Annotated in this window: 88 protein-coding genes, 2 tRNA genes and 1 pseudogene; 62 read left to right on the forward strand and 29 right to left on the reverse strand. The window is 34.9% G+C overall.

All coding sequences use genetic code 11. The features are described from left to right. Positions 1-311 (forward strand): IS66 family transposase (locus tag BUC11_RS05825; protein WP_139259424.1); only part of this gene is annotated, 311 nt, incomplete at its 5' end. Between the two features lie 231 nt (positions 312-542). Here BUC11_RS05825 and BUC11_RS05830 read toward each other — a convergent pair. Beyond that, positions 543-770: a hypothetical protein gene (locus tag BUC11_RS05830; RefSeq protein WP_073352738.1), complete on the reverse strand. Its 228-nt coding sequence runs from the start codon at positions 768-770 to the stop codon at positions 543-545. Positions 771-1010: 240 nt separating this feature from the next. Here BUC11_RS05830 and BUC11_RS05835 point away from each other — a divergent pair, with 240 nt between their 5' ends. The 3 genes from BUC11_RS05835 (at position 1011) to BUC11_RS05845 (ending at position 2698) form a co-directional block, all read left to right on the forward strand. Beyond that, positions 1011-1430, forward strand: coding sequence for a helix-turn-helix domain-containing protein (locus BUC11_RS05835; protein WP_073352739.1), 420 nt, complete (start codon positions 1011-1013; stop codon positions 1428-1430). Between the two features lie 599 nt (positions 1431-2029). After that, positions 2030-2326, forward strand: a complete 297-nt coding sequence (locus tag BUC11_RS05840; protein WP_073352740.1) for a type II toxin-antitoxin system HigB family toxin — start codon at positions 2030-2032, stop codon at positions 2324-2326. 3 nt (positions 2327-2329) lie between these two features. Beyond that, a complete protein-coding gene (locus tag BUC11_RS05845; RefSeq protein WP_073352741.1) occupies positions 2330-2698 on the forward strand; it encodes a helix-turn-helix domain-containing protein in 369 nt (122 codons plus the stop codon). Between the two features lie 67 nt (positions 2699-2765). Here BUC11_RS05845 and BUC11_RS05850 read toward each other — a convergent pair whose 3' ends face one another. The 5 genes from BUC11_RS05850 to BUC11_RS05870 all read right to left on the reverse strand — a co-directional run bounded on the left by BUC11_RS05850 (position 2766) and on the right by BUC11_RS05870 (position 10183). Next, positions 2766-5123, reverse strand: coding sequence for a sodium-translocating pyrophosphatase (locus BUC11_RS05850; RefSeq protein WP_073352742.1), 2358 nt, complete (start codon positions 5121-5123; stop codon positions 2766-2768). 111 nt (positions 5124-5234) lie between these two features. Continuing rightward, positions 5235-5765: an inorganic diphosphatase gene (locus tag BUC11_RS05855; RefSeq protein ID WP_073352743.1), complete on the reverse strand. Its 531-nt coding sequence runs from the start codon at positions 5763-5765 to the stop codon at positions 5235-5237. Positions 5766-5872: 107 nt separating this feature from the next. Beyond that, entirely contained in the window at positions 5873-6475 is a 603-nt protein-coding gene (locus BUC11_RS05860) for a DNA-3-methyladenine glycosylase family protein (RefSeq protein ID WP_073352744.1), read from the reverse strand. 108 nt (positions 6476-6583) lie between these two features. Beyond that, the gene (locus tag BUC11_RS05865; protein WP_073352745.1) at positions 6584-9070 is read right to left on the reverse strand and encodes a DUF5686 and carboxypeptidase-like regulatory domain-containing protein; all 2487 of its coding nucleotides are present in this window, start codon (positions 9068-9070) and stop codon (positions 6584-6586) included. 132 nt (positions 9071-9202) lie between these two features. Further along, positions 9203-10183 carry a pyruvate dehydrogenase complex E1 component subunit beta gene (locus BUC11_RS05870; RefSeq protein WP_066082989.1) on the reverse strand — a complete coding sequence of 327 codons (981 nt, stop codon included), beginning with the start codon at positions 10181-10183 and terminating at the stop codon, positions 9203-9205. 432 nt (positions 10184-10615) lie between these two features. Between BUC11_RS05870 and BUC11_RS05875 the strand changes: the two genes are divergently transcribed. The 7 genes from BUC11_RS05875 (at position 10616) to BUC11_RS05905 (ending at position 18465) form a co-directional block, all read left to right on the forward strand. Then, a complete protein-coding gene (locus BUC11_RS05875) occupies positions 10616-11305 on the forward strand; it encodes a GLPGLI family protein (protein WP_175547736.1) in 690 nt (229 codons plus the stop codon). A gap of 252 nt (positions 11306-11557) precedes the next feature. After that, positions 11558-12247 carry a GLPGLI family protein gene (locus tag BUC11_RS05880; protein WP_073352747.1) on the forward strand — a complete coding sequence of 230 codons (690 nt, stop codon included), beginning with the start codon at positions 11558-11560 and terminating at the stop codon, positions 12245-12247. Further along, positions 12247-14895 (forward strand): carboxypeptidase-like regulatory domain-containing protein, encoded by a 2649-nt coding sequence (locus tag BUC11_RS05885; RefSeq protein WP_073352748.1) that lies wholly within the window; start codon positions 12247-12249, stop codon positions 14893-14895. The genes BUC11_RS05880 and BUC11_RS05885 overlap by 1 nt, the downstream gene beginning before the upstream one ends. A 109-nt stretch (positions 14896-15004) precedes the next feature. Further along, positions 15005-15751 carry an electron transfer flavoprotein subunit beta/FixA family protein gene (locus BUC11_RS05890; protein WP_073352749.1) on the forward strand — a complete coding sequence of 249 codons (747 nt, stop codon included), beginning with the start codon at positions 15005-15007 and terminating at the stop codon, positions 15749-15751. Between the two features lie 82 nt (positions 15752-15833). Continuing rightward, positions 15834-16799 (forward strand): electron transfer flavoprotein subunit alpha/FixB family protein, encoded by a 966-nt coding sequence (locus BUC11_RS05895; RefSeq protein ID WP_073352750.1) that lies wholly within the window; start codon positions 15834-15836, stop codon positions 16797-16799. A gap of 146 nt (positions 16800-16945) precedes the next feature. Next, a complete protein-coding gene (locus tag BUC11_RS05900) occupies positions 16946-17575 on the forward strand; it encodes a bifunctional nuclease family protein (RefSeq protein ID WP_073352816.1) in 630 nt (209 codons plus the stop codon). Between the two features lie 65 nt (positions 17576-17640). Next, positions 17641-18465 carry a thymidylate synthase gene (locus BUC11_RS05905; protein WP_073352751.1) on the forward strand — a complete coding sequence of 275 codons (825 nt, stop codon included), beginning with the start codon at positions 17641-17643 and terminating at the stop codon, positions 18463-18465. Between the two features lie 25 nt (positions 18466-18490). Here BUC11_RS05905 and BUC11_RS05910 read toward each other — a convergent pair whose 3' ends face one another. Next, on the reverse strand, positions 18491-18787 hold the full coding sequence (locus BUC11_RS05910; RefSeq protein WP_073352752.1) for an isoamylase early set domain-containing protein: 297 nt from the start codon (positions 18785-18787) through the stop codon (positions 18491-18493). 237 nt (positions 18788-19024) lie between these two features. Here BUC11_RS05910 and BUC11_RS05915 point away from each other — a divergent pair, with 237 nt between their 5' ends. From BUC11_RS05915 to porT, 4 genes are all read left to right on the forward strand, one after another. Beyond that, positions 19025-19372 (forward strand): 2TM domain-containing protein, encoded by a 348-nt coding sequence (locus BUC11_RS05915; protein ID WP_066083002.1) that lies wholly within the window; start codon positions 19025-19027, stop codon positions 19370-19372. Then, entirely contained in the window at positions 19369-19851 is a 483-nt protein-coding gene (locus tag BUC11_RS05920; RefSeq protein WP_073352753.1) for a dihydrofolate reductase, read from the forward strand. Before BUC11_RS05915 ends, BUC11_RS05920 begins: the two co-directional genes overlap by 4 nt. A 594-nt stretch (positions 19852-20445) precedes the next feature. Next, complete coding sequence (gene ubiE / locus BUC11_RS05930; protein WP_073352754.1) at positions 20446-21177, forward strand: bifunctional demethylmenaquinone methyltransferase/2-methoxy-6-polyprenyl-1,4-benzoquinol methylase UbiE; 732 nt, start codon at positions 20446-20448, stop codon at positions 21175-21177. Positions 21178-21199: 22 nt separating this feature from the next. Next, complete coding sequence (gene porT / locus BUC11_RS05935; protein WP_066083007.1) at positions 21200-21904, forward strand: type IX secretion/gliding motility protein PorT/SprT; 705 nt, start codon at positions 21200-21202, stop codon at positions 21902-21904. Positions 21905-21952: 48 nt separating this feature from the next. Here porT and BUC11_RS05940 read toward each other — a convergent pair whose 3' ends face one another. Beyond that, positions 21953-22678: a TrmH family RNA methyltransferase gene (locus tag BUC11_RS05940; protein WP_073352755.1), complete on the reverse strand. Its 726-nt coding sequence runs from the start codon at positions 22676-22678 to the stop codon at positions 21953-21955. Positions 22679-22715: 37 nt separating this feature from the next. Between BUC11_RS05940 and tamL the strand changes: the two genes are divergently transcribed. From tamL to accD, 3 genes are all read left to right on the forward strand, one after another. Next, positions 22716-25283: a translocation and assembly module lipoprotein TamL gene (gene tamL, locus BUC11_RS05945; RefSeq protein ID WP_073352756.1), complete on the forward strand. Its 2568-nt coding sequence runs from the start codon at positions 22716-22718 to the stop codon at positions 25281-25283. Positions 25284-25344: 61 nt separating this feature from the next. Then, positions 25345-26412, forward strand: a complete 1068-nt coding sequence (gene fbaA / locus BUC11_RS05950; RefSeq protein ID WP_073352757.1) for a class II fructose-bisphosphate aldolase — start codon at positions 25345-25347, stop codon at positions 26410-26412. 80 nt (positions 26413-26492) lie between these two features. Then, entirely contained in the window at positions 26493-27347 is an 855-nt protein-coding gene (gene accD, locus BUC11_RS05955; protein WP_073352758.1) for an acetyl-CoA carboxylase, carboxyltransferase subunit beta, read from the forward strand. Between the two features lie 120 nt (positions 27348-27467). Here the strand turns inward: accD and BUC11_RS05960 are convergent, their stop codons facing one another. Beyond that, positions 27468-28718 (reverse strand): ABC transporter permease, encoded by a 1251-nt coding sequence (locus BUC11_RS05960; RefSeq protein ID WP_073352759.1) that lies wholly within the window; start codon positions 28716-28718, stop codon positions 27468-27470. A gap of 197 nt (positions 28719-28915) precedes the next feature. Here BUC11_RS05960 and purH point away from each other — a divergent pair, with 197 nt between their 5' ends. From purH to rodA, 6 genes are all read left to right on the forward strand, one after another. Next, entirely contained in the window at positions 28916-30442 is a 1527-nt protein-coding gene (gene purH / locus BUC11_RS05965; RefSeq protein WP_073352760.1) for a bifunctional phosphoribosylaminoimidazolecarboxamide formyltransferase/IMP cyclohydrolase, read from the forward strand. Positions 30443-30495: 53 nt separating this feature from the next. Then, positions 30496-31524, forward strand: a complete 1029-nt coding sequence (locus BUC11_RS05970; protein WP_066083017.1) for a rod shape-determining protein — start codon at positions 30496-30498, stop codon at positions 31522-31524. A gap of 100 nt (positions 31525-31624) precedes the next feature. Then, entirely contained in the window at positions 31625-32449 is an 825-nt protein-coding gene (gene mreC, locus BUC11_RS05975) for a rod shape-determining protein MreC (RefSeq protein WP_073352761.1), read from the forward strand. Then, entirely contained in the window at positions 32442-32948 is a 507-nt protein-coding gene (mreD, locus tag BUC11_RS05980) for a rod shape-determining protein MreD (protein WP_066083022.1), read from the forward strand. Before mreC ends, mreD begins: the two co-directional genes overlap by 8 nt. Further along, positions 32945-34897: a penicillin-binding protein 2 gene (gene mrdA, locus BUC11_RS05985; protein ID WP_073352762.1), complete on the forward strand. Its 1953-nt coding sequence runs from the start codon at positions 32945-32947 to the stop codon at positions 34895-34897. Before mreD ends, mrdA begins: the two co-directional genes overlap by 4 nt. Positions 34898-34902: 5 nt before the next feature. Next, positions 34903-36138 (forward strand): rod shape-determining protein RodA, encoded by a 1236-nt coding sequence (gene rodA / locus BUC11_RS05990; RefSeq protein WP_073352763.1) that lies wholly within the window; start codon positions 34903-34905, stop codon positions 36136-36138. 390 nt (positions 36139-36528) lie between these two features. Here the strand turns inward: rodA and BUC11_RS05995 are convergent, their stop codons facing one another. Further along, positions 36529-38706: a carboxy terminal-processing peptidase gene (locus tag BUC11_RS05995; protein WP_073352764.1), complete on the reverse strand. Its 2178-nt coding sequence runs from the start codon at positions 38704-38706 to the stop codon at positions 36529-36531. A 207-nt stretch (positions 38707-38913) separates the two neighbouring features. On the opposite strand from BUC11_RS05995, the gene surE reads away from it, so the two are divergent. The 5 genes from surE (at position 38914) to BUC11_RS06020 (ending at position 43849) form a co-directional block, all read left to right on the forward strand. Further along, positions 38914-39693 (forward strand): 5'/3'-nucleotidase SurE, encoded by a 780-nt coding sequence (surE, locus tag BUC11_RS06000; protein ID WP_073352765.1) that lies wholly within the window; start codon positions 38914-38916, stop codon positions 39691-39693. Continuing rightward, the gene (locus BUC11_RS06005) at positions 39686-39958 is read left to right on the forward strand and encodes a hypothetical protein (protein WP_073352766.1); all 273 of its coding nucleotides are present in this window, start codon (positions 39686-39688) and stop codon (positions 39956-39958) included. Before surE ends, BUC11_RS06005 begins: the two co-directional genes overlap by 8 nt. An 81-nt stretch (positions 39959-40039) precedes the next feature. Continuing rightward, positions 40040-41152, forward strand: a complete 1113-nt coding sequence (gene lpxB / locus BUC11_RS06010; protein ID WP_073352767.1) for a lipid-A-disaccharide synthase — start codon at positions 40040-40042, stop codon at positions 41150-41152. A gap of 46 nt (positions 41153-41198) precedes the next feature. Further along, entirely contained in the window at positions 41199-41717 is a 519-nt protein-coding gene (locus tag BUC11_RS06015) for a C40 family peptidase (protein WP_073352768.1), read from the forward strand. A gap of 95 nt (positions 41718-41812) precedes the next feature. Continuing rightward, a complete protein-coding gene (locus tag BUC11_RS06020; protein WP_073352769.1) occupies positions 41813-43849 on the forward strand; it encodes a ComEC/Rec2 family competence protein in 2037 nt (678 codons plus the stop codon). 5 nt (positions 43850-43854) lie between these two features. On the opposite strand, the gene BUC11_RS06025 is transcribed toward BUC11_RS06020, so the two are convergent. The 4 genes from BUC11_RS06025 to BUC11_RS06040 are packed head-to-tail and all read right to left on the reverse strand — an operon-like array spanning position 43855 to position 49891. Further along, positions 43855-44313, reverse strand: coding sequence for a thioredoxin family protein (locus BUC11_RS06025; protein WP_073352770.1), 459 nt, complete (start codon positions 44311-44313; stop codon positions 43855-43857). Between the two features lie 42 nt (positions 44314-44355). Next, a complete protein-coding gene (locus BUC11_RS06030; RefSeq protein WP_073352771.1) occupies positions 44356-46161 on the reverse strand; it encodes a peptide MFS transporter in 1806 nt (601 codons plus the stop codon). A gap of 4 nt (positions 46162-46165) precedes the next feature. Beyond that, positions 46166-47710: a peptide MFS transporter gene (locus BUC11_RS06035; protein WP_073352772.1), complete on the reverse strand. Its 1545-nt coding sequence runs from the start codon at positions 47708-47710 to the stop codon at positions 46166-46168. Between the two features lie 9 nt (positions 47711-47719). Further along, entirely contained in the window at positions 47720-49891 is a 2172-nt protein-coding gene (locus tag BUC11_RS06040; protein ID WP_073352773.1) for a S9 family peptidase, read from the reverse strand. A 179-nt stretch (positions 49892-50070) separates the two neighbouring features. Here BUC11_RS06040 and BUC11_RS06045 point away from each other — a divergent pair, with 179 nt between their 5' ends. Both BUC11_RS06045 and BUC11_RS06050 read left to right on the forward strand, forming a co-directional pair. Then, on the forward strand, positions 50071-51387 hold the full coding sequence (locus BUC11_RS06045; protein WP_073352774.1) for a hydroxymethylglutaryl-CoA reductase, degradative: 1317 nt from the start codon (positions 50071-50073) through the stop codon (positions 51385-51387). Between the two features lie 69 nt (positions 51388-51456). Next, on the forward strand, positions 51457-52374 hold the full coding sequence (locus BUC11_RS06050) for a GYDIA family GHMP kinase (RefSeq protein ID WP_073352775.1): 918 nt from the start codon (positions 51457-51459) through the stop codon (positions 52372-52374). 121 nt (positions 52375-52495) lie between these two features. Here the strand turns inward: BUC11_RS06050 and BUC11_RS06055 are convergent, their stop codons facing one another. From BUC11_RS06055 to BUC11_RS06080, 6 genes are all read right to left on the reverse strand, one after another. Beyond that, a complete protein-coding gene (locus tag BUC11_RS06055; RefSeq protein ID WP_073352776.1) occupies positions 52496-54592 on the reverse strand; it encodes a peptidylprolyl isomerase in 2097 nt (698 codons plus the stop codon). A gap of 108 nt (positions 54593-54700) precedes the next feature. Continuing rightward, entirely contained in the window at positions 54701-55960 is a 1260-nt protein-coding gene (locus BUC11_RS06060) for a hemolysin family protein (RefSeq protein ID WP_073352777.1), read from the reverse strand. Between the two features lie 3 nt (positions 55961-55963). Then, a complete protein-coding gene (locus BUC11_RS06065; protein ID WP_066083050.1) occupies positions 55964-56161 on the reverse strand; it encodes a hypothetical protein in 198 nt (65 codons plus the stop codon). A gap of 10 nt (positions 56162-56171) precedes the next feature. Next, the gene (lptC, locus tag BUC11_RS06070) at positions 56172-56726 is read right to left on the reverse strand and encodes an LPS export ABC transporter periplasmic protein LptC (RefSeq protein WP_073352778.1); all 555 of its coding nucleotides are present in this window, start codon (positions 56724-56726) and stop codon (positions 56172-56174) included. 40 nt (positions 56727-56766) lie between these two features. After that, complete coding sequence (locus tag BUC11_RS06075) at positions 56767-58014, reverse strand: BamG family beta-barrel-assembly machinery protein (RefSeq protein ID WP_073352779.1); 1248 nt, start codon at positions 58012-58014, stop codon at positions 56767-56769. Beyond that, positions 58007-58741, reverse strand: coding sequence for a type III pantothenate kinase (locus tag BUC11_RS06080; protein WP_073352780.1), 735 nt, complete (start codon positions 58739-58741; stop codon positions 58007-58009). Before BUC11_RS06080 ends, BUC11_RS06075 begins: the two co-directional genes overlap by 8 nt. 128 nt (positions 58742-58869) lie before the next feature. Between BUC11_RS06080 and BUC11_RS06085 the strand changes: the two genes are divergently transcribed. Further along, a tRNA-Phe gene (locus tag BUC11_RS06085) sits at positions 58870-58942 on the forward strand. A 198-nt stretch (positions 58943-59140) separates the two neighbouring features. Here BUC11_RS06085 and BUC11_RS06090 read toward each other — a convergent pair. Next, complete coding sequence (locus BUC11_RS06090) at positions 59141-59680, reverse strand: lipid-binding SYLF domain-containing protein (protein ID WP_073352817.1); 540 nt, start codon at positions 59678-59680, stop codon at positions 59141-59143. Positions 59681-60269: 589 nt separating this feature from the next. Here BUC11_RS06090 and BUC11_RS06095 point away from each other — a divergent pair. From BUC11_RS06095 to acs, 8 genes are all read left to right on the forward strand, one after another. After that, entirely contained in the window at positions 60270-60689 is a 420-nt protein-coding gene (locus BUC11_RS06095) for an IS1/IS1595 family N-terminal zinc-binding domain-containing protein (protein WP_073352781.1), read from the forward strand. 101 nt (positions 60690-60790) lie between these two features. After that, the gene (locus BUC11_RS06100) at positions 60791-62170 is read left to right on the forward strand and encodes a porin (protein ID WP_073352782.1); all 1380 of its coding nucleotides are present in this window, start codon (positions 60791-60793) and stop codon (positions 62168-62170) included. 22 nt (positions 62171-62192) lie between these two features. Beyond that, a complete protein-coding gene (locus BUC11_RS06105; RefSeq protein ID WP_073352783.1) occupies positions 62193-63728 on the forward strand; it encodes an MFS transporter in 1536 nt (511 codons plus the stop codon). 10 nt (positions 63729-63738) lie between these two features. Next, a complete protein-coding gene (locus BUC11_RS06110) occupies positions 63739-63966 on the forward strand; it encodes a DUF6814 family protein (protein WP_073352818.1) in 228 nt (75 codons plus the stop codon). 327 nt (positions 63967-64293) lie between these two features. After that, positions 64294-66999, forward strand: a complete 2706-nt coding sequence (locus tag BUC11_RS06120) for a sensor histidine kinase (protein WP_073352785.1) — start codon at positions 64294-64296, stop codon at positions 66997-66999. 4 nt (positions 67000-67003) lie between these two features. Then, the gene (locus BUC11_RS06125) at positions 67004-67366 is read left to right on the forward strand and encodes a response regulator transcription factor (protein WP_073352786.1); all 363 of its coding nucleotides are present in this window, start codon (positions 67004-67006) and stop codon (positions 67364-67366) included. Positions 67367-67383: 17 nt separating this feature from the next. Beyond that, entirely contained in the window at positions 67384-69291 is a 1908-nt protein-coding gene (locus BUC11_RS06130; protein WP_073352787.1) for an AMP-binding protein, read from the forward strand. An 18-nt stretch (positions 69292-69309) separates the two neighbouring features. Next, positions 69310-71217, forward strand: a complete 1908-nt coding sequence (acs, locus tag BUC11_RS06135; protein ID WP_073352788.1) for an acetate--CoA ligase — start codon at positions 69310-69312, stop codon at positions 71215-71217. A 223-nt stretch (positions 71218-71440) separates the two neighbouring features. Here acs and BUC11_RS06140 read toward each other — a convergent pair whose 3' ends face one another. From BUC11_RS06140 to BUC11_RS06155, 4 genes are all read right to left on the reverse strand, one after another. Continuing rightward, complete coding sequence (locus BUC11_RS06140) at positions 71441-74329, reverse strand: alpha-amylase family glycosyl hydrolase (protein ID WP_073352789.1); 2889 nt, start codon at positions 74327-74329, stop codon at positions 71441-71443. Between the two features lie 73 nt (positions 74330-74402). After that, positions 74403-75515 (reverse strand): SusE domain-containing protein, encoded by a 1113-nt coding sequence (locus BUC11_RS06145; RefSeq protein ID WP_073352790.1) that lies wholly within the window; start codon positions 75513-75515, stop codon positions 74403-74405. Positions 75516-75538: 23 nt separating this feature from the next. Next, a complete protein-coding gene (locus BUC11_RS06150; RefSeq protein WP_073352791.1) occupies positions 75539-77137 on the reverse strand; it encodes a RagB/SusD family nutrient uptake outer membrane protein in 1599 nt (532 codons plus the stop codon). Positions 77138-77154: 17 nt separating this feature from the next. After that, positions 77155-80094: a SusC/RagA family TonB-linked outer membrane protein gene (locus tag BUC11_RS06155; protein WP_073352792.1), complete on the reverse strand. Its 2940-nt coding sequence runs from the start codon at positions 80092-80094 to the stop codon at positions 77155-77157. 233 nt (positions 80095-80327) lie between these two features. Between BUC11_RS06155 and BUC11_RS06160 the strand changes: the two genes are divergently transcribed. The 12 genes and pseudogenes from BUC11_RS06160 (at position 80328) to BUC11_RS06215 (ending at position 95802) form a co-directional block, all read left to right on the forward strand. Beyond that, entirely contained in the window at positions 80328-81350 is a 1023-nt protein-coding gene (locus BUC11_RS06160; RefSeq protein ID WP_073352793.1) for a LacI family DNA-binding transcriptional regulator, read from the forward strand. 188 nt (positions 81351-81538) lie between these two features. Beyond that, positions 81539-83068 (forward strand): MFS transporter, encoded by a 1530-nt coding sequence (locus tag BUC11_RS06165; protein WP_073352794.1) that lies wholly within the window; start codon positions 81539-81541, stop codon positions 83066-83068. Further along, positions 83061-83717, forward strand: coding sequence for a beta-phosphoglucomutase (gene pgmB, locus BUC11_RS06170; RefSeq protein ID WP_073352795.1), 657 nt, complete (start codon positions 83061-83063; stop codon positions 83715-83717). The genes BUC11_RS06165 and pgmB overlap by 8 nt, the downstream gene beginning before the upstream one ends. Positions 83718-83811: 94 nt before the next feature. After that, positions 83812-86115, forward strand: a complete 2304-nt coding sequence (locus tag BUC11_RS06175) for a glycoside hydrolase family 65 protein (protein ID WP_073352796.1) — start codon at positions 83812-83814, stop codon at positions 86113-86115. A gap of 247 nt (positions 86116-86362) precedes the next feature. Next, complete coding sequence (locus BUC11_RS06180; protein ID WP_245793783.1) at positions 86363-88168, forward strand: glycoside hydrolase family 13 protein; 1806 nt, start codon at positions 86363-86365, stop codon at positions 88166-88168. A 13-nt stretch (positions 88169-88181) separates the two neighbouring features. Next, positions 88182-89840, forward strand: a complete 1659-nt coding sequence (locus BUC11_RS06185; protein ID WP_073352797.1) for an alpha-amylase family glycosyl hydrolase — start codon at positions 88182-88184, stop codon at positions 89838-89840. 205 nt (positions 89841-90045) lie between these two features. Further along, positions 90046-90603: an NfeD family protein gene (locus BUC11_RS06190; RefSeq protein WP_073352798.1), complete on the forward strand. Its 558-nt coding sequence runs from the start codon at positions 90046-90048 to the stop codon at positions 90601-90603. 13 nt (positions 90604-90616) lie between these two features. Further along, positions 90617-92130: pseudogene (locus tag BUC11_RS06195) on the forward strand (flotillin family protein). A 98-nt stretch (positions 92131-92228) separates the two neighbouring features. Continuing rightward, positions 92229-92936 (forward strand): glycerophosphodiester phosphodiesterase, encoded by a 708-nt coding sequence (locus BUC11_RS06200; RefSeq protein WP_073352799.1) that lies wholly within the window; start codon positions 92229-92231, stop codon positions 92934-92936. A gap of 90 nt (positions 92937-93026) precedes the next feature. Beyond that, positions 93027-93434, forward strand: coding sequence for a GxxExxY protein (locus tag BUC11_RS06205; RefSeq protein ID WP_073352800.1), 408 nt, complete (start codon positions 93027-93029; stop codon positions 93432-93434). 323 nt (positions 93435-93757) lie between these two features. Continuing rightward, positions 93758-94978, forward strand: a complete 1221-nt coding sequence (locus BUC11_RS06210) for a BaiN/RdsA family NAD(P)/FAD-dependent oxidoreductase (protein ID WP_073352801.1) — start codon at positions 93758-93760, stop codon at positions 94976-94978. An 83-nt stretch (positions 94979-95061) separates the two neighbouring features. Next, on the forward strand, positions 95062-95802 hold the full coding sequence (locus BUC11_RS06215; protein ID WP_073352802.1) for a hypothetical protein: 741 nt from the start codon (positions 95062-95064) through the stop codon (positions 95800-95802). A gap of 48 nt (positions 95803-95850) precedes the next feature. Here the strand turns inward: BUC11_RS06215 and BUC11_RS06220 are convergent, their stop codons facing one another. Further along, on the reverse strand, positions 95851-96327 hold the full coding sequence (locus BUC11_RS06220; protein WP_073352803.1) for a TspO/MBR family protein: 477 nt from the start codon (positions 96325-96327) through the stop codon (positions 95851-95853). Between the two features lie 266 nt (positions 96328-96593). On the opposite strand from BUC11_RS06220, the gene BUC11_RS06225 reads away from it, so the two are divergent. From BUC11_RS06225 to BUC11_RS06250, 6 genes are all read left to right on the forward strand, one after another. Next, positions 96594-97676: a diphosphomevalonate decarboxylase gene (locus tag BUC11_RS06225; protein WP_073352804.1), complete on the forward strand. Its 1083-nt coding sequence runs from the start codon at positions 96594-96596 to the stop codon at positions 97674-97676. A 41-nt stretch (positions 97677-97717) separates the two neighbouring features. Continuing rightward, positions 97718-97912, forward strand: a complete 195-nt coding sequence (locus BUC11_RS06230; RefSeq protein ID WP_073352805.1) for a hypothetical protein — start codon at positions 97718-97720, stop codon at positions 97910-97912. Positions 97913-97969: 57 nt separating this feature from the next. After that, positions 97970-98908 (forward strand): mevalonate kinase family protein, encoded by a 939-nt coding sequence (locus BUC11_RS06235; RefSeq protein ID WP_073352806.1) that lies wholly within the window; start codon positions 97970-97972, stop codon positions 98906-98908. Between the two features lie 133 nt (positions 98909-99041). Beyond that, positions 99042-99965: a geranylgeranylglycerol-phosphate geranylgeranyltransferase gene (locus tag BUC11_RS06240; RefSeq protein WP_245793786.1), complete on the forward strand. Its 924-nt coding sequence runs from the start codon at positions 99042-99044 to the stop codon at positions 99963-99965. A 295-nt stretch (positions 99966-100260) separates the two neighbouring features. Then, the gene (locus BUC11_RS06245) at positions 100261-101169 is read left to right on the forward strand and encodes a pseudouridine synthase (RefSeq protein ID WP_073352808.1); all 909 of its coding nucleotides are present in this window, start codon (positions 100261-100263) and stop codon (positions 101167-101169) included. A gap of 83 nt (positions 101170-101252) precedes the next feature. Next, the gene (locus tag BUC11_RS06250; protein ID WP_073352809.1) at positions 101253-101615 is read left to right on the forward strand and encodes a nuclear transport factor 2 family protein; all 363 of its coding nucleotides are present in this window, start codon (positions 101253-101255) and stop codon (positions 101613-101615) included. A gap of 81 nt (positions 101616-101696) precedes the next feature. Here the strand turns inward: BUC11_RS06250 and BUC11_RS06255 are convergent, their stop codons facing one another. Further along, entirely contained in the window at positions 101697-103844 is a 2148-nt protein-coding gene (locus BUC11_RS06255) for a M3 family metallopeptidase (RefSeq protein WP_073352810.1), read from the reverse strand. A gap of 180 nt (positions 103845-104024) precedes the next feature. Between BUC11_RS06255 and BUC11_RS06260 the strand changes: the two genes are divergently transcribed. Next, on the forward strand, positions 104025-105788 hold the full coding sequence (locus BUC11_RS06260) for a DUF885 domain-containing protein (protein WP_073352811.1): 1764 nt from the start codon (positions 104025-104027) through the stop codon (positions 105786-105788). Between the two features lie 427 nt (positions 105789-106215). Here BUC11_RS06260 and BUC11_RS06265 read toward each other — a convergent pair whose 3' ends face one another. Then, positions 106216-107094, reverse strand: coding sequence for a hypothetical protein (locus tag BUC11_RS06265; protein WP_139259432.1), 879 nt, complete (start codon positions 107092-107094; stop codon positions 106216-106218). Between the two features lie 345 nt (positions 107095-107439). Between BUC11_RS06265 and BUC11_RS06270 the strand changes: the two genes are divergently transcribed. Beyond that, entirely contained in the window at positions 107440-107646 is a 207-nt protein-coding gene (locus BUC11_RS06270) for a hypothetical protein (RefSeq protein ID WP_073352813.1), read from the forward strand. A gap of 46 nt (positions 107647-107692) precedes the next feature. After that, on the forward strand, positions 107693-109411 hold the full coding sequence (locus BUC11_RS06275) for a tetratricopeptide repeat-containing sensor histidine kinase (RefSeq protein ID WP_073352814.1): 1719 nt from the start codon (positions 107693-107695) through the stop codon (positions 109409-109411). Between the two features lie 538 nt (positions 109412-109949). On the opposite strand, the gene BUC11_RS06280 is transcribed toward BUC11_RS06275, so the two are convergent. Then, positions 109950-110031 (reverse strand) — tRNA-Leu (locus tag BUC11_RS06280). Between the two features lie 108 nt (positions 110032-110139). Here BUC11_RS06280 and BUC11_RS06285 point away from each other — a divergent pair. Then, positions 110140-111528, forward strand: coding sequence for a dipeptidase (locus BUC11_RS06285; protein ID WP_073352815.1), 1389 nt, complete (start codon positions 110140-110142; stop codon positions 111526-111528). The last annotated feature ends 916 nt before the right edge of the window (positions 111529-112444 follow it).

Below are 112444 nucleotides of genomic sequence, written 5' to 3' on the forward strand. Positions count from 1 at the left end.
CTCAAACAAGATGGGATAATTTATCGGCATACCTATTAGATGGTAACTTGCAAATAGATAATAATCTGGTGGAAAATGCAATCAGACCAGTGGCCCTGGGTAGAAAGAATTATCTTTTTGCCGGATCGCACGATGCTGCTCAAAGAGCGGCTATGGCCTATACCTTTTTTTCTAACTGCAAAAAGCATAACGTAAATCCTTTTGAGTGGCTAAAATATACCCTTGAGAATATCCAATCTATAAACCACAAGAATATTAAAGACCTGTATCCCCACAATTACAAGCAGCTAGCGGAATCTAAACCATTGTAAAATTACGCTCCTATCATTAATCTTATTGAACTAAACAATATGTAGTTGCTCGGGTGGATACGTAACAATCAATATAGTATTTACGTTTTGGGTGGACTCTGATGTTAAATATTTTTTATAAACCATGTTATATGACACCCAAAGATCTGAATTTTTAGTTGACTTTTTCTGCGAAAAACCACAGTAACTAATGGTAAAAACTAATAATATGATTATTTTTTTCATAAATTATTAACAAACTGCTTCCATTATAAACATAAGCTCTCTAATAGAAGGCTTTCTAAGCATAGTGCCACTTGTTGCAGTATAATTAGCAGAATCAACCAATAAATACCCAGGTAATGGAATTTGTATACTATAGCACTCTCCACATACTTGAGTAGCTTGTTCTCCACATTGTGCTGATGAAGTAAAAGAAAAACCAACAATGGCCTTAAAATTAAACATTAATTTTTTCATAATTTCTAAAATTTTTGATTAATAAAATATAGAATCTAAGACTACCTACATTAGTGAAAATTACAAACAACGTGCGCTTTGGTTGACTTAAAACAAATGTAAGAATGTTATTAGTAAATACAAAAAAAGACATTATAATAGGAATAAGCTAGTCTTAAAAAGAATAAAAAATTCACTATTCAAATATAAAATTATTTATAGGAATTTTATTTTATATTTACGATATTAAACATAATAATCATGAATATAGGAGAAAACATTAGAAAATATCGTCTTGAAAAAGACAAAAAGCAACAGGAAATTTATGAAGCTATAGGTGTTAATCAATCCTCGTATTCTAAAATAGAAAACAATAAGCACAAAATGTATGTTGAAACGCTTAAAAAAATAGCCAACGCACTACAAGTAGATATAGCTAAATTAATAGGGGAAGATAAAATCGAAATCAACCATACCAATAACGATAATTCGCAAAGCGGTTCAGGCATTGTTGTGAATAATAATCATTCCGAAGAATTAATCGTTTCTCTCAAAGAACAAATCGACTTACTAAAAGAACACAATCAGATAAATAAAGAGATTATAAATAATTTGAAAGAAGAGATTATAAATAATTTGAAAGAAGAGATTATATCCCTAAAAGTCCAACTAAAAAAATGATAATTTTATTAATAATTCGGCAGATTTAGGAAATATCTATAATCGAATTGACGCGGAATTAAACGCATTGTTTTAATCCTTTCCCCGTCCTTCTCCAAAGGAGAGGGAGAAAGAACTGAATATAAAAAATGCCTCACTCTTAATTTTAGAGAGTGAGGCATTTTTTAATTAAACTTTTAATTATCCTGTGCAGTTTTCAAAAATTGTAGGTATTCAATTAATTAGAATTAAACCTGCAAGCTCAAAAGAGTATGGGCAGATGATTACGAAAATGTAAAAATCGACATTTGCTTTATCAAAGAAATTATTTTATAAATTAAAAGCACCTTCATTCGTATGTCTTCTCTCTTATTATTTGTCACGCTGCAAGCGTTTCAGTTATGTTGCTCAATTACAAAGACATGCTTCCAGCCAAACAATGGGAGTAAATTATTTATGCAAGCTGTAAGATTTGTAATAATAGCTACTGCTCTTTGTTTTACCTCCGATGAACTTATCAAAGATATAAAATTTATTTTTTTGAAAATAAATAATCTATGTTCTTTTCATTTTTCCCAAATAGGGAAATTTTAACTATCTTTGTTTATTGAGAATAATTTATGAGAATAATTGCTAAAAGAACCTTGCAGCATTTTTGGGAGCAATATCCAAACTCAAAGCAGCAATTATTGTCATGGTATCAGGTATTTGACAAAAAAGAATTTGAGAATTCAAATGCTATAAAATCTATTTTTGGTTCAGCTGATTTTATTGGAAATAATAAAGTCGTGTTTAATATTTGTGGGAACCATTATCGATTAATCGTGAAAATTAATTATTTAACACAAATTGTCTATATTTTATTTATTGGTACTCACCCTGAATACGATAATTTGAAAGACATTAAAAACTTATAAAAAATGGAAATAAATCCTATAAAAACAGAAAAAGATTATGATTTAGCTTTAGAAAGAATAAACATGCTTTTTGATGCTAAATCCAACACGAAGGAAGGTGATGAATTAGATATCCTAGTCACCCTGGTAGAAAAGTATGAACAAATACATTATCCTATTCCTGAGCCAGATCCAATTGAAGCCATTAAGTTCATGATGGAACAAAACGGACTTACAGATGCTGATTTAGGAGTTATTTTAAATAGTCGTTCTAGAGTCACTGAAATTTTTAAACGCAAAAGAGCTTTAACTATTAAACAAATTAGAGTTTTAACAGAAACACTTCATATTCCAGCTTCAACTTTAATAAAAGAATATGCATTGAAACACTAATTTTAATCGTTTCAAAAAAAATGCCTCACTTTCATGAGGCATTTTTAGTATTCTAAATACAAAACTTTTATTTCAAAGCATCAATTTTGGCTTGAACTTCGGCATCTGTTCCTTCAAAGTTTTCGACTTCTTCTTTCCCGTTGATGGTTGTTTTAACCGTTGCAGTTACTTTTCCATCGATGTTTGATTTTTCGATAGCAACTTCTTTAGAAATTATTTCTGTTGCTACTTCTTTTTCAGTAATGGTCTGACTTCCTTCACCTAAAATAGGCGCAATTACCAGACCAATCAAACAAGTTAATTTGATCAAAATATTCATTGATGGTCCAGAAGTATCTTTAAATGGATCACCAACGGTATCACCAGTTACCGCTGCTTTGTGCGCATCAGAACCTTTGTATGTCATTTCACCATTGATCATAACTCCAGCTTCAAAAGATTTTTTTGCATTGTCCCAAGCACCACCGGCATTGTTTTGAAAAACTGCCCAAAGTACCCCAGAAACAGTCACTCCCGCCATGTAGCCTCCCAGCATTTCAGCAATCAATTGGTTATTATCCGCGTACACTAGTTTCCCAAGCAGCACAACTGCAATTGGAAAACCAATAGTCATTATTCCCGGCAACATCATTTCGCGCAACGCGGCTTTGGTAGAAATATCGACACATTTAGCATATTCCGGTTTCGCGGTTCCTTCCATAATTCCAGGAATTTCTCTGAACTGGCGGCGTACTTCATACACCATATCCATGGCTGCTTTACCAACAGAGTTCATCGCTAGAGCCGAGAAAACTACAGGAATCATTCCACCCACAAATAACATTGCTAAAACGGGCGCTTTAAAAATATTGATCCCGTCAATTCCTGTAAACGTAACATACGCCGCAAATAAAGCTAAGGAAGTCAAAGCTGCCGAAGCAATTGCAAATCCTTTTCCTGTCGCTGCCGTTGTGTTCCCTACAGAATCTAAAATATCGGTTCTGGTACGTACTTCTTTTGGTAATTCACTCATCTCAGCAATTCCTCCCGCATTATCTGATATAGGTCCAAAAGCATCAATTGCCAATTGCATCGCTGTTGTTGCCATCATCGCTGAAGCCGCCAAAGCCACACCATAAAATCCTGCAAAAGCGTACGATGTCCAAATCGCAGCTGCAAATAATAAGACCGTTGGAAACGTGGAAATCATTCCAGTTGCTAAACCTGCAATTACGTTTGTTCCTGCTCCTGTACTTGATTTTTGTACAATTGCCATAACAGGTTTTGTTCCCAATCCAGTATAATATTCGGTTACTGATGAAATAACAGCACCTACTACTAATCCAACGATTGTAGCATAGAAAACACGCATTGACGAAATTTCTTTAGTGCCTTCTCCGAAGAAATCCATTTTCATAGTTTCTGGCAACATATATTGTACTAGGAAGAAACAAGAGATAGCGGTCAATAGAATCGAAACCCAGTTTCCTATATTTAACGCTTTTTGAACTTGTGCTTCTTTAGCATTATCATCTGATATTTTTACCAACATCGTTCCAATAATAGAAAATAATATTCCAAAACCGGCGATTGCCATTGGTAATAAAATAGGTCCTATTCCGCCAAAAGCATCTTGAATATTTCCACCCATATCTTTAATCACATAATTCCCAAGAACCATCGCCGCTAAAACAGTGGCCACATAAGAACCAAATAAATCGGCTCCCATTCCTGCAACGTCACCTACATTATCTCCTACGTTATCTGCAATTGTAGCGGGATTACGAGGATCATCTTCAGGAATTCCAGCTTCTATTTTTCCAACTAAATCAGCACCTACATCGGCAGCTTTAGTGTAAATTCCACCACCAACACGAGCAAACAAAGCGATCGATTCCGCACCAAGAGAAAATCCGGCTAATGTTTCAAGAACAATAGTCATGTCTTCTGTTGAAGTCCAAACACCGTTCATAAAAAAGTGAAAGAAAAATATAAAGAAAGTAGTTAATCCTAAAACAGCTAATCCTGCAACACCTAATCCCATTACGGTTCCACCGCCAAAAGAAACCTTTAAAGCTTGCGGTAGACTAGTGCGAGCGGCTTGAGTAGTCCTGACGTTAGTTTTGGTAGCAATTTTCATTCCCATGTTTCCAGCCAAAGCCGAGAAAAAAGCGCCAAAAACAAAAGCAACAACTATTAATATATGTGTCGTAGGAACAATAAACGAAATTGCAGCTAGTACGGCACTAGCACCAATTACAAAGAAAGTTAATAATCTATATTCTGCTTTCAAGAAAGCCAAGGCTCCTTCGTAAATGTAATCTGAGATCTCCTTCATTTTACCGTCGCCTGGATCTTGTTTTAAAACCCATGCTCGTTTTGTAAACATAAATGCCAGTCCAATGAATGCCATGGCGATTGGCAAATAAATCATAATTGTATTCATAATTTTGGTTTGGTTTTTAGTTAATAATTATAGTGTAACCAAACGAATTTAAACAAAAAAGCAATACTCCTAACGGAATATTGCTTTATTTATAAAAATCATGAAAATTATTTATCTTATACTAAATAATCCTTCTGGTTTGTTCTCAATTTGATTAAAACGCTCCGTACACTCCTTAATGATAGCATAGGCCTCGTTTACATCTCCCCAACCACCTACATCAACTTTTTTGTTTTCAAGGTCTTTGTACACTTGGAAAAAGTGCTCAATTTCTTTTAATAAATGGGGATTCATGTCTGACAAATCATTTAATGAGTTCCAAATTGGATCTGAAACCGGCACACAGATTACTTTTTCATCCGGACCTTTATCATCTGCCATGTGGAAAACACCGATAGGTTTTACTTCCATTACACATCCAGGAAAAGTTGGTTCGTTAACTAAAACCAATACATCTAATGGATCTCCGTCTAAGGCTAATGTTTCCGGAATAAATCCGTAATCAGCAGGATACATCATTGACGAAAATAACATTCTGTCAAAACGCATTCTTTTTATTTCGAAATCATATTCGTATTTATTTCTACTTCCTCTTGGTATTTCGATTAAGACATCGAAAGTTGTTAATTTGTCTGCAGTCATTTTAGTTTTTTCTTTTCTATATTTATGGGTGCAAAAGTAAGGAAACTATCTCTTTTTACAATAAAAAATTGCTGTTATCTCTGCATTAAATTTTAACAATGAGTACTTTAGTACACCACCGTTCTATTTCTTTTATTCAAATAATGATGCCATAAAATATAGGTAGCCACGGAACGATGCGGACTCCATTTTAAAGTATGAATTTCCATTGCCCCTTTATCATGAATATCCAGCAATTCCTTTATGGTATTTATGACCGCAACATCTCCCAATGGCAATAAATCTGGGGCTTCCAGACAAAACATTAGGTAAATATCAATCGTCCAGTTTCCTATTCCCTTGATTTTGATGAGTTCTTCCCGCACGTGTTGGGCCGTTTTATTGGGTAGACTTTCTAAATCAAGTTCTTTATTTAATAGGGCTGTCGCCAACGCTTTGATGTAAGACGTTTTTTGACGGCTTACGCCAAGATTTCTATATTCTTCCTCCGAAACAGGAAGCAAAATCTCTGGCTCTATTACTTTTAGACTGGCTTTTATTTTTAAAAAGGTAGCCTTAGCGGAATCAATGGACACTTGCTGTTCCAAAATCAATAAGACTAAAGTTTCAAAACCTTGCGGTCTTCTCGGGATAATTGGCATTCCATAGTGGTCGATAATAGATTTGAAAATAGAGTCTTTACCTGTAAGATAATTGATGGCTTCTTGCATAATTTCATGTTTTTTAGCCCGGATGGAAACGGCATCATTTTATAAAGCGATTTTTTTTCGCTTTATAAAAAAATATAGTATATCCCGAAGCTTCGGGAGGAATAGCTTCTAGAAATTAAACCCAAACGATCCTTTTACCGTAAAACGATTCGTATCCGGCGTGTTGAGATAATTGCCTCGCCACGCAAAATCGATACGGATTACCTTAAAAATATTCCCAATCCCGGCGCTGTATTCCCAATAGACTTTTTCCGGCGCGTTATAAGCTAAACCAGAAGCATTAATCGCTCTATTTTCATCTGAAATAGTGCCATAAACCCCTTTTACCGATACAATTTCCCTCCAATTGAGTTTGCGCATAAATGGAATTCTGGAAAAAAGACGACCATTAAAGTTATGATTCCACTGCAAAGTGGCATATTGATCCGCTAAGAATTCATAAAAATTAAGATTACTGAACGTGTTTTCCAGCGTAAAAAAAGTTTGATTTCCTGGAATCACACTCATTAATCCCAAGGGAACAGTCCCAAATGTTTTTCCCACTTCCATGATAATGTTCGTGCGACCTAGTGGACCAATGATGATCGGTTGCTTGTAATACAGCTGCAATTTATCATATTTGAAATCACTATCCAATAACCCTTTAAAACCATGACTATAATTGACAAAAAAGCGACTGTACGGACTATCGACATTCTCACGTTCTACCGCAAATCCAATGGTTTTTCTTTTAGGAGTGTATTCCACTTGAAAGTTCACTTCTGATTGTTTGACATCGCTTTTTGTTACAGCATTTGCAATATCGGTGTAATAATCTAAACTAAAAGTGGGAGAAGCAGACTCTAGAGTGCGAAATGAAATTCCTGTTTGAAAAATCAAATTTTTAACTGGCTCTATTTCAACTGCAATATTGCTTAGATTTATGTTTGTCAATTTTCCGTTATTTCCTGATGAAAATACAGAAGAAGAGGCAAAGCTTCGTCCCAAAATATCATAGGTAGTCGTCAAACTCGCACCAATTTGCTCGATATCACGCCTATTGCCTCCGGACAAAATGATTCTTTTTTTCTTATCGACCATCCATTTCCCAGAAAATCCATATTTGAATTTTTCATCCTTAAACCCATACGCCGTGTAGCCTTGCAAACGCCAAGTATCATTGGTTCCAAAATAGGTCCTTCCTCCCGCTCGCAATCGAACCCCTTCCACTTCGTTATAACCAAATGTGGAAAAAATAGGTCCATAATCAAAATTTCCAAACGGCAAAAACCCACTAGCCAACACTTGTACTGTGCTGTATATCTGCTTAAATTTTTTGACCGTTTGCAGGGTGTCGAGCATTTTATACACGCCCAATTCGTCTTTAGTTAAATTTTCAAAACGATTTTCCTCCCAGTACTCCGCTGATTTATTGTAGACATCCGCATCCATATAATTCACCTCATCTTTATAAAAAGCAACTGGTTTTTCTATGTTAAATTGATGATTTCTATAGTAACTAGTTCGTTTACCGTAAACCCCTTTTGATTTTTCTTTTTTATTTAAAGCAAAATCAGACATTAAATAATCCTTTGTTAGTAAAAATACGGAATCGCTAACCACTTCAAATTCCTGTTCTAGATATATGTCTTTCACCCAGTTAATATTGGCACTTTTAGTAACGGCCATATTAATTTTCTTGATGGCAAATGTGGAATCGTTAACCCAAAAATCACCTTTGAAAGTCAATTCGTTCTTGCGTCTTGGATAGAACACGATATTATAACACCACTTTTTATCAATATAGGCGCTGTCTTTCAGCACGTAATTATAAACATCAATACCGGTTTTAGAAAGTGGACTAGTAAAACTTTTATCAAAAAAAGTCAAGTAATTATTATAAATATCATAATTGGAATACAAGTCCTTTACAAAGGTAAGAATTTGCTGGTTTCCATTAAAACCAGATGTTTTACTGGCTTTTATTTTCTCTTTCAGTTTCTTGAGTTTGTTATCTCCAAAAACATCATTCAAGGATTCGTTGACAAAAATGGGCAGGTACGTCTTACCCGTAATTCTTGAAGTATCCATTTGATTGAAAATAAATTCCATCCCCTTAAAAAGAGTGCTCTTCATAAAAGCGCTATCAATAGAATTCATATCAAATTCTATTTTTTCATACTTTTCCATCTGGTATTGATCGTACAAATAAAGTCCATTTTTACGTTTTCTTTCCCAAATTTTTCTCAGAATGTCTAGCGCTGGATTATCTTTTTTAGACGTTTTCCCCGCAAAAACTACAACTTCGTTTAAGCTTTCGGCTTCACTTAATTGAATTTTAAAATTATAATTTACTGCCTTGTCTAACGCTATTTCTTTTTCAGAAAATCCTACCGACGAAATTATCAAAGTGCTATACGATTTTTGGGATTCAAGATAGAACCTACCATCCTCATTAGTCACAATTCCTTCGCTGGAACCTTTGAAAACCACATTAGCAAAAGGAATCGGCTGATTTTGCTTATCAACCACAACACCGCTAACTTTTGTTTGTGCAAATACAGCACTTGCAGAAACAAACAAAAAAACCAAGAGAAACAAGACATTCTTTTTCATAGTCATTCAAAAAAAAACTTCATCAAAGATAATTGATGAAGTTTCAAATATAGTTAATTACAGTATTTGATTATTCGTGGTTTAGCATTCCAATTGTTAAATTTTATCTAAAACCGAATGTATCAAAAACGGTTATTTTTTATACATCACTTTTTTAACCGCTTTTACAACGTCGCCAGCATTTGGCAACCATTCTTTCAATAAAACTGGGGAATACGGAGCCGGTGTATCCGCTGTTGTAATTCGTTGTATAGGTGCATCTAGAAAATCAAAAGCACGCTCTTGAACAATATACGTAATCTCCGATGCTACACTTGCAAAGGGCCAAGCCTCTTCAAGAACCACTAATCTATTTGTTTTTTTAACAGATGTTAAGATTGTTTCATAATCCATAGGACGCACGGTTCTCAAATCGATAATTTCACAAGAAATTCCTTCTTTTGCTAATTCATCAGCAGCAATATGTGCTTCCTTGATGATTTTTCCAAAAGAGACAATGGTTACATCTGTACCTTCTCTTTTGATGTCAGCAACCCCTAGCGGAATTACATATTCACCATCTGGAACTTCTCCTTTATCACCATACATTTGCTCTGACTCCATGAAAATCACAGGGTCATTGTCACGTATCGCCGCTTTCAACAATCCTTTTGCATCGTAAACCGTAGAGGGAACTACCACTTTAAGACCCGGAGTATTGGCAAACCAATTTTCCAAAGCTTGTGAGTGTGTTGCTCCTAATTGTCCTGCAGAAGCGGTTGGACCACGAAAAACGATAGGCACATTAAATTGTCCACCGGTCATCTGACGCATTTTGGCAGCATTGTTTATAATTTGGTCAATTCCCACTAAACAAAAATTGAACGTCATGTATTCCACAATTGGTCTGCATCCGTTCATGGCTGATCCTACTGCAATACCAGTAAAACCAAGCTCAGCAATAGGCGTATCAATTACTCTTTTCTCACCAAATTCTGCAAGCATTCCTTTAGATGCTTTGTAGGCACCATTATATTCCGCAACTTCTTCACCCATTAAGTATATGGACTCATCGTGACGCATTTCTTCACTCATCGCTTCACAAATGGCCTCTCTAAATTGTATCGTTCTCATATTTTTTTATATTTTGTCCTCCTGAGCGCAGTCGAAGGATAATTTTCGAAAAGCAAAAATAAATATTTTAAATCACTTTAAAGCATAAATTTTCCTAAATTAATTCAGGATGTATCGTGCTAATTCTCAGGAGCTATTTCCGGCTCTGCGCTGTATCTTCCTTTGGCTAAAGGAGCCACAGGAAGGATGCCGCTGCTATCCGGGCTACGAAAACGTAGTAGTAACATAGATTTAGATTTGAAAAAAACACTTTGAACAACAATTATGATTTTAAAAGTTAATTTAGAATATTTAAATCATAAATTATTCAAAAAATTCTTTCAAAATATATATTTTTATTTTTAATTTACACTGCGCTTTTTGATGACATCGCAATCAAAAAAGCTACGACTAAAACTTAAAGAAAAGTCAAATTTTAATAAACCACCTATTATGACATTGAAAATTTTAACTTTCCTTTTTTTATCAATGCTGATAAATCAAACGTATAGCCAAACTTTGAGAGGTATTATTACTGAAACACCATTAAAAGGGATTGGAGATGAAACGGTGCTGTCCAAAAAAGCAGCAAAACCAATGACATTTTCTTATGTGTATTCAGCAAACAAATCAATTCAAAACTTAATATCTATAGAAAAATCCTCCATAGATACGACCTATATCGAAAAATATGGGGAAAAATATGAAACTACGTCATCCGTTAGCAGACCAACTTCTTTAGCCTACTATAAAAATTTAGAAAGAAAAAAATATAAGGTTGTTGCTACTCAAAACGACCAAGATTTCAATCTCAAAGAAACATTGCCTTCATTAAACTGGAAATTAATCGATGAAAGCAAAACCATTAACGGATATGCTTGCAAGAAAGCTATCACTACAAATACAGCATTCAACTCCAATCAATCCATAGTTGCTTGGTACACAGATTCGATACCAGTAAATGATGGGCCAAACCATTACCAGGGCTTACCGGGATTCATAATTCAAATTGAGATTGATAATAATTCGATTTCGACTTTTGACAAATTGATTTTCAGTAAAGAAAACACACCTATCGAAGAGCCTAACAACAGTGCTCCTGAATTAAGTTTCAGTGACTATTCGAAACAAAGTGCTAAATAATGGTTAGTTTTTATCAAGATATCTCTTCACTTAAAAAAGTAGTTTAGACGACTGATCAGGAAGAAGATGCTTGGTTTTGCCACAAAGCAAGCAAAACAACAACTTAGTATTCTTTTAGTGATGAGACTGCTTTTACAACTACTAATGATTATAAATGGTATGATTTCTAAGTAGCAACGACAAAAGTTTAGATAACCTAATTACATTTGACAGGTAAAAATCCCTGTCAAATTTTTAAAATCAACAGCAGTTATGAAGATCAAATGTTTTTTATTTTTATTAATGCTCGCCTCAATCAACCAATCCTACAGCCAAACTTTGAAAGGTATTCTAACTCAAACACCATTAAAAGGGATTGGAGACGAAACTGAATTGTCCAAAAAAGCAGCAAAACCAATGACATTTTCTTATGTGTATTCAGCAAACAAATCAATTCAAAACTTAATATCTATCGAAAAATCCTCCATAGATACAACCTATATTGAAAAATATGGAAATAAATACGAAACAACATCTACTGTAAATAAGTCTTCCTCAATAACATATTATAAAAATTTTGATTTACAAAAATATAAGGTTCTGTTTACTCGAAATGACAAAGACACCAACGTGAAAGAAACATTACCTTCATTCAACTGGAAATTAATCGATGAAAGCAAAACTATTAACGGATATACTTGTAAAAAAGCTACAACTACAAATACAGCATTCAACTCCAATCAATCCATTGTTGCCTGGTATACTGATCAAATTCCTATAAACGACGGACCAATGCATTATAACGGATTACCCGGATTCATTATTCAAATTGAGATTGATGATAATTCGATTCTGACTTTTGACAAATTGGTTTTCAACAAAGAAAACACAGCAATTGAAGAACCTAACAACAGTGCGCCTGAATTAAGTTTCAGTGACTATTTGAAACAAGGCACTAAATAATGACTCATTTTTATCAAGATATTTCTACACTTAAAAAGCAGTTTCTCTGCTTTTTTTTATTGTTTGCTGTACCTATATTTTCTCAAAACAGCGTGACCGGTTCAGTCCTGGACAGGTCCAATACACCAATAAGCCAAGTCAACGTACAAATAAAAGATTCTAAAAATGATAAAATAATTGCTTTTTCCTTTTCTGACACTTCAGGAAATTTCCGCTTGGAGTTAGACAAGAAAGGTTTGTATATCCTAAAAATAAGTTATCTGGGTTTAAAGTCGTTCACAAAGGAGATTGAAATAACAAATAATTTGTTAGACGTAGGTAAAATTATACTCGAAGAAAACAAAATTGATCTGGAAAATGTGATCATTAAAAACGAAGCTGCCGGAATGACTGAAATTGGGGATACTTTAAGATACCGCATCGAAAAATTTCTAAATGGAACCGAAGAAACGCTAAAAGATGTAATCAAAAAATTACCCGGCTTAGACATTGACGCTCAAGGAAAGATAAAAGCAAATGGAAAAGAAGTAGATAAACTTTTAATTAACGGAGAAGAGTTTTTTATAAATCAACAAAAAATTGCCACTGAAAATATCACTGCTGAAATGATAAAAAATATTGAGTTAATAAAAAACTATACTGAATTTAAGAATATTAAAAAAAATGATAAATCAGGGATAACTGCATTAAACGTCAACATCAAAGAACAATTTAAAAACAAATTGACAGGAAACGTTTCCGCAGCTGCTGGTGACAATAGATACAAATTACACGCAACACTATTTAATTTTAGCAAGAAAACGTTATTCAGCTTAATTAGCGATTCTAATAATACCGGCGAGCTGTCTATGAATATTGAAGAGTACACCAAATTTACCAATCAAAACGAGGCAAGGACGATTGGTGAAACTACTTTTTCAAAAAATGATGATTTACCGAGATTTTTAACCATTGGAAACAATGTAAAAGAACGATCCTCATACTTTACGGGTTTAAATTTAAAATATTCTCCTACTAAGAAAACGCAGGTAAATTTTTATTCCATTTTCAACAGTGTAGATCAAGTGGAACAACAATCTAATACGCAATTCTACGCTTCGAACTCAGGTGTTTTTTCAAACAAAGACAGTCGATTCATCAATGAAGAGACAGTGTTTACTAATTCCGCTTTGGATGTAGCTTACAAACCCAATGAAAAATCGCTAATTAGTTATAAAGGATACTTTTCAGGTGTTAATAAAATAAACACTGTCGAAATTGCCAACAATACAAACCAATTAAACAACGCTAACAAACTTACGGATTATACAATCAATCATCAATTAAACTATACAACACTTTATAAAAATAATACTGGATTGAATATTTCTGTAAAACAGCAAATTATTAAGAAATCCAATAGGTTAAACATCGAATCCGATGCTCCTTTTTTAAATTTAAACTTCAATAATTCTACCTATAAAATTCTTCAAAATAGTCAACTAAATAAAAACAATATTGATTTGAATACTAACTATACCTTTAGCATAAAAAAAACAACTAATGCCATCTTTATGGAGTCCTCAATACGACAGGACGACTATAAAACTACAGAAGAACAGTTTACTCAATTTGAAAACAATGTAAACATTGAAAACAAAGTTCAAACTATTGGATTACAAACTAAATTTAAATTGTTTGAAAAGACAACATTCTCATCTGCTTTTTCTTATTCTAGGCTTCAATTTAAAATGGACAACTTAAACAAAGCAGAGTGGTTATTTATGCCCACATTAAGTTTAAAGACAGATTTTAATTCTAATCATTATATCAAATTATCATTTTCACAAAACAATAACCTCACACAAGCTGAAAATTTAGTCCCCAACAATGTTATCAGCGACTACAGAACTATTTTTTCAAATGAGAATTTAAGACTAAATACGATTACACCAAACAATCAATTAGCTGCAGATTATTTTTATTTCAACAACAAAAGAAAGTTATCCATTATTTCTAATCTTTCCTATTATAAAGCAACCAATATCATATCCAATAACTCCAGTGCAGATGCAACGGTAAATTTGATTCAATATGCTGTTGCTCCCTTTGAAAACCGTTTTCAATCTATGCTTTATTCAGAGAAAACATTTTCTTTCTTACCTTTTTCTCTTAGAGCAAGCGTTTCCTACTCATCGAGTAGTAAAATTTTATTTTACGACAGCCTTAGTCAGACTTTTAAAACGGAATCAACGTCTGCATACCTCTCCTTTGTGTCCCGGCTAAAAAAAACAAGTCTGCAATTTGAAACTGGAGTAGCAGTATCAAGAGATAATTATCAAGATAATTTTTTTAGTAATTCTATTTTAATAGTAAACCCGTTTATCGAAACTAGTTATAAAATTGCCACCAACTTATCGTTTATCAATAAATTCTCTTATAAAAATATAACTGCATCTACTTCCTATAATGAAATTTATATGCTTAGTCCCAGACTACGTTTAAATTTTCCTAAGTCTAAGTTCGAAATTAGTTTAATAGCACATGATATTTTAAACATAAATAATTACGAACAAATCACACTTACGCGATTCGACAATTTTACAGAAGAAAGAATTTCTCAATCGTTAACCGGTTACTATCTTCTAAATATCAAATTTAAACTGTAATGCTACGAAAACGTAGTAGTTACCAAAAAATATTATGCATGCATAGTATATTATTCAAATTAATATTTTAAATTTGTAAAAGAAATTACGAATAATTAAATATATAAGTATGAAAATATTAGTTTGCATCAGTCACGTTCCTGATACTACTTCAAAAATTAACTTTGTCAACGGCGATTCTGAATTTGACACAAACGGCGTTCAATATGTGATTAATCCAAATGACGAATTTGGTTTAACACGTGCAATTTGGTTTCAAGAACAACAAGGCGCAACGGTTACTGTTGTCAATGTTGGAGGACCAGAAACAGAACCAACTTTAAGAAAAGCATTAGCAATAGGCGCTAACGAAGCCATTCGTGTGAACGCTACTCCGACTGACGGATTTTTCGTTGCCAAACAACTTGCCGAAGTAATCAAAAACGGAGGGTACGATGTAATTATCGCCGGAAAAGAATCTTTAGATTATAATGGCGGAATGGTTCCTGGAATGATCGCTGGAATTCTTGGATACAATTTCCTAAACTCTTGTACAAGTCTTACTGTAGATGGAACAAGTGTAAAAGCAGTTCGCGAGATCGATGGTGGAAAAGAAACTGTAGCTACTTCTTTGCCCTTAATTATTGGTGGTCAAAAAGGATTAGTAGAAGAAAAAGACTTGCGTATTCCAAATATGAGAGGAATTATGACTGCAAGAACAAAAGCATTGACAATTCTGGAACCAGTTGACGCTACTGTAAATACAAAAGCAGTAAAGTTTGAAAAACCAGCTCCTAAATCAGCGGTGACATTAATTGCTGCTGACAATTTAGATGAATTAATCAATTTATTACACAACGAAGCGAAAGTAATATAATTAGGAATTAAAAATTACGAATTACGAATTTTTGAAATCTTTAAATTTTTTCAATTATTTAATCTTTAAATCTAAAATCATTATGTCAATATTAATATACGCGGAATACGCAGAAGGAAAATTCAAGAAAGTAGCATTCGAACTAGCTTCTTATGCGAAAAAAGTAGCTGAAACGTTAGGAACAACGGTTACTGCTGTAACGGTAAATGCAGGAGATGTTTCGGAATTATCAAAATATGGAGTAGACAAAGTTTTAAAAGTAAACAACGATAAATTATCAGGATTTACAGCAAAAGCTTACGCTGATGTCATCAAACAAGCCGCAGAAAAAGAAAACGTAAAATTAGTTTTGCTTTCATCTACAACGGATAGTATTTACCTTTCGTCACTTGTTTCAGTAGCTTTAGAAGCTGGATATGCATCAAATGTGGTTGGATTACCACTTTCAACTGCTCCTTTTCAGGTAAAAAGAACGGCGTTCTCCAACAAAGCATTCAATATTACTGAAATCGCAACAGAAGTAAAAGTACTTGGACTTGCTAAAAACTCTTATGGAATTTTTGAAACACCTTCAACATTAACGGAGGAGGATTTTAACCCAACCATTGGAGATAATGATTTTGGTGTAAAAGTAGAATCGGTTGAAAAAGTTTCAGGAAAAGTTTCCATAGCTGATGCTGATATTGTAGTTTCGGCTGGTCGTGGATTAAAAGGTCCAGAAAATTGGGGAATGGTAGAGGAATTAGCTACAGTTCTTGGAGCTGCAACGGCTTGTTCAAAACCAGTTTCTGATTTAGGATGGAGACCTCACGGAGAACACGTAGGACAAACTGGAAAACCGGTAGCGACAAACCTTTATATTGCAATTGGAATTTCTGGAGCAATACAACACATTGCAGGAATCAACTCCTCTAAAGTAAAAGTGGTTATCAACAGCGATCCAGAAGCACCATTTTTCAAAGTGGCTGACTACGGAATTGTAGGAGATGCGTTTGAAATTGTTCCACAATTAATTGAAAAATTCAAAGCTTTCAAAGCTCAGAATTAATAAGGAAAATAAATCATTACATTATTTAAAATGCTACTTAAATCAAGATATTTGTATCTTTGCTTTTAAGTAGCATTTTTTTTACTCAAAATGCCACTTACTTTTTATTAAAAAAAAGTACGTTGTACTTTTCCATCAAAACAATTATGAGCTTAGTCAAATTATCTATAAAAGGAATTTCATACAGTCAAACTCAAAACGGAGCCTACGCTTTGATTTTGAATGAGGTTGATGGTGAAAGAAAATTACCCATTGTCATTGGTGCTTTTGAAGCTCAATCCATCGCCATTGCCTTGGAAAAAGAAATAAAACCACCACGTCCTTTGACTCATGATTTGTTCAAAAACTTCGCAGAACGTTTTGATATCATAGTCAAACAAGTCATTATTCATAAATTAGTAGACGGTGTTTTCTATTCCAGTATCATTTGCGAAAGAGATAAAATTGAAGAGATTATTGATGCTAGAACTTCCGATGCTATTGCGCTCGCGTTGCGCTTCAATGCTCCCATTTTTACGTACAAAAACATCTTGGACAAAGCCGGGATTTATTTAAAAGCAAATCCTTTAGACCCTAATAAAGACTCGCAAGAAATTGACGATGTACTTTCTAATCCGGACACTTTTGGACGAGAAGAAGAAAGCAATCAGTCTGGAGAAACCTATTCGAAACACAGTTTACAGGAATTGAATGAATTACTGGATCAGGCCGTTTCCCATGAAGATTATGAGAAAGCCGCTAAGATTAGAGATGAAATTTCGAAGAGAGAATCGTAAATCGTTACTACGGTTATTAGTCAATTTAATTGTAAATAATTAAAAAATCACCGAATCCACCAAAAATGAAGCAATATTTAGATTTAGTGCAACACGTTATGGAAAACGGTTGCCAAAAAGGAGATCGTACCGGAACGGGAACAAAAAGTGTCTTTGGATACCAAATGCGTTTTGATTTGAACGAAGGTTTTCCAATGGTTACCACAAAAAAATTGCACTTAAAATCTATTATTTATGAATTGCTTTGGTTTTTAAAAGGCGATACCAATATTAAATACCTTCAAGAAAACAGCGTTAAAATTTGGGATGCTTGGGCTGATGCCAATGGCGATTTAGGACCTGTTTATGGTCACCAATGGCGCAACTGGAATAGTGAAGAAATTGACCAAATCACGGATTTAATTAATGAACTAAAAACCAACCCTAACAGTCGCAGAATGTTGGTTTCGGCATGGAATCCTTCGGTTCTTCCGGACACTACAAAATCATTTAATGAGAATGTAGCTAACAATAAAGCCGCTTTGCCTCCTTGTCACGCCTTCTTTCAGTTTTATGTGTCGGACGGTAAATTATCCTGTCAATTGTACCAGAGAAGTGCTGATATTTTCTTAGGCGTTCCTTTTAATATTGCTTCATACGCATTACTCACGATGATGATTGCACAGGTTTGTGACTTACAGCCCGGCGAATTCATTCACACTTTTGGTGACGCACACATTTACAACAATCATTTTGAACAACTTGAATTGCAATTGTCCCGTGAACCAAAACCGTTGCCAAAAATGATTTTGAATCCCAATATAAAAGACATCTTCGCCTTTGATTATGAAGACTTCACACTAGAAGGTTATGACCCACATCCTCCAATAAAAGGCAGTGTTGCAGTATAATATAACAAATAAAACGGTGTTTTAGTTAAACTACTAAAACACCGTTTTCATTTCCTGCAAACGCATTCCATTTAAAAGAATCGGCTTCAGGCTCATTAACAAAGGCACCATCAATCAGGTATTTAAATTCGTAAGCAGCATCTTTATCTAAATCAAAAACACCTTTAAAGGTTCCGTTTTTTAATTTACTAAGGACACCTTCAGATTCATTCCAATTGTTGAAATCGCCAATAACGGAAGCTTGATTTGCCCCTGCTGCTTTTACTGAAAAAGTAACTTTACAAACGGGCTTTGTTTTTACAAATTGTTTTTTAATCGACATAACTGTTTCATTTATAGGTTTCTGAAACAAAGTAAATGAAACATATTGAAGTTACAATAGCCTTCAAGAAGATTTAATGGAATACCTTAAACTATGTTAATTTATAAATAATTTGAGAATTTAAAGGGATTTAAATTACAATTCAAAAATCAGAAAACGTTTTCTCACAAAATAATACAGAGCCAAAATAGCGACTTTCCAAAATAAATTTTATCTTTATAAACTAAAATAAGATCGATGGAAAAAGAAGTACACGAACAATATGAATATGCTAGGAGAAGAATAAAACAAAAAAAACGACTGTATTTTCATTTTGTCGTTTTCGTTTTAGGAAGTTTATTGCTATTTCTTGGACACAACTTTCTGAACAGCACCGTAGTTTCTGATTGGTATCTTTGGATAATTACATTCTGGTTGTTCTTGTTTATACTGCATTTCATCAAAATTTTCATCACCGATCGATTTATGAATAAAGACTGGGAAAGAGAACAAATAGATCGCCTTGTCGCTTTACAGAAAAAGAAAGTAGAACAATTACAGATTCAGATCGAAAACGACGAACCTAATAATAGTACAAAACTATGATTATAATGATTGCGGCAGCTGCCGAGAATAACGCATTAGGAAAAGATAATAAAATAGTCTGGCACCTGCCAAACGATTATAAAAGATTTAGACAACTCACATCCGGCCATTATATCATAATGGGACGCAGGACGTTTGAAAGCCTCCAAAAACCATTACCAGACCGAACGCATATTATTATCACAAGGCAAAAAGACTATCAAGCCCCAGGCTGCATAGTTGTTGATAGTATTGAAAAAGCACTGAGCGCCTGCCCTCAAGACCAAGATTCATTTATTATAGGAGGTGGCGAAATTTACACGATAGGACTTCCTTATGCTGATAAAATAGAACTTACAAGAGTCCATGCAAGTTTTGAAGCTGATGCTTTTTTTCCTGAAATTATTGATGCAGAATGGAAACTTGAAGCCTCCGAGTTTAATAAAAAAGACGAAAAGCATAAGTATGAATATACCTACCTCACTTTCATTAGAAAATAAAATAAAAAAACATCCTTTTTACGGGATGTTTTTTTTTAACCATTGATTTAAAGAAATGACCTAGTCTTGGAAGAGTATTTGATAACATAAAATAAAAATTACAAACACTAATAATGCTCCAGAGATGGAGATTATAATATTTGATGTTTTTTGAGAATACATCTCAAAAAAGCCTTTAATACCAAATACCACGAAGGTACTAAAGACGAAAAAAATTAAAATTTCCAAAAACAAATTTAATCCTAAGAACGTATGTTGCGCTTTAAATACAATACTGCTTTGTAAAACAGTACTTTCAAAACAGCTTACAAGAACAAATGAGATAAGTAGCGCTAAAAATATCCATTTGATTTGGCTCATCGACTCTTTTTTAATCATATAATATGGTTACTTTCTTAAACACCAAAATTGATTAATAAAAACTAGAGTTACAATACCCACTTTTAGTGATATTTCGATAAAAACCATTTTTTTTAATTTGCCAACTAAAGCTCCATAAAACCTGAAAAAAGAGTAAAAAAAAACTTGATTCTAATTTTTGAAACTCATTTTAAGTTCATCAAGTTTATCCTATATTTGTACAAACTAAAAAAGATGTCCGAAAAGATAACTCCCTATAAAGATTCTGCCTTAGGCAAAAAAGAACAAGTTGCTCAAATGTTTGACACTATTTCTGGAAATTATGACAATTTAAATCGTGTCATCTCTTTTGGAATAGACCTAAAATGGAGAAAAAAAGTATTGCAAATGGTCTCTAAATCCAATCCAAAAATAATTTTGGATATTGCAACCGGAACGGGAGATTTAGCCATTTTAATGGCGCAAACTAAAGCCGAAAGAATAATTGGTTTAGATATTTCTGCTGGAATGCTGGACGTAGGCAGGAAAAAAATTGATCAAAAAAAGCTATCGTCTACTATTGAAATGGTTCTTGGCGACTCCGAAAACATGTCTTTTGAAGACAACTACTTTGATGCCATCACAGTTGCTTTTGGTGTTCGTAATTTTGAGACATTAGAGAAAGGATTAGCCGAGATCTTAAGGGTGTTAAAACCAAATGGTGTTTTTGTGATTCTAGAAACTTCAGTACCCGATAAAACTCCTTACAAACAGGGCTACAAATTTTATAGCAAAAACATTTTACCTATAATTGGAAAATTATTTTCTAAGGATGACGTTGCTTACGGATATTTATCAGAATCTGCGGCGGCTTTTCCTTATGGCGAGGCTTTAAACAATATTTTAAGAAAAATTGGGTTTATAGATGTTGTGGCGTTACCTCAAACTTTTGGCGTAGCTACTATTTATTCCGCTACAAAAAAATAATACTGAAGATTTTAGCATAAACATGAGAAAAATATTTGCCTTACTCTTTTTTGCCTGTATTCTAAATGGATATGCTCAAAGGTCTAAAAACATCTTTAGTAGATATCCAATTATTAATTTGGAGAATTTTCAAAAAAAAAGAGTGTATTATGGTTTTTACTTGGGATTCAATTCTTATGATTTTAAGATTGATTATAAAACAGAATCGCCTGATATTTTGGTCACAAAAACAACCGGTTTCAATGTAGGAATTATAGGTGATTTAAAATTACAGGAATACATTAACTTGCGATTTGAACCTGGACTGTATTACACCAAAAGAGATTTAAATTATCCGAATTTTTCCAACAGTGGAGATGCGTTAAGAGAAATAAATAGCACGTACATCCATTTTCCATTATTACTGAAACTCTCCTCGCTTAGAACTGGAAATATCCGTCCTTACGCATTGGGAGGATTGTCTGCTACTTTAAATTTATCCAGCAATGCAAAAATAATGGATGATAATTTGCAGCAACGTTTTCGTGTAAAATCATGGACAACTAACTACGAGTTGGGTTTTGGAATTGATCTTTTCTCAGAGTACTTTATATTTTCACCTTCAATAAGAGGTGTTTTTGGTATCAGTGATGAATTAATTCGCGACAACGACCCTAACAGCCCATGGACAGGAAACATCGAGTCACTAAAAACTAGAGCAGTATTTATCAACTTTTCTTTCCACTAGAAAGTCAATTCTAGTAGATTAGCAAAGCATTCGTTTCAACGAAATCAACTAAGCGCGACGAAATTCACTTAGGACAATGGCCGTTGCGGTTGCTACATTCAAACTTTCTGTTTTTTGAAGATCCCCAAAACGAGGTATGGTAAGACGATTTTGAACCAATTTTTCAAGTGAAGCAGAAATTCCATTGGCTTCATTACCCATAATTATGATTCCTTGCTCTGGCAAGACCGACTGATAAATATTGGTTCCATCCATAAAAGTTCCAAAAATTGGCATTGTTGTCTGCGTCAAAAAAACATCCAAATTAATATAATTCACATTGACTCTAGCGATAGAGCCCATAGTGGCCTGAACCACTTTTGGATTAAATAAGTCTACTGTTTCGTTTGAACATAAAACCTGCTGAATACCAAACCAGTCACACAAGCGTAATATGGTTCCTAAATTTCCAGGATCCCTAATCGAGTCAAGCGCTACGATTAAACCAGTTTGCACTATTGGTTTTTCCAAAGGTATTTTAAAAAGAGCCAAACACGAATTAGGTGTTGCCAACGCACTTATTTTTCTCAAATCATTTTCAGTAATAATCGTTTTTTTTTCGTTGAATACTTGGTCAAAATCATTTTGTGTAGTATACAAATGTTCCAACTCAAAATTAGAATCCAAAAGCTCCTGAATTCCTTTTACACCTTCAAAAAAAAACAATTTATTGGCAATTCTATATTTTTTTTGCTGCAAACTCGTTATAAGCTTTATTTGGTTTTTACTAACCATAAAATAATGTACTTTTGAATTAAATATTTTAGAACACTTGAAAAAAATTTATACAAAAATAACTGCATTTATCGTAATTGCAATACTTATTTGTGCATGTAACGCTGTAAAAAGAGTTCCGGAAGGAAAACTACTGCTTACAAAAAACGAAATTACAGTAAATGGCAAAGTAATTAAAGATGAAAATGTTTTTAATCAACTGTACCAGAAACCTAATAGCACTTTACTGGGATATCGCTTGCGTTTAAATCTTTATAATCTTGCCAACCTGAATCCTGATTCAACCTATCAAGCTAAGTTTACAAATAATCCTGAAAAATATAAAAGGAAATCAAAATGGTTGTCAGAGAAGCAGGTCAACCGCTTAGGCAAATCATTCTGGTACCACGGAATTCACGATTTTTTGAGAAGAACTGGCGAACCCCCAATTATTATAGACAAGGAAAGAGCAGACAAATCAGTACTCCGTTTGAAATACTACTATTTCAACAATGGTTTTTTTAATGTACAAGCTGCATACGCAATAGATACTTTGAAGCTTAAAAAGGCGAAGATCAAATATGCCATAACGTCCGGAAATGCTTTTTTTATAGATTCCTTAAGAGCCACTATTGCAACCCCGGTTTTAGATTCTTTGTATCAAATAAATAAATTTAACACCTTTGTAAAATCAGGCAAACAATATAAAACAGAAGATTTTGACAACGAAAAAAATCGCATCACCACAAATTTCAGAAATAATGGCGTTTACAACTTTCAGCCAAATTATGTAACTTTTGATATTGATACTATAAAAAAAGTGAATCAGGCAAATATCACTTTGATGATCGCTAATTACTCTTATCAAGACGGTGATTCTACTAAAACAGCTCCTTTTAAAATATACAAAATAAGCGATGTAAATATATACACTGATTATTCTCCAAGCTTAAACACCTTGAATATTAAAGATAGCACCACTTATAAAAACTTTAATTTGTACAGTCAGGAAAAGTTAAAATACAAACCAAAAGCTATTACTAATGCTATTTTTATCACCAAGGGTGGATTGTACGCAGACAATAAAACCGTTTTAACAACGCGCTATTTGAATAATCTTAAAATTTTCAATTATCCGTCGATACAATACGAAGTTGACAAAAGAGACACCACCGCGCAGTCATTAATTGCCAAAGTATATTTGACTCCAAGAAAAAAATACAGTTTTGGAACTACGCTGGACGTAACACATTCTAACATTCAGGATTTTGGTGTTGGACTAAGTGTATCGGAGACGATCCGCAATGTATTTAATGGCGCTGAAACTTTAGAAATTGCAGCGCGTGGTAACATTGGTGCTTCGAAAGATTTGGCAAATCCAAAAAATAACTTCTTCAATGTTTCAGAATATGGTTTGGATTTAAAACTAAATATTCCAAGAATTTTTATGCCGTTTAATACCGATAAAATCATTGCTAAGAGTATGATTCCCTCGACTTTGATAACCGTTGGTTTTGCAAAACAAAGAAATATAGGATTAGACAAAGAGAATTTTACAGGAGCACTTTCCTATAATTGGACTCCAAAAATAAATCATACAGCACGATTTGATCTTTTTAATACTCAGTTTGTACGAAATTTAAATCCGACAAATTATTTTAATGTTTACGGCTCTTCATATAATGCTTTGAATGAAATAAGCAAAGCATACAATACAAATACTGCTTATTACAACAATGCCATTGATAAAGATTTACTAATTGAGCAAGGTACACGCGGTTTTACAAATGATGTTCTTTCAGGTAATGCAACTTTTCTAAAACCATTAGAAGCTGCTGATGTCGAGTCCGTAAAAAGTATTGAAGAACGAAGACTGCGACTTACAGAAAATGACTTCATTCTAGCTACTAGTTTTACTTTTTCAAAAACAACCAAAAAAGATTTAACAGACAATACTTTTTATCTTTTCAAAACCAAAATAGAATCTGCAGGAACCATTTTATCTGCTTTTGCAAAAACCACAAATCAAAAGAAAAACGTTAATGGCAATTATGAAATATTCAATTTAGAATATTCAGAATATGTAAAAACGGAATTTGACTACATTAAGCATTGGGATTTATCGAAAGAAAAAATTCTAGCCTTCAGATCCTTTTTTGGAATTGCTATTCCGTTTGGAAATTCTAATTATATTCCGTTCTCCAGAAGTTACTTCTCCGGGGGGTCTAATGACAACCGGGCATGGCAACCCTATGGTTTAGGTCCAGGTAGCAGTGGTGCTTTGGATGATTTTAATGAAGCAAACATGAAGATAGCAATTAGTGGCGAATTCCGCTTTAAACTTTTAGGAAATTTAAAAGGGGCTATTTTTGCTGATGCTGGAAACATCTGGAACGTGTTGGATAATGTAGTGGATGAAAAGTCCACATTTACGAGCTTCAGTGACTTGAAAGATATGGCATTGGGAACCGGATTTGGAATTAGGTATGATTTGAGCTTTTTCGTAATTCGTTTTGATTTAGGATTTAAAACCTACAATCCAGCTAATGAAACCAACAAAAGATGGTTTAGAGAATACAACTTTTCGAACTCTGTTTTAAATTTTGGAATAAATTATCCATTCTAATGCTAATTAATTCTTATTTTTGCAAAACTAAAAACTAAAAAAAATAACTAAAAAAAGTACAATGGCACACAACATAAAACCAGGCGTAGCTACAGGAGATCAGGTTCAGGAAATTTTCAATTATGCAAAAGAGAAAGGATTTGCACTTCCGGCGGTAAACGTTACGGGATCAAATACTATCAATGGAGTTCTTGAAACTGCAGCAAAATTAAACGCGCCAGTGATCATTCAATTTTCTAATGGAGGAGCACAATTTAACGCTGGAAAAGGACTCTCGAATGTTGGTGAAAAAGCAGCAATCGCTGGTGGAATTGCTGGAGCATTGCACATTCATACTTTGGCGGAAGCATACGGAGCAACCGTAATCTTGCATACTGACCATTGTGCAAAAAAATTATTACCGTGGATTGACGGATTATTAGATGCATCAGAAGCACATTTTGCTAAAACTGGAAAGCCGCTTTATTCTTCTCACATGATTGATTTATCTGAGGAGCCAATTGAAGAAAACATCGAAATCTGTAAAGGATATTTAGCTCGAATGAGTAAGATGGGAATGACATTGGAAATTGAACTTGGTATCACTGGTGGTGAGGAAGATGGCGTTGACAATTCTGATGTTGACAGTTCAAAATTATACACACAACCAGAAGAAGTTGCTTATGCTTACGAAGAACTTTCTAAAATAAGCCCACGATTTACAATAGCTGCTGCTTTTGGAAACGTACACGGCGTTTACAAACCTGGAAATGTGAAATTGACTCCAAAAATATTGAAGAATTCTCAAGATTTTGTACAAAACAAATTCAATACAGGACCAAATCCAGTAGATTTTGTTTTCCATGGTGGTTCTGGTTCTACTTTAGAAGAAATTAGAGAAGGAATTAGTTATGGTGTCATAAAAATGAACATCGATACTGATTTGCAATTTGCATTCACGGAAGGTATTCGTGATTATATGGTAAAAAATATTGATTATTTGAAGACTCAAATTGGAAATCCAGAAGGTGCTGATGCTCCAAACAAAAAACATTACGATCCGAGAAAATGGTTACGTGAAAGCGAAATCACTTTCAATACAAGACTGGAGCAAGCTTTTGCTGACTTGAACAACGTGAATACACTTTAAGTTATAAGTTTTGAGTTATGAGTTATGGATTATAGCTTATAACTCATAACTCATAACTTATAACTTATAATTACAAAAATATGGCTTGGTTTAAAAGAAAAGAAAAAGGGATTACCACTGCTACCGAAGACAAAATGGACATTCCAAAAGGACTTTGGTACAAATCACCTACTGGAAAAATTATTGATGCCGACGAACTCGCGCGTAACTTATTTGTAAGTCCCGAAGATGGTTTTCACGTTAGAATAGGAAGTGCTGAATATTTCCAAATTTTATTTGACAATAATGAATTTGTTGAATTGGATAAAAACATGACTTCTAAAGATCCGTTGCATTTTGTCGACACCAAGAAATATGCAGATCGCCTAAAAGATGTTATGGAGAAGACCAAACTGAAGGATGCCGTGCGTACCGGAGTTGGAAAATCAAAAGGAAAAGAAGTAGTGATTTGCTGCATGGATTTTGCCTTCATTGGTGGATCTATGGGTGCTGTTGTAGGAGAAAAAATTGCACGTGGAATTGATCATGCTATTACAAATAAGTTGCCCTTTATAATGATTTCTAAATCAGGAGGAGCTCGAATGATGGAAGCAGCATACTCGTTGATGCAATTAGCTAAAACATCTGTAAAACTGGCTCAACTTGCTGAAGCTAAACTTCCTTATATTTCACTTTGTACGGACCCAACCACAGGAGGAACTACTGCTTCCTATGCAATGTTAGGAGACATTAACATCTCTGAACCAGGCGCATTAATAGGATTTGCAGGACCAAGAGTAGTACGAGACACCACCGGTAAGGATTTACCAGAAGGTTTTCAGACTGCTGAGTTCTTACTTGAACATGGTTTCTTAGACTTTATAACACCAAGAAAAGAATTGAAAGATAAGATTAACTTATACATCGACTTGATTCAAAACAACGTTATTCGATAAATGAAAATCCCGAGCAATCGGGATTTTTTGGTTAAAACAAATAGGCTATAAATTAAAACGGCTTTCAAATAAATTTGAAAGCCGTATTTATATGCCTTTTAGAAAGTACTATTTCTAAATTTACATCCCAGTTCTAATTGCTTCCACAGGATCCAATTTAGACGCTGCAATGGCAGGAAGAATTCCAGAGATCAATCCAATTATTGCGGCTAATCCAGTTCCTAATATAATATTTCCCATCCCTAAAACGAATTCGAAATCTAATACTTTTGTTAAAATAACAGAGATAATCCAAACCAACAAAAGGCCAATTACGCCCCCAATCACGGACAGGATTACTGCTTCAAATAAAAATTGAAACATAATAAATCGATTTTTAGCTCCTAATGATTTTTGGATCCCAATTAAATTGGTTCGTTCTTTTACAGAAACAAACATAATATTAGCAATCCCAAAACCACCCACAAGTAATGAAAAACCGCTAATAATCCATCCTACAAGGTTCATTTGCCCCAAAATACCATCAATAAGATCGGTAAAACCGGAGAACACATTAATAAAAAAATTGTCTATCTCCCCTGCTTTCAAACCTCTAAAGCTTCTTAATTTTTGAGATATCTCCCCTTTATAAGCTTCCATATCAACTCCTTTTTCTGGCTTGAAAATAATGACATTGGTTAAAGATGTATTATTATCCCCGTACAATTGTCGGACAAAATTGACCGGAATATAAGCGGACGTATCATTACTATCTCCAAATAAACCAGAGCCTTCTTTTTTGAGAACCCCTATTACCGTGAAACGTTTTCCATACAAACGTACATTTTTCCCAATGGGCTCGGCATCTTCAAACAAGGATTTTGCAATCTCATTCCCCAAAACAATGACAGTAGCTCCCGAATTAGCTTCGGATTCATTGTAAAAACGCCCTTTTTCGAATTCAAGACCCTGAATGTCTATAAATTCATAAGAAACCGGAACAATATTAATCGCACTTACCGTTTTTGAATCATATTTAATAGACTCTCTCCTAGTAAATATTTGATAGGCCATTTGGTCTGTATTAGTCATACTCCCTTTCATATAGGTATATTCATCATACTTAACATTAGGAAATTGCTCTCTTTTCCATTGTGGAATTTCAGAAGGACCAAAAGAAAACTTGATTAAATAAATGGTGTTTTTATCCAAACCGCTCAAATCTTTGGAGATTTTTCTATCTAATGAATCTACCGCAGCAAGTACTGCTATAATCGAAAAAATTCCTATTGTAACTCCTAACAAAGAAAGCAAGGTTCTTAACTTGTTATTTGTCAATGCATTCATTGCAAAACCAAAACTCTCTTTTAATAATCGAAGGTAAACTAGCATACAATCTGTTTTGTGTTAAAGTAAAATTCAATAAATATTAATCAAAAACCTAATGAAAAAGCGTTTCCTTACCGTGCTGCGCTGTTATTTTAATCGCGCTAATGAAATAGCTACAAAAATTATAATTATCTCAATTTCAAATGGCTTAATTTTGACATTAAAAAACTATTTTTGCATTTTATAACTATAACTACATAATGAGCACAACTAAAACAATTCAATCGGCCTTAATCTCTGTTTTTTCAAAAGAGGGATTAGAACCTATAGTAAGACAACTAAACAGTCAAAATGTTACACTTTATTCTACCGGTGGAACAGAAGATTTTATAAAAACCCTTGGGATTCCAGTAATCCCAGTAGAAGATGTGACCTCCTACCCTTCGATTTTAGGTGGTAGAGTCAAGACCTTGCATCCGAAAGTTTTTGGAGGAATATTAAATCGCCAAGATAATGAAAGTGATGTTCAGCAAATGCAAGAGTTTAACATTCCCCAAATTGACTTGGTTATCGTTGACTTATATCCTTTTGAAAAAACGGTTGCTTCAGGAGCAACTGAAGCAGATATCATTGAAAAAATTGATATTGGTGGTATTTCGTTAATTCGTGCTGCTGCAAAAAATTTCAAAGACACTGTCATCGTAGCGTCAGTAAATCAATATAGTTTACTACTAGATATGATTACGGAGCAAAATGGCGCAACGACATTGGAAGACAGAAAACTATTGGCGACAAAAGCATTTCATGTTTCTTCTCATTATGATACCGCTATTTTTAATTACTTCAACACAGACGAGACCATTTATAAAGAAAGCATCGAAAATGGCCAAATTTTAAGATATGGAGAAAATCCCCACCAAAAAGGATTTTTCTTTGGTGATTTTGAAGCTATGTTCAAGAAATTGCACGGGAAAGAGCTGTCTTACAACAATTTATTAGATGTAGATGCTGCAGTAAATTTGATCAATGAATTTAAAAAAGACGGCCCTACTTTTGCCATATTAAAACACAATAATGCTTGTGGATTAGCGTCAAGAACTACCATTAATGAAGCATATCTAGCCGCATTGGCTTGTGATCCAACTTCAGCTTTTGGAGGTGTTTTGATTTCCAATACTAAAATTGATGTAGCAACTGCTACTGAAATAAACAAACTGTTTTGTGAAGTTGTAATTGCTCCAGAATATGATGCTGAAGCTAGCGCAATTTTACAAGAAAAGAAAAACCGAATTATATTAGTACAAAATGAGGTTGCATTGCCTAAAAAACAAGTACGAACGTGCTTAAACGGAATCTTAATTCAGGAAAGAAATAACATTACTGACAATAAAGAAGCACTAAAAACCGTTACTACAACTGCGCCTACTGAACAAGAAATTCAAGATTTAATATTTGCTTCTAAAATTTGTAAAAATACAAAATCCAATACGATTGTTTTTGCAAAAGACGGCACACTTATTGCTTCAGGCACTGGACAAACCTCTAGAGTTGACGCCTTACTCCAGGCTATTGAAAAAGCTAAAAGTTTTGGATTTGACTTGCACGGAGCGTCGATGGCCAGCGATGCCTTTTTCCCTTTTCCAGACTGTGTGGAAATAGCGCATAAAGCTGGAATAACTGCTGTAATTCAGCCAGGAGGCTCGATAAAAGATGAATTCAGCATTAATTATTGCAACGAAAATAAAGTTGCAATGGTATTTACTGGAACTCGTCATTTTAAACATTAATTTGTTTAACTTTGTCCGTCACAAATTTATAACTTTTAACCCTTAAAAAACTTATGGGATTTTTTGATTTCATGACCGAGGATATTGCGATAGACCTTGGTACCGCTAATACTTTAATCATACATAATGATAAAGTTGTAATTGACAGCCCATCTATAGTTGCTAGAGATAGAGTATCTGGCAAAATCATTGCTGTAGGTAAAGAAGCAAGTATGATGCAGGGTAAAACACATGAAAATATTAAGACGATTAGACCCTTAAAAGATGGTGTAATTGCTGATTTTGATGCTTCTGAAAAAATGATAAGCTTGTTTATAAAAAGCATACCCGCTTTAAAGAAAAGAATGTTTACACCCGCATTGCGAATGGTTGTTTGTATTCCTTCTGGTATTACTGAAGTAGAGATGAGAGCCGTAAAAGAGTCTTGCGAAAGAGTTAATGGCAAAGAAGTATATTTGATCCACGAACCTATGGCAGCTGCTATTGGTATTGGGATTGATATTATGCAGCCAAAGGGAAATATGATTGTTGATATTGGCGGTGGAACAACTGAAATTGCCGTAATCGCTTTAGGTGGAATTGTTTGCGATAAATCAGTTAAAATCGCTGGTGATGTCTTTACAAATGACATTGTATATTATATGCGTACCCAACATAATCTTTTTGTAGGAGAGACTACGGCCGAAAAAATAAAAATCCAAATTGGTGCTGCAATAGAGGATTTAGAAACTCCTCCTGAAGACATGTCGGTTCAAGGTAGAGATTTGCTTACTGGTAAACCAAAACAAGTTGAAGTTTCATATAGAGAAATTGCTAAAGCGTTAGACAAATCGATACAACGTATTGAAGATGCCGTAATGGAAACCTTATCTCAAACACCTCCAGAATTAGCTGCAGACATTTACAACACAGGTATTTACCTTGCTGGTGGAGGATCTATGTTGAGAGGATTGGACAAAAGAATTTCTCAAAAGACAGACTTACCGGTTTACATAGCAGAAGATCCATTAAGAGCCGTTGTTAGAGGAACTGGTATGGCCCTTAAAAACATCGTGAAATTCAAAAGTATCCTGATAAAATAAGAAAAACTAAATTCTAAATTCCACTCTATAGTTCAGAAAATTGGACTGCTGGGATTTAGAATTTAACTTTTGATTTATTTAAAATATTTAATTTTAAACAATGCAGCAAATATTTAATTTTATTTTTAAAAACAGTAACAGAATACTGTTTTTGCTGCTTTTAGGGATATCGTTATCTCTTACGATTCAGTCCCATTCCTTTCATAGAAGCAAAATTATAAGTTCTGCAAACTTTTTAAGTGGCGGTGTCTATGAAAAAGTAAATAATCTAAATGAGTATTTAAATTTAAAAACTCAAAATGACGCACTTGCACTTGAAAATGCCAAACTCAAAAGCCTCCTTTTTAATGCTGAAGATACAACTGCAGTACGAAAATTAGACAGTTTGAAAAGCGTCAAGCTAGAAGACATAATTGTTTCTAAAGTAATCCACAACTCTTATAATGTTTATGAAAATTACCTGACGTTAAATTCAGGCGAATTGCAAGGCGTAAAAACGGACATGGGCGTTGTAAATAGCTTGGGGATTATAGGTATTATAGAAAACACCTCTCCCAAATACGCTACTGTGATCAGCATTTTGAACAAACGAACTCAGATCAATGCCAAAATTAAAAAATCCAATCATTTTGGTTCATTGAACTGGAATGGAAAAAGTACGGGTTTTGTTCAGTTGACTGATCTTCCAAGATTGGCATTGATAAAGATTGGAGACACTATTGTTACTGGAGGGCAGTCGGTTATTTTTCCTGAAAACATTAACATTGGAACAATAGCGAAGATATATAGAGATACTCAAACTAACTTTTACACCTTGGATGTTAAACTTTTTAATGATATGACCAATCTGGGCCATGTTTATATAATAAAAAGTAAAGATCGCGACGAAATTACTAATTTAGAAAAAAGAGAAAAAGATGAATAGCACCTTGTTAGTCAACATTTTCCGATTTATACTGTTATTAGCCATTCAGATTATCATATTTAACAACATGAATTTTTTGGGCTATATCAGTCCATTTCCTTATATTTTATTCATCATATTGTACCCTGTAAATGGCAATAAATCTGGTTTAGTGGCGGCCAGTTTTTTACTTGGAATCATTATGGATCTTTTTAGTAATTCAGGTGGAACACATGCAACGGCGTGTTTAGTTTTAGCCTATTTCAGACCCTCAATTTTTAAGTTTGCCTTCGGATTGAGTTACGAATACCAAACTATAAAATTGAATGATGTTTTAACACCACAACGATTCTCTTTTATATTATTGTCCGTAGTTATTCATCACTTTACCTTGTTTTTACTAGAAGCATTTCAATTGTCGTATATCCTAGACACCTTAATAACCACATTATTAAGCACTGTATTCACCATTATTATATGTATTATCATCATATACCTTATTAAGCCAAATAAAAGATGAGAAAAGTCTTATTGCCTTCTTTAATTATTCTTGCTACTTCTCTACTTGTGATGCGAATTTTTTATTTGCAGGTGGTTGACGATACCTTAAAGTTAAAGTCGGAAAATAATGCTATTAAAAAAAAATACGAGTACCCTGAACGAGGTTACATCTACGACAGAAAAGGAAAGTTATTAGTAGCCAATCAGGCATCTTATGACATCATGGTAATCCCTCGAGAAGTAAAAAAAATAGATACTTTAGAATTTTGCCAATTATTAAACATCACCAAAGAAGCTTTTATAAAAAACATAAAAAAGGCAACAATATATAGTCCGCGTCTTCCGTCCGTTTTTTTATCTCAGTTAAACAAAAGTGAATTTGCTGCATTTCAAGAAAAAATACGAAAATACGAAGGATTTTATGTTCAAAAGCGTTCTCTTAGGGATTACGAAGTGGCTTTTGGAGCTAATGTTTTTGGATTTATCACTCAGGTGAATGAAAAATTAGTAGATAAAAACCCTTATTACAACAGTGGTGATTTGATAGGAAGGCAGGGTGTTGAGGAGAGTTATGAAGATCTCTTGCGAGGCATAAAAGGAGTGAAATACATCCAAAAAGATAAATACAACCGTGAAATCGGCTCCTACAAGAACGGGAAGTACGATACTATTGCTGTGCAAGGTGAAGACATTAATCTTACGATAGATGCGGAACTACAAAAATATGGGGAAGAATTAATGATAAATAAAAGAGGTGGAATTGTTGCCATTGAACCAAGTACTGGAGAGATATTAGCACTTGTAACCGCTCCTTCTTATGACCCAGGAATATTAGTAGGACGACAACGATCTAAAAACTACACTGAATTATACCGCGATTCTATCGCAAAACCTTTATACGACAGAGGATTGTTGGCGGAATACCCTCCTGGCTCACCTTTCAAAATTTTGACTGGTCTCGTAGCTCTTCAGGAAGGAGTAATTGACGAGAACACCACTGTCAGTTGTAATCATGGCTTTAGTTATGCTAGAGGTCGATTCATGCGCTGTCATTGCAGAGGTGGCGCCCTACAATTACACCGAGGTATTTATGAGTCCTGCAATTCCTATTTTGCTACGGCTTATATGAAAACCATAAATAAATATGCTAAACCGGCTCAAGCGGTTGATGTATGGAGCAATCACATTCGAAGCTTTGGGCTTGGACAATTTATGGGATACGATTTGCCAACAGGTAAAAGAGGTAAAATACCAGATTCTAAAACATACAAAAGAATTTATCCTAATGGTGGTTGGAGAAGTACCACAATTATTTCAAATTCAATAGGTCAAGGAGAGGTTGTGATGACGCCAATTCAACTGGCTAATATGATGGCAACAGTAGCTAATCAAGGATATTACTATACTCCTCATATCATAAAAAGAATCGAAGGGCATACAATTGATAAAAAATTTACAACAAAACATGTAACCACGATTGACAAAAAATATTTCAAACCAATCATAAGTGGCCTTTTTGATGTTTATAATATGGGTACCGCAAGCGCTCTTAAAGTAGAGGGAATTGACATTTGCGGTAAAACAGGAACTGCTGAAAACTTCGCAAAAATAGGAGGTCAAAGAGTTCAATTAAAGGATCATTCTATATTTGTGGCTTTTGCACCAAAGGACAATCCAAAAATCGCGATTGCCATTATGGTTGAAAATGGAGGCTTTGGATCTACAATCGCTGGACCAATCGCCAGCTTGATGATTGAAAAGTACTTACGTCAAAAAATTACAAGACTTGATTTAGAAAAAAGAATTCTTGCAACTAGTTTGCAAAGTCAATATGCTAAATTAGGTGGACTTTCAGAAGCAGTCAAATTACAATTAAGAATTAGTGATTCTCTTCTAAAAAAGAAAACAATGATTCCAACTGCTAAAGTAAAAATAGATTCTACAAAAGAGAAAAAACAAGCTATTTAATCCGAATGAAAAACCAAAGTGTAACAAATAATATTGACTGGATAAGCATAATCATTTATGCGCTATTGGTTATTTTAGGTTGGCTAAACATCTATTCGTCTTCCCTATCATCTATGGAAGATACTTATGAAAAACAATTGATTTTCATCGTACTAACCATTCCTTTAATTTTTGTTGTACTATCAGTTGACGGAAAATTCTATGAGAAATACGCCAGTATAATTTTCGGAATTTCTTTATTAACATTAGCAGGCTTATTTTTATTTGGTAAAACTATCGCAGGACAGCGTTGTTGGTATGCCATAGGGAGTTTCACAATACAGCCTTCTGAATTTGCAAAAGCAGCAACAGCATTAGCTTTGGCAAAATATTTAAGCGACACCCAAATCAATCTAAAAGATGTTGCTCGACAATGGCAGGCTCTCGCCATCATAATATTACCGGTTTTGCTGATTTTACCACAACCCGATCCAGGGAGTGCATTAATCTATAGTATATTTATCATTGTTTTATACCGTGAAGGACTTCCATCATGGTATGTTTGGACTGGCTTTGTAACAATTTTTTTGTTTGTATTAACGCTTGTTTTAGAGCCTCAATATGTCATTCTCATCGGATTAGCGGTTATAATTATTGTCCACTTTAAATCTCGATTAGCAGACAGAAATATCGTTTTGAGCAGTATTCTCTTCGTGCTAATTTCAGGATTCGTTTTCTCCGTGGACTATGTCTTCGATAATGTGTTTAAACAGCATCATAGGGACCGATTCAACATCCTTTTAGGCAAAACTGTGGACATGAAAGGTATTGGATACAATACTAATCAATCAGAAATTGCAATAGGCTCTGGCGGTTGGTTTGGAAAAGGATTCCTAGAAGGAACGCAAACTAAAGGAGGATTTGTACCAGAACAGCATACCGATTATATTTTTACAACAGTAGGCGAAGAATGGGGATTTGTTGGCTCTTTAGCTGTTATAGCTCTTTTCGCTGGTTTGCTACTTAGAATAATCTATTTGGCTGAAAGGCAAAAAACAAAATTCAGTAGGGTGTATGGTTATTGTGTTGCAGGGATTTTATTTATGCACTTTTTTGTAAATATTGCCATGGTTGTGGGCATTTTTCCAACCATTGGAGTTCCGCTGCCCTTCTTTTCATACGGAGGTTCCGGTTTATGGGGGTTTACCATATTACTATTTATATTCATAAAAATGGATGCGAATAAAGTGAACGAATGGTAGCTTGATAACTTCTAATCCTGCTCTTTTAATTATATAACACATAAAACAGGAGTCGTAAACCATCACCATTTAGACGTAGACAAACCGTATTAAAACCAGTTGATGCTCCCTAAATCACTGCTACTATTAATAAGCAATCCTTGAATTCCAAAAGTAAGTTAATAAAAGTTACTGTCTTAATATAGATCAAATTGAGCCCGCTATATTTCTAAAAAAACTCGATTTGAATATAATTACAATCTTTAAATTCAGGTTTAAAGAGACACTATTCAACTAATATCAGCATCCAAAAAGCACGAACCCCACACTACTAAAATAAAAATGCCCTAGAAATTCAATCGAATTTCTAGGGCATTTGCAAATTGTATCGTTACTAAAAAAAGGGAAATACTACGACTTTGCTAATTTATCTTTTTTTAATTTTACAGGTAAACTGTTTTTAGATACTGATTTTGTTTGCAAATCATCTAAAACGTTAAGCGCTTCTTCTACATAAATATCTTTTGATAAGGCTTCATGCCATCTTTCTCTTTTCTCTTTTAACGTAACATCTTTATTCATAGCATCCGTTTCATATGGTAGCGATGTAAATGTCAGCGCATTTTTATAATCTACAATTGGTTTGTATTTTTTTGCTTTCTCTTCAATTTCAGATTGAGCAATTTTAAACTTATCAATGTTCAGACTGTAGACATTCTCTTCGCTTCTACTGTCAATCCATTTCGCATTTTCCTCAATCAATTGAAATTGTGAATTGGCACTAATTCTACTTTTACTATTCGCAATCGCCTTATTAAAGTTTGCATTTTTATCCCAAACAGAATATTCTGCTTGATCAATTTTATCCCAAGGCATTGCATTGTCGACATCACGTTCACCCATCTTTAGATAAGCGTATCGATCCGGCATAACAACATCACTGCGTACACCTTCTAATTGAGTTGAACCACCGTTTATTCTATAGAATTTTTGAGTGGTCGTTTTGATAGCACCTAAATCTCCAACAGAACTACTACGAACAAATTGGTTTAGATCAATCACATTTTGAACCGTCCCTTTTCCGTAGGTTTGTTTGCTTCCAATAATAATTCCTCTTTTATAATCTTGGATGGCTGCTGCCAAAATCTCAGAAGCAGAAGCAGAAAAACTATTTACCATGATCACTAATGGGCCGTCCCATTCTATTTTTTTGTCTCTATCGTACAAAACCTCTTTTTTTCGACCAGCAGATTTGATCTGAACAATTGGTCCTTGCTCAATAAACAATCCTGCAATATCAACAACAGTGGACAAAGATCCACCACCATCATCACGTACATCCAATACGATTCCATTTACACCTGCTTTTTTTAATCGATCGACTTCAATGGCGATATCCTTTCCGGCATCTCTTCCATCTGTGTTTTCAAAATCAATGTAAAATTTAGGTAAATAGATTACACCATATTTCAATCCGTTTTTATTTACAATACTTGACTTTGCATACGTTTCTTCGATCTCTACAATGTCTCTGACTATTGAAATAATTTTGATGGTTCCATCTACTTTTTTAACAGTAAGACGCACTTCTGAACCTTTTGGTCCTTTAATTTTCTTCACCACATCATCTAGACGCATCCCAACAACATCTACAGCTTCGCCATTTCCTTGGGCCACTTTCATGATTAAATCACCCGCTTCCAATTGCTTTCCTCTCCAAGCTGGACCGCCAGAGATTAGCTCTGAAATCTCAGTCAAATCATTTTTCTTTTGAAGACGAGCCCCTATTCCTTCTAATTTTCCGCTTATACTTACATCAAAACGCTCTTTCTCCTCTGCCGCAAAGTAGTTAGTATGCGGGTCAAAACGTGCTGTAATTGAATTAATATAAACTGAAAACCAATCATTTCTATCCAAATCTTTTATAAAACCAAAATACTCATCAAGCGATTTAGCTGAACTTTCTCTGGTTTCTTTCTCTAAAACATCAAAGGATTTTACACTGTATTTTGAGTCGTTTTTCTTCTTGTCTTCCTCTAATTTTTGTTTATCAATAAGAGAGGAAAGTGTAGACAATTTGATTTGCTTTCTCCATTTATCATTGAGTTCTGTATTGTTTTTAGGATAAGGCGCTTTCTCATAATCAATATTGAAACTTTCATCAATACTGTAGTCAAAAGGTTTACTTAAAACGTCTTTATAAATCGTCGTACTTTCCTTCATTCTTTTCATTAAACGATCATAGGTAAGATTGAAGAAACTCAAATCTTTGTTCAATAACTGATCGTCCAGCTGCAACTCGAATTTAGAAAATTCATCAATATCAGCTTGCAGAAAAAATCTTTTGGAAGGATCCAAAGCTTCGATATAATCCTTGTAAATGCCTTTCGAAAAAGTATCATCAATCGTTGCTGGGCTATAATGTCCTTTTTCAATAACAAAAGTTAATAATTCCAAAAGGAGTTTATCTTTTTCTGGATCATTTGCTTTTGGCGCATTCATTTTAAAAGCAAACAAAGTCACCGAAATAAATACGACAACGAGAATAATTTTATAATTTCTTTTCATAAAGTTAAGAATGGTATTCATGAATTTTTATTCTAATATAAGGTAAAAACTATGCCAACAGTAGCAGAGCTCCCCTAATATTTTGTTAAAGATATAAAATAGTTTTTTTTTATTAAGCTAAATGATTCAAGATAACAAATTTTTATCTTTTGTTTACTTAATCCCATTCTGTGTCATTACATTTGCCATCAATATCATAAAAATCAATCTTTTTTTGCCAAAATACTAATGAAAAAATCTAGACCTTTAATTTTAATAACGAATGACGATGGTGTATCTGCGCCAGGACTTAGAGCTTTAATATCGATTATGGCTGAATTAGGAGAAATCGTTGTGGTTGCGCCAGACACACCACAAAGCGCCATGGGTCACGCCATTACCATCAACAGCACATTATATTTGAATGAATTATCTAAAGACAACGATCCTTTCTTAGAATATAGTTGTTCCGGAACCCCTGTAGATTGTGTAAAACTGGCTGTTAACGAAATTTTAAAACGAAAACCCGATTTATGTGTTTCGGGTGTGAATCATGGTTCAAATTCTTCCATAAACGTGATTTATTCCGGAACAATGAGTGCCGCCGTTGAAGCAGGAATAGAAGGAATTCCAGCTATTGGGTTCTCGTTATTGGATTACGATTGGAATGCGGATTTCGACACCATAAAATCTTTTATACGTAAAATATCAGTAGAAGTTCTTGACAACGGACTTCCAGAAGGCGTAGTTTTGAATGTAAATTTTCCAAAATTAAAAGAAGAAGACATCAAAGGGATTCGGATTTGTCGTCAAGCGAAAGCAATCTGGGTAGAGAAATTTGACAAAAGAAAAACACCGCAAGGAAGAGACTATTACTGGCTTGCAGGCGAATTTGTAAACCAAGACAAAGGAGAAGATACAGATGAATGGGCTTTAGAAAATGGCTTTGTATCTGTAGTTCCAGTGCAATTTGACTTGACTGCGCATCACGCTATTCAGCAACTTAACACCTGGAAATGGAATGAATAAAAAAGACGTATTGCTCGGATTTTTAATCGGGATTGCAACAACACTACTTGGCTCGTATCTCTTTATAACCTTTTTTACGGAGTTCACATTTATCGCTGGAATTCAAATCATGAAATCTCAAGGTAATTTAGGGAAGCTAATCACATTGGGATCGATCTTGACGCTTGTAGCATTTGGAATTTTACTCAAAATAAATAAAGAAATAATGGCTCGCGGGGTAGTTTTGGCAGTCATTGCCTTGGCTATACTCACTTTATTTATTTAAGTTTATCTTTGCAACTGTATAAAATGATTCCAACAAAAATGATTTTATCCGTTTGATTTTAAAAATTCCAAATCAAAAAACATGAAATATTATATAATTGCGGGAGAAGCTTCAGGTGATTTGCACGGTTCAAATTTGATGAAAGAGCTGTACAAAAAAGATCCAACTGCTGACATTCGGTTTTGGGGCGGTGATTTAATGAAAAATGTTGGCGGAACTTTAGTGAAACACTATCGTGAATTAGCATTCATGGGATTTATTGAAGTGATTTTTAATTTAAAAACGATTCTGAACAACATTAAAATCTGTAAAAAAGACATTCTTGAATTTCAGCCTGACGTTCTTATATTCATTGATTATCCTGGTTTTAATTTGCGAATTGCCAAATGGGCGAAAGCATTGGGAATGAAAACTCATTACTATATTTCTCCCCAAATTTGGGCTTGGAAAGAAAGTAGAATTACAGATATTAAGCGCGATATTGATAAAATGTGTGTGATTTTGCCTTTCGAAAAAAAGTTTTACGAAGACAAACATCATTTCCCAGTGGAATTTGTTGGTCATCCACTGATTGATGCTATTCACAACCAACCAGCAGTTGATTCCGTTCTTTTCAGAAAAGAAAACCAATTAAACGATAAACCAATTATTGCTATTTTACCCGGCAGCCGAAAGCAAGAAATTACTAAAATGCTAAGTGTAATGCTAAGCGTTGTAAAAGATTTTCCCGAATATCAATTTGTAATTGCGGGTGCGCCAAGTCAGGAATTTTCTTTTTATAAAGAGTTTATCACGCAAGAAAACATAAAATTCATCTCAAACAAAACCTATGATTTATTGCGAAATGCAACTGCGGCATTAGTAACATCCGGCACCGCAACACTGGAAACGGCATTATTCAAAGTTCCTGAAGTTGTTTGTTATAAAGGCAGTTGGACTTCCTACCAAATCGCGAAACGAATCATCACGTTGAAATACATCTCATTAGTGAATTTGATCATGGATGAAGAAGTGGTAACTGAGTTAATTCAAGACGAATGCACTACAAAACGCATTCGGGAAGAACTCGAAAAAATATTAAAAACGGACCATCGCAATACGCTTTTAGAAAAATATGCGTTATTAGAAGAGCAATTAGGCGGAATTGGAGCCAGTGAAAAAACAGCTGCATTGATTGTAAATGATTTAAATTAAGCTCCAATTTAATTTCTGATCTTAATATCAACTTAAAAAAACTCTTTTGAAACATATTGTATTCCTACTCTTCATTATCATTTTTTTTACTTCTTGTAAATCGACATCTCCAATAGTAACTTCGAAAAAAGGAGAGCCAATAGAGAAATTATCTCGATCTGAAAAGAGAAAAACAAACCAATTAGCAGAACAATTAATTGACACAGCTGCCGATAACTTGGGTGTGAAATATAAATATGCAGGAACAACTAAAGCGGGTTATGACTGTTCCGGATTAGTTTATACCGTCTTTAATTCAGAAAATATTAGTCTGCCGCGCAACTCGTTTCAACAATCGAAAATAGGTGTTGTTTTAAACTCTAAAAAAGATCAAGCTCAAAAAGGCGATTTGATATTCTTTAAAACCAATAAAAACAAAGCAATAAATCACGTTGGAATTGTGATTGAAGCCACCGATGAAGAAATAAAATTCATTCATTCCTCGACCTCAAAAGGAGTAATTATTTCCTCGACCAAAGAACCGTATTACCAAAAAACCTTTGTTCAGATTAACAGAATACTTTAACTAGTACTCTTTTTGGGGAAAATTTAGCTTTTGGAATTATAAAAATCTAAAAACAAATAAATCCGTTTCTTACTAAAAATGTGTACTTTAGAGTTATGAAGGTACTACAATTCCCACTGGCAAGAATTACGATCGGGTTTATATTAGGTTTACTTTTTGCTTTTTACCTGCAACCTTCCACATCGGCAGTTTTTATTGCGCTTGTCACATCGTCCAGTATTTTTGGTGTGCTTTATTTTTTGTCAAAAAACAGAAAAAAGTTAACGCTCTATTTTGGAATTGGGACTTATTTTTTGTCTTTTATCATCGGAATTTCAACCCAAATAGCACATACTGATTATTTCCAAAGAAGCAATTATATTCACAACACGGCAGTTTTTGAACAACCGCAATTCATTTCTTTAACGATTCGAGAAAAAATGAAAAGTTCTACTTTTAGCGATCGCTACCTTGCTATTATCAATCATATTGGTCAGAAAGAACAAACCGGCAGAATCATATTGAACATCCAAAACGACAGTTTGCATCACGTTCTTGAAGTTGGGAATTCTTTGTTGATCAAAGGGACCTTAACAAAAAACAAACCTCCCAATAATCCGAACCAATTTGACTACAGCAAATACCTTGAAATCAAACAAATCTATGCGCAACTATATGCTGATGTTGACGAAATAAAAATTGGAACAGAAGTAGAGAAAAATATCTGGTATTATTCCTCTAAATTAAGAACACGGATTATTCGAAATTTAAAAAAAAACAACTTCAACAAAACAGAACTAAACGTTGCCATTGCCTTAATAATGGGACAACAACAAGATATTTCACTAGACATTATTCGGGATTATCAATTTGCAGGAGCGGTTCATATTTTATCCGTTTCCGGATTACACATTGGCTTTATATTGCTTTTTGTAACCTTCATTCTAAAACCAATTCCCAATAGCAAGCGGGGTTCATTTATTAAGTTAATCATTATTCTCCTATCGTTATCGATGTTCGGGATAATTGCCGGATTAGCCCCTTCGGTAGTGCGCTCTGTAACGATGTTTTCCTTTGTCGCCATAGGAAATCATCTTCGCAGAAAAGTCAATATCTACCACACCTTACTAGTTTCTGTATTGCTAATTCTACTAGTCGAACCTTCGTTCTTATTTGATGTTGGTTTTCAATTAAGCTACATCGCATTGTTTTTCATCATTTGGCTGCAACCGCTTTTATCCTCCATTTGGAAACCAAAATATAAGGTTTCAAAATATATTTGGGATATTCTCACAGTATCCTTTGCCGCCCAAATTGGTACTTTACCACTCAGCATTTATTATTTCCATCAGTTTCCCGGTTTGTTTTTTATTACCAATCTAATCATTATTCCGCTACTGAGTATCATTATGATTTTAGGCGTTTTGGTGATGCTTTTGGCGGCGTTCAACATGATTCCCGTATTCTTGTCCCAACTGTTGGAATGGTGTATTTATTATTTAAACAAAATCATCAATGCAATTGCTTCTTTGGAACAGTTCATTATTCAGGATATTCCACTTCATTTTTATCTGTTGCTCAGTGGTTATTTATTATTGTTTACGGTAATCCTTTGGTTCAAAAAACCGAGTTTTAATAAACTGGCTTTGGTTTTGATTTCCATTCTCATTTTACAATTTTCCTATTTTAAAATACAGTGGAAAATTCAAACAGAACAAGAATTAGTGGTTTTCAACAGCAAAAAAAGCACCTTAATTACAGAAAGAAAAGGCGAAAACATTTTGGTTTATGCCAACGACAGCATTTTGAAAACTGCACAAAAAAACAGTCTTTTAAAATCCTATCGGATTGGAAACTTTAGCACTTTGAAACAGAAAAAACGACTTCAAAATTTCATTTTCTTTAATGGAAAAAAGATTTTTGTGTTAGATAGCTCCGGAATTTATCCCAAAAACATCAAGCCCGATATTATCGTATTGACACAATCCGTAAAAATAAACGCAGACCGTTTGTTCCACGAAATGAAACCCAAATTAGTTATAGCTGATGCATCCAACTTTAAAAACATACAAAAACTATGGAAAGCCAGTTGTGAAAAACAGAAAATCCCTTTTCACGCAACTGGCGAAAAGGGATTTTATAAATTGAATTAAGAATTTTATTTCTTCAGAAAACCATTTGCTACAGCCAACCAAGCTGTAGGTCCACCGGCAACATAGCCTGTACTTCCAATGCCTTCAAAATTGACTTTACCCTCTTTTGTGGTAGCATTTGCCAATATAATGGTCGGAAATCCTTGAATTCCAAAAGCCATTTGCAACTCAGTATTCTGTTTTTTAATATCTTCTGTCTGTGGCACTTTCCTTGGATAATCCAGTTCGACTAAAACCACATTTTCCTTGGCCCAAGCCGCAAATTCAGGAGTTTTCAAAACCTCTTTTTGCAAACGAATACACCAGCCGCACCAATCACTTCCCGTAAAAAATAGCAGTAGTGGTTTCTTGGTTTCAGTAGAAATTGCCATTGCCTTGGTGACATTGGTTTCCCAAACTAATTCTTGTGCTTCAGCGGCAAATGAGCCTGCAAACAATAACAAAGCAACTATAATTTTCTTCATATTTATAACTTTAATCATTCGAATTCAAAAATGATGCCTAATTTAACGAACACCGTGCATCAGTTTTTTAATAACTGGAGTCATCGCTACAGAGAATAAAGCAACTACAATAGAGATGATAGTCAACATCCAAAAGAAGTAACTCAATCCGTGTTCATTGGCAATTTTATCAATATTTTCTCCAAACATACCGGCACCTTTCATCCCGATTGCTACCGCTAAATACCAAACACCAAACATAAATGCAATCATACGAGCCGGAACTAGCTTACTCACATAAGACAATCCAACCGGAGAAATACACAATTCAGCCATAGTATGGAAAAGATACACCAGAATCAACCAAATCATACTTACCGAAGCTGTTTTTGCACCTGCTTCGATTCCGCTTGCTCCAAAAGCTACACAAGCCATTCCAAGGGCTAATAATCCCATTCCGATTCCGTATTTCAAATTCGCAGAAGGATTGTATTTACTTTCCCACCATTTAGAGAATAACGGTGCTAACGAAATAATAAACAAAGAGTTTAGGGTAGAAAACCAAGTGGCTGGAACTTCCGTTAAGGCCGTGGTAACTTTATCAATTTTCAATGCTTGCAAAGTTGAATCTGATAATGATAAATAACCTGCTGTATAATAATCTTTTGTCAACATCCAGATTGCTATTGCCCAAATAATGATAAAACTTACACTTAGAATAATATTTGCAAGGGCATAGAATTTAAAGGTCTGTTTGAATAATAAAATTAATACCCAAGTAATAATTACCAAAGGCAAAATAGTGATTAATGAATTCATCACTAAAAACACCACACTCCAATTGCCTGTTAAAACACGATCCGTATAATCACTGGCAAAAATGGTTAAACTGTTTGGTGATTGTTCAAAAATTGCCCAAAAGAAAATTGTCAGAAATGCGAAAAATGTAACCGCAATTAATTTTTCTTTGGTGATTTTAGAATATTGAGTAAATCTGTAAATCAACAATATAATAAATACGACTAAAGCAGAAACAATAGCAATAGCGTTTCCATTAGGACCTAAGAAAGAAAAAATGTTCACTTTACCTCCCGATATTTTTGAAGCGGGATCATTTACAAGCCATAATAAAGCTAAAATAGAAGAGAAAGCTATTGCTGCTAATTGTATTGGAGAAAAAGGATTTCTTTTATCTGTATCCAATGCTTCCGCTTTTGCTTTGCTTTCTTTATTTGGTTTCAAACCAATGTCACCAAAGATATCTTGAGACAACCAAAACTGTAACATTCCAAAGAACATAAAGATTCCGGCTAAACCAAATCCGTAAGTCCAACCTACTTTTTCACCTAAATAACCACAAAGTAAAATCCCGAAGAACGCTCCGGCATTTACACCCATATAAAATAAAGTATATGCACCATCTTTCTTTTCTGGACGGTCTTTGTACATTTCAGAAACGATTGATGTCATGTTTGGTTTAAAGAAACCATTTCCAAAAACTAACAATACTAATCCCAAATAAATAGAAAATTCAGTTTCGACAGCCATTGAAGCGTGTCCTAAAGTCATTAAAGTAGCTCCAACAACAACAGCCCATCTAAAACCAATTACTTTATCGGCAAAATACCCCCCTAACATGGTAGATAAATAAACCAAACCTACATAAGATCCAAATAATGCAGACGCATTTTCACGAGTCCATTCCCAGCCACCATCTGTAAAGGAAGCTGTTAAAAATAAAATCAATAAAGAACGCATTCCGTAGAATGAGAAACGCTCCCACATCTCTGTGAAGAATAAAACGAATAATCCCGCTGGATGTCCTAGAACGGTACTTTTAAAAAATTGATCTGTAGTATTTTCACTCATATTATTAATTGTTTAATTCTTTATCTACTCCGTGCATTAATTTTTTGATCACTGGCGAAAGTGCCAAGAGCACCACACCAAAACCAAGTCCAGTATAAAATAAGTATTCAAAAAGGACTAAGTAACTCTGTTTTGCTAAGTTTAAATCTGGCGCTGTACCATTTGAAGTATCCACTGACGCGATGTTAGCTAAAATGGATGCAATAAATTCAGAACTGGCTGTAGCCAAAAACCAAACCCCCATCATGAATCCTACGATTTTTACTGGCGATAATTTAGTAACAGCAGACAGTCCAACTGGTGATAGGCACAATTCTCCGCAGGTATGTAAAAAGTAGGTAAGAATCAACCAGATCATGGCCACTTTCCCCAAACCCGAGAGGCTAATCCCTAAAACCAAAGACCCAAACCCCAAACCTACCAACAACAATGCCATAGAAAATTTTACCGCTGTATTAGGATTGTATTTCCCTAACTTTACCCATAACCAAGCAAAAACTGGGGCTAATAAAATAATAAACAACGCGTTGAAACTTAGAAATTGCCCCGCTGAGATCGTATATCCAAAAATTGTTCTATCTAAAATACGATCAGCAAATAAATTTAAAGAAGTATAAGCTTGCTCGAATAATGCCCAGAAGATTATGGTAAAAACAATCAAAATTGTCAAAGCGATTAGTTGCTCTCTCGCTTTCTTGTCCAGTTGCGTAACTGCATAATAAACGATATAAATAAAAGAAACAGCACCAGCAACCATCAAGGAATACGAAACGACTTCATGACGTTGCACCATTTGCCAAAAAACAAGTGCAGAAGAAACGCTTACTAAGTATATTAACCATTCATTTTTGATGCCAAATGATTTTTTCTCTAACGTTTCTGGAACTTTTGGCTCTCCTTTGCCCATCAATAATTTTCTTCCGGAAATAAAAGTTACCAGTCCAAAAAACATTCCCACTCCAGCTGCACCAAAACCATAGCTCCAACCGTATTTTTCTCCAAGCCATACGCAAATTAAGGTAGCCAAGAACGACCCTAAATTGATTCCCATATAGAACAACGTGAATCCGGAATCTCTTCTTTTATCACCTGTTTCATATAGTGCTCCTACTAAAGAAGAGATGTTGGCTTTCAAAAAACCAACCCCTACTATGATCAAGGATAAGGAAAAGTAAAATATTTGCAAAGCGGTTTCGTCCCGTGTAATTTCACCTGTCATCGATTGTGTTGCAGCATTTCCTTCATAAGCCATTCCTACATGACCTAAAACCAGCATAATCCCACCAAAAACAATCGCTTTTCTAAAACCTAAATACCGATCCGCAATAAAACCACCTATTACTGGCACGGCATACACTAAAGCGGCATAACTACCTATTAATAAATTTCCTGAAGTATCTGAAAAAAGATGGTATCGTGTCAGATAGAAAATCAACAATGCTTTCATTCCGTAAAAGGAGAAGCGTTCCCACATTTCTGTAAAAAACAATATAAAAAGCGCTTTTGGATGTCCAAAAAATTCTTCCTGATTCAATGCGTCGTTTGTCATATAGCGCTGTTATAAATTTTCTTTAATGAAATTAGTCATTTTCGTGTACAATTGGACTCTGGTTTTCCCACCATAAATCCCATGATTATTGTCTGGATAAATTTGCGAATCAAATTGTTTATAGGCCTGAATCAAAGCTTCCATCATTTGCATGGAGTTTTGAACATGCACATTATCATCTCCTGAACCGTGAATCAAAAGGAATTTCCCTTTCAATTTATCCACATGATTTATGGGTGAGTTATCATCGTAACCGCTCGCATTTTCTTGTGGTGTTGTCATGTAACGTTCCGTGTACACACTGTCATAAAAACGCCAGTTCGTCACTGGAGCTACAGCAATTGCCATTTTGAAAACATCATTTCCTTTCATGATACAATTAGATGCCATAAATCCACCATACGACCAGCCAAATATACCAATTCTAGCTTTATCCACAAATGTGTAATTTCCTAATACTTTGGCAGCGTCAATTTGGTCTTCCACTTCGTATTTTCCTAATTGTAATTGCGTCACTTTTTTGAAATCAGCTCCTTTAAAACCAGTTCCGCGTCCGTCAACACAAGCTACAATATAACCTTGTTGTGACAACATCATAAACCAGTAATCATCAGTACTATTCCATTCGTTATTTACTTGTTGTGAACCAGGACCCGAATATTGGTACATAAAAACCGGATATTTTTTTGCTGGATCAAAATTTTTCGGTTTAATCATCCAAGCATTTAGTTCATTTCCTTTTGCTGTTTTCAAAACAAAAAACTCTTTTGCCGGTAAATCATAGCTTTTTAGCTTTGCAGCCAAAGTTTCATTGTTCTCAATAACTTGAACTTGTTTTCCAAATTTAGCATCGTTCAACGTATACGTCGTAGGTTGAGCAGCGCTAGAAAACGTGTTAATGTAGTATTGAAAATTCGGACTGAACGTCGCCGCATTCGTTCCTGTAAATTGTGATAAACGCACTTTGTTTTTTCCGTCTAGACCTATTTTGTAAACATCTCTGTTGATCGATCCATTTTCAACAGACTGATAGAAAACCGTATTTGTCTTTTCGTCTAAACCATAATAATTAGTTACTTCCCATTTTCCTTTAGTAATTTGGTTTTTCAATTTTCCGGTTTTATCATATAAATAGATATGATTGAAACCGTCTTTTTCAGAGGTCCAAATAAAACTGTTGTCTTTCAAGAACGTCAAATTATCCGTTACATCAACATATGCTTTATCTTTTTCGTTCAAAACTACTTTTGCAGCTCCTGAATTACCATCGATAAATAACAAATCTAAATTGTTTTGATGGCGATTCAATACCTGTGCAGACAATGTATTTGCCTCGTTAGTCCATTTCAATCTGGCAATATAAAAATCAGTGTATTTCCCTAAATTTATATTTTTTACCGCATTTGCATTCACATCATATATGTGTAACGAAACTACAGCGTTCTTCTCCCCTGCTTTTGGATATTTGAAGGTTTGCATCATTGGATACAACTCTTTTCCAAACATGGACATCGAAAATTCTGGAACTTGACTTTCGTCAAAACGTATGTAAGCTACTTTTTTGCTGTCAGCGCTCCAATCGAAAGCTTTTACAAAAGCAAATTCTTCTTCGTAAACCCAATCCGTAATACCATTAATAATGCTGTTTTTTTGTCCATCTCTAGTTATTGGAGTTGATGTGGCAGAAGTTAAATCATAAACATACAGATTATTTTCTTTGGCGTAAGCAATCTTTTTTCCATCAGGTGAAAAAGTAGGCTCCTGAACCTGAAAATCGAATAATTTTCTTAATTTTTTATTGGTGATGTCATATAAATAATAGTCCGCAGTAAACGAGTGGCGGAAGATTTGATTGGTATTGCAAGCCAATAAAATCATTTTCTCTGAAGCGTCAAACGTGTAACTGTCAATCCCGCCAGACAATTCTCTGTGCGATTTTGTATCTATTAATGTTGACACTTTTTTTAATGTTGCAAAATCATACAAATCAATCTGCATGCTTCTGGACTGCCTGTCCGCATTCAAAACCGTGTACTGATTTGTATTTTTCAACGATTGTAATTCATCCATTCCCTGAGCTCGAAATGTACCGTTATAAAGTTCATCAATTGTGATTTTTTGTTGACCAACAACGGTAAAACACAAGAATAAAAATAATGTTATAATTTTTTTCGAATACATACTATTTATTTAAAGATAAAAACCGTCAATTTTAGTGAAAAAATTACAATTATCGGTCATTTTATATGTTAAATGTAAAAAGTATTATAAAAAATAACCTTTCGCTGAATATAATTTGATTGTAAATAAAACGGCTAAAACCGTATCTTTGCAACTAATTACACCATAATCAATTGAGAATGAACAAGGCTATTAGCGGATTTTCTAAATTATCCAAAGAAGAAAAAATTAAATGGATTGCCGATCAATATTTTTCAACACCCACAGAAGCCATCGCCTTGCTGAAAAACTATTGGAATACTGATGAAAAAATACAGAAATTACACGATGAATTCATAGAAAACACGATAACCAATTTCTATATTCCACTTGGAGTTGCTCCTAATTTCCTGATTAATGGAAAATACAGCACCATTCCCATGGCTATTGAGGAAAGTTCTGTGGTTGCTGCTGCCGCAAAAGCTGCTAAATTTTGGTCCACGCGTGGCGGATTTAAAGCAACGGTACTCAACACCGAAAAAATTGGTCAGGTTCATTTTATTTATAAAGGTGACGTTTCTAAACTGAACTTGTTTTTTGCGCAAAACAAAAATAAATTTTTCTCAGAAACCGAATCGATTACCACAAATATGCAAAAACGCGGTGGTGGAATTTTAGACATTATTCTAAAAGACAAAACTGATTTATTGCCCAATTATTTTCAACTTCATGCCACTTTTGAAACCAAAGACAGCATGGGAGCCAATTTCATCAATTCGTGTCTGGAACAATTTTCCAAAACATTAAAAGAAGAAGCACATCATTATGACTTGTTCACGGAAACGGAGAAAGACATTGAAGTCGTAATGAGTATTCTTTCCAATTATGTTCCAAATTGTATCGTAAGAGCTGAAGTTTCTTGTCCAATTGCAGACTTAGAAGAGAAACACATTACGAATCCTCTGGAATTTGCCGAGAAATTTGTGCAAGCCGTTCAAATCGCCGAAGTCGAGCCGTATCGTGCCGTAACACACAACAAAGGAATCATGAATGGGGTAGACGCAGTAGTTTTAGCAACAGGAAATGATTTCCGTGCTGTCGAAGCAGGAATTCACGCCTATGCTTCCCGAAACGGAAAATATTCCAGTCTTTCCCACGCCAAAATAGAAAATGGTGTTTTTACTTTTTGGCTGGAAATTCCTTTAGCATTAGGAACTGTTGGTGGTTTAACTTCCCTGCATCCATTGGTAAAATTATCATTGGAAATGCTGGAAAAACCATCTGCCAAAGAATTAATGCAGTTTGTAGCCGTAGCCGGTTTGGCTCAAAATTTTGCCGCTTTACGTTCATTAACTACAACTGGAATTCAGGAAGGACACATGAAAATGCACTTGAATAACATCATCAACCAGTTTGAAGCCAATGATGAAGAACGCGTTTTAATTCAGAAGCATTTCAAAAAGAATACTGTTTCACATAGCGCTGTGGTCTCTTTTATTGAAGGTTTAAGAAAATAAATTTTAGAATAAGCTCAGAGTTCCTAGGCTTTAAGGAGTAAAAAAGATACTGAAATAAATTCAGCATACATGAAAAAAACATTCTACAGTAACGGAAAACTTTTAATCACGGGAGAATACCTGGTTCTTGATGGCGCCAAAGCTTTTGCATTACCCACAAAAATGGGACAAAATCTAATTATAGAAGAAGGAAGCCGTAAAAAAATCATCTGGAAAAGTTACGATGCAGATGGAAGTATTTGGTTTGAAGACACGCTTTCATTTTCTGATATTGTAACAGGAATAGCTGCTGAAAATGAATCGGTCAAAGCTACACTTACTACTATTTTACACGAAGCATTTAAACTCAATCCGGATTTCATTTTAAATTCAGATGGTTACATTATCACCACTGAACTTGGATTTCCGAAAAGCTGGGGTTTGGGAACGTCATCGACTTTGATAAACAACATTGCCCAATGGTTGCAAATCGATGCTTTCACATTACTTAAAAACAGTTTTGGAGGTAGTGGGTACGACATTGCCTGCGCGCAAAACGACACTCCTATTGTATATCAGCTAAAAAACGGAATACCTATTATTGAAAAAGCCACTTTTAATCCAGAATTCACACAAAACCTATACTTTGTATATCTGAATAAAAAGCAAAGCAGTAAAACTGCAATTGCTGCTTACAATATGAATAAAAAGAATAATCTACCGAGAACCATCGCTATAAATGACGTGATAACTTCTGAAGTTTTGAATGCTGCAACAATTCAATCTTTTGCTTCAGCAATGCAAAAACACGAAGCACAAATGAGCAACATTCTGGAAACACCAACGATAAAAGAATCTTTGTTTCCTGATTTTAATGGTGCGATAAAAAGTCTGGGAGCTTGGGGAGGCGATTTTGTAATGGTTATATCGGAGGACAACCCAACACCATATTTTAAATTAAAAGGATATGAAACTATTCTTCGTTATGATGAAATGATCTTATTCTAATTGGATCGTTTTCCTTAGACACTAAATTTCAAGATCGTTTTTCAAACTCAATCTGTAAAATAAAAATCCCGATACATTCAGCATGTATCGGGATTTTTTATTTTGATTAATTACTTTTTAACTAGTAATTAAAATCTTGTCTGTTGTCTTCAATTTTAGCATTTCCTTTCAATGCAGGAATTACTCTATTTACTTCTGAAGCACTTTGCGCTTTCAATTTAGCAACGTAAGGAGCATGGTTTTTCATTGCTGGAGCTTTTACAGTGCTTATGTTTTTAACTACGTAAACACCTGTATTCCCTTCGATAGGAGCTGACATTTTATTTGCAGCTAAAGCAAATGCATTTCCTACTACTTTTGGTTCAGGACCTACATTTGGCAACATGGTGTTTTCCATGGTGACATCAGCCGCTTGTTGAACCGTTCCACCTACTGCTTTCGCAATAGACTCAAGTGAGGTACCAGTCATTTTAGCTTTGATCAGTTCTGCTTTTTTCTTGTTTTTAAGTATTTGTTCTACATAAGGTCTCGCTACAGAAACAGCAACTAAACCAGATTTATCAATACTTTTCAGTTTTGCAATAACATGACCCATATTAGCCACTTCAAATCTTTTTACAGCACCTTCTTTAACACCATCTTCGAATGCCCATCTCACGATAGTTCTTTGATTTCCTAAAGATCCAAAGTTTTCATCCATCCCTTTTACAGAGACAGCTGGAGTAACTTTAAGACCCATTTCTTTTGCTGCTTTGTTGAAATCTTTATCTGCAGCATCCATTTCAAATTTAGTTGCTTGCGTAAACATTTTATCAGAAGTAGCTTCAGATGCTTCAATTTTTTGAGCTACAGTAGCCAAACGAATTCCGTCTTGTTTGTCTGTTACTTTAATAATATGAAAACCAAAATCAGTTTCTACTAAACCTACTTTACCAATTCCATTACTGAAAACAAAATCATTAAACGGCTTCACCATTTGGTTTGGACCAAAATAACCTAAATCACCACCTTGTTGTGCAGATGAATCATCAGAAGCTGTGAAAGCCAACATCATGAAACTATCTGGATTAGCTGTAACCTGCGCTAAAATATCTTCTGCTTTAGCTTTAGCTTGTTCTTTCGTTCTTTTTTCTTTTTGATTAGGAACTTGAGTTCCTTCGTAACCAATTAAAATATGACTTGCTTTTGCATTTACACCAGATTTCATTCCCATAGATTTAGAAATACAATAGTATTTTCCAAACATGTAAGGACCATAAACTGCCCCTGGAGCCAAGTTGAACAATTTATCAGCATCTACAGCTGGTAAATCTTTCTTTGCGATATAAGTTGAATCGTAAGGAACATCTGAATTTGAATTTACAAAGTCGATTGCATTTTTAGTAGTTCTAAATCCAGCTACTGTATCATTTTTTCCAGTAGCTTGGTTGTACACCACACTTCCTGTCAACAACGCATTTATTTTGGTTTTTACTTCAGCCTCATCTGCTGTAGAAGCTTTGTCTTCAATCAAAACATATTCTACTTCACGAGATTCATCTGCTTTGAATTTTTTTTCATTTTTCTTCATGTAGTCAACAATCTCTGCATCGGTGATTTTTACATCACTATCTTTAATCGTCGAATATAAACCGGCAACATAAGCAAAGTTCACTTTGTTTGCTTCCATTTCGTATTTCATTTTCCCTTCACTTTCCGTTGTAAAAACGGCCGCTTTGATCATTGTGTTGTACATTTGATATTTAGCGTTTAGTTCAGCGTCTTTTTCTCTATCTTTTAAAAATTGAGCTTGTTCAGGATTTGACTTGAAGTATTCTTTGAATTTAGCAACATCAAATACACCAGCAGCATTCATAAACAATGGATTTCCACCAATATTTTGATCTGCTTTTAAAACTTCTAATAAGTGCTTTTCACCTACTCTAAGTCCTAATTTTTCAAATTCAGAAGTCAACAAAGCAATAGAAACTTCTTGGTCCCAAACTCTGTTTGCCGCTTCTGTTGAAGTAATCCCTTGCCCACTTTTCTCTACATTGCTCACTTTAACTCTAAAGTCTTCAAATGAAATATCTTTATCGTCAATGCTTCCCACATCTTTTGATGTACTGTTGAAACCACCACTGTTGAATATATCACCTATGATAAATGCTAATAAACAAAACCCGATAACAAGTATCAGAAGAAGTGAACGTTGTCTAATTTTTTGTAAAACTGCCATTTTATTGTTGTTAATTTTTATATTCAGTTTGCGAAAATACAATTATCTAATTAATAATTATACTAGTAGCGTTTTATTTTGCAAGAAATTTTATTTTCACAATAAAAATCAGTCTTGAACGCTCATTTTAACTAATTCTATTTTCTTATTTGTTGCTTCTTCTATTATAAAATGATAGATTCCTATTGGAATGACGTCCCCTTTTTGCGGAATTTCTTTTGTAAAATCGACAATAAAACCGCCTAGTGTTCCGTAGGAATCTCCTTCTGGAATTTGTAATTTATAAGTTTGATTCAAATATTCTACATCTAAGCGAGCTGAAAATATAAAAACACCTTCTCCGAGTTCTTTTTCTACCAATTCTTCATCAGAGTCATGTTCGTCTTCAATTTCGCCAAAAAGCTCTTCAACAATATCTTCAATAGTTATAATACCTGATGTTCCCCCATATTCGTCCAAAACAACTGCAACACTTTTTCGCTTTTTAGTTAGCAAACTCATGGCATCCTTTATAAAAATTGTCTCCGGAACAAACTGTACCAAAATCACAATTTCTTTGATACTCTTTGGTTTTTTAAACAAGTCAAAGGAATGCACATAACCAATAATATCATCAAGAGAATTTTGATAAACCACAATTTTAGAATAGCCCGTTTCAATAAATAACGCCCTTAATTCTTCGATTGAATCAAATAAGTCAATGGCTATAATTTTGGTCCTAGGACTCATTACATCTCTGGCTTTAACACCGGAGAACTCTAATGCATTTTGAAACATGAGAATTTCTGAATCTACCGTTTCATTATCCTCAACCGTACTCATTTGTTCTGTAATGTAGTTTCCTAGTTCAATTTTACTAAAAAACAAGGACACACTATCCCCTTGTGTTTTAAAGAATTTTTTTAGTATGAAATCCGAAATTCCTACAAAGAAAGCTGCAATATATCCAAAAATCTTGTAAAAAAAATAAGCTGGAATTGCAAAGAATTTAATTAATGAGTTGGCATAAATTTGAAAAAAAACTTTAGGAAGAAATTCTGATGTGATCAAAATAAGCATCGTTGAAACCAGCACTTGCAGCAGCAGCAGAAATCCTTCGGAAAGGGGATAGCCTAAGGCCAAAAACCAACGCATCAAGACATCTCCCATTAAAAAACCATAAACCACCAAAGCGAGAACATTGCCTATGCCCATGGAGACAATAAAATTCGTAGGTTTCTCCGTCAGTTTGGTCAATATTTTTGATAGAAAATTATCTTGCTTTTTTTCAATCTCAAGATATATTTTATTCGAAGAGACAAAGGCTATCTCCATTCCTGAAAAAAAAGCACTTAGTATTAGACAAAGTATGATAATACTAGCTTCCATCACTTAGGAATTTTTGTTTCTATCTTCAAATTTTTTGGCAAATTTTCTTCTAAAGAAAAACATAAAGACGGCTAATCCTGCGATCATAAAACTCAACCACGGATTTCCCAATGCAGGATCGTTTACTTTGGTAAAGCCATCGTAAATGAAATAAGCTCCAAAAACAAGATAAACGTATTGTGTGTATTTTAAGTAATTCATAGTGTTAAAATTATTCGTTTGTTTCTACTTCGCCTGTTATTTTCTGAGAATTAATGACCTTGAAATCTTTACTGAAATCAATTCCTTGACCGTTTGAAACCCCTTTTGGATCGGTAAATTTAAATTTTCTTTCGGTAAAAAACCACTCGTTTTTTTGATCAAAATACAACTGCTCTGTTTCCAGCATTTGACCTTGTTCTGTAAAAATTTTCACCTTTCCTTGTAAATCAATTATGTTAGTCCCTTTGAAAGAGATCGCATAATTTGATCTTATAAAGGTTTTCTTTTCTTTTTTATCGTACAGTGTCACATCAATCCCTTTAGGAAATTCAGTAAAAGGAAAATCAACACTTGCGTAATCAAGCATTTTAGAGCTTACAAGAACTGCGGTAATGCGACCGGAATCCGTATACTTGAGATTGACCTTATCCGCATCGCTGCTGGGTAGAAATTCAGAAAAATTAATTTTTTGTATCTCTTTAAAATTACTTTCGCACCCAAAAAACAGTGTCACAGCAAAAACTGTGACAATCCATTTGATAGTATATTTTATAAATAAAGTCATACGATTAACTTACGAAGAAGTTGTAGTGGCAATTCCTCTTTTAGTTGAATTTTCTTTTCACAAACCATTGTTCGTTAAGTGAAAAACCAACACTTACGTTCGCATAGTTCTCTTCTACTAAGTTGGCAGCAGTAGTTCCTCTTTTTCCCAATTCAAGACCAATATTTACATTGGAGAATGTTCCCGTCAACGGCAACCCTACTCCAAATGTTACTGCCATATCTTGGATCGGTTCTGTGTTAATGACCAAACCTGTATTCTCAAATCTAAAACCACCTCTATAAGTAATCCTTTTGGCATAGCTTGTAAAGGAGTTGTAATTAGGCATATAATAGCCTCCAATACTATATTTGGAATGCTTCTCGTAGGTCACATTGTCAGGTGAATTATAATTATTACTTATAGAACTCGGTTCCTGAAAAGTATAACCAACTCCAATCAACCATTTTCTAGCTTCCCCAAAACCTGCTGCGGCAGCATATTTACTTGGCATTTTTAAATTTCTCTCTGTTTTCACATCTTCCAAAACATCTACAATTGACAAATCAAAATTTAAATTGTACAATGCTGTAGCAATATTTCTAGTGTTTTTAGCCTTTAAAGTACTTTCTAAAGAGTAATTAAAACTACTGAAAAAAGATATTTTTTTATAAAATTTGGTTTGAAACATTACTCCAGCATTGAAATTAACCCCAGATAAATCTACTGTATTTAATTCTCGAGTACCTATTGCAATATCGGTAATATATTCAAAATTATTAGTTTCAATTTTTCCGAAATTATAATTCACATCAGCGCCTATACTTAAACCCTTCATTATTTTATATCCTAAACCAAGGAATGCTTTGTTCAAGCCTCCTTTTCCATTAAAACTTTGATTGTTTTCAGTAAGCGATCCTGCTGTTCTAATTTTATAACCAACGGAAGAATAGGGTATCAGTCCAAAACCTAAACCAAATTTACCTAGTGGTAAACCTACGGCCAAATAGTCTAAAGTGGTTCTACGCGCATTTGACGACTCCGTGTCGGTTTTTAATTTTGTAATAGCCTGAGTCCCGCCTAAAGAAAATGTGGTCAGTTTCAAACTTGCGAAACTAGCTGGATTTTGTAAGTTCATGTGAATACTATCCTGCTCAATAGCAATCCCACCCATAGATCGATTTTCTAAGGTTCCTTTGAATCGCACATCACCTATTCCGTAAAAAGAGTATGGGGATGATGTCCCCTCTTGAGCAAAAGATACTAATGATAAAAGCAAACAAGCGCTTACTATAATTTTTTTAATCATTTTTGATTTTATATTGAAATGTTTGGTTCAAACTTTCCAGCAGAAAATTTGAATTGGCAAATATGGTATTTTTTAATCGTTTAGCCAAAAAATCTGTGTCCCCACCCGTTAAAATTATTATAAAATTTGAATACCGTGTACTATATTCTGTTATGAAACCGTCAATCTCATATACTAATCCATTGACCACACCAGAATGAATAGAATTTGGAGTCGAGTTCCCTATTAGTTCTTTAGGACTTTCTAATGCCAGTAAAGGTAATTTCGCAGTGTAATTGTGTAATGACTCATACCGCAATCGCAGTCCTGGCGTGATAGCTCCGCCCAAATAGTTATTTTGGTGATCAATAAAATCATAAGTGATGCAAGTTCCTGCATCAATAACTAGTCGGTTTTGATTGGGGAATTGAAAGACTGCTCCAGCTGCGAGAACCATTCGGTCTATTCCTAAAGTTTTGGGAGTAGTATATTTATTTTGGAAAGGAAAAGGATCTTCATTGGAAACAAAACAAATATTTAGAACCGAATCAAATGCTAAAAACGACTGCTTTTCGACATCTCCTACGGAAGAAACAACCAAATGAGCTACTTTTTGAAATTTATTTAAAATATTTTCAATGTTTTTCTCAAGCTCTATTTTGGTAAAAACAAAAATCTCTAAAAGGATAGCACCCTCAAAGACAGCTGCTTTAATTCTGGTATTTCCCACATCGACAACTAAAATCATAATTTGGTTTTTGGTGCTGCGAAGGTACGAATTGATTTTTTTTAAAAAATGTTTTGGATAAACTAAAAATCATTCTATATTTGCACCCGCAATGAGCAAGCATTACAGCTTTCGAAAAGCAAAAATAAGGTACCTTAGCTCAGATGGTAGAGCAATGGACTGAAAATCCATGTGTCCCTGGTTCGATCCCTGGAGGTACCACAAAACCCGAATAGCAATATTCGGGTTTTTTGTTTTAAAAATCTACTGTAATCATTAATTACACCTGATATAGTGGACAAAATTCAGCCGTTTTTACAGAACCGTTAGTGGTCTAGTATTATAAGCAGACAACCACCTTTGGATTGTAATATACCTTATGAACGCTGCATTTTCTTTTTTATCTCTTGATAAAATACCTTACAATTTATTAAATTGAAACTTTTGCCCTCCAACTGATGCTTCATACATGAGCCCTCCTTTTTGCATGGTAAAAACCATCACACCATCAGCATACTTTACATTAGTTGAAGCACCGGCCGTTACAGCAACCGCCGAAGCTTGGGCAGAAAACTCGAATTGGCTACCTTTAAATCGCTCCAAATCATTTTGCCCTTCAAAAAATATCACCTCTCGATAGGCTTGTCCCCCGGCCTGAAATCCAATGCTTACTTGCGCGAGTTTAGCCATACCTACTATTTTTCCTCGCTCATAAACCACTCCGTTGCCCGCTGCACCACCAATACCAAATCCGGCTTTACCCACATTGGGAAAAATTACATAACCGTATGCATCTTCAAACAGACCCTTCATTAACGCATCTGCTTTAACAAACTCAACCTTTGCCATCTTACTATCGGCGATGATTTTATTTTTCTTTGCTTTAGATTGCCCAAAAACGGATGCTGTACACAGCATACAAACCATCATTACTACCCAAATACTATTTGATTTTTTCATCTCTCTAGATTTAAATGTTATTAAAAAATTGAACCATTCTACCTTACTTTTGCTAAACAAGAAGCAAAATATGGCTATTCAAATATACCATATTTTTTTAAAATAAATACTAAATATATTGATTATCAATAACATAGGTAGAAAAAATAAAAGACATTCCTCCGACTCGATTTAATCAGGAAACATTTAAATAAGTGGTATTGCCTTTAAAAAAATGGTATCGCACCAGAACGATTGAAACACTTCGTTTTTGCTTTCAATAAAATAAACTAATGATTCTTTACTAATCACCATCATCGCTTTCCTTTACAATTAGGTTAAGAAAAACCGACTCCTTATTGTAAACTCCACCAATTCTTTTAAAAACAGCCAAAAACTACCAAATTTTTCTTTCGCAGGACCTTGATTAAAATAAAAACTACACAACGTAAAAGTTATTCAAGAGATATTTTAAAACAGGCTACACTATTATCAAAACCACATCATTTTTTCAATAAAAATGCGCCTTTCGTAAATATAAAACGATATAATTATATAATTCTCTTTTATATTGTTGCAAGATTACTATATTTATGCAAAATTTATATATATGGAGATTTTAAGCTGTCCAAAATGCCAAAGCAACCACATCATAAAAAGTGGTGTAATTAACAGCAAACAAAGGTACTTATGTAAAAAATGCAATTATTTTTTTACGGTTAATAAAATTGGAAAAAAGATAGATGATTACTACGTAACTAAAGCATTGCAGCTCTACTTAGAAGGTCTAAGTTTTCGGGAAATAGAGCGAATAATAGGGGTTTCACATGTAACGGTGAGCAATTGGGTAAAGTCTTACAATATCAAAAAGCCCTCTCACGCCAACTACCATCCCACTTACAAGATTTTTAGCCACTTAGAACTAGTAGAATTTTTAAAAAACAAGGAATTACTCTCTGGCGCAGGGATGATTATTACCGAACTTGGCGATAAGTTTATGCTCATTAAATGGGAGCGATTTAAAGATTAACTATAGTACTTTACACAAAAATATATTGAAATTTTTTTCTAGAATAAAATAACTGAATTTGGCACTTTATTAACCAACCATTTAATAACCAATTTCTATTTATGAAAAAAATATTTTTTACAGCGGCAATACTACTATTGTCTCTTGAAGGATTTTCACAAGGCTCCACCGACTATGGTGCCGGACTGAAATTTAATCTGAACGAAGACGGTTCCAAATTCATGCGCGTAATTGCTTGGAACCAAATCTGGATGCGTTCCGCTCAGATGAATCCTGGAACAATGATTGGTGGAGAAGCAACATCCACTGCGACCGATATAGGCAACAGGCGCTTGCGTTTTCTAGCCTATGCACAAATATCCAAAAGATACATGATCTTGACTCATTTTGGTATTAACAACCAAACTTTCATTAACGGTGGCGCAGCAGGAACCTCAGGTACTGGTGGCTACGGTGCCGGGAAAAAACCAGGTTTATTCTTTCATGACGCATGGAATGAGTATGCAGTTGTATTGCCAGAAAAAGACAAAAAATTTAGTTTCACTCTCGGTGCTGGATTGCATTATTACATGGGATTATCTAGATTAACAATGGCTTCTACTTTAAATTTCCTAACTATTGATGCTCCTATTTTTAACTGGCCATTAATTGAAAATTCAGATCAATTTGCCAGACAGGTAGGTCTATTTGCAAAGGGAAAATATGGAAAACTTGAATATCGCATGAGTTACAACAAACCTTATGCTACCAACTTAACTCCTGCAAACACAACGATTGCATCGAATGCCGTAGCTGTAGATAACAGTGGTATGACGAAATGGTCTAAAGCCGGATATTTTGAATACCAGTTTTTAGATCAAGAAGCCAATGTATTGCCTTTTAAAGTAGGTAGCTATTTAGGAACTAAAAAAGTATTCAACATTGGTGCTGGTTTTTACACGGCCCCTGATGCTACAAAAACTTCTGTAAACAGTACTATCAACAAACATGACATCAAACTTTTCTCTGCCGATGTTTTTCTTGATATGCCTATTGGAAAAAAAGAAAACAAAATGGCCATAACAGGTTACAGTGTGCTATATGATTATGATTTTGGTCCTAATTATTTGCGTAATGTTGGGATTATGAATATTGGCTCAGTAGATCCTAATTTTACAGGAAATAGAGCAATTGCAGGAGCTGGTAATGCACAACCTACTATTGGATCTGGAAACATATGGTATACGCAAGCAGGTGTTTTATTACCAAATAAAGAAGCGAAACCTAAAATTCGCATCCAGCCTTTTGGTGCTGTTACCTATAAAAACTTTGATGCTTTGGAACAGTCAAGCACACAGTTTGATGTAGGATCTAACTTTTTCTTAGATGGACACCATGCCAAAATAACGGCGCAATATTCAACTAGACCCGTATACACCTCTCTAACAAATCGTTCAGGATCATTAGGAGACTTCATAGTACAACTTCAAATCTATCTATAATCAATTTTAAAAATAACAATACATGAAAGAAAAATCAACAAAAGGAATTTGGAAAGTTATTTCCGCGTCCTCAATGGGAACCATGATCGAATGGTATGACTTTTACATCTTTGGAAGCTTAGCAGTTGTAATTTCAACTAAGTTTTTCCCTTCGGATAATCCAACAGCTGCTTTCTTATCAACTTTGGCAACATTTGCAGCAGGGTTCGTAGTTAGACCGTTTGGAGCCCTTTTCTTTGGAAGATTAGGAGATTTAATTGGAAGAAAATACACCTTCATGGTTACTTTGCTTTTAATGGGTGGTGCTACATTCTTAATAGGTTGTATCCCAAGTTATGAAACCATTGGATTTATGGCTCCTTTATTAGTATTAATTCTTCGTTTGTTACAAGGTCTTGCATTGGGTGGTGAATATGGTGGAGCAGCGACTTACGTGGCCGAACATGCGCCAGTAGGACAAAGAGGATATTGGACTTCTTGGATTCAAACTACCGCAACAGTTGGTTTGTTCATCTCTTTAATGGTAATTCTTGCCACAAGAAATATCCTAACACCGGAACAATTTGACGAATGGGGATGGAGAGTTCCATTTTGGTTATCCATCGTCATGGTTGGAGTTTCGTATTTGATTAGAAAAAACATGGATGAATCACCTGTTTTCGCCAAAGCTAAAAGCGAAGGAAAAACAAGTACAAATCCTTTGAAAGAAAGTTTTGGAAATCGATACAATATGAAATTTGTATTGTTGGCTTTATTTGGAGCTACAATGGGACAAGGTGTTGTTTGGTATACTGGTCAGTTTTATGCAATGAATTTCATGAAAACAGTAATGTCCATTGATTCCTCTCAAGTGGATACTTTATTAGGAGTTGCTTTGATTATTGGCACACCCTTTTTCGTATTTTTTGGTTGGTTGAGTGATAAGGTAGGTAGAAAATACATTATGATGGGCGGAATGTTATTGGCCATTTTATTATACAGACCCATCTACAAACAAATGTACGAAACCACATCAGTAAAAAACAAAACTGAAATGGTGGAAAAAACGACTCTACTAGCTGAATTAAAGGAAAACAAAAAACAGACGATGGACTCAATCTACACGACTAACAAAGAGTATGTGGATGGAACTACTTTTCAAGAAATAAAAACCGTACATTTAGAAAACGGTGTAGCAATCGTGGTGGATGGCAAAGCTAAAGTCGACACTAAAACAACGGTGAAAATTAATTCTAGTGACAATTGGGTTTTAGTATTTTTAGTGTTCATACAAGTGATCTTCGTAACTATGGTTTACGGTCCTATTGCCGCATTCTTAGTTGAAATGTTCCCAGTAAAAATCAGGTACACATCGATGTCATTGCCGTACCACGTAGGAAATGGAATCTTCGGGGGCTTACTACCTGCTATTTCAACCTATTTTGTTACCAATGCAAAAGACCTCGGCCATCCGGAATTTTATCTTGAAGGACTCTGGTATCCAATTGTTATTGCTGCAGTTAGTTTTGTAGTTGGAATGGTTTACATTAAAAATAAAGATAAAAACGCTCACGAATAAAAACACAGCTATGAATCAATTAAAAAGAATATTAGGACTAGTTTGGATTGCATTAGCAGCTGCCGCAGCCTATTTTTGCATCTTCACTTTTGGATTACCAAAATTGATGTCCGGAAAACAAGAAGACTTAGTTTTCGGAATAATTATACTCTTTATACTAACCCCATTAATTGTTTTAGGACTGGGAACCTTTGGGTACTTCTCCTTAATGGGAGATTACGATGAAAAAGACAATTAACCAAACCATTACCACAATAGACAGTCTCTGCATTAATTTGCAGAGGTTGTTTATTTTTTTAAACAAAGCCTCCAATTCTAAAACAGAATTATAAAAAAAGGCGAAAGAACATTCTGCTGAAAAGCAAACCGCATCTTCTTATGAAAAAGAGACATGAACAAAAGTTGGTTATTCTTTCAATGCTAATGCTATTGGCTTTGAACGTGCCTCTTTTGCTACTATTTGACAGTTCAAAACCCCTTTTCGGGTTTCCAATAATTTACATTTATATCTTCTCGGCATGGCTGTTTTCAATTGCTATCTCGTACTTAATTATAAAAAGATATTATGAATAGCATTGGACTTTTACTGATATTGGTGCTTTATTTGTCGATTCTTTTTTACATTGCCTATTGGTCTGAAAAAAGAAGCCACTCTAAATGGACAAATAATCCCTACGTCTATTCCTTTTCCTTAGCCGTTTATTGCACTGCTTGGACCTATTACGGAAGTATTGGTGTGGCCGCAGAATCTGGTTTAAGTTATTTGCCTATTTACTTAGGCCCAATACTTATCGTCCCTACATGGATGGTAATTCTCAAGAGAATCATTAGAATTTCGAGAGTAAATAAAATTTCCAGCATTGCAGATTTTATTTCTTTACGATACGGAAATAGTAGATTTCTTGGAGCATTGGTGACCATAATTTGTGTTATTGGCATATTACCATACATTTCTTTACAACTAAAATCAATTTCAGACACTTTTCACATTGTTACAAAAACACAGGCAAGTGATAATATTTTTACTGACACTACAACCTATGTTTGTTTAACTTTAGCTTTATTTGCTTCATACTATGGCACAAAATACGTAGATGCTTCGGAAAAAAGACGCGGCATTGTTACAGCTGTTGCTATGGAATCTATCTTGAAACTCGTTTTCTTTTTAATCGTAGGTATTTATGTAACCTATTTTGTATTTGATGGATTTGATGATATTTATCAAAAAGCCTCTGTGCTTAAAGATTTTGACAAAAAAAATTCAATCGGTGGCATAACAAATGGCATCAACTGGTTTTTTCTTTGTATATTATCCATGTTTGCTATTTTCTTATTGCCAAGACAATTCCATACCGCCATTGTGGAAAATAATAAAGAAACGCACATTCGAACAGCCATCTGGCTATTCCCCTTGTACCTATTACTTTTTAACCTTTTTGTATTTCCAATAGCCTGGGGCGGGAACATACTTTTTGACGGCAAAGGCCACAATTCAGATACGTATTCACTACTAATTCCACAGTTTTTTGATAATAATGTATTGACTGTTTTGGTATTTCTAGGTGGGTTTTCAGCAGCGATTTCGATGATAATCGTGTCTTCCATTGCTCTTGCTACCATGCTAAGCAACAATCTACTGATTCCGTATGGCTTTATTGGATCATTGGAAAACTCATCACAGAAAAAGAACAATAAACGAATTGTAAACAGCCGTAAAATAGGAATATTTTCACTTATAATTTTGGCCTACGCCATCTATCGAATATTCATTTTAGATTATTCTCTGGTTTCCATTGGTCTAGTAGCTTTTGTAGTTATAGCACAATTGGCTCCTTCCTTTTTTGGCGCTATATTCTGGAAAAGAGGCTCTAAAAACGGTGCAATTACAGGAATGCTTCTTGGTTTTTTTATCTGCGTTTATACGCTTTTAATCCCGTATGCCATGGGGCTTACAAAATCCACGAGCCTTTTCATTCAGGAAGGACCTTGGGGAATAGCACTATTAAAACCGTTTCAGCTTTTTGGTTTGGATTATTTAGAACCCATACCACATGCTGTGTTTTGGAGTCTATTAATTAATATCTTGAGTTATGCAGCGGTATCAGTGAGTTTTAAAGGAAATTACAGAGAACGTAATTATGCCGAAATGTTTGTAGATATTGACAAATACATCACCAATCACGAAAATGCTTTTGTATGGAAAGGAACTGCTTACATCTCGGATATACAAAAAGTATTGCAGCGTTTCTTAGGAGAAGAAAGGACTAAAAGAGCCTTGACTATTTTCAATTTAAAATACAATGTTGATAAAGACATCACAACAGCGGATGCTCGATTTATAAAATTTGCCGAGAATTTATTGACAGGCCATATTGGCACGGCTTCCGCCAAAATATTAATATCGAGTGTTATTAAGGAAGATAAAATTAGCCTGCCGGAGGTATTGCGAATTTTAGAAGAATCACAAGAAAACCTGATCATTAATAAAAAACTGACAGACACTTCCAATGAATTAAAAAAAATATCGGAACAACTAAAAAATGCAAATTTAGAATTAGTTAACAAAGACATCCAAAAAGATGAATTTCTAGATACCGTTACGCATGAGCTTAGAACACCAATTACGGCCATTCGAGCGGCAAGCGAAATCCTTCATGATGACGACGATATTCCAGAAGAGTTGAGAAAACAGTTTTTACAGAATATTATTTCTGAATCGGATCGTTTGAATCGTTTGATTGATAAAATACTGGATTTAGAGAAATTTGAAACTGGGAAGCAAAAAATTTACTTGTCTAAAAACAATATTTCAAGAACCATAAAAAACACCTTGGATTCCGTTCAGCAATTGATCAAAAATAAAAAAATTAGTGTTGAATTCAGTAGTGCCTCCACAGAAATAAAAGCCTTTTATGACGAAGAGCGAATCATTCAGGTCATCCATAACTTACTGTCGAATGCCATAAAATTTAGTGCCGATACCGATGGAAAAATAGTGATTTCGATTGATGAGAATAAAAACAATATTGAAGTCAAGGTCCACAACAATGGCAAGGGAATTAAGAAAGAAGATTTCGAAGCCATTTTTGATAAATTCTATCAATCTCGCAACCAGAACGTAAAAAAACCAATAGGAAGTGGATTGGGATTAGCCATTTGCAAACAAATTATTGAGCATCACAAAGGCAAGATCTGGGCCGAGGATAATGTAGTGGAAGGCGCCACTTTCGTATTTACTTTACCCAATTATAACACAGCAGAAAATAGTTAACAAGATGAAGAAGATTTTAATTGTAGATGACGAACCTAACATAGTAATGTCACTGGAATATACGTTTAAGAAGAATAATTTTGAAGTTTTCATAGCTCGCGATGGTCAAGAGGCTTTGGACATTTTAAAGAAACAACTTCCAGACGTAATTATTTTGGATGTGATGATGCCTATGGTAGACGGCTTTGCAACATTGGAACAAATAAAAAAAGACGAACGCCTGCGGCATTGCAAAGTGATTTTTCTATCGGCAAAAAATAAAGAAAAGGATATTGAAAAAGGCCTCTCTTTAGGTGCAAATTTATATGTAACCAAGCCGTTTTCGATCAAAAAACTGGTCGATCAAGTTCATGAATTAATTCAATAAGAAACAAATTCAACACAATGACATACAAGGAAATTTATGAAGAAAGCATCGAGCACCCAGAAAAATTCTGGACTAAACAAGCTGATGCTATTGAGTGGTACAGTAAACCGGAGACTATATTATCGAAAGATGACAATGGATATCCGCTTTGGTACCGAGATGGAGAATTGAACATTTGCTATTTAGCAATCGACAAACACATACAGGATGGCTATGGCGATCAGACTGCTATTATTTATGATTCGCCAGTAACGCAAACCGTAAAAAAATACACGTACTCGGAAGTCAAAACCGAAGTCGCAAAATTAGCTGGAGGTATGCAATCCTTGGGTTTAAAAAAAGGCGACACTTGTGTTATTTACATGCCTATGATTCCTCAAGCAGCTTTTGCGATGCTGGCTTGCGCAAGAATTGGCGTTACTCATTCGGTTGTTTTTGGAGGTTTTGCACCCCATGAATTAGCCATTCGAATTGATGATTGTAAACCCCGATTGATCATTACAACTTCCTCAGGAATTGAGATTGATCGTTTAATTGCATACAAACCATTAGTCGATGAAGCTATTGAATTAGCTTCACACCGCCCTAAGAAAGTGATTGTTTTCAACCGAAAATTAGGTGCAAGAGTTCCGTTTAAAAAATACGATGTCGATTACGATGCACTGGTTTACGGATCAGAGGAAACAGCCTGTGTTCCTGTAAATACAACGCATCCTTTGTATATTCTATACACATCAGGAACCACAGGAAAACCAAAAGGCGTAGTAAGAGATACCGGTGGCTGCGCCGTTGCATTGAAGTTTTCGATGACACATATTTACAATGTACAACCAGATGAAGTTTTTTGGGCTGCCTCCGACGTAGGATGGGTGGTTGGACACAGTTTTATCGTTTATGGGCCTTTAATTAACCGAAGCACGACGCTTATTTTCGAAGGAAAACCGATAAGAACACCCGATTCTAGTACTTTTTGGAGAATTATTGCAGAGCACAAGGTCAACGCCATGTTTACAGCCCCAACAGCTATTCGAGCTATCAAAAAAGAAGATCCTGATGGTGAATTTATAAAACAATATGACTTAAGTTCTTTAAAAACGCAATTTTTAGCCGGTGAACGTTGTGACATTGCTACATTAGAATGGTATCAAAAACACATTCCCGTTCCTGCAATCGACCATTGGTGGCAAACAGAGTCTGGATGGCCAATGATTGCCAATATGATGGGCGTAGAACCTTTACCCATAAAGCCAGGCTCTGTAGGAAAAGCAGTTTGTGGCTATGACATTAAAATTTTTAGTGAAGACGGTACAGAGTTAGGTCCTAATGAAGAAGGATATGTAGTGCTAAAACTACCTTTGCCTCCAGGAACTTTATTAGACTTATGGAAGGACAATCCGCGTTTTAAAGCAGGTTATTTAAATAAATTTCCTGGCTATTATTTCTCTGGTGACGGTGGCTTTAAAGATGGCGAGGATTATATTTTCATCACAGGAAGAGTAGACGACGTAATCAATGTTGCTGGACATCGCCTTTCGACAGCAGAAATGGAAGAGATTGTTTCTTCTCATCCATCAGTGGCAGAATGTGCTGTGATTGGTATCCATGATGCATTGAAAGGGCAAATTCCACTCGCATTGGTGGTGACCAAATTAAATGCTGAAATGGAACATTTTCAATTGGAACAAGAAACAATTAAATTAGTGCGACAACAAATTGGGGCAGTAGCCTCGCTCCGAAACGTGGTTATCGTAGAACGATTGCCCAAAACACGTTCTGGAAAAATTTTGCGAAAATTGATGCGAAGCATAGCCGACGGTGAAAATTTCCAAATCCCATCTACTATTGATGACGAATCTATTGTGGATGAAATTGCAGCCGTTTTAGCAAAACACGAAATTGGAATCTATACTACAAAACAAGAATAACTAAAACTATCTATACCCATGAGTTACTATAAAATTAATAATTTAGAAGAATACTTTAAACATTACAAAAAATCAGTGCGTGAACCCAGAAAATTTTGGGACAAAGTAGCGTCTGAGAATTTCACTTGGTACCAGGAATGGGACAAAGTAATTGATTTTAATATGGCTGATGCCGAAATAAAATGGTTTACCAATGCCAAAGTAAACATTGTCAAAAATTGTATTGACAGACATCTTGCCAAAAAAGGAGATAAAACAGCTATTATTTTCGAACCTAATGATCCTACAGAACAAGCATTACATATTTCTTACAATGAGCTTTACGAGCGCGTTTGTAAAATGGCTAATGTTTTAAAAGAACAAGGAATAAAAAAAGGAGATCGGGTTTGCATCTACTTGCCAATGATTCCAGAACTTGCGATTACCACTTTGGCTTGCGCTCGTATAGGCGCCATTCACTCGGTTGTTTTTGCAGGATTTTCTGCTACGGCAGTTGCAGCAAGAATCAATGACAGCGAATGCAAAATGGTCATCACTTCAGATGGTGGCTATCGTGGGAACAAAACCATCGATTTAAAAAGTATCGTTGATGAAGCCTTAGTGAATTGTCCTTGTGTAGAGAACGTTTTAGTGGCTAAAAGAATCAACTCAACTATCAACATGAAAGAAGGTCGCGACCAATGGTTGCAGCCGCTTTTAGACCAAGCTTCGGACAATAATGTGGCTGAAATCATGGATGCCGAAGATCCTTTGTTTATCCTTTATACTTCTGGTTCTACTGGAAAACCAAAAGGAATGGTACACACTACAGCGGGTTATATGGTCTATTCCGCTTATACGTTTAAGAACGTTTTTAATTATGAGGACAATGATATTTTCTGGTGTACCGCTGACATTGGCTGGATTACAGGACATTCCTATATTCTTTATGGACCATTACTAAATGGAGCCACAACTGTAATTTTTGAAGGCGTTCCTTCTTATCCTGATTTCAGTCGTTTTTGGCAAACGATCGAAAAGCACAAAGTTACTCAGTTTTATACTGCTCCAACAGCCATTAGAGCTTTGGCTAAAGAAAGCATCGAATACGTGCAACGCTATCAATTAACATCTTTAAAAGTAATTGGATCTGTAGGAGAACCTATTAATGAGGAAGCTTGGCACTGGTACAACAACCACGTAGGTGATAAAAAATGTCCTGTGGTGGATACTTGGTGGCAAACAGAAACGGGAGGAATTATGATTTCGCCCATCGCTTTTGTAACGCCAACAAAACCTACTTACGCTTCACTACCGTTACCGGGAATTCAACCTGTTTTGATGGACGAAAAACGGAACGAGATAGAGGGCAATCAGGTTACAGGCAGTTTGTGTATTAAATTTCCTTGGCCAGGAATCGCCAGAACCATTTGGGGCGATCACCAGAGATATAAAGAAACGTATTTCTCTGCCTTTCCGGGCAAATATTTCACGGGAGATGGCGCACTGCGTGACGAAGTAGGATATTATAGAATTACGGGTCGCGTTGACGATGTAGTCATCGTTTCCGGACATAATTTAGGTACAGCACCAATAGAAGACGCCATTAATGAACATCCTGCTGTTGCCGAGTCAGCTATTGTAGGTTTCCCACATGACATCAAAGGGAATGCTTTGTATGGTTTTGTGATCTTAAAAGAAAGCGGAGAGTACCGCGACAGAGAAAATCTAAGCAAAGAAATCAATCAACACATATCCGATCATATTGGACCTATTGCTAAATTGGACAAAATACAGTTCGTTTCTGGCTTACCAAAAACCCGTTCTGGAAAAATTATGCGTAGAATTTTGCGCAAAATTGCCGAAGGAGATTATTCTAATTTTGGAGATACCTCAACGTTATTGAATCCTGAAATTGTAGATGAAATCAAAGAGGGTAAAATTTAGTTTTTAGTTTTAATTGTAGTTAAAAACTGCTTCATCATTGGAGCAGTTTTTTTATACAAAAAAAGCTGTCTTTTTACAGACAGCTTTCCTCACTAATTCAAGGATTCTTTTACCAATTATAGTTTTACTAAAAGCGACTGGTTTAGAACAAATAGCTTATACTTATTTTTCACTATCATTTTAAAACCCTATCTTTTTTAACTTTTTAGAAACAATAAAAGTCTTAATTTTTTAAAAATTTCAATACTTTTATTCTATTATTTTCATCAAATGTTTTTACGATGTAAAGGCCTTGATTCAAGTCACTAATCGAAAAATGATATCCTGCAGCTTGACTTGCCTCAAAACTTTTAACCATTTGTCCAGTAATCGAAAAAATTTGGACTTTAGCTATCGGTTCATTTAATGTAAAGTAATTTGACGCTGGATTTGGGTACAATACAATCGATGGTGCTTTCTCATAATCGGCTATTGCTAAAGAGGCACTTTTGTTTCCGTAAATTTTAAATTCTCCAGGTTGCAAGGTAATTGCCGCTGAGGTACTAATCACATTAATAGAAGTATTATCCATTAAGTTATACCAAGTTCCTGTATATGGAAATCCGGAAGGAACATTTTGTGGTATTACATTAAAGTTAGCGACAATCAAAACATCTTTCAGCTGGCTTGACGCCAATGCGCTATTCGTGATTTTGATATTTGGAAATAACGAACTACTATTGTTGATTGTTGCCGTTCCTGAAAACACAGGCTCCACCGTTTTCATTGTAATCATTTTGGCCCAATCATTATAAATTTTATTACGGTTGGTATCTCCAAGCCAATTACTTGTCCATTGCGGCTGAGGCTTTGTGTCTAGTTTACAATCCCCAGAAGTACCATCTGAAGGCGAATTTACTGTTCCATTGTTACACGTAAAAATAGAATTTTCCCACCCTAGTTCTCCAAATTGCCAAATCATTTTTGGTCCTGGAACCAGCAAAGAAACGGCTCCTAAAGCGGACATTCTAGACAATGCAACGTTTAATGTTTTTACATTATGATCCGGGTTTGAGTTATTGCCTGATTGTAAATTATTGTACATCAAGCGCTCTTCATCATGACTTTCAGCATAACCCATCAATCGATGTGCAGTAAATCCTCGGCTTGAAGAACTCATTCTAGAAATGTTACCTGCATACCCTTTGGTTAAATTATTGTACTCCGAGGTCAATATTCCCCACATCATAACGCCTTTACTTGGCGTTTCGTTCAGTCTGTAATTGGCCCATTGTTGTTCTTCATCATTACCGCCCAAATGTTCGAAAATAACATAATGATTTGCATCTAAACCCCAAGAATAGTCTGCATATTTTTGCAATACTTCTACCCTATCTTGTTGCTTGTTACCCGTACAGTTTTCTTGACCACCCAGTACGTTCGCAGGACAGTTTTGGGTAAAACCTTTGGTTAAATCCCAGCGGAATCCGTCAATCTTATATTCTTCTACCCATTGTTTAATGACACGTTGAACATAATTTTGTGTTCTAGGTTGTTGGTGGTTGAAATCCTCCCCTACACTATAACTATGCATTGCAGTAGTATTAAAATATGGATTTTCGGTTGAAGGAGAACCCCAACCATCTCCGTCAGGATCATTCATCCACATCCGAAGCATTGGATTTCTTCCAAAAGCATGATTCAAAGCGACATCAAGAATAACGGCTATTCCGTTTTGATGACATAAATCAATAAACTCTTTCAACTTATCTGAAGTACCATAGAATTTATCCAATGCCATGTGAAAAGAGGTATTGTATCCCCAGCTTTCGTTGCCTTCATATTCCATTACAGGCATTAACTCAATCGCATTTATCTTCAAATTTTTGAAATAATCGATTTTATTAATTAAGTCTTGATAGCTTCTGTTGGCATCAAAGTCCCGAACCAATAATTCATAGACTACTAATTTTTCTTTAGCTGGTTTGATAAAATTTGTTGTAGCACTACTCCATGAATACGGAGTTTTTCCAGTTTGCAAAACGGTAACTTCTCTTTCTTGACCAACTGGATAGACCGGCATATTTGGATATTTGGAAGCAGGAATCCCGCCATCATCAAAAGGAGATAAGACTAAAGTTGAATATGGATCTGCCGTTTTCACCAATGAAGGTGTCCCAGCAATAGGAGTTTGGTCCACTACCCAGTATTGGTATGTATAATTTGTACCTGAAACTAATCCTGTTAGTTCCAACCAAAACTTACCCGAAGCCGGATCTTTTTTCATCGCAAAAGAACCTGTAGGTTGCCAATTGTTGAAACTTCCAGCAACATATACAAAGTCTTTAAATGGAGCATCTACAACCAAAGTCGCTTTTGTAGCATCGGTAGTATTGTAATTAATTCCATCTACTAAACCTGCTGGCAATGCTGCACTAACCACATTTGGATTCACTATGGCACTAAACTTTTTGGTGATTATAGTTGTTCCTTGTGTAACTTGTAATTCGTAATTCTGATTCCCATTAATAGCAGAATGATTAAAAGCATAACTGGAAGTTGCAGCATTTGTATTTAAAGTTGTACCGTTTGCTTTTAATACATAACTGGCATTTCCACCGGTATTAGTGGCTGCAATACTCAAACTTCCGCCTGATGTAATTATGGTCGCGCTATTTTCCTTGGGAGCAGTTAAGGTCACTTGAAAACTCCCTACTTCAGCTAATATATCTTGTGATTTTTTATCTCCTGTACCGTCTTTGGCTTTGACCAAGAAACCGATTCTTCCTATTCCATTTCTGTTGTAAAAGGTATTAGGAGTAATGGTTTTTGTATAGGTATCTAAACCGGCGTCATAGGTAAATCGGTTCGCTTCATTGGATGCAGTCCACGCACCATTTGTAGGACAATCAGCAATGTTAGCATCATTGAGATCAAAAGACCATGCCCACATGTACAAAGCATTTCCAGTTATTCCCCAATTTGCTTCACTAAAACTATTTCCATTTACGGTAATAGTTATAGAAGTTGTTTCTTCAAAAGTAGCTGGATTAATGCTATAAGTAACTGCTTGTTGTTGAGCAAATGCTGCCATTGAACAAAAAAGCGATAGTAAAAGTATAATTTTTTTCATAGTTAGATTATGATTAAATTAGAAAATAAAAAAGGGCTATCACACAGATAGCCCTTAAATTTTTTAAAACAAATTATTCTTGATTTGGCAACATCAAATAGCTACCATCTAAATCATTGAAATAGATTTTGTATTTTGATTTAGCTACTGGAATATCTCCTCCACTAGCACCATTACCTGTAAATCCAGAAAATTCTGTATCTCCTCCCCAGTTTTTATCCCAAGCATTATTTGCTCTAAATTTCCCTTTACCATCAAATAAAGAAATATTCATCGACCAAACATGTGGACTAAATGCTGAAACAGTCATTTCTGAATCATCGCCAGACCAACCTGCATCAGTACCCGTTCTAGATGATCCTAAGAAACCAATTCTTGAATAAACTGAAGCCGCAGCAGCATTATAAGGAACTAAAGTGTACGCTAACGTTTCGACGTTAAATGTAAAAGTGTAGTATCCTGAAGCTGAAATTGTAAATTCACCTGCATTATCTTTAATTTCAATAGTGTTATTTCCTGCATTCCCTAATTGAGAAGCCCAACTCCCTTTTACAGAAATTAGTTTAAAATTACCGGCATTAAAGTAACCTGTAAATTTATAAATTTTTGGATTTACTCCACCTCTAAACATAGGTTGGTGTTTTGTGTCAGCATTATTATCCCAACCACCTTCAACTGCAGCACCTATCAAATACCAATCTGTAAATGCGTATGGAACTAATCCTGTGTATGGATTCACTAAAATAGTCAATGGAGTTTCAGACATCATTTTTTCCATTCCAGCTAAACTTGACATTACTTTAACATCATAAGAACCTAATACATCAGGTGTTCCTCCCAAAGCAATTATTGCGTTGTTTAAAGTTTTAACCGTAACCTCGATTTGAGTAGCACCAGAAGTTCCTCCTATTTCAACTGCTTTTGTAAAATCACCCCCTTTAACGTCGATTAGAAGTTTGTATCCAATTTCTACATTTCCATCGTACGTTGCTTTCGTCCAAACAAAACGTTCTGCAACTTCTTCTGCATTTTCTTCTAATAAAACATACGCTTTATCATTTTCTGGCGCAACTAATTCAGGAGTATCAATTCCCTGAATTACTGGTCTATCTTCTACGTCCTCTACGCTACAAGACAAGGCAAGTACCGCAAATAAAGCAATTACTGATTTAGTTATATTTTTCATTTTTTATTTATTTTTTATAGTTATTAATATCCAGGGTTTTGTTGTAATTTATTATTTGATGACAATGCAGTAGCAGGAATAGGAAATAAATTTCTAAACGCTTGTGTTGGCGCTCCACCTGCTACGTTTCCTTTCCAAGGCCATAAGTAGCTACCGCCTGAAAATTTACCAAAACGAATTAAATCCGTTCTTCTATGTCCTTCCCAGTGTAATTCTTTTGCTCTTTCGTCAAGAATTAAAGTTGCACCTGTTGCATCAGCAGTAAGCGTGTTTATCATCGAAGCATTTGCTCTGGTTCTCAACGCATTTACATACCCTCTAGCCGTTCCAAGATCTCCTACTTTACCAACAACGGCACATTCAGCATACATTAAATAGGCATCGGCTAAACGGAACATTGGAAAATCAGAATCAGAGAAATCACCTGACTTATCTGAACCTTGAACACCGTTTACTGTTACATTTCTAAACTTTTGAATAGCATATCCATCCGTGAAATTACTAATATCAACAATTTCTTTCGTTTGTCCATCTGTGTAAAATTGACCTCTTGAATCTGTTGTGTTTGCACTAAACTTGTCAACAAATGCTGCTGTTGTTCTGATTCCAGCCCAACCACCATTGATTCCAAATTCAGAAGCTTTCATAGAACCACCTACTGGGGCATGTGTCAAGAAAGTAGTTCCACCGTACGTTTGTGTTCTAAGACCGTCAAAGGCAATTGTGAAAATAAATTCATTTTGAGCTCCGTTTCTATCATTGTCTGCAAAAAATAATTGGTTGTAATTGTTGTGCAATGCATAACCTGAAGCAATAACTTTATTGATCAATGGCAATGCTCCAGCATAATTATCAGTTCCAATGTATACTTTAGCATTCATATACAATTTTGCTTGCAACATCCAAGCAGCTGCTTGATCTACTCGATACGCTTCATTTGATTTTGCCGCTTTCAATTCTGGAATGATCGCAGTTAACTCCTCATCAACAAATTTGTATAATTCTGCTCTTGTAGCATATTCAGGATAGTAAAAGGTCGTTGGCGAATTTTCAGTAACCAATGAACCACCACCAAACATATCGATTAAATGCCAGTACGTAAATGCTCTAATGAAACGTGCCTCAGCTCTGTACGTCTTAATTTCTGCTATCAAAGCAGCATCAAGACCTCTTGCAGCTAATTTTTCATCGGTAGTTTGTCTCAAAAACTCGTTACAGTTTACGATTTGGAACGAAAAACGTGCAAATGTAGCTGTGATAAAACGGTCTAATGAAGTCCACGTTTGTGAGTGAAGATCTTTTATTGTTCCGTCATTCCAAGCAATAACTGCCTCATCCGTAGTCAATTCCTGCATCAACCAGAAACCTCTAATATATTGACTTTCCCCTTCATCAATTCCAGAGATATCAGGAGAACCAGCAGCCGTTTGACCTGAAGTAGCAAATCCTGCATATAATTTAGCTAAATTTTGTTTGTACGATTCTGGCGTGCTAAAAAATTCTTCACCAGGAACAGCAACGTTGCCCTCTGGAGACTGGCTTAAATCATCTGTACACGATGGGAATAATAGCACCAACAGTAACAATGAAATACCCCATAATTTTGTTTGTATCTTTTTCATTTTTCTTGATATTTGTATTAGAAATTAACGTTTAAACCTAACGTAAAAGTTATTGGTCGTGGGTATAAATTCCCATCTATACCTCCAGAAATCTCTGGATCCAAACCTTCATATTTTGTAATTATCAAAACGTTTTGAGCAGACAATGTCATTTTTACTAATGAAGAGGCTTTGTCTTTTTGATTGAAAGTATATCCAACACTTACGTTGTCTAATCTTACAAAAGAAGCATCTTGAATGTAGTAATCGGATTCGAAACGTTTGGTATCATTAGATCTGAAACCCGTTTCCAATAGATTTTCAACACCATTAGATAAATCCGTATTTCTGATCAAAATGTTATTGAAAGAACCTTTGCTTGAATCTACGTTGTTGTAATTGTAGTTACCCCAAGATCCTCTCCAGTTCATTCCCATATCAAAGTTTTTGTAGGTCACACTTGTATTGAAACCGTAAAAAACATCAGCTGCAGGTTTGTGGAAACGGTATTTGTCTTGTTGTGTAATCAATCCGTCATTATTTCTGTCGATATACACGCCATCTATTGCTTTTCCATCTACACCGTACGCTTGCTCATATACATAAAATGAACTTGGCGCAAATCCTACTTGGTGATTTTGAATCGTATTCCCTGTAGCACCTTCGTATCCACCAATGTTAATTCCTGGAGTATTTGGTTGTGTAGTTGTCAATTTTGTGATTTTAGAATCTTGGAACGTTACGTTTCCACCAATTCTCCATTCAAAATTGTCATTGCGAAAAGGAATCACTTCTGCTGCAATTTCAATTCCTTTGTTTTCTATCGTTCCTACGTTGTAATTATCAAAGTTTGAAAAACCGAAGAAAGAAGGATTTTGAGTGTACAATAATAAATCTTCAGTAGTTCTTTTGTATAAATCTACACTACCGTTTATTCTATTATTCACAAATCCAAAATCTAAACCTGCATTAACCGTAGTGGTTTGTTCCCACTTCAAATTACTATTGTACGGTTGTGGTCTATATGTGGTATAAAAATCACTTCCAAGTTGGTATTGAGCAGCTGTATTAGAAGCTAAATACAAAGGAATAGAAGGATAGCTAATTCCAATATCTTGTTGTCCAGTAATACCCCAACCTCCACGAAGTTTTAAAGTAGAAATACTTTCAACGTCTTTCAAGAAATTTTCTTCGTTTAACTTCCAAGCCAAAGCAACTGCAGGGAAATTAGCCCAACGATTTGACTCCGTAAATCTTGAGGTACCATCACGTCTATAAGACAAAGTTAATAAGTACTTGTCAGCAACTGAAATATTTGTTCTTGCAAAAAACGATTGCAAATTGATACGGGAAGGAAAGTTAGGATCAACAGTAGTATTATTACTTTGGAAATTAAAATTTGAAGAGTTAAATGACTCTCTAAAATCTTGGTACGAATACCCTGCAGTTACATCTAATTGTGTATCAATAGACTCCAATTTCTTATTATAATTCAAAAACAAATCCATCAATTTATTGAAACGGGATTGTGTTTTTTCGTAGGTATTGTTATACCCAGAACCAGAAAGCCCATTTAGATAATCAGCTTCAGTATTACCAAAAGATCTTCCTGTTAATTGATCGTAACCAAGATTAGCAACCGCTTTCAATTCTGGTAAAAAATGCATTTTATATTCTGTTTGGATGTTTCCAATACTTCTATAAGCAGTTCCAAAGCTATTTTGTTGTTCAATTTGAGATAAAGGGTTTCTTCCTGATAATTGGTTTATTTGAGTTGGAGAAGTATACCATTGGAAAAAAGTTCCATCAGGATTTCTGACCACTTGTGTTGGATCAAAACGAATTGCCGAACCAATAGCGCCGCGATTACTATAGTTACTTTTAATAAGAGAAGTATTGTTGTTCACTTCAATTTTTAAATGATTCTCCAAAAAGTTCCCTGTTACATTTGCAGACATGGTACTACGCTCCATATTATCTCTTTTCAAGATACCATTCAAATTAGCATATCCTACCGATGCTCTATAAACGATGTTATCAGAACCCCCGCTTAAAGAAACATTATGATCTGTACCAATAGCTGTTCTATAGATTTCATCTTGCCAGTCCGTATCAGCAGCTCCCATTAATGCAATTTGAGCGGCGGTTCCGTTAGCCGTTACAAAATCTCTGAACTGTGTACTAGATAAAGCATCTACTTTTTTTGTAATTTCAGATACTTGAAAACTTCCGTTATAGTTTATTTGTAAATCACCTGCTTTTCCTTTTTTGGTAGTAATGATAATCACACCGTTCGAAGCACGAGAACCATAAATAGCCGTTGCCGAAGCATCTTTTAAAACCGAAATAGACTCGATATTATTTTGGTTGATTGTAGTCAATGGATTTCTACTACCTTCTACCCCACCAGCAGCAACTGGCACACCATCAATTACATATAAAGGATCGTTATTAGCTGACAATGAAGATCCGCTTCTAATTCTAATCGTAGCACCTTCACCTGGAGAACCACCACCATTGATGATTTGTAAACCAGCTACCTTACCTTGAATCATTTGATCCGCAGAAGTTACTGGCCCTTTATTAAAATCTTTTGAAGTCAAAACTGTTACAGCTCCTGTAGCATCTTTCTTCTTAACCGTTCCGTAACCCACTTGGATTACAACTTCCTTTAACTGATTGGCATCTTCTTCCAAAGATACATTCAATGAATTTTGAGCAACATAATCCACAACGGTATTCATGTAACCAATATAAGAAAAAACGATTTTATCGCCTCTTTTTACATTTGTAAGCTGGTATTTACCATCAAAATCAGTAGAAACTCCGTTTGCAGCACCCTGTACATTTACATTTACCCCCGGAATTGGTTGTCCAGATGCTTTATCCAGAACAGTTCCGCCCACCGTATTCTGAGCCAGAACGCTAAAAGGGAGTAGCAGTAATAAAATTAACAACTTTTTATAAATTGCTTTCATACTTTTTGTTTAATTTAATTTAATTTTTCTTGAATTTTCAAGCTTAACTAGTACTTCGAATGTTAAATTTATGTAAATTTTAGTACTCCCGACAAAGACCAAATTTTAAAGGGTTACGAAAACGTAATAGTGTTGAAAACTTTCTGATTTATTTAAATTTTTACCACTTTAATTACCATTTGTAAAATTTAATTTTACCTTTAGTAAGAAATAAATTTTTACCAAAAACTACTATGAAAAGGAAAATAACGCTTAAACAAATTGCAAAAGAATTAGACGTTTCCATTTCAACAGTTTCCAAGTCACTTAGAAACAGTCTCGAAATAGGCGAAGAAACTAGACTTAAAGTGCAGGCTTTCGCCAAATTCTACAATTACAAACCCAACAATATTGCGCTTAGCTTAAAAAATAGAAAAACCAAAACTATTGGAATCATCATTCCAGAAATTGTGCATCATTTTTTCTCTACGGTCATCAACGGAATTGAACATGTAGCCAACGAACATGGTTATAGTGTGATCATCTGTCTTTCAGATGACTCCTTTGACAAAGAAGTGCTTAATATGGAAATGCTTGCCAACGGAAGTATCGATGGTTTCATCATGTCACTCTCCAAAGAAACCCAGTTTAGAGGAGATTTTCATCACATTACAGAAGTTATCAATCAAGGCATGCCAGTTGTCATGTTTGACAGAGTTACCAATGATATTCTGTGCGATAAGGTGATAATTGACGATCAATCTGCAGCGTATGAAGCCGTTCAAAGCTTGATTGATAAAGGTCGGAAAAAGATTGCCCTTGTGACCACTGTAGATTACGTGAGCGTGGGTAAACTCCGAACGGATGGTTACATTAAAGCACTTTTAGACAATGACATCCCCTTCAATGAAAACCTAATTATAAAAATCGAAGATGTAGATACTTGCGAAATCACTATTGGAAAACTATTAGAAGACAAAGCTATTGATGCTGTTTTTGCTGTAAATGAACTATTTGCTGTAACCATCATTAAAACGGCCAATAAAATAGGACTCAATGTTCCTAAAGATCTAGCTGTTATCGCCTTTACGGATGGCATAATTTCTAAATATTCTACTCCTACTATTACAACAGTGAGTCAAAGCGGCATAAAAATGGGAAACAAGGCCGCAAAAATGCTTATTGAAAGACTAGAGTCGAAAGAAGATGAGGAAGATGAAAACTATAAAACCGAAGTAATTGAAACCCATTTGATCGAAAGAGAATCAACGAATTAGCTTTTGTTTGTTAATTTTTGACTTACTACAACCTTGTAGTAAAAAAAGTTCTCTATTTTTTGTTTCTCAAAAACAAAAGTTTGAAATATATTTTTATATTTACCCCTCAAAACTTTAACTTTTACTTCGAAAATAAGATAAGTTTTGATAAGCATAGCGCTTATCGTATTAATATTTAAATTACGATAATGGAAAAGCGTAAATTAAGTTTCTGGCAAATTTGGAACATGAGTTTCGGTTTTCTAGGGATTCAAATGGGTTTTGCCTTGCAAAATTCGAATGTCAGCAGAATATTTCAAACTTTAGGCGCTAACATTGATGACATCCCTATTTTATGGGTGGCTGCTCCTATGACTGGATTAATTATCCAACCTATAATTGGGTATTTCTCAGATAGAACCTGGACTAAATTAGGTCGGAGAAAACCTTATTTTTTAGCAGGGGCTATTTTAGCTTCGGCAGCATTATTTATCATGCCCAATTCTCCCGTTTTATGGATTGCAGCAGGAATGCTTTGGATTATGGACGCTTCTATTAACGTTTCAATGGAACCCTTTCGCGCTTTTGTTGGAGACAATCTTCCAGAAAAACAACGCACCCTGGGATTTGCCATGCAAAGCTTTTTTATCGGAATTGGCGCTTACTTCGCATCAAAACTACCGTTAATCTTTACCCATTTTGGCGTTGAAAACACCGCACCACTTGGTGTAATTCCTGATTCAGTTAAATATTCCTTCTATTTTGGCGGAATTGTATTTATTGTAACGGTTCTCTGGACTGTTATCACCTCTAAGGAATATTCTCCTGAGGAGCTAGCCGCTTTTGAACAACACAAAGAAACCACATTCACAAAAGAAGAACATACTGCAGACTGGTTCATTACTAATGGAAAATCACATTTATCAAAAGGAATTCTATTTTTGATCGTTAGTGTATTATTTTCGGCACTGATTTATAACTACGATTTAAAGAAAGACTTATATGTCCTCTCCCTTGGGCTTATCGGTTTGGGTGGGTTGGCTATGCTGGTTTCTGGTATCATGCAAAAAAACAATAGCACTAACAATGGTTTTGTGACCATCATGAATGATTTTCAGTTCATGCCAAAAATCATGAAGCAATTAGCCTGGGTACAATTCTTTTCTTGGTTTGCACTTTTCTCCATGTGGATTTATACGACACTAGCGGTGACCCAACACATTTATGGAACAACAGATACTACCTCTGAAGCCTATAATACAGGGGCGAATCAAGTAGGTGAAATGTTTGCCAATTATAATTTGATTGCTGCCATTGCCGCTTTTTTACTCCCGCTATTGGCAAAATATACCAGCACAAAATTTACTCATTTTATTGCATTAGTATGCGGTGGTTTGGGACTTATCTCTATCTATTTCATCCAGGAACCTACGGCTTTTATGATGGAATGGCTGCCCATGATTGGTATTGGAATTGCTTGGGCCAGCATCCTGTCCATCCCTTACGCCATGTTATCGGGTTCCTTACCTTCTAACAAAATGGGGTATTACATGGGAGTTTTCAACTTCTTTATTGTTATCCCACAATTAGTAGCTGCCTCGATTTTAGGATTTTTAATCTCTCAATTCTTTAACAGCGAACCTATTTATGCCCTATTAATTGGTGGGGCTTCCATGATCCTTGCGGGAATTATAGCTCTAACCATTAATGACGAATCAAAAATTATAATAAATGAATAAGAAAGCATTCATCTTCGACCTTGATGGAGTAATTGTTGATACAGCGAAATATCACTTTTTAGCATGGCAAAAAATTGCAAATGAGTTAGACATTGACTTTACATTAGAACACAACGAGCTATTAAAAGGCGTAAGCCGAGTACGCTCTCTTGATATTATTTTAGAATTAGGAAAAGTAACCGCTTCGCAAGAAGACAAAAACAAATGGCTGATTCAGAAAAATGAAGAATACCTGACGTATTTGGTAGACATGGATCAAAGCGAACTACTGCCCGGCGTTCTAACCCTGTTACAATATTTAAAAGAAAAAAACCAACCCATTGCTTTAGGTTCAGCCAGCAAAAATGCACGTCCTATTTTGGAGAAAACGGGAATCAGACATTATTTTGATGCTGTTGTAGATGGAAATGATGTGACAAATGCCAAACCGGATCCCGAAGTTTTCCTGATGGCTGCAAAATTATTGAACACCAAACCCGAAGATTCAATCGTTTTTGAAGATTCAGTGGCAGGAGTTCAAGCAGCTAACATTGGAAACATGACCAGCATAGGAATAGGAGAAGCAAGTACTTTACATGAGGCAAAATATATCTTTACGGATTTTACAGCCATAGACACCGCTTTTATAGAAGAATTAATTAAAGGATAAAGAAACAAATTCAAAAAGTAAAAAAGATTAGATTGAATGTGGATCACAACAATCTTTGAATTTCTAAATGATTGAATTTTTAAATTAGAAAAAAATGAATCAAGATTATATAAAACCGGATAATTGGTCTATCATAGAAGAAGGATTTGATGCCGAGTGTGTAAAATCATCCGAAAGTTTGTTCAGCATTGGTAACGGCACCATGGGACAACGTGCTAATTTTGAAGAAAATTATACTGGAGAAACCTTCCAGGGAAGTTATATTGCCGGAATTTATTATCCAGATAAAACTAAAGTGGGCTGGTGGAAAAACGGCTATCCGGAATATTTTGCCAAGGTTTTGAATGCACCAAACTGGATTGGAATCGACATTGAAATCAACGATGAAAAACTGGATTTGAATACGTGTTCTGACGTTAAAAATTTTCGTCGTGAGCTGAATATGAAAGAAGGTTGGTACTATCGTTCTTTTGAAGCTAATTTGAAAAACGGTACCGAAATTTCCGTAAACGTGCGTCGTTTTCTTTCCTTGAACTTGGATGAGGTTGGCGTTATTAATTACGAAATCACACCTTTGAATAAGGATGCAAAAATAATTTACAAACCGTATATTGATGCTGGTGTAACCAATGAAGATGCGAACTGGGAAGAAAAATTCTGGGAACCGCTTGACGTAAAAAAATCTGGAAATGAGGCTTTTGTAACCGCTCAAACATTCAAAACTCATTTCAAAGCTACCACTTTCATGCAAAATACCATTTTGACAAATGGTGAAAAAACGGGAATTTCTCCTTCTAATATTGATGCAAAGGCAGATAAAATTCAATTTAGCTATGATGTTATTGTGGCTCAAGGCCAGAAATCATCGATACAAAAAATTGGTGGCTACACGGTTTCTTTAAATCATGAAAACACCATTACTGCTGCCGAAAAAGTGATTCAATCCGCTTTGGTATTAGGATATGAACAAATGTTGCAGGACCAAATTGATGCTTGGGCAAAAATTTGGGAAATGTCAGACATTACCATTGATGGCGATGTAAAAGCACAACAAGGAATTCGTTTCAATATTTTTCAGTTGAACCAAACCTATTTAGGAAAAGATTCCCGATTGAATATTGGACCAAAAGGATTTACCGGCGAAAAATACGGTGGATCAACGTATTGGGATACCGAAGCCTATTGCATTCCGTTTTACATGGCGACCAAAGACCAAGAAGTGGCCAGAAACTTATTGACGTACCGCTACAATCAATTGGACAAAGCCATTGAAAATGCAACCAAATTAGGATTTACTAACGGAGCTGCTTTGTACCCAATGGTGACAATGAACGGCGAAGAATGCCATAACGAATGGGAAATTACTTTTGAAGAAATTCATAGAAATGGTGCCATCGCATTTGCCATTTATAACTTTTACAGATACACTGGCGATTACAGTTACATTCCTGAAAAAGGACTAGAGGTTTTAATCGGAATTGCGCGTTTCTGGCATCAAAGAGCGAATTTTTCGACTAATTTAAACCAATATGTAATTCTTGGCGTTACGGGTCCTAATGAATATGAGAACAACGTAAACAATAATTTCTACACGAATTATATAGCAAAATGGTGTCTGGAATATACCTATGAACAAATTCAAAAAGTGTCTCTGGAATACCCTTCGGATCACAAAAGAATTACGGAAAAAGTAAAAATCACGGATTCCGAGTTGCAATCTTGGAAGAAGGTTTCGGATAATATGTACTTTCCCTTTTCAGAAGAGCACAACGTATACTTGCAACAAGACGGTTTCTTGGACAAAGAATTAGTCCCCGTAGCCGACCTTGATAAAAGCCAAAGACCTATTAATCAAAAATGGTCTTGGGATCGAATTTTACGTTCGCCATATATCAAACAAGCCGATGTTTTACAGTGTTTTTATTTCTTTGAAGATCATTTTTCGAAAGAAGAACTGAAAAACAATTTTGAATTTTACGAATCGTTTACGGTTCATGAAAGCTCTCTTTCGCCTTGCGTTCACTCGATTCAAGCTGCTTTGTTGGACAAAATGGATATGGCATACACGTTTTACTTGCGAACTTCACGCTTAGATTTAGATGATTACAACAAGGAGGTCGAAGAGGGTTGCCACATCACCTCAATGGCTGGTACCTGGATGAGCATTGTAGAAGGATTTGGAGGCATGAGAATTAAAGAGGATAAACTTCATTTTTCTCCAAAAATTCCGAAAGAATGGGAAGGCTATTCCTTTAAAATAAACTTTAGAAACCAAATTTTAAAAGTCGCAATCAATCACAACGAAACTACTTTTTCCATTGATGGCACTAAGGAATTGGAAATCATAGTAAACGGTCAGCCAATTGTAGTTAAGTCTGAGAATTTAGTTACTGTATAAAAACAATTATCGGAACTTTCAGTTCGTCCTACCATTTGATTAAAAACACAGTTGAGCTAACAAACAATCCCAATTCCTATTGGGATTGTTTACTTACCAAAGTTTGAAAAGGAAAAAAAATAGGCACCAGTTTGAATTAAAGAGAGAAATTAAAACACTAAAAACAGATTTGATAATGAATAAAATTATTAATTTACCGTTTATCTTCAGGAGCTTTATAAAAAAAATAACTTTATTCCTTTTTTTTATGTCTTTAACTTTACACGCTCAAATCGACAAAGTAGAACCGCCGTTTTGGTACGCAGGTATGCAAAATCCTGAGTTGCAAGTATTATTGTACGGCAAAGACATTGCACAATACCAAGTTACAGCTTCAAATGGAATAAAAATTACCAACGTTAAAAGAACCGAAAATCCCAACTACATTTTTGTCACCATTGACACCAAAAAAGTAGGAGCAACTGACTTCGTATTTACTTTTAAAAGCAACAAAAAAGAAACATTAACACAAAAATACAGTTTAAAGAAACGAAGAGAAAAGTCTGCGCAACGCAAAAGTTTTGATTCTTCGGATATGATGTATTTATTGATGCCAGACCGCTTTGCAAATGGAAACAGGAATAACGACAGCCAAAATTCGACCCAAGAAAAATACAACAGAGATTTACCCGGCGGAAGACATGGCGGAGACATCGAGGGTATTATAAAAAACCTTGATTACATTTCGTCCGTGGGTGCAACAGCCATTTGGAGCACACCACTTTGCGAGGACAATGATGCTGCTTATTCCTATCACACTTACGGACAATCTGATGTGTATAAAATAGATCCTCGTTATGGAACTAATGAAGATTATGCACGATTGGCTGCTGAAATGCACAAACGAGACATGAAACTGGTGATGGATTATGTGACGAATCACTGGGGAATTGAACATTGGATGATGAAAGAGTTACCAACAAAAGAATGGATTAATCATTTTGATAGCTACACTCAAACCAATCATAAACGAACGGTAATTCATGACACTAATGCCTCTGAAATTGATAAAAAAATTGCCATAGACGGTTGGTTTGTTCCCACAATGCCTGATTTAAATTTAAAGAATCCTTTGACTTTAAAATACTTGATTCAGAATGCGATTTGGTGGATTGAATACGCTGATTTGGATGGTTTTAGAGTAGATACTTATAATTATTCTGATCCAAAAGGAATTGCAACTTGGACCAAATCCATCACTGATGAATACCCTAATTTTAATATTGTAGGAGAAGTGTGGATGCAAAGTCAAGCGCAAATGGCCTATTGGCAAAAAGACAGCAAAATTGCCGCTATTCAAAATTACAATTCGTACTTACCAAGTGTAATGGATTTTACTTTATATGAAGCAGCAACGAAAGTTTTCAGCGAAGATGAAGGATCATGGGAGAAGGGCATAATGAAATTGTATGACAATTTTTCAAATGATTTCTTGTATCCTAACACTAACAATATGTTGATTTTTGTAGAAAATCACGACACCAATCGCATCAATCAAACCTACGGAAACGACATTAGAAAATACAAAATGGCAATGACCGTTTTGGCAACGGTTCGTGGGATTCCACAATTGTATTATGGCAGCGAAATAGGAATGGCCGGCGACAAAAATAAAGGTGATGCGGATATCCGTCAGGATTTTCCTGGTGGATGGGAAGGCGATCCAAACAATGCTTTTGTTAAAGAAGGACGAACTCCTGGACAAAGTGAGTATTTTGATTTTACTTCCAAATTATTCAACTGGAGAAAAGCAAAAAAAGTGATTCATTCCGGAAAAATGACGCATTACATTCCTGAAAATAACACCTACGTCTATTTTAGATACAATGCTGAAGAAACCATCATGGTGTTACTAAACAACAGTAATGAAACCAAAACGATAAAAACAGACCGTTTCAAAGAAAACAGGAAAAACTTTAAAACAGGAAAAGATGTGATTTCTGAATTAACGTTTGACATTACCAACGAAATAATAATAGAACCTAAATCGGTTTTGATTTTAGAATTGAAATAAAAATTACAAAAAAATGAAAAAATATTCAATCCCATTTTTACTAATTACGATGACTTTACTAAGTAGTTGCTCCAGCACAAAAACGGTTACTGAGAGCAACAAAACCCCTTTCGTTTGGGAAGGAGCGAATGTTTATTTCCTGATGACGGACCGTTTTAATAATGGAGATACTTCAAATGATATGAACTTCAACAGAACTAAAACTACGGGAAAATTGCGTGGTTTTGAAGGTGGCGATATCAAAGGGATTTCTCAAAAAATTGATGAAGGTTATTTTGATAAATTAGGAATCAATGCCATTTGGTTTACACCAATTGTAGAACAAATCCACGATGCCGTTGATGAAGGAACGGGATTGAGTTATGGGTTTCATGGCTATTGGGCCAGAGATTGGACGAACTTAGATCCTAACTTTGGAACCAAAGAAGATTTAGCCGCTTTAGTTCAAAAAGCACACGCACACGGAATCCGCATCATTCTAGATGGCGTAATCAATCATACAGGACCCGTAACTGCCGAAGATACGGTTTGGCCAAATGACTGGGTGAGAACCGGACCCAATTGCGATTACAAATCTTTTGATGGAACAACCGCTTGTACACTTGTTGCTAATCTTCCGGATATAAAAACAGAGAACAATCAAGCAGTGACTTTACCGCCTTTTTTAATCGAAAAATGGAAAAAAGAAGGACGTTACGAACAGGAAATGAAAGAATTGGACGCGTTTTTTGCTCGTACCGCATATCCGAGAGCCCCTAAATATTACATCATCAAATGGTTGACAGATTACATCACAGAATATGGAATTGATGGATATAGAGGCGATACCGTAAAACATACCGATGAAACCGTTTGGGCCGAATTTAAAACGCAATGTGATTATGCGTTTGCCACTTGGAAGAAAAACAACCCTACAAAAGTATTGGATAACAATTCCTTCTATACCCTTGCTGAAGTATACAATTACGGCATTAGCGGCGGACAAGATTTTGATTTTGGAGACAAAAAAATTAACTATTTCAAAAATGGTTTCAACAACATGATCAATTTTGAATTCAAATGGGATGCACAAAAAGACTATGAATTTATATTTTCCAAATATTCAAGCAAACTCAATAATGAACTGAAAGGATACAGTGTTTTAAACTATTTGTCCTCGCACGATGACGGCGGGCCTTTTGATGCCAAACGCACCAAAAGCAAAGAAGCAGGGACAAAATTATTGCTTTCCCCTGGAGTATCACAAGTATATTATGGTGATGAAAGTGCTCGTTCTCTCGTAATTGAAGGTACACAAGGCGATGCAACTTTGCGTTCCTTTATGAATTGGGAAGACATCAAATCAAATCCAGAAACACAGAATACACTTTTGCATTGGCAAAAATTAGGACAGTTTAGAAAAAATCACCCTTCGGTTGGAGCAGGAATTCACCAGCAAATTTCGGCACAACCGTATGCTTTTTCCAGAACTCTTTCTAAAGGAGATTATTCAGATAAAGTGGTGATCGGATTGGATTTAGCAGTTGGTACCAAAGAACTTTCAGTGGTGTCAATTTTCGAAGATGGATCAAAAGTAAAAGATGCCTACTCCGGCAAGGAAGCCATCGTTTCCAGCGGAAAAGTAACAATTGATTCAGCATTTGATCTTGTATTACTGGAATTGAAAAAATAGTTTGAAGAAAAACTCATCAGGATATTACAGAACTTCAAAAATTTAATTTAGGACTTTACGAGAAGTATATTTACAACCAAAAGGCACAGTTTCAAAGCGATCTGTGCCTTTTATTTTAAGATAGATTTTATTAGAATAAATAATATTTTCCATTTGTAACCTTTTGTAAAAAATATCGTCTACTTTAGACAATCAAATCATAACTATGAATTTTTTAGAAAATTACGAACCATTACTCAAGGCTTTCTGGTACATTGCTTTACCAGTAAGCTTATTCTTTGGACTCCAAACCATTATGACCTTTATTGGTTTAAGCGACGGTGAAACCGACATTGATTCTGATGCTATCGACGGAGAATTACCTTTTGAAATTTTTACTTTACGTAACTTAATCAACTTTTTATTAGGATTTAGTTGGACCGGAATTTCATTTTATAACAGTATCCAAAACAAAACAATTTTAATTATTATTTCTGTTTTAGTAGGGTTGTTTTTTGTTGCTATATTCTTTTTCGTAATTAAACAAATTTTAAAATTGTCTGAGAACAATAGCTTTAAAATAGAATACGCACTTCACAAAACAGCACAAGTATACCTAACAATCCCTGAATCGAAATCCGGCAAAGGAAAAATACTTATTAGTATAAATGGAACTTTTCATGAATTAGATGCCATGACTTTTTCACCTGAAAAAATTCCTTCAAACAGTTCGGTAAAAGTCGTGGCTATCGAAAACAACATATTAATTGTAGAAAAAAATTAAATTAAACTAAACCATGACTGAAATTATCATTATTGTTGTTGCCGTATTTGTTGTTTTTGTAACCTTCTTAACCCTTATTTCTCGATACAAGAGATGTCCCTCAGATAAAATTCTAGTTATATATGGCCGCACAGGTGGAACCTCTGCAAAATGTGTGCATGGTGGCGGTGCTTTTATTTGGCCTGTTGTTCAAGATTTTCAATACCTAGATTTAAAGCCCCTTTCTATTGATGCCAATTTAACAAATGCTTTGTCGCGTCAAAATATTCGTGTTGATGTTCCTTGTCGATTTACTATCGCCATTTCAACCGAAGCAGAAAGTATGAATACCGCTGCTGAACGTCTATTAGGTTTACTACCGGAGCAAATTCAAGAGTTAGCTAAGGATATTTTGTTTGGTCAACTACGCTTAGTTATTGCGACTATGACAATTGAAGAAATTAATTCTGACAGAGATAAATTCTTGGATAACATTTCGAAAAACGTTGATTCTGAATTAAAGAAAATTGGTTTAAAATTAATTAACGTTAACGTAACGGATATCAAAGATGAATCTGGATATATTGAAGCTTTAGGAAAAGAAGCTGCTGCAAAAGCAATCAATGAAGCAAAAATTTCAGTTGCTGAACAAGAAAGAATTGGAGAAACTGGAAAGGCATTGGCTGATCGAGAAAAAGACGTTCAAATTGCTGAAACGCACAGAGATCGTGATGTGAAAATTGCAATAACTAATAAAGACCGAGAAGTTAGTATTGCTGCTGCTTTTAAAGACGAAAGTATTGGTAAAGCAGAAGCACAAAGAGATACCCGCGTAAAAACATCTGAAGCCAATGCCGTTGCAATTCAAGGGGAAAATGAAGCCCGAATTGCTATTGCACAGTCAGAAGCAGCGCTACGAGAGCGCGAGGCGGAAGCGTTGCGAACTGCTTTAGCATCTGAAAAGTACAAAGTGCAAGAGCATTAGAAGAGTCTTATGCTGCCGAACAAAAAGCGGAAGAAGCTCGTGCAGAAAGAGAACGATCTACACAAAATGCAAATGTGGTTATTCCTGCGCAAATTGCGAAACAAAAAGCAATTATAGATGCACAGGCGGAAGCAGAAAAAACAAGAGAATTAGCAAAAGGGGAAGCAGACGCCATCTTTGCAAAAATGGAAGCCGAGGCGAAGGGTTTATATGAAATTTTAACTAAACAGGCCGAAGGGTACCGTGCAGTAGTTAGTGCAGCAGGTGGCGACCCAACAAAAGCCTTTCAATTATTATTAATTGAAAAGTTGCCCGAATTAGTAAAAACCCAAGTTGAAGCAGTTAAAAATATCAAAATTGATAAAATTACTGTTTGGGATTCTGGTAATGCAGGAGACAACGGGGCTGGATCCACTGCCAACTTTGTCGCCGGAATGATGAAAACCGTACCTCCCTTAAACGATTTGTTCAACATGGCAGGACTTAACTTACCTACTTACTTAAAAGGAGAAGATAAAAGTGAAGAAATAAAAACTACTACACCTGTTGATGACTTAAAGTAATTTTTTAATGCAAACCACAAATGAATCCATTTATAAAAGCACAAACCAATTAAGTTTGTGCTTTTGTATTTATACTACCTTTGTGAAAAATTACTTCCATGCTCAAAATTGGACATCGTGGCGCAAGAGGACATGAACCAGAGAATACGTTGGCTTCATTCCAAAAAGCATTGAATATGCAAGTGGATGGCATTGAACTGGACGTTCATTTAAGTGCTGACGGTGAAATAATAGTAATTCATGACGAAACTATAGATAGAACTACCAACGGAGAAGGCTTAGTAAACACCTTATCTTTACGCGAATTGAAGGCTTTTCGAATCAATGAAACAAACAACCCTAGGCATTTAAACGAACTAGCGCAGCAAATCCCAACACTCAAAGAAGTCCTTGAGTTGGTAAACCAAGATTGTTTTATCAATATTGAACTAAAAAGCTATGAAGTAACGGACAAAGTAGTTGCACTTATTGAAAAGTATGTTACCAAAAAAGGCTGGAAATACGACCAATTTTTAGTTTCCAGTTTTGATTGGAATGCGTTACAACAAGTGGCGTTTTTAAATGATAAAATCCCTATTGGAGTTTTAACAGAAACCGATTTAGACTTGGCTTTGGCTTTCGCCAAATTCATTCAGGCAAAATCAATTCATCCGCATTTTCATCTATTGACCAAAGCAAATACGGCACAAATCCAAGTAAAAGGATTCGATGTTTTCCCTTGGACAATTAATGAATTAGAAGACATTCAAAAAATAAAAACCTTCAACGTAAACGGAATCATCACTGATTTTCCCAATAGAATATGAACTAGAATATTGTATTTTTGACAAAATGTTTTTTTTCTCTACCATTAAGAAAATTAAGTCATTTAAGTAACTAGGTAAAAGTTTCAATTCATGACAAAAAAAGAGATTACACAATTATCTTATGAAATTATTGGTTACGCAATAAAAGTTCATAAAAAACTAGGACCCGGTCTACTAGAAAAAATTTATGAAGAATGCTTGAAATATGAATTAGAAAAAAACGGGTATAATGTAAAACAACAATTAAATATTGAAATAGATTACTACGATTTAGAACTCGCACATGCATTACGTTTGGACTTGCTGGTAAATGAATCAATTATTGTTGAGTTAAAAACTGTGGAAAAATTTCATCCAATTGACGAAACAAAACTACTCACCTACATGAAATTATTAGGCATGCCACAAGGATTACTAGTCAATTTCAATACTACTAACATTTCAAAATCGTGTAAGCCTTTAATTAACGAGTATTTTTTACGACTATCTGATGAATAACTTAAAAGTCCTGAATGATTAAGAAATTTACAGTAACAACAACTTAAATCTCTTAACTCCCTTAATTGTTAAAAAAAATAATTAAACAATTAAGCAAATTAAGGTCATTAAGAAATTTACAGTAACAATAACTTAAATCTCTTAATTGTTAAAAAGAAATGATTCAACAATTAAGGGAATTTGAGGTCATTAAGAAAATTACAGTAACACTAAAAACTTAATTAGCTTTACTCTCTTAATGGTTCAAAAAAAATAATAAAACAATTAAGGGAACTACATTTGCATAAAAAACTTAACGACCTAACTCTAGCAATAGATAATAAATGAATCAAAATTTCGACATAATAATAGTAGGCGGTGGAGCAGCGGGTTTTTTTACAGCCATTAACATCGTGGAGAAAAATCCAAAACTGAAAGTCGCCATTTTAGAGCGTGGCGGTGATGTACTCCAGAAAGTACGCATCTCAGGCGGTGGAAGATGCAACGTAACCCACGCTTGCTTTGAACCGAACGAATTAGTAAAGTTCTATCCGCGTGGCGAAAAAGAATTGCGAGGTCCATTTCATCAGTTTTGTTCTGGCGATACCATTGAATGGTTCGAGAAACATGGCGTGGAACTCAAAATTGAAGCAGACGGACGTATGTTTCCGGTCTCCAATTCATCACAAACCATTATTGATTGTTTCCTAAAAGCGACACAAAAACTTGGAATTGCCGTACTGACCGGTCAAAGCGTACAATCTATTTTCAATCCCGAAGTTTCAGGAGAAAAATTTTGGAAAATAGAAACCCAAACTGAAAATTATCTTGCCGAAAAACTGATTCTAGCTACCGGAAGCAATCCTAAAATCTGGGAAATGCTGCAGTCTTTTGGGCATGCTGTAATTACTCCAGTCCCTTCCCTATTTACGTTTAATATCAAAGATTCTAGAATAAAAGAATTACCTGGTGTTGCCGCTTTAGCAACCGTAAAAGTAAAAGATACCAAACTTACTTCCACGGGACCTTTATTGATCACGCATTGGGGAATGAGTGGACCTGCGATATTGAAACTCTCCGCTTGGGGTGCCCGAATCTTGCATGATAAAAATTATCAGTTTACCATTTTCGTGAATTGGTTGAATGACGCAGAAAAAGAAGATGTGGAGAAAAAGCTAAAAGAATTAAAGCAAGAACACGCTAAAAAATCAGTTTCCAAAAAATCACCATTTGAAATCACCAATAGATTATGGGAAAGTTTAGTGCTCGCTTCAGGAATTGAAGCCGAAACGAAATGGGCTGATTTATCAAAATTACAGCTGCAAAACTTAACAAATCAACTTACAAATGGCACTTTTCAAGTCAACGGAAAAAGTACGTTTAAAGAAGAATTTGTAACGGCTGGCGGAATCGATTTAAAAGAAATCAACTTCAAAACTATGGAAAGTAAACTGCATGAAAACCTTTATTTTGCTGGTGAAATTGTTAATATTGACGCCATTACCGGAGGATTCAATTTCCAAAATGCATGGACAAGCGGGTTTATTGTGGCAGCTTCAATTTGAATTTAATTAACAAGAGTTTAAAACTTCAATAAGTTTTATTTAAGAAGATTCTGATAACTTTACCACCGTATTATCAGATCTTTATGAAAACAAAACTACTCGTTTCTATTTGTACTTTTATACTTTATCAAAGTGGTTTTGCACAAGCAAGCGAACGCATTCAAGGACAAGTGCACTTTGATAAAACCGCCGCAACCAAAGTTGAGGTAATCAATGCTACCACCAAAACCGTTACTTTGACCGATTCTGATGGAAATTTTACAATTAATATTGAAATTAATGATGTTTTGGTTTTTGTTGCAAAAAATCATGAAATAAAAGAATTAAAAATTTCAGTCGCGGTATTAAACCAAGGTTTTCTTAAAGTCACATTATCTTCTAAAATTGAAGAACTAAAAGAAGTAGTCGTGCAAAATATGCCGTCCATAAAGCTTAGTAAAGATGCGAAATGGGAACAAGCAAAATTGGATCAATACACATTGGAGAAAAATGCAAAAAAATTAAAAAATCCAAGTGTTTACGATGGCACCATTGAGAACAGCATGGATTTAATGAGAATTGGCGGAATGATTTTTAAATTATTTAAAAAAGAGAAAGAGGTAGGTGCTGATAAAGGCCCACTTTTATCTTTTACTAACGCTGCAAAAACGAGATGTAAAGCTGATTTTTTTACCGAAACCTTACAGCTAAAGCCAAGACAAATTGATGATTTTTTGGCTTTTTGTGCCAAAGACCCAAAAGCCGATAGCATAGCTAGCGAAAGAAATGAACTGACGTTAATGGAATTTATGAGTACAAAAATTTTACACTACAAACCCGATTAAACTTTGCACCCAATTAATATAAAAACTCTTGACTGAAACTAAAACCAACTATCGATTCAACCACCAAATACTTCCATTTAAAACGGCAGCAAAACTAACCCAAGCCAAATACGGAATAAATAAATAACCCGCGATTTTATTGATTTTGGCAAACTGAATGTAGGTTTCAAATATCATTAGCCAAAGCACAATAATTTCTAATCCGGCTAACATCGGGTTCTGCAAGCCAAAAAATAAATAAGACCACAAGGCATTTAGCCCTAATTGTATGGCAAAGAAAACCAATGCTTTCTTGACTAAATCCCGCTCTTCTTCTATCCGGTTCCAAACTAAACCTGCCGCAACACCCATCATCACATACAGCGTACTCCAAACCGGTGCAAAAACCCAATTTGGCGGATTAAAACTTGGTTTAATCAACGTAGGATACCAAGTAGTGATCGCAGAGCGGGTTACGTTTCCTGAGAAATAACCAATAACAAGACAAGTAACAACAACAGCTAGGATTCGGGTGATTTTGTTCATTTTGATGTGTTTTACGATTTACAAATCTAATGAAATCTTGTTCACATTTCAAGTAAACAACATTAAGGTTCGTTACACGACCATACTATCCCAGCTTTAAACAGCAAGTGTAATTTTAAAAAAATACAAGCTAGAATCATATTCAAGTAGACCAAACAATTAAAAGAACGAATAAAAAATGATGATTGCCATAACCAATCATTAAAAAAAAATCAGCGAATCAGCGGTTACAAAAAAAAAGTATCTTTGCGTAAATTTTATCATTCATGATTTCAGCAAACGATTTTATTCCATCAAAATATACGCATTCGGTTGAAAGCGGTTTTTTTCAATGGAGTGCACCCAGCAATATTGCCCTTGTAAAATACTGGGGCAAAAAAGACAATCAAATTCCAGCTAATCCATCGGTGAGTTTTACCTTGAATAATTGCAAGACGATTACTAAATTGGCTTTCGCCAAAAAAGAGAACCAAGGTTCTTTTTCATTCGATTTGCTTTTTGAAGGACAACCTAAAGAAGATTTCAAGCCAAAAATTCAAAAATTTCTAGAACGAATAGAAATCTATTTGCCCTTTTTAAAAGACTATCATTTTACGATTGACACTGAGAATACTTTTCCACACAGTTCTGGAATTGCTTCTTCGGCATCAGGAATGGCCGCTTTAGCCATGAATTTGATGAGCTTAGAAAAAGCGTTAAATCCGGAAATGACCGATGATTATTTCTTTCAAAAAGCATCTTTATTAGCGCGTTTGGGTTCTGGAAGTGCCTGCCGCAGTGTAAAAGGCAAAGTCGTAGTTTGGGGAAATCAAAAGAATATCCCAGCGAGCTCTGATCTTTTTGGAGTAGAATTTCCACATGCAATTCACGAAAATTTTACTAATTATCAGGATACTATTTTACTAGTTGACAAAGGCGAAAAGCAGGTTTCGAGCACAGTGGGTCATGATTTAATGCACGAGCATCCTTTTGCCGAAAGACGATTTGCTCAAGCGCACGAAAATTTAGACCATCTCATTACTATTTTTGAAAATGGTGATTTAGACGCTTTCATAAAAATAGTTGAAAGCGAAGCCTTGACGTTGCACGCCATGATGATGACTTCAATGCCTTATTTTATCTTAATGAATCCAAACACCTTACAGATCATAAATGCGATCTGGAAATTTAGAAAGGAGACTAAAATTCCTGTTTGTTTCACGCTGGATGCTGGTGCCAATGTACATGTTTTGTATCCCGAAAACACTAGCGAAAAAGTTTTGCAATTTATTAAGGACGAATTAGTTGGCTATTGCCAAAATGGGCAGTACATTTGCGACAGAATTGGAAATGGTGCTGTTTTGATTTAATCTGTTTTTTAACTATCTTTATTTTTTAAAGAGTTATAACTATGGACATCCAATCAGAGAAATTAGAATTAATTAAATTACTTATAGAGACGGACGACACAGCTATAATAGAATCTATAAAAAACATTTTCAAATCAGAAAAAAAGGACATTTGGAAACAATTATCTGCCGAAGAACAAGAGAAAATCGATCTTAGAATTCAAGAAGCAAATCGTGGAGACCAAGTTGAATTATAAAAATTATAAAATAAATACCTAATTATCAACCCCCAAATTGTTAATTTACAACACCCTATGAAAGGACCTTTGTTTTACTCAAAAATATTACTCTTTGGAGAATACGGAATTATTCGTGACTCAAAAGGGCTTTCAATTCCCTATAATTTTTATAATGGCGCGCTTAAGAAAGAAGAAAATCCTTCTGCTGAGGCAATAAAATCAAATGCAAATTTAAGGCGTTTTGTAACGTATTTAGAAACTTTACAAAACGAGCAGCCAAACTTGGTTACTTTTGATTTAACGACTTTAAATAGTGATATTGAGACAGGAATGTATTTTGACTCCAGCATTCCGCAAGGATATGGCGTAGGAAGCAGTGGTGCATTGGTAGCTGCAATTTATGATAAATATGCTCACAATAAAATCACGGTTTTAGAGAATTTAACACGGGAAAAATTATTGCAATTAAAAAATATATTTTCTCAAATGGAGAGTTTTTTCCACGGAAAAAGCTCTGGTTTAGATCCTTTAAACAGTTATTTGAGTATTCCAATTCTAATCAATTCGAAAGACAATATTGAAGCAACTGGTATTCCTACCCAAAGTTTTGACGGAAAAGGCGCTGTATTTTTATTGGATTCAGGCATTGTAGGCGAAACGGCTCCGATGGTAAATATTTTTATGGAAAACCTAAAAGACAAAGGTTTCCGTGCGATGTTGAAAAATCAATTTGTAAAATATACGGATGCTTGTGTAGAAAATTTCCTTGGCGGAGATATGAAATCTTTGTTCATGAACACCAAGAAATTATCAAAAGTGGTTTTGAATAACTTCAAACCAATGATCCCAGAACAATTTCACGGAATTTGGCAACAAGGAATTGACAGCAATGATTATTATTTAAAACTTTGTGGATCCGGTGGTGGTGGTTACATCTTAGGTTTTACCGAAGATTTAGAAAAAGCAAAAGCTTCTTTGAAAGATTACAAACTTGAAGTAGTGTATCAATTCTAATTCCTCTTTCTCAAAAAAAGTAGAATACACTCAAATAAACTTTAAAACATTTTCACCTTCCTGCCCTGCCTGCACTAGCCAGGTTCGTGGCTAACCTATAACAAGAATGAACAGAAAGAACAAACTTTTATTGATGAAAATTATAAGTTTGTTCTCGGTGGTTCGCGGGTATAATATTCCAATAATTATTCTAGCGCAGTATCTCTCTGCGATATTTATTCTGGCTCCCGAAAAAAGAGCGCTGGACATTCTACTTGATTTTAATTTATTTATACTCGTTTTTGCCTCTTCGCTTACCATTGCTTCGGGATATATTATTAATAATTTTTATGATAGCCAAAAGGATTTAATTAACCGACCTAATAAGTCCATGTTAGATCGATTAGTAAGCCAGAAAACAAAACTAAGTGTGTATTTTACGCTTAATTTTATTGTGGCTTTGATGGCATTATTCGTTTCGTGGCGCGTGTTTTTATTCTTTTCAGGATATATCTTTTTCATTTGGTTTTATTCTCATAAAATAAAAAAATACCCTATTGTAGGAAATCTTACTGCGGCAGTATTGGCAGTTTTGCCTTTTTTTGCGATACTCCTCTACTTTTACACCCGCATTCCCTTTGAAGATATAGAGAATTATAAAAGACAACTTGGAGTTATTTTTTCGCATGCCAGTTTTTTATTTTTATTACTGTTGATTCGGGAAATGATAAAGGACTTAGAAAACCTAAAAGGGGATTTAGCCAATGATTATAAAACGATTCCTATTGTTTACGGCGAAGAGATATCAAAAATAACCATCACGGTATTGACCATTCTGACTGTTTTACCCGTTTATGCTTTGATTGATATTTATGATGTGGGCTATATGGATATTTATTTTTATTCTTGTCTGATTATCTTAATCTTCTTCTTGCTTTACTTGTGGAAATCCAATGCGAAACCACAGTTTTTGCTGCTACACAACGTATTGAAATTCCTTATTGTTGCCGGAGTATTTTGCATTGTCTTGATTAATCCAAGTGTTTTATGGCATGGAAAAAGATTGTTGATGGTTTAATGTTGCCTTTTTCCAAATTATAAAAAGGATAAAAAAACATTCTCGAAATTCTCCTATATTCCCCGATAGGGTAGCCCCGATAGTAGAGAAAATCCTTTCTAGTCCTTAACTTGTTTCAGGATACTGAAACAAGTTAAGGACTAGAAAGATTGAAACGATAGCGGGAAATAGCTCCAAAAAATCATACTAAAATATATTAATTGGCTTATTAACTAGACAGTTAGCGTTTTTATAATTGGTGGTTATTGATTGTCAAGTATATAAATAGTATCTTTGCACAAATTATTGGAATATTATGAATAACAAGGAAGGCAATAATAAGAAAAGTGGTCCAAGAGCAGCTAGCTCAAGACCCAGTTCGAATAAGCCAAAACCTGCCATGCAGAAGCGCGCTCAAGGGCCGAAAAAAGTTAAAGTTACTACTAAAGTTGCCGATATTGCTACTGATAAAGTAGAGAAAAAACCAAATCAAGCACCAAAGAGACCGAAAGTAAAAGACGAAATTCGTTTGAATAAATACATTGCTAATTCAGGTGCGTGCTCGCGTCGTGATGCGGATATTTATATTCAATCCGGGACTGTAAAAGTAAACGGAATTCCTGTTACCGAAATGGGATACATGGTAAAACCAGGTGATGTTGTGAATTTTGACGGGTCTACTTTGACACCGGAGAAAAAAGTATACATCTTACTGAACAAACCTAAAAACTTTACCACTGCGATGGACGAAGGTCAGGAATATCGTAATGTTTTAGAATTGGTAAAAGGTTCTACTACTGCAAAAATTGGTGCAGTTGGGAGAATGGACAAGAATACAACTGGTTTGTTATTGTTCACAAATGATACGGACATGATTCGTAAATTTACATTACCAAGTCAAAAATCATCTAAAATTTACCAAGTTTCACTAGACAAAAACTTGAAATTTGAAGATTTAGAAAAAATAAATAAAGGTTTGACGCTTGACGGACACCGTGTTTTTGTGGAAGATGTAAGCTACATTGAAGGTGAAGCTAAAAGTGAAATTGGATTACAGTTAAGATCATCCAATGTAAAAGTGGTTCGTAATATCTTTGAACATTTCAGTTATGATGTTTTGCGTATTGATAGAGTTTCTTTTGCTGGTTTGACCAAAAAGAATTTGCCAAGAGGAAACTGGAGATTGCTTACTGAACAAGAAATTATCAATTTGAAGAACGTTTAATATTTCTTTGAAATTATACAATGAAATCCCTTTCGCATAGCGAAATGGGATTTTTTTAATTAAAAATTCAATCCTAAATAAGTATGACACCAGAAAAATTACAATCAATTGCTTTTAAATGGTTTGAAACTTTCAATAATAAAGAATTAGAAAAATTACTGTCTTTATATGACGAAGATGCCGTTCATTTTAGTCCAAAATTAAAAATGTATAAACCGGAAAGTAATGGTTTTGTTACCGGTAAAGAAGCATTACGAGAATGGTGGAAAGATGCTTTTGAGCGTTTACCAAGCTTGAATTACAAAGTAAAATCGCTTACTGCCAATGGCGACCGCGTTTTCATGGAATACATCAGAACAGTTACTGGTGAAGAAGATTTATTGGTAGCGGAAGTATTGGACATTAGAGAAGACAAAATAATTGCTTCCCGAGTGTATCACGGATAAAAACCGATTTTGATTAGAAACAAAAACCCCTACGACAATTTATTTATGTCGTAGGGTTTTTGCTTTAGAAGAAAATTATAATTATCCTTTTATTTTTTTAAGGGGTTCTTCTTTTTTGTCCAGACCACGTTTTCTCAACAGCGGCTCAATACTAGGTTCAGCACCACGGAAACGTTTGTACAACACCATCGGATCTTCGGTTCCTCCTTTTTCCAAAACATTCTCACGGAATAATTTGGCTTTTTCTGGATTAAACAAAGTAGTCGTTTTAAACGCTTCAAAAGCATCGGTATCTAAAACTCCTGACCAAATGTAGCTGTAATATCCAGAAGAATATCCTCCAGAGAATATATGACTGAAATACGTGCTTCTATATCTTGGAATAATAGAGGAAATCAAACCAATTTTTGTCATCGCTGCTTTTTCGAAAGCGTTTGCATCAACAGTAATGTCTTTGGTTTGAGAATGGTATTCTAAATCCAACAAAGAAGCTGCAAGGTATTCTGTTGTGGCAAAACCTTGATCAAAAGTTCCTGCTTTTTTCAATTTATTTACTAGTGCTTCTGGAATCACTTCGCCAGTTTTATAATGCTTTGCATACATTTTTAAAACCTCGGGTTCAGCCGCCCAGTTTTCCATAATTTGGGAAGGAAGTTCTACGAAATCTCTAGGAACACTTGTTCCTGCTAAACTTTTGTACGTCACATTCGACAATAATCCGTGTAAGGAATGTCCAAATTCATGGAAGAAAGTCGTCACTTCATCAAAAGTCAAAAGTGCCGGAGCATTTGCTGATGGCTTTGTAAAATTACACACGATAGAAACTACCGGAGCAACACGTTTTCCATCCACCGTTTTCTGACTTCTGTACGAGGTCATCCAAGCACCGCCACGTTTCGATTCACGCGGATGAAAATCCATGTATAGAACACCCAAATGCGTACCATCTTTTTCTAAAACTTCCCAAACGGTTGCGTCTTCGTGGTATTTTGGAACATTAGTCAACGCTTTGAATTGAATTCCGTATAATTTTTCGGTTACTTGAAAAACACCTTTTCTAACATTATCTAAACTAAAATACGGTTTCAATTCTTCTTCGTCAAGATCAAAACGTTCTTTTCTGATTTTCTCTGTATAATATCTCCAATCATACGGTTGAACCGCGCCTTTTATTCCTTCTTTAGCCATCATTTTCTGAATATCGGCGGCTTCTGTTTTGGCAATTTCCAAAGCTGGTTTCCACAAATCATTCAACAGCTTGTTTACATTTTCCGGTGTTTTAGCCATCGATTCCTCCAACACATAATTAGAATGCGATTTAAATCCTAACAATCTCGCTTTTTGCCCACGAAGATTGGCTAAATCTACTGCATTCTTCTTATTATCAAAAGCATCGTCATGGTTGCCTCTGGTTTGGTAGGCATTCCAAATTTGCTTACGCAATTCTCGGTTGGAACTGTATTGCAAAAACGGCATTACACTGGAATTCGAAAGGGTAAAAACCCATTTTCCCTCTTTGCCTTTTGCTTTAGCATCAACAGCGGCAGCATCGATTAATCCCTGTGGCAATCCGGCCAAGTCTTTTTTATTATCAATAACCAACTCGTATGAATTAGTCTCCGCCAAAATATTTTGTCCGTATTTTAAACTGGTCAAAGAAAGATCTCCGTTTATTTTACGTAATATTTCTTTATCCGCATTGGATAAATTAGCACCACTTCGAACGAAATCTTTGTACGCATTATCTAAAATTTTAGCTTGTTCTAAATTTAAGCCTAATGTTTCTTTTTTGTCCCAAAGTGTTTTTACTTTTGAGAATAATTTCTCGTTTAAGTAAATATTATCTCGGTGTGCAGAAAGATTTGGCGCCATTTCTTTGGCAATATTCTGAATTTCTTTATTGGTATTCGCCGAATTCAGATTAGAAAAAACCGTATTCACATTCGATAATAATTCCCCTGCGTTTTCCATAGCAAGAATCGTATTTTCAAAAGTGGCAGGCTGCGTATTATTTGCAATAGCATTAATCTCCGCTTGATGTTTACTGATACCTTCTAAAATAGCGGGTTTAAAATGTTCATTTTTAATTCTGTCGAAAGGCGGCACATTAAACGGCGTGTCATAAGCTTGAAAAAATGGATTCATAGTGGTGTTTTCTTTTTTCTCTTGTGCTTCAATTGTTAGCATATTCCCAATGACTAACAAAATGAAAAAGGATTTTTTTCTCATTTGAGTTTAATTAATTAGAGTCGTAAATTTAGCCGAAATCTATTCAAACTAAGAACTACAGCGGCGCCTTAACTTAATTTTATGAAAAAGAAATAGTACTTTACTAAACCTCTACCTAATCTAGTATAGAAAATTAAAAAAAAAGAATAAATTAGCTAAATCTATAATCAAACATTCATTATGAGAAAAATAACCACTCTTTTCTTTGCAATAACAGGTTCTTTGCTGCTAGTTAATTGCAAATCCGAAGATAAAAAAGAAGATTTTACCAGTTTAACAAAAAACTATTTTGACGACAAAAATGCTTTAGATCCTTTGGGAGCAACGCAAAGTGGTCAAAACCAATACAACGATCAGCTGCAATTTGAGATGACGGACAGTTTTAGAAACTCGCAAGAAGCTTTTTTTGACAAATACCAAACTGCTTTAAATAAAATTGATAAAGAAAACTTATCCGAGGAAGAAAAAAACAGTTACGAAATCATCAAATGGGAAATTGAAATTGGTAAAGATTTATTAAAACAACCTACCAATTTGCTTCCTGTTCATCAATTTTGGGGTACACACCTCACTATGGGACAGTTTGCGGGAGGAACCAGCGCACAACCTTTTAAAACAGAAGAGGATTATACTAATTTCCTACAGCGAATGGATAAATACGCTGTTTGGATAGACTCCGCGATGGTATACATGAAAAAAGGATTAGACAAAGGAGTGGTATTACCAAAATCATTAACGATAAAACTAATTCCACAATTTGCCGAAATGGCTACGCCAAATATTGAAGACAATCTATTTTACTCTTCTATAAAATTAATGCCTGCTTCATTTCCTGACAGCATCAAAGAAGATTTAACGGCAAAATATACAGCGACAATCAATACCAAACTGATTCCGCAGTATAAGAAGATGGCTGATTTTTTGAATAAAGAATACCTTCCTGCTTCCAGAGCAACCAGCGGAATTGGAAGTTTGCCTTTTGGAAAAGAGTTATATGCCGCTTACGTAAAACAGTGGACTACTACTGATATGACTCCAGAAGCCATTCATGAATTAGGACTAAAAGAAGTGGCTCGACTGACTGCCGAAATGGAAAAGGTAAAAACGCAAGTCGGTTTCAAAGGCACATTATTAGAATTCTTTGAGGAGGTTCGAAACAAAAAAGAATTAAAACCCTTTACCAAACCAGAGGAAGTTATTGCTAATTTTCAAAGCATTTACACCCGCATTAAACCGAATGTAGATAAATTATTTGCGTTACAACCTAAAACGAAATTTGAAATCAGACGCACAGAAGCTTTTAGAGAGCAAACAGCTAGTGCGGAATACAACCAAGGAACGGCTGACGGCACACGTCCCGGTATTTTCTATGTGCCAATTCCCGATGTAGCCAATTATAATATGTATGGTGATGAAGATTTGTTTTTGCATGAAGCGATTCCGGGGCATCACTTTCAAATATCCTTACAGCAAGAAAACGAGAGTCTTCCTGATTTTAGAAAATTCAATTGGTTTGGCGCGTATGGCGAAGGTTGGGCTTTGTACACGGAAAGTTTAGGAAAAGAATTGGGTTTGTATCAAGATCCGTATCAGTATTTTGGGATGCTGGGTAATGAAATGCACCGAGCCGTACGATTAGTAGTTGATACCGGATTACATTCTAAAGGGTGGACCAGAGAGCAAGCTATTAAATATTCGTTAGCAAACGAAGCTGAAAGTGAAGCGAGCATAATTCCAGAAATCGAACGCTACATGGCGATTCCGGGGCAAGCATTGTCCTATAAGATTGGTCAGTTAAAGATTATGGAGCTTCGCAAAAAAGCGGAAACTAAGATGGGTACTACATTTGATATTAAGAAATTTCACGAAAAAGTATTAGAGTCTGGCGTAATGCCTTTAGCATTATTAGAAAAGAAAATCAATGCTTGGATTGAGAATAAATAATTATTAAAAGTAGGTATAAAAAAGCTTCTCCATTGAGAAGCATTTTTTATGTGCGGATCATAAATCTTAATAAGATCAATCCACATTCTCAATACTGTATTTTCACTCTTATTGGATATACAATTACATCCAGTAGTTCATTTGCAAAAATTATCGGTTTATCTTGGTGGTTTTCTTGGAAAAATTTTTCAATACTGTTTAGTTTCTCTACTATAATTTCAAAGCGGTTTTCCTTTTTTAATATAAAGTGAAGAAAGAGACCTTATTTAAAAGCTGATTTTTAACGCTTTTAAACCTACTACCAACTTTCAAGACCATTAATTCTAATTTGCTAAAGATATGCTATCAAACAAATAGCAATTTCGTTCCATAGGATAAAAGGCTAACGTCCGTGGACAAACCGTATGAATGTTTCAGTAGTCAAGGCTTACTTCACGTATTTATTTATCATATATTGGGTAATCGGTTTTAACGTTTTATCATTTTCAGGATGAAAACCTGGACCATTAAAAAAATCAAGACGATCTCCATTTTTACAATACCATAAAACGGGTTTATTATGCTTAAAAAAAGTTGTTGTATCCGACACCTCAATTTTTTTAAAACCTAGCATATTTTGATTTATCGGTAGTTTGGAATAGAGGTTTACAATCCCGACTTCTTCAGTTTCACACTCCACCACTTCATAATGGTCTTTTTGCCATTGCATACACGGTTTTTTTGAAAAATACCAATATCCAAAACCACCTAGGACTAAAATCAGAAGCATTGCTGGAATAATTTGCTGTGTCTGTAAAGACCGCATTTGCTTTTTCACCAAGAACGATGATTGAATTATGCTCTCATCCTCACGGTTGTCAATTATTGCCCTTTTATCTTCAACGGTAACTTGGTGCACAACACTATTTTCATTACTGTCAACAAGACTACTCTCTTTTTTTAACGATTCTGTTCTTGAAAATTTAAGATACGGTCTTGGATTAAAATCGACCAATATTGCTGCAATATTCACCGCTTCAATATCAGTTAAATCCGTTTCTCCCTTAAAAAAGGTTTCAATTGGCCTGAATCTATCTGTTTGCTCTTTTAATTTATTGGAGCAATTTGGAAGAAAATCAAATTGAAAAAAAGCAGAAAAGCTTTTTAAATCGTCAGCATTTGCCTCGTTTTTAAATAACTCGCCACACAATTTCCTCAATTTAGCGCGAGAAGGATTTAGCAAAAAACTGGAATGACTTCCCCTTTTTTCTCTCTCATACTTCAATTGAATAGCTGCTTTATAATCTTCTAAAGTATTTTTCACCATAAGCTTACAGGAATTTTTAGGAATTATCAGGAATCCTTCGTCATACTGGGAATCATAGGAATTCCGTATCAATTTTACTTCAGAAGCATCAGTACTTTGCCTCAGAATTAGTTGTTGTTCTATTTCGCGATACGAGCAAATGTACAAAACTACTTCTATAAAAGTGACGCTATACCGAACAGAATTTTTATTCCGGGAAGTATAATTAAACGGTTCTGTACTAGCTCACTTTACTTCCCGAAACCAAAACAAACTGTTCTCATTTTACTGGTTTGGCCACTACTAATTATTCGATTACAGCTATCGAACAGCCAAACCTATGTCCAATTTTTAACAATTACAATCATGAAAAAAATATTTTTTGTAGCTATTGTTGTAGTATCAGGTTTAACAATGGTGTCCTGTGATACTGAAGCAATTGAGGGTTCAACGCCACAATCAAAAGAAAATAATACAATTTCTTTCGCTAATTCCAGTTCAGCCAATGCTAGTGATGATGGACCGGGTAATGACATAATTATCATAACACCTCCAAAAAACCCAAAATTATAAGTTACTATTACTAATTAAATACTAATTTCGGGGAAAGTTACTTTATATGGTGCGTTCCCCGATTTTTATTTTACTGTTTTTACTTTTAATTTTTTCTTGTCAAAAGCCTTTAAATACAGTTTGTGTTAGTTCTACAAAACAAGTAAGCCCAAAAAAAATACAAGCCCAAAAATTCTCAACATTAGCTGATTCCTTTTATGGAAATAATAAATTAGATAGTGCTTTCTATTATTATTTAAAATCTACAGTACTATTTAAAGAGGAAGGCAGTGATACTTATATTGCCTATAATCTTATTGCAATGGCTCAAATCCAACAGACTTCAGGAGATTATTATAGCAGTGAAGAAACGTTGACTGAGGCTTTACCCTATATAAATAATGAGTTGCAATACCGAATGGCCTCAAATAATTTATTTGGGATTGCAGCACAAGAACTGATGAATTACGATGACGCCATCATCTATTTTACTTCAATTTTAAAAACAGCAAACGATTCCATATCCAGAGTGACGGCTTTTAACAACATCGCTACTGTTTATATGGAGCAAAAAAAGTATGGAAAAGCTATTGCTCTTTTAAAGCCAATTTTAAAATCGAATGTTTTAGATACCTTACTGTATAAAAAAGCCAGAATTATTGACAATCTGGGATTTGCTTATTATAAAGACAATGCTATACCAAAAGGACTAGCTCTAATGAATCAGGGATTAGCAATTAGAAAAAAAATTAACGATTCTTATGGAAGCATTGAAAGCTATTTGCATTTAGCTGATTTTTATAAAGATCGAGATTATCAAAAATCGAAGGAGAATGCATTGCAGGCTTATAAGGTAGCCACAAAGTATCAAAGTATCGATGAACGATTGGAGGCATTAGAACTCTTAATGTCTTACAATTTAGAAAAAGGAGTAAATAATTATGCTACTCTGTTCATAAATCTTAATGATAGCATCAAAAAGGTACGCAACAATGCTACTAATCAATTTGCAAAAATTAAATATGATTCCAGAGAAGCGACTTTAAAAAATATAAAATATAAACGGCAAAGAGCAGAAACCCTTTTGCAACTTGAAACGCAAAAAAACCAAAAGTACTTGCTCAGTTTTGGATTAGTTGTACTACTTGGCGGAATCGGTTTTCTTATCCACTATTTTAGAAATAAAAATAAACGAGAGCTATTAGTAGCAAGTTACAATACTGAAACTCGAATTTCAAAACAACTCCATGATGAACTCGCTAATGATGTTTTTTATGCGATGACTTTTGCCGAAACGCAAGATTTATTAAACCCAATAAAAAAAGAAACGCTATTAGACAATCTTGATAAAATATACGTTAGAACACGAGATTTCTCTAAGGAGAATAGCACTATAGAAACAGGAGAACGTTTTGAACACAATCTAAAACAAATGCTTAGTAATTATAAAAATGACAGTGTTGAAGTTATTATAAAAAATGGAAATTCAATAGATTGGTCAAAAATCGAAAACGAAAAAAAGATCGCAATACAAAGGGTATTGCAAGAGCTCATGGTCAATATGAAAAAATACAGCCAAGCCAATTTTGTGATCATTGGGTTTGATAGCGATCAGAATAATGTGATAATTGACTATTCAGATAATGGGGTGGGCTTCACGGAAAAACTAATTTTAAAAAATGGACTTCAAAATGCGGAAAACCGCATTCAGGCAGTAAAAGGAACACTTATGTTCGATTCTCAAATCAATAAAGGTTTCAAAGCTAAAATTTTACTTCCTAAATAATTTAACAAAAATAGGTTCACAAAAGTTTTAATTGCGATTGATATCGATTTTAATAATGTGGGTGCGGCTTAAATACTCCAAGAACTCGATGTTCCCGACATTCAATATGCAAAATATTGTGATGAAGCTTTGTTAAAAATTAAAAAAGCACATATTGATGGTACTCCTTTTCAACTGCGATTTAAAAATGCTGACAAATTTACCTTTTGCCGTTTGCAAATTCTTTCCTGCTTCTTTTCACTTACTGCGTTTATTCTTCATACCCTGTTCAATTTCCTTAACTTGTGTATCGAAGTCGGCAGACGACAAAGTCTCTTAATTTTATCGAAAGTTGTGTCGGTTCTGAAAATCCGTCCTTTGAAATCTAACTTTGTTTGCCTGAAATCATAAACCCAAAAAGTTCTCCCTTTTAGAATAATTTAAGTTTAAATAGGTGCTCTAGGGCACAGGTTTAGGAAAGAGTGTTGTTTTTTGGGGAACACACAAAACAAAAAAGACTTAAAAAACTGATAATCAGCTATTTAAGTCTTAATGTTTGTGCGGATAATAGGACTCGAACCTACACGCCTTGCGGCACCAGATCCTAAGTCTGGCATGTCTACCAATTTCACCATATCCGCGCAATTGTGGGTGCAAAGATACACTTAACTTCCAATTTTCAAAACAATTTAGACAAAAAATATTCATACTCTTTTTTGTACTTTTGGAATATAAACAAATTTCACCTAATGGAAAATATTAAAGCATACGTTCAAGAACACAAAGATCGCTTTATCAATGAGTTAATCGAATTATTAAAAATCCCATCCGTGAGTGCCGACACTGCGTACTCACATGATGTTTTTGCAACTGCTGATGCCGTAAAGGCCAGTTTAGAGAAAGCGGGCTGTGATTTTGTCGAAATTTGCGACACTCCAGGTTATCCAATCGTATATGGCGAGAAAATTATTGATCCCAACTTGCCTACCGTTTTGGTCTACGGACATTATGATGTACAACCACCAGATCCAGTCGAATTATGGACTTCTCCACCTTTTGAACCGGTAATCAAGAAAACCGAAATTCATCCTGAAGGCGCTATTTTTGCCCGTGGTGCTTGTGATGACAAAGGCCAAATGTATATGCACGTAAAAGCATTAGAATATATGGTTCAATCCAATACTTTGCCGTGTAATGTGAAATTCATGATTGAAGGCGAAGAAGAAATTGGTTCCAAAAGTTTGAGCTGGTTTGTTGAACGCAATCAGGAAAAACTAAAAAACGATGTGATTTTAATTTCTGATACTGGAATGATTTCTAATCAGCAGCCGTCAATTACAACAGGATTGCGTGGATTAAGCTATGTAGAAGTCGAAGTTACGGGACCAAACCGGGACTTACATTCTGGATTGTATGGCGGAGCCGTTGCTAATCCAATCAATGTGTTGGCTAAAATGATTGCTTCGCTTCATGATGAAAACAACCACATTACTATTCCTGGTTTCTATGATAATGTCGAAGAATTATCCTTAGAAGAAAGAGCTGAAATGGCCAAAGCGCCTTTCAATCTTGAAAATTATAAAAAAGCAATCGACTTAAATGACGTTTATGGCGAAAAAGGCTATGTCACTAACGAACGCAACTCCATTCGTCCTACACTGGATGTAAACGGAATCTGGGGTGGCTACACTGGCGAAGGTGCTAAAACAGTTATTGCAAGCAAAGCTTTCGCCAAAATTTCGATGCGTTTGGTTCCTAATCAAGATTGGGAACAAATCACCGAATTGTTTACCAAACACTTCACCAGCATCGCTCCTGCTGGCGTAACTGTACTTGTAAAACCACATCATGGCGGACAAGGTTACGTAACCCCAATAGACAGCATTGGCTACAAAGCCGCCAACATGGCGTATACTGAAACCTTTGGTGTACCAGCCATTCCGGTGCGTTCTGGAGGAAGTATTCCAATCGTTGCGTTATTCGAAAAAGAACTGAAAAGCAAAACTATTTTGATGGGATTTGGTCTGGATAGCGATGCCATTCACTCGCCAAACGAACATTTCGGGATCTTTAATTACCTCAAAGGAATTGAAACCATTCCGTTGTTTTATAAATATTTCGTGGAGTTGACAAAATAATAAGTATCGATAACGTCAGTTCGAGTTTTTTTGTGAATAGAAAGGGAACAAACTTCTCGATACGCTGCGCTACTCGAAGTGACATACATAATAATACTAATCCGCTCTACACAGGGCGGATTTTTTTTTGGGCGTTCCCATGTTGCAGCAAGCCCTACGAAGATTCACAACCTTCCAAGCAACAAGGGCGGGCTTTCCGTTACAATCTTTTTACCCGCCGAAAAGGCGGACAAAAAGGATTTCCACTGCAATCCCTAACGCAAGCCCTCGATAATTTTCCTAGCCCAATAATTTAAGAAAAGCTGCGAATCTGCGGTTATTTTTCTCACCACAAATCAAGCCATTCAATCCATGAAAATTCTGTGAATCTGTGGCTAATTTTTACACCAAGACTACACCAAGTGATAAAATAAAAAATTTGCGAATTTGCGGCGTTCACTTTTACGCCACTAATGCACCAATTATTGAATCAAATGAGAAATCTGTGAATCTGTGGCTAATTTTCACACCACGACTACAGCAAGTGATCAAATAAAAAATTTGCGAATTTGCGGCGTTCACTTTTACGCCACTAATGCACCAATTATTGAATCAAATAAAAAATCTGTGAATCTGTGGCTAATTTTCACACCAAGACTACACCAAGTACTCAAATAAAAAATTTGCGAATTTGCGGTGTTCACTTTTACGCCACTAATGCACCAATTATTGAATCAAATAAAAAATCTGTGAATCTGTGGCTAATTTTCACACCAAGACTACACCAAGTACTCAAATAAAAAATTTGCGAATTTGCGGCGTTCACTTTTACGCCACTAATGCACCAATTATTGAATCAAATAAAAAATCTGTGAATCTGTGGCTAATTTTTACACCAAGACTACACCAAGTACTCAAATAAAAAATTTGCGAATTT

The organism is Flavobacterium xanthum (assembly GCF_900142695.1).
Lineage (GTDB): Bacteria > Bacteroidota > Bacteroidia > Flavobacteriales > Flavobacteriaceae > Flavobacterium > Flavobacterium xanthum.

Bases quoted from the DNA above. Each gene is read 5' to 3' on its own strand.
- BUC11_RS05830 (WP_073352738.1), bottom strand. From the start codon at position 770: ATGAAAAAATTAATGTTTAATTTTAAGGCCATTGTTGGTTTTTCTTTT.
- BUC11_RS05835 (WP_073352739.1), top strand. From the start codon at position 1,011: ATGAATATAGGAGAAAACATTAGAAAATATCGTCTTGAAAAAGACAAA.
- BUC11_RS05840 (WP_073352740.1), top strand. From the start codon at position 2,030: ATGAGAATAATTGCTAAAAGAACCTTGCAGCATTTTTGGGAGCAATAT.
- BUC11_RS05845 (WP_073352741.1), top strand. From the start codon at position 2,330: ATGGAAATAAATCCTATAAAAACAGAAAAAGATTATGATTTAGCTTTA.
- BUC11_RS05850 (WP_073352742.1), bottom strand. From the start codon at position 5,123: ATGAATACAATTATGATTTATTTGCCAATCGCCATGGCATTCATTGGA.
- BUC11_RS05855 (WP_073352743.1), bottom strand. From the start codon at position 5,765: ATGACTGCAGACAAATTAACAACTTTCGATGTCTTAATCGAAATACCA.
- BUC11_RS05860 (WP_073352744.1), bottom strand. From the start codon at position 6,475: ATGCAAGAAGCCATCAATTATCTTACAGGTAAAGACTCTATTTTCAAA.
- BUC11_RS05865 (WP_073352745.1), bottom strand. From the start codon at position 9,070: ATGAAAAAGAATGTCTTGTTTCTCTTGGTTTTTTTGTTTGTTTCTGCA.
- BUC11_RS05870 (WP_066082989.1), bottom strand. From the start codon at position 10,183: ATGAGAACGATACAATTTAGAGAGGCCATTTGTGAAGCGATGAGTGAA.
- BUC11_RS05875 (WP_175547736.1), top strand. From the start codon at position 10,616: ATGACATTGAAAATTTTAACTTTCCTTTTTTTATCAATGCTGATAAAT.
- BUC11_RS05880 (WP_073352747.1), top strand. From the start codon at position 11,558: ATGAAGATCAAATGTTTTTTATTTTTATTAATGCTCGCCTCAATCAAC.
- BUC11_RS05885 (WP_073352748.1), top strand. From the start codon at position 12,247: ATGACTCATTTTTATCAAGATATTTCTACACTTAAAAAGCAGTTTCTC.
- BUC11_RS05890 (WP_073352749.1), top strand. From the start codon at position 15,005: ATGAAAATATTAGTTTGCATCAGTCACGTTCCTGATACTACTTCAAAA.
- BUC11_RS05895 (WP_073352750.1), top strand. From the start codon at position 15,834: ATGTCAATATTAATATACGCGGAATACGCAGAAGGAAAATTCAAGAAA.
- BUC11_RS05900 (WP_073352816.1), top strand. From the start codon at position 16,946: ATGAGCTTAGTCAAATTATCTATAAAAGGAATTTCATACAGTCAAACT.
- BUC11_RS05905 (WP_073352751.1), top strand. From the start codon at position 17,641: ATGAAGCAATATTTAGATTTAGTGCAACACGTTATGGAAAACGGTTGC.
- BUC11_RS05910 (WP_073352752.1), bottom strand. From the start codon at position 18,787: ATGTCGATTAAAAAACAATTTGTAAAAACAAAGCCCGTTTGTAAAGTT.
- BUC11_RS05915 (WP_066083002.1), top strand. From the start codon at position 19,025: ATGGAAAAAGAAGTACACGAACAATATGAATATGCTAGGAGAAGAATA.
- BUC11_RS05920 (WP_073352753.1), top strand. From the start codon at position 19,369: ATGATTATAATGATTGCGGCAGCTGCCGAGAATAACGCATTAGGAAAA.
- ubiE (WP_073352754.1), top strand. From the start codon at position 20,446: ATGTCCGAAAAGATAACTCCCTATAAAGATTCTGCCTTAGGCAAAAAA.
- porT (WP_066083007.1), top strand. From the start codon at position 21,200: ATGAGAAAAATATTTGCCTTACTCTTTTTTGCCTGTATTCTAAATGGA.
- BUC11_RS05940 (WP_073352755.1), bottom strand. From the start codon at position 22,678: ATGGTTAGTAAAAACCAAATAAAGCTTATAACGAGTTTGCAGCAAAAA.
- fbaA (WP_073352757.1), top strand. From the start codon at position 25,345: ATGGCACACAACATAAAACCAGGCGTAGCTACAGGAGATCAGGTTCAG.
- accD (WP_073352758.1), top strand. From the start codon at position 26,493: ATGGCTTGGTTTAAAAGAAAAGAAAAAGGGATTACCACTGCTACCGAA.
- BUC11_RS05960 (WP_073352759.1), bottom strand. From the start codon at position 28,718: ATGCTAGTTTACCTTCGATTATTAAAAGAGAGTTTTGGTTTTGCAATG.
- purH (WP_073352760.1), top strand. From the start codon at position 28,916: ATGAGCACAACTAAAACAATTCAATCGGCCTTAATCTCTGTTTTTTCA.
- BUC11_RS05970 (WP_066083017.1), top strand. From the start codon at position 30,496: ATGGGATTTTTTGATTTCATGACCGAGGATATTGCGATAGACCTTGGT.
- mreC (WP_073352761.1), top strand. From the start codon at position 31,625: ATGCAGCAAATATTTAATTTTATTTTTAAAAACAGTAACAGAATACTG.
- mreD (WP_066083022.1), top strand. From the start codon at position 32,442: ATGAATAGCACCTTGTTAGTCAACATTTTCCGATTTATACTGTTATTA.
- mrdA (WP_073352762.1), top strand. From the start codon at position 32,945: ATGAGAAAAGTCTTATTGCCTTCTTTAATTATTCTTGCTACTTCTCTA.
- rodA (WP_073352763.1), top strand. From the start codon at position 34,903: ATGAAAAACCAAAGTGTAACAAATAATATTGACTGGATAAGCATAATC.
- BUC11_RS05995 (WP_073352764.1), bottom strand. From the start codon at position 38,706: ATGAATACCATTCTTAACTTTATGAAAAGAAATTATAAAATTATTCTC.
- surE (WP_073352765.1), top strand. From the start codon at position 38,914: ATGAAAAAATCTAGACCTTTAATTTTAATAACGAATGACGATGGTGTA.
- BUC11_RS06005 (WP_073352766.1), top strand. From the start codon at position 39,686: ATGAATAAAAAAGACGTATTGCTCGGATTTTTAATCGGGATTGCAACA.
- lpxB (WP_073352767.1), top strand. From the start codon at position 40,040: ATGAAATATTATATAATTGCGGGAGAAGCTTCAGGTGATTTGCACGGT.
- BUC11_RS06020 (WP_073352769.1), top strand. From the start codon at position 41,813: ATGAAGGTACTACAATTCCCACTGGCAAGAATTACGATCGGGTTTATA.
- BUC11_RS06025 (WP_073352770.1), bottom strand. From the start codon at position 44,313: ATGAAGAAAATTATAGTTGCTTTGTTATTGTTTGCAGGCTCATTTGCC.
- BUC11_RS06030 (WP_073352771.1), bottom strand. From the start codon at position 46,161: ATGAGTGAAAATACTACAGATCAATTTTTTAAAAGTACCGTTCTAGGA.
- BUC11_RS06035 (WP_073352772.1), bottom strand. From the start codon at position 47,710: ATGACAAACGACGCATTGAATCAGGAAGAATTTTTTGGACATCCAAAA.
- BUC11_RS06040 (WP_073352773.1), bottom strand. From the start codon at position 49,891: ATGTATTCGAAAAAAATTATAACATTATTTTTATTCTTGTGTTTTACC.
- BUC11_RS06045 (WP_073352774.1), top strand. From the start codon at position 50,071: ATGAACAAGGCTATTAGCGGATTTTCTAAATTATCCAAAGAAGAAAAA.
- BUC11_RS06050 (WP_073352775.1), top strand. From the start codon at position 51,457: ATGAAAAAAACATTCTACAGTAACGGAAAACTTTTAATCACGGGAGAA.
- BUC11_RS06055 (WP_073352776.1), bottom strand. From the start codon at position 54,592: ATGGCAGTTTTACAAAAAATTAGACAACGTTCACTTCTTCTGATACTT.
- BUC11_RS06060 (WP_073352777.1), bottom strand. From the start codon at position 55,960: ATGGAAGCTAGTATTATCATACTTTGTCTAATACTAAGTGCTTTTTTT.
- BUC11_RS06065 (WP_066083050.1), bottom strand. From the start codon at position 56,161: ATGAATTACTTAAAATACACACAATACGTTTATCTTGTTTTTGGAGCT.
- lptC (WP_073352778.1), bottom strand. From the start codon at position 56,726: ATGACTTTATTTATAAAATATACTATCAAATGGATTGTCACAGTTTTT.
- BUC11_RS06075 (WP_073352779.1), bottom strand. From the start codon at position 58,014: ATGATTAAAAAAATTATAGTAAGCGCTTGTTTGCTTTTATCATTAGTA.
- BUC11_RS06080 (WP_073352780.1), bottom strand. From the start codon at position 58,741: ATGATTTTAGTTGTCGATGTGGGAAATACCAGAATTAAAGCAGCTGTC.
- BUC11_RS06090 (WP_073352817.1), bottom strand. From the start codon at position 59,680: ATGAAAAAATCAAATAGTATTTGGGTAGTAATGATGGTTTGTATGCTG.
- BUC11_RS06095 (WP_073352781.1), top strand. From the start codon at position 60,270: ATGGAGATTTTAAGCTGTCCAAAATGCCAAAGCAACCACATCATAAAA.
- BUC11_RS06100 (WP_073352782.1), top strand. From the start codon at position 60,791: ATGAAAAAAATATTTTTTACAGCGGCAATACTACTATTGTCTCTTGAA.
- BUC11_RS06105 (WP_073352783.1), top strand. From the start codon at position 62,193: ATGAAAGAAAAATCAACAAAAGGAATTTGGAAAGTTATTTCCGCGTCC.
- BUC11_RS06110 (WP_073352818.1), top strand. From the start codon at position 63,739: ATGAATCAATTAAAAAGAATATTAGGACTAGTTTGGATTGCATTAGCA.
- BUC11_RS06120 (WP_073352785.1), top strand. From the start codon at position 64,294: ATGAATAGCATTGGACTTTTACTGATATTGGTGCTTTATTTGTCGATT.
- BUC11_RS06125 (WP_073352786.1), top strand. From the start codon at position 67,004: ATGAAGAAGATTTTAATTGTAGATGACGAACCTAACATAGTAATGTCA.
- BUC11_RS06130 (WP_073352787.1), top strand. From the start codon at position 67,384: ATGACATACAAGGAAATTTATGAAGAAAGCATCGAGCACCCAGAAAAA.
- acs (WP_073352788.1), top strand. From the start codon at position 69,310: ATGAGTTACTATAAAATTAATAATTTAGAAGAATACTTTAAACATTAC.
- BUC11_RS06140 (WP_073352789.1), bottom strand. From the start codon at position 74,329: ATGAAAAAAATTATACTTTTACTATCGCTTTTTTGTTCAATGGCAGCA.
- BUC11_RS06145 (WP_073352790.1), bottom strand. From the start codon at position 75,515: ATGAAAAATATAACTAAATCAGTAATTGCTTTATTTGCGGTACTTGCC.
- BUC11_RS06150 (WP_073352791.1), bottom strand. From the start codon at position 77,137: ATGAAAAAGATACAAACAAAATTATGGGGTATTTCATTGTTACTGTTG.
- BUC11_RS06155 (WP_073352792.1), bottom strand. From the start codon at position 80,094: ATGAAAGCAATTTATAAAAAGTTGTTAATTTTATTACTGCTACTCCCT.
- BUC11_RS06160 (WP_073352793.1), top strand. From the start codon at position 80,328: ATGAAAAGGAAAATAACGCTTAAACAAATTGCAAAAGAATTAGACGTT.
- BUC11_RS06165 (WP_073352794.1), top strand. From the start codon at position 81,539: ATGGAAAAGCGTAAATTAAGTTTCTGGCAAATTTGGAACATGAGTTTC.
- pgmB (WP_073352795.1), top strand. From the start codon at position 83,061: ATGAATAAGAAAGCATTCATCTTCGACCTTGATGGAGTAATTGTTGAT.
- BUC11_RS06175 (WP_073352796.1), top strand. From the start codon at position 83,812: ATGAATCAAGATTATATAAAACCGGATAATTGGTCTATCATAGAAGAA.
- BUC11_RS06180 (WP_245793783.1), top strand. From the start codon at position 86,363: ATGTCTTTAACTTTACACGCTCAAATCGACAAAGTAGAACCGCCGTTT.
- BUC11_RS06185 (WP_073352797.1), top strand. From the start codon at position 88,182: ATGAAAAAATATTCAATCCCATTTTTACTAATTACGATGACTTTACTA.
- BUC11_RS06190 (WP_073352798.1), top strand. From the start codon at position 90,046: ATGAATTTTTTAGAAAATTACGAACCATTACTCAAGGCTTTCTGGTAC.
- BUC11_RS06200 (WP_073352799.1), top strand. From the start codon at position 92,229: ATGCTCAAAATTGGACATCGTGGCGCAAGAGGACATGAACCAGAGAAT.
- BUC11_RS06205 (WP_073352800.1), top strand. From the start codon at position 93,027: ATGACAAAAAAAGAGATTACACAATTATCTTATGAAATTATTGGTTAC.
- BUC11_RS06210 (WP_073352801.1), top strand. From the start codon at position 93,758: ATGAATCAAAATTTCGACATAATAATAGTAGGCGGTGGAGCAGCGGGT.
- BUC11_RS06215 (WP_073352802.1), top strand. From the start codon at position 95,062: ATGAAAACAAAACTACTCGTTTCTATTTGTACTTTTATACTTTATCAA.
- BUC11_RS06220 (WP_073352803.1), bottom strand. From the start codon at position 96,327: ATGAACAAAATCACCCGAATCCTAGCTGTTGTTGTTACTTGTCTTGTT.
- BUC11_RS06225 (WP_073352804.1), top strand. From the start codon at position 96,594: ATGATTTCAGCAAACGATTTTATTCCATCAAAATATACGCATTCGGTT.
- BUC11_RS06230 (WP_073352805.1), top strand. From the start codon at position 97,718: ATGGACATCCAATCAGAGAAATTAGAATTAATTAAATTACTTATAGAG.
- BUC11_RS06235 (WP_073352806.1), top strand. From the start codon at position 97,970: ATGAAAGGACCTTTGTTTTACTCAAAAATATTACTCTTTGGAGAATAC.
- BUC11_RS06240 (WP_245793786.1), top strand. From the start codon at position 99,042: ATGAAAATTATAAGTTTGTTCTCGGTGGTTCGCGGGTATAATATTCCA.
- BUC11_RS06245 (WP_073352808.1), top strand. From the start codon at position 100,261: ATGAATAACAAGGAAGGCAATAATAAGAAAAGTGGTCCAAGAGCAGCT.
- BUC11_RS06250 (WP_073352809.1), top strand. From the start codon at position 101,253: ATGACACCAGAAAAATTACAATCAATTGCTTTTAAATGGTTTGAAACT.
- BUC11_RS06255 (WP_073352810.1), bottom strand. From the start codon at position 103,844: ATGAGAAAAAAATCCTTTTTCATTTTGTTAGTCATTGGGAATATGCTA.
- BUC11_RS06260 (WP_073352811.1), top strand. From the start codon at position 104,025: ATGAGAAAAATAACCACTCTTTTCTTTGCAATAACAGGTTCTTTGCTG.
- BUC11_RS06265 (WP_139259432.1), bottom strand. From the start codon at position 107,094: ATGGTGAAAAATACTTTAGAAGATTATAAAGCAGCTATTCAATTGAAG.
- BUC11_RS06270 (WP_073352813.1), top strand. From the start codon at position 107,440: ATGAAAAAAATATTTTTTGTAGCTATTGTTGTAGTATCAGGTTTAACA.
- BUC11_RS06275 (WP_073352814.1), top strand. From the start codon at position 107,693: ATGGTGCGTTCCCCGATTTTTATTTTACTGTTTTTACTTTTAATTTTT.
- BUC11_RS06285 (WP_073352815.1), top strand. From the start codon at position 110,140: ATGGAAAATATTAAAGCATACGTTCAAGAACACAAAGATCGCTTTATC.